Origin of the sequence: Serratia sarumanii (assembly GCF_029962605.1) — a bacterium.
Classification (GTDB): Bacteria; Pseudomonadota; Gammaproteobacteria; order Enterobacterales; family Enterobacteriaceae; genus Serratia; species Serratia sarumanii.
In genome coordinates, this window is record NZ_CP124750.1 from 5,000,288 (window position 1) to 5,086,741 (window position 86,454).

Here is an 86,454-nt window from a genome sequence, read left to right on the forward strand (position 1 = left end):
GCGGGTCGGTGCGCGATATGCTGCTCGGGCATTTTCCATTGGGCTGGGTCAAACACCCGGAATACATCGTCATCGTCGCGATAGCGGCGATCGTCACCACCTGGGTGGCTCCCCTGATGCGCCATTTGCGCCGCCTGTTCCTGGTGCTCGACGCCGTCGGCCTGATCGTCTTCTCCATCATCGGCGCGCAGGTGGCCCTGGATATGGGACACAGCGCCATTATCGCCGCCATCGCCGCGGTGATCACCGGCGTCTTCGGCGGGGTGCTGCGCGACATGTTCTGCAACCGTATCCCGCTGGTTTTCCAGAAGGAGATCTACGCCGGCATCTCCTTCAGCGCCGCCTGGCTGTATATCGGCCTGCAGCACCTCAGCCTGCCGCACAATCTGGTGGTGATCCTCACGCTGGTCGCCGGCCTGAGCGCGCGCCTGATCGCCCTGCGCTTCCGCCTTGGCCTGCCGGTGTTCAACTACCAGCATCCGGATCACTGATCTCGGGGCGGCAACGCGCCGCCGCCGAGACCAAAACTGCAGAAATGTCGCCCTTCGACGCGCAAATTCGCTCATTCGCCGCTTTTTCCGCGCAAAGCGGCGGGCAAAATGCGAGCTAACGCTGCACCCGGCGCGTTAGCCGTGTATACTGTGCGGAGAAAATACACATCCGCTGTTATTGGCATATCAACCGTTATCAACGAACATCATCATGGCTCAAGGCACGCTTTATATTGTCTCTGCTCCCAGTGGCGCAGGTAAATCAAGTCTGATTCAGGCTTTGTTAAAGACGCAACCGCTGTACGACACGCAGGTTTCAGTTTCGCACACCACGCGCGACAGCCGCCCGGGTGAAAATCACGGCGAGCACTATTTCTTCGTCTCGAAAGACGAATTCCGCCGGATGATCGAGCAGGACGCGTTTCTTGAGCACGCCGAAGTGTTCGGCAACTATTACGGCACCTCGCGCGCCGCCATCGAACAAGTATTGTCGACCGGCGTGGACGTGTTTCTGGATATCGACTGGCAGGGCGCGCAGCAAATCCGCGCCAAAATGCCGCAGGCGCGCAGCATCTTCATTCTGCCGCCGTCGAAGGAAGAACTGGGCCGACGCCTGCGCGGGCGCGGGCAGGATTCCGAAGAGGTGATCGCCAAGCGCATGGCTCAGGCCGTGGCGGAAATGACGCATTACGCGGAGTACGATTACCTGATCGTGAACGATGATTTCGATCTGGCGCTGTCCGATCTGAAGACCATCATTCGCGCCGAACGCCTGCGTTTGGGCCGCCAGTTGCTGCGGCATGACGCTTTAATCAGCAAACTATTGGCAGACTGAAGGCAGTTTCAGTATCATGCCCAGTCTTTTCGTCACCTGTGGAGTAGCACAAATATGGCACGCGTAACTGTTCAAGACGCTGTAGAGAAAATTGGTAACCGTTTTGACCTGGTGTTGGTCGCTGCTCGTCGGGCGCGTCAGATCCAGACCGGCGGCAAAGATGCACTGGTTCCGGAAGAGAACGACAAGTACACCGTTATCGCCCTGCGCGAAATCGAAGAAGGCCTGATCACCAGCCAGATCCTCGACGTGCGTGAGCGCCAGGAACAGCAAGAGCAGGAAGCCGCAGAGATTCAAGCGGTTACCGCGATTGCTGAAGGTCGTCGTTAATTAGACTGCGAGTCCGCCTTGTACCTGTTTGAAAGCCTGAATCTGCTGATTCAACGTTACCTGCCCGAGGAGCAGATTAAGCGCCTCAAACAGGCATACCTCGTCGCGCGCGACGCGCACGAGGGCCAGACACGCTCCAGCGGTGAGCCTTACATTACTCACCCGGTCGCCGTGGCCTGCATCCTGGCGGAAATGCGTCTCGATCACGAGACGCTGATGGCGGCATTGCTGCACGACGTCATCGAAGACACCCCAGCCACCTATCAAGATATGGAACAGCTGTTCGGCAAGAGCGTCGCCGAACTGGTTGAGGGCGTCTCCAAGCTCGACAAGCTGAAGTTCCAGGACAAGAAAGAAGCGCAGGCGGAAAACTTCCGCAAGATGATCATGGCGATGGTGCAGGATATCCGCGTCGTGCTGATCAAGCTGGCCGACCGTACGCACAACATGCGCACCCTCGGTTCGCTGCGCCCCGACAAACGCCGGCGCATCGCGCGTGAAACCCTGGAAATCTACAGCCCGCTCGCCCACCGTCTGGGTATTCATCACCTGAAGACCGAGCTGGAAGAGCTGGGCTTCGAGGCGCTGTATCCGAACCGTTATCGCGTGATCAAGGAAGTGGTGAAAGCCGCACGCGGCAACCGCAAAGAGATGATTCAAAAAATCCTCTCCGAGATCGAAGGGCGACTGACCGAAGCCGGCATCGCCTGCCGCGTCAGCGGGCGGGAAAAACACCTCTACTCCATCTACCTCAAGATGCACCTCAAGGAACAGCGTTTCCATTCCATCATGGATATCTACGCGTTCCGGGTGATCGTGAAAGAGGTCGATACCTGCTACCGCGTGCTCGGCCAGGTGCACAGCCTGTACAAACCGCGCCCGGGGCGAGTGAAAGATTACATCGCCATTCCCAAGGCCAACGGCTATCAATCGCTGCATACCTCGCTGATCGGCCCGCACGGCGTGCCGGTCGAAGTGCAGATCCGCACCGAAGACATGGACCAGATGGCTGAGATGGGGGTAGCCGCGCACTGGGCTTACAAGGAAAGAGAACAGGGCGAAACCGGCACCACGGCGCAGATCCGCGCCCAGCGCTGGATGCAGAGCCTGCTGGAACTGCAGCAAAGCGCCGGTAGTTCGTTTGAGTTTATCGAGAGCGTCAAATCCGATCTGTTCCCGGATGAGATTTACGTTTTCACCCCGGAAGGCCGCATCGTCGAGCTGCCCGCCGGCGCCACGCCGGTCGATTTCGCCTATGCGGTGCATACCGATATCGGCCATGCCTGCGTCGGCGCGCGCGTCGATCGTCAGCCATACCCGCTGTCGCAGTCGCTGACCAGCGGCCAGACCGTCGAGATCATCACCGCGCCGGGCGCGCGGCCCAACGCCGCCTGGCTGAACTTCGTGGTCAGCTCGAAAGCGCGCGCCAAAATTCGCCAGATGCTGAAGAACCTCAAGCGCGACGACTCCGTCGGCCTCGGCCGCCGTCTGCTCAACCACGCGCTGGGCGGCAGCCGCAAGCTGGCCGAAATCCCGCAGGAAAACATTCAGCACGAGCTGGACCGTATGAAGCTGGCGACGCTGGACGATCTGCTGGCGGAAATCGGCCTCGGCAACGCCATGAGCGTGGTGGTGGCGAAGAACCTGCAGGGCGATCAGTCCAGCCTGGGCGCATCCTCCGGCGTGCGCAACCTGGCCATCAAGGGCGCCGACGGGGTGTTGATCACCTTCGCCAAGTGCTGCCGTCCGATTCCGGGCGATCCGATTATCGCTCACGTCAGCCCGGGCAAAGGGCTGGTGATCCACCATGAGTCCTGCCGCAATATTCGCGGCTATCAGAAAGAGCCTGAGAAGTTCATGGCGGTCGAGTGGGATAAAGAGACCGAGCAGGAGTTCATCGCCGAGATCAAGGTGGATATGTTTAACCACCAGGGCGCGCTGGCCAACCTGACGGCGGCGATCAACGCGGCCGAGTCCAATATTCAGAGCCTGAACACCGAAGAGAAAGACGGTCGGGTTTATAGCGCCTTTATCCGCTTGACCACCCGCGATCGCATCCATTTGGCAAACATTATGCGTAAAATCCGTATCATGCCGGATGTGATCAAAGTTAACCGCAACCGAAACTAGCGCTTATGAGTCCTGAACGCTATGCGCGGATTTGTGAAATGCTTGCGACCCGGCAGCCGGATCTGACGGTCTGCCTGGAGCAGGTGCACAAGCCGCATAACGTCTCCGCCATTATCCGCACCGCCGACGCCGTCGGCGTGCATCAGGTCCACGCCGTGTGGCCCACCACCCGCATGCGCACCCTGGTTTCCTCCGCCGCCGGCAGCAACAGCTGGGTCAGCGTCAAAACCCATCGCTCCATCGGCGACGCGGTCGGTCACCTGAAAGCGCAGGGCATGCAAATTCTGGCCACCAATCTGTCTGCGCGCGCGGTCGATTTCCGCGAGGTGGATTATACCCGGCCCACCTGCGTGCTGCTCGGCCAGGAAAAAACCGGCATCACCGAAGAAGCGCTGGCGCTGGCCGATCGGGACATCGTCATTCCGATGATCGGCATGGTGCAATCGCTCAACGTCTCCGTGGCCTCGGCACTGATCCTGTATGAAGCACAGCGCCAGCGGCAGAACGCCGGCCTGTATCGCCGCGACAACAGCATGCTGGATGAAGAAGAGCAGCAGCGTCTGCTGTTCGAAGGCGGTTACCCGGTGCTGGCCAACGTAGCCAAGCGCAAAGGGCTGCCACGCCCGCAGATTGACGAGCAGGGCCAGGTGGTCGCCAGCGCCGAATGGTGGGCGGCCATGCAGGCGACGGTGCGCAAATGAAAGGCCGCCTGCTGGATGCTGTCCCACTCACCACGCTTTCCGGGGTTGGCGCCAGCCAGGCGGGCAAACTGGCCAAACTCGGCCTCGAGACCATTCAGGATCTGCTGCTGCACCTGCCGCTGCGCTACGAAGACCGCACCCGCCTCTACCCGATCAACGATCTGCTGCCGGGCATCTACGCCACGGTAGAAGGGGAAGTGCTGCGCAGCGACATCAGCTTCGGCCGCCGCCGCATGCTGACCTGCCAGATCAGCGACGGCACCGGCATCCTCACCATGCGGTTCTTCAACTTCAACGCCGCAATGAAGAACAGCCTGGCCACCGGCCGCCGCGTGACCGCCTACGGCGAGATCAAGCGCGGCAACCACGGCGCGGAAATCATCCATCCGGAATACCGCATTCAGGGCGAAGCCAGCGAGGTTGAGCTGCAAGAGTCGCTGACGCCGGTCTACCCCACTACCGAAGGGGTGCGGCAGGCTACGCTGCGCAAGCTAACCGATCAGGCGCTGGAGCTGCTGGATACCTGCGCTATCGCCGAGCTGCTGCCGCCGGAGCTGAGCGGCGGCCTGATGAGCCTGCCGCAGGCGCTGCACACCCTGCATCGCCCGCCGCCGGACATCCAGCTGGCGGATCTGGAGCTGGGCAAACACCCGGCGCAAAAACGCCTGATCCTTGAAGAGCTGCTGGCGCATAACCTCAGCATGCTGGCGGTGCGCGCCGGCGCGCAGAGCTATCAGGCGCAGCCGCTGCTGCCGGACGATCGGCTGAAAAACCGTTTTCTCGCCCAGCTGCCGTTCTCGCCGACCGGCGCGCAAACGCGCGTGGTGGCCGACATCGAAGCCGATATGCAAAAAGACTTCCCGATGATGCGGCTGGTGCAGGGCGACGTCGGCTCCGGCAAAACGCTGGTGGCGGCGCTGGCGGCGCTGCGCGCCATCGCGCACGGCAAGCAGGTAGCGCTGATGGCGCCGACCGAGCTGCTGGCCGAGCAGCACGCCAACAATTTCCGTCAGTGGTTTGAACCGCTGGGGCTGGAGGTCGGCTGGCTGGCCGGCAAACAGAAAGGCAAGGCGCGCATCGCGCAGCAGGAGGCTATCGCCAGCGGCCAGGTGTCGATGGTGGTCGGCACCCACGCCATCTTCCAGGAGCAGGTGCAGTTCAACGGCCTGGCGCTGGTGATCATTGATGAGCAGCACCGCTTCGGGGTGCATCAGCGGCTGGCGCTGTGGGAGAAAGGCGAAGAGCAAGGCTTCCACGCCCATCAGCTGATCATGACCGCCACGCCGATCCCGCGCACGCTGGCGATGACCGCCTATGCCGATCTCGATACTTCGGTCATCGACGAGCTGCCGCCGGGCCGCACGCCGGTGACCACCGTCGCCATCCCCGATACCCGCCGCGCCGACATCATTCAACGGGTGAAGAGCGCCTGTCTGGAAGAGGGGCGGCAGGCTTACTGGGTATGTACGCTGATCGAAGAGTCCGAGCTGCTGGAAGCGCAGGCGGCGGAAGCCACCTGGGAAGAACTGAAAACCGCGCTGCCAGAGCTGAAGGTAGCGCTGGTGCACGGCCGCATGAAAGCGCAGGAAAAGCAGGCGGTGATGCAGGCGTTTAAACAGGGCGAGCTGCAGCTGTTGGTGGCCACTACGGTGATCGAAGTCGGCGTCGACGTGCCGAACGCCAGCCTGATGATCATCGAAAACCCGGAGCGGCTGGGCCTGGCTCAGCTGCACCAGCTGCGCGGCCGCGTAGGGCGCGGCGCCGTGGCCTCACACTGCGTGCTGCTGTACAAAACGCCGCTGAGCAAGACTGCGCAAACGCGCCTGCAGGTGCTGCGCGACAGCAACGATGGCTTCGTCATCGCGCAGCGCGATCTGGAGATCCGCGGCCCGGGCGAGCTGCTGGGCACCCGCCAGACCGGCAGCGCCGAATTCAAGGTGGCGGATCTGCTGCGCGATCAGGCGATGATCCCCGAAGTGCAGCGCGTCGCTCGCCATCTCCACCAGCACTATCCGGAGCACGCCCAGGCGCTGATCGAACGCTGGCTGCCGGAGAAGGCGCGCTACTCCAACGCATAAAAAAGGGCGCCGCAGGCGCCCTTTTCGCGATGACCCGCGATATCACCCCACCGCCGGGAACACCGGCAGCAGCAGATACAGCTTGATGACGATGGCATTGGCGATATCGATAAAGAACGCCCCCACCATCGGCACCACCAAAAACGCCACGTGCGACGGGCCGAAACGATCGGTGATCGCCTGCATGTTGGCGATCGCCGTCGGCGTGGCGCCCATGCCGAAGCCGCAGTGGCCGGCAGCCAGCACCGCCGCGTCGTAGTTTTTACCCATCACCCGATAGGTGACGAAGATCGCGTACAGCGCCATGACCAGCGTCTGCACCGCCAGGATCGCCAGCATCGGCAGCGCCAGCGAGGCCAGCTCCCACAGGCGCAGGCTCATCAACGCCATCGCCAGGAACAGCGACAGGCTGACATTGCCCAGCACCGACACCGCCCGCTCGAACACGGTATAGAAACCGGTGAAGGCCAGCGTGTTGCTGAGGATCACCCCGACGAACAGCACGCAAACGAAGTTCGGCAGTTCAAACACCGTGCCGCTCAGCAGGCCGGCAATCAGCTGCCCCAGACTCAGACAGATGGCGATCATGGCGATGGTTTCGATCATCACCAGCGAGGTGATCAGACGGCCGCTTTCCGGCTTCTCGAAGCCGCTCGGCTGCACGCTGTCATCCGGGGTGCCTTCCGGCGTGGAGGAGTGCTTGACCAGATAGCGCGCCACCGGGCCGCCGATCAGGCCGCCCAGCACCAGGCCGAAGGTGGCGCAGGCCATGGCGACTTCCGTGGCGTTCTCGAAGCCGTAGCGCTCGATGAATAGCTTGCTCCAGGCCGCCCCGGTGCCGTGGCCGCCCGACAGGGTGATCGACCCGGCGATCAGGCCCATCAGCGGATCCAACCCCAGCATTTTCGCCATGCCGATGCCGATGGCGTTCTGCACGATAAGCAGCCCCAGCACCACGAACAGGAACACCACCAGCACCTTGCCGCCGGCGCGCAAACGCGCCAGGTTGGCGTTCAGGCCGATGGTGGCGAAGAAGGCCAGCATCAGCGGATCCTTCAGCGACATGTCAAAACTGATTTCCCAGTTGACGAGCTTTTTCAGGGCTAACAGCAGGAGGGCCACCAGCAAACCGCCGGCGACGGGAGCGGGAATGGTATATTTTCGCAGCAGAGGAATGGTTCTGACGCACTTGCCCCCGAGGAGCAAAACCAGCGTCGCCGCGACTAACGTGCCATAAGTATCAAGATGAAACATCCAGGTACTCCATGTAAGGAAAAAGATCCAAATAAAAATAATAAGTTATAGAAAACCACTGAGTTTTTAAACTTGATGAGTGCAGGATTAGAAGTAAAAAACGCTGAGATGACAAGAAAAAATGAATGAAAATGCGACATAAACAGGAAAGTCGGCAACATAATATTTACGCGCAACCGTTTGCTTTTGTGGGACGGAGCATTAAAATGCCTGCTTTGCCGTATCTGGAAACGCCACACCATGAGCATGTCATCCTCCGAGCTTGATGCCGCGCGCCAAGCCGCCTCAGAACCCCGCGCCAGTGAACTGATTTATCGCCTGGAAGATCGCCCGCCGCTGCCGCAAACGCTGTTTGCCGCCGGCCAGCATCTGCTGGCGATGTTCGTCGCGGTGATCACCCCGGCCCTGCTGATCTGCCAGGCGCTGGGTCTGCCGGCACAGGATACCCAGCACATCATCAGCATGTCGCTGTTCGCCTCCGGTCTGGCTTCCATTCTGCAAATCAAAACCTGGGGGCCGGTGGGTTCCGGGCTGCTGTCGATTCAGGGCACCAGCTTCAACTTCGTTTCGCCGCTGATCATGGGCGGCCTGGCGCTGAAAAACGGCGGCGCCGACGTGCCGACCATGATGGCCGCGCTGTTCGGTACCCTGATGGTCGCCTCCTGCACCGAAATTCTGCTGTCGCGCGTGCTGCATCTGGCGCGCCGCATCATCACCCCGCTGGTTTCCGGCATCGTGGTGATGATCATCGGCCTGTCGCTGATTCAGGTCGGCCTGACCTCGATCGGCGGCGGCTACGCCGCGATGAACGATCATAGCTTCGGCTCGCCGAAAAACCTGCTGCTGGCCGGCGCGGTGCTGGCGGTAATCATCCTGCTGAACCGCCAGCGCAACCCTTACCTGCGCGTGGCTTCGCTGGTGATCGCCATGGCGGTCGGCTATCTGTTGGCCTGGGCGATGGACATGCTGCCCGCCGATGCGCCGGCGGCCCCCACGGCGGCGATCACCATCCCCACGCCGCTCTATTACGGCCTGGGCTTCGACTGGAACCTGCTGCTGCCGCTGATGCTGATCTTTATGGTCACCTCGCTCGAGACCATCGGCGACATCACCGCCACCTCCGACGTCTCCGAACAGCCGGTCAGCGGGCCGCTGTACATGAAGCGCCTGAAGGGCGGCGTGCTGGCCAACGGCCTGAACTCGATGCTGTCGGCGGTGTTCAACACCTTCCCCAACTCCTGCTTCGGCCAGAACAATGGCGTGATCCAACTGACCGGCGTCGCCAGCCGCTACGTCGGCTTCGTGGTGGCACTGATGCTGATCGCGCTGGGGCTGTTCCCGGCGGTGGCCGGCTTCGTGCAGCACATCCCCGAACCGGTACTGGGCGGCGCGACCATCGTGATGTTCGGCACCATCGCCGCCTCCGGCGTGCGCATCGTATCGCGCGAGCGTCTGAACCGCCGCGCCATCATGATCATGGCGCTGTCGCTGGCCGTCGGCATGGGCGTCTCCCAGCAGCCGCTGATCCTGCAGTTCGCGCCGGACTGGCTGAAAACCCTGCTCTCTTCCGGCATCGCCGCCGGCGGTATTACCGCCATCGTGCTGAACCTGGTGTTCCCGCAGGAACACGAGAAGAAGTAACCCGTCCATTGGCGTTCAAACGGCCGCTTGCGGCCGTTTTTTATTGTCTATCAGACCATTGCCCTTGAGATGCCCGGCCAATTGCGGCATAAACAGGGTATCTTTTTTGACCGATGCGGATGTAGACGATGAAATTTATCGGAAAGCTGTTGCTGACGTTGCTGCTGCTGATCGTGCTGGCGGCAGTGGTACTGTACTTGGTCGGGCAAACCCGCTGGGCGGCAGGCCGCCTGAGCGCCTGGATCAGCGACAACAGCGAATACCGCCTGTCGATAGGAAAAATCACCCATTCGTGGAGCCAGCCGGACCAGATCGGTCTGGAAGACGTGCAGCTGGCACGCAACGGCCAGCCGCAGGCGCTGGTCGCCAAACGCGTCGATCTGGGCCTCAGCCTGCGCCAAATCACCGAGCCGCGCTATTTTCACAGCGTCACGCTGCGCGACGGCACGCTGAACGTGCAGCCGCAGGCGGCGGCGCTGCCTGTACAGGCCGACGTGCTGCAGCTGAGCAACATGGCGTTGCAGTCCAACGATAACGAGTGGCAACTCAACGCGCAGCAGGTCACTGCCGGCATCACGCCGTGGCGCCCGCTGGCCGGTCATCTGCTGGGGGACAACAACCAGTTCCAGTTCAGCGCCGGTTCGATGACGCTGAATGGCATCCCCGCCTCGAAGGTGTTGGTGCAGGGGGAGCAGAAGCAGGGCCAGCTGCTGTTGAACAACTTCGGCGCCGATCTGGCGCAGGGCGACCTGACCGGCGTGGCCAGCCGCGCCGCCGACGGCAGTTGGCAGGTGGATCGCCTGCGGCTGAGCGGCGTGCGCATGCAGACCCCGCTGACGCTGGCGGAATTCATGCAGCGCTTTACCACCCTGCCGCCGGTCACCCTCAAGCGTTTCGATCTGATCGACGCGCGCCTGGAAGGCAAGGCATGGGCGTTTAACGATCTCGATCTGTCGCTGCAAAACGTCAGCGTCGAAAAAGGCGACTGGCGCAGCGAAGACGGCTCGCTCAACGTCAACGCCAGCGACGTGATCAACGGCGGCTTCCACCTGATCGATCCGATCGCCACCCTGCGGCTCTCCTCCGCCGGCATCGCCATTCAACAGTTCACCACCCGCTGGGAAGGCGGGCTGCTGCGCACCTCCGGCAACTGGCTGCGCGCCAGCAAACGCCTGCAGCTGGATGAAGTGGCCATGGCGGCGCTGGAGTACACCCTGCCGAGCGACTGGCGCGAACTGTGGCTGAAACCGCTGCCGGACTGGCTGGCGGAGGTGTACGTCACCAAGCTGACCACCAACCGCAATCTGATCATCGATATCAACCCGGCATTCCCGTTCCAGATCACCGCGCTGGACGGCTACGGCAGCAACCTGCTGCTGGCGCGCGATCGCCAGTGGGGCATATGGTCCGGATCGCTCAACCTGAACGGCAGCGAGGCGACCTTCAACAAGATAGACGTGCGGCGCCCTTCGCTGGCGCTGAACGCCGACGCCAATCAGATTAACGTCACCGAGCTCAGCGCCTTTATGCCTAATGGGTTGCTTGAGGCCAAAGCGACCGTCGATCAGCTGCCGGGCAAGCCTTTCCAGCTGACGCTGCACGGCCGTTCGGTACCGATGAACACCTTGCAGCAATGGGGATGGCAGCCGGTGCCGCTGACGGGCGACGGCAACCTTGAGCTGCAGTTGAAAGGGCTGCTGAACAGCGACGGGCCGTTCAAAGCCTCGTTGAAGGGAAATCTGCAGGCCACCGCCGGCGACGGCCAAGCGGTGAACCAGCAACTGCCGTAATGCCCTGCGCGGCCCGCCCTCAGGCAGGCCGCCGTCTTACTCTTCCAGCGCCTCAGAGCCGCCCTGATCCAGCGGCACATCCGGCTCGGCCGGCAGCACCATGTAGGTGCCTTCGAACACCGCACCTTTATCCTCGTCGCCGAACAGATGCACTTCGGCGTGCACGCGCGCGCGGCGGCCGCGCGCCAGACGCGCCAAATCGCCGCTCAGCGAGCCGAGATCCGCCACCGCTCGCGGCCTGCCGGTAATCGGTTTGCTGTAGCGAATGTGCGCGTCCGCCAGAATGATGGTGCCGCCGAGGTGGCGCTCGCGCAGCAGCAGCCAAATCAGCCCCCAGGCGGTCAGCGTCGCCAGCGAGAACAGGCTGCCGGCGAACAGCGTGTGGTGCGGATTCTGGTTGCCGGTCTCGGGCATGGTGGTGACGAAGCGCTGGCCGGTGTATTGGCTGATGCGCACGCCCATCTTTTCGCTCAGCGGGATGTGTTCATACCAGGCCTGCTGCAGTTGGCCGCACCAATCGGGGCGATGCAGGATATCGTCCAGCGTCGCTACCGGTTTGATCATCAAAAAGTGGCGGATCGGGGTGGTCTGCGGCGCAGTGATCTCCCCCTGATTGACGAACCCCAGCTTGGCGAAGAAGTCCACCGCGTCCTCACGGGCGCTGCACACCACCCGCTTCACGCCCTCCTGCCGCGCAACGGACTCCAGCGTCATCGCCACCAGCGTCCCCAGCCCTTTATCCTGCAGCGTCGGGTCTACCGCCAGAAAACGGATCGCCGCCTCGTTGTCGGCATTGATGTACAGCCGCCCGATGGCGACGATTTTACCGGCCTCGTCCACCACCATTTGGTGATGGGCCATGGCGTCATAGGCATCCTTTTCCGAACCCACCGGCTGGTGCAGCGGCTTGCGCAGCATTTCCCAGCGAAACTGGTAATACTCCTTCAGTTCTTGCTCTGTTACGGGTACTCGTAGGTGATACATAGACGCCTGTTCTCCGAATGCTTAGACCTGTAGCCAGAATGTCACCGGACCATCGTTGACCAGCGCCACCTGCATGTCGGCGGCGAATTCGCCGGTCTGGATCTCTACGCCGCGTTCGCGGCACTGGCCAACAAAATATTGATACAACCGATCGGCGACCAAAGGTGCGGCGCCGCGCGAGAAGCTGGGCCGCATGCCCTTTTGGGTGTCCGCCGCCAGGGTGAACTGCGAAACGACCAGCACGCTGCCCCCGGCCTGCTGGACGTTGAGATTCATCTTGTCGTTCTCGTCGCCGAAAATGCGGTATCCCAACACGCGTTCGCACAGGCGCTGCGCTTTTTGCTCGTTATCGCCCTGCTCCACGCCCAATAACACTAACAAACCGGGGCCAATCTTGCCTACCGTCTCGCCACCCACCGTGACGCTGGCGTTTAACACCCGTTGAATCAACGCAATCATTCCTGCTGCCCTTCTGGTTTCTGTTCCTGTTGCTCCGCCTTCTGCCGGCGGTAGTCGCGGTATTCGCCGATGGTCACGGTGATTTCCGCGCCGAGTAACACGATACACCAGCTCCAGTAGACCCACAGGAATAAAATCGGGATCACCGCCAGCACGCCGTAAATCAGCTGATAGGAGGGGAACATGGTGACGTACAGCGCGAATCCCTTCTTGCCCAGCTCGAACAGCAACCCGGCCACCACTGCGCCAATCAGCGCGTCTTTGGGCGGCACCCGCACCGTCGGCACGATGCAATACAGCAGCCAGAAGGAAGCGCACGACAAAATCAGCGGGAAGATGCGCAGTACCTGATCCACCAGGCCGTTGACGCCGGTCTGCGCTAGCCAGTTGAGCGACAGCAGGTAGGAGCTGATGGCCATGCTGGCACCCACCAGCAGCGGCCCCAGCGTCAGCACCATCCAGTACACTGCGAAGGAGAAGACGATCGGCCGCTTGTTCTTGCTGCGCCAGATGGTGTTCAGCACGCTGTCCACCGAGGAGATCAACAGCAGCGCGGTGACGATCAGCCCGCAGGTGCCGACGGCGGTCATCTTGTTGGAGTTGGCGACGAACTGTTCCAGGTAGTTCTGTATGACGTTGCCGGCGGCCGGCACGAAATTGGAAAAGATGAAGCTCTTCAGCTGTTCGCTGATGTCGGAAAACATCGGGAAAGCGGCGAACAGCGCGAACACCACAGTGACCAGCGGCACCAGCGACAGCAGGGAAACATAGGCGAGATGGCCCGCCAACATCGTCAGGCCATCGTGATCGATACGCTGGTACAGCAGCCGTCCGAAGGTGACGCCGGGCTTAATCGCAGAGGGCAGCTTCTTGCGGCGGAAAAACGACATGGTCACTCCTTGATGTCCGTTGATACGCCTTAAGCTTAACGCGCCCTACGCTCATTGAGCAAAATAGGCCGGCACCACGTCGCGATCGGTGACGTGCACCGTCTTGATCCCCTGCGCCTGCGCGGCGAGGACGTTCGCCGGGTGATCGTCGAAGAACACCGCGTCGGCGGCGGCGGTGTTTTCCGCGGCCAGCACATGCTGGTAGATCTCGGCCTCCGGCTTGCGCATGCCGAGATCTTGCGACAGATAGAGATGATCGGCGGCGGCGGCCACTTCAGGATAGTGCTGCGGCCAGTAGTTGCAGTGCAGACGGTTGGTGTTCGACAGCACCACCACCCGGTGGCCCTCGTTGCGCAGGCGCTGCATGATGTCGATCACTTCCGGGCGCAGCGCGACGAATACCGCCTGCCAGCCGGTGGCGAATTGCTCGAAGCTGAGCGCGATGCCCATTTCATCGCACAGCTTGCCGGCGAAGTCTTCGTCGCTGATTTCACCGCGCTCATGCTGCTGGAACACCTCACCCATAGTGAAACGATCGGACAGCACCGCCAACGGCGTGCCGCTCAAATTGCTCCACACGCCCAGCACACGCTTGAAATCGATATCGACGATCACATTACCTAAATCAAAGATATACAGCATAGTCCTCTCCTGATGGGCCGGTGAGATTTCACTGTAGCGGGAAAAGGAACAGCTGAACAGGGAACGAACGGAAAAGCGCATAGCGCGCCGCACAAACGGGGAACAACAGAGGAAAAAACTCAGGGCGCGAGAACCGCGCCCTAAGCATGAGACACTCAATCAGCGATTAAGCGTCTTTAGGACCGCGGCTGGCGCGCTTACGATCGTTTTCCGTCAGGTGACGCTTACGGATACGGATCGAGGTTGGCGTCACTTCTACCAGTTCGTCGTCATCGATGAACTCCAGAGCTTGCTCCAGGGTCATTTTGATGGCCGGAACCAGGGTAGTCGCTTCGTCAGTACCGGAAGCACGCATGTTGGTCAGCTTCTTACCGGTCAGGCAGTTTACGGTCAGGTCGTTGGAACGCGAGTGAATACCGATGATCTGGCCTTCATACACTTCCGCACCGTGGCCCAGGAACAGCTTGCCGCGATCCTGCAGGCCGAACAGCGCGAACGCGACCGCTTTGCCCTGGCCGTTGGAGATCAGCACGCCGTTCTGACGCTGGCCCACTTCGCCCGGACGCACGTCGTCGTAGTGGCTGAAGGTGGAGTACAGCAGACCGGTGCCCGAAGTCATGGTCATGAATTCGTTACGGAAGCCGATCAGACCGCGGCTTGGGATCACGTAGTCGAGACGCACGCGGCCCTTACCGTCCGGATCCATGTTTTTCAGGTCGGCTTTACGCTCGCCCATCGCCTGCATCACGGAACCCTGATGCTGCTCTTCGATATCCAGCGTCACGTTCTCGAATGGCTCCTGCTTGCGGCCATCGATTTCGCGGAAGATAACTTTCGGACGGGAAACCGCCAGCTCGAAACCTTCGCGACGCATGTTTTCGATCAGCACCGACAGGTGCAGCTCGCCACGGCCGGAAACGCGGAAGGCGTCCGCATCGTCGGTTTCTTCAACGCGCAGCGCTACGTTGTGCACCAGCTCTTTGTTCAGACGGTCAAGGATCTGACGCGACGTCACGTACTTGCCTTCTTTACCGCAGAACGGCGAGGTGTTGACGTTGAAGAACATGGTGACGGTCGGTTCGTCGACGGACAGCGCCGGCAGCGCTTCTACGGCGTTGGTGTCGCAGATGGTGTCGGAGATGTTCAGCTCGCCCAGGCCGGTGATGGCGATGATGTCGCCCGCTTCCGCCAGGGTGCTGTCGATACGCTCCAGACCCAGGTGGCCCAGCACTTTGCCCACTTTACCGTTGCGAGTTTTACCTTCGCTGTCGATGATGGTGACCTGCTGGTTCGGCTTCACTTTACCGCGCTTGATGCGGCCGATGCCGATAACACCCAGGTAGTTGTTGTAGTCCAACTGGGAGATCTGCATCTGGAATGGCGCTTCCAGCTCAACCTGCGGCGCAGACACGTGGTCGACGATCGCCTGATACAGCGGGGTCATGTCTTCCGCCATGTCGGTGTGGTCGACGCCGGCGATGCCGTTCAGCGCAGAAGCGTAGATGATCGGGAAGTCGAGCTGCTCGTCGGTCGCGTCGAGGTTCACGAACAGGTCGAACACCTGATCCACAACCCAGTCAGGGCGCGCGCCAGGACGGTCAACCTTGTTGATGACCACGATCGGCTTCAGACCGTTGGCGAAGGCCTTCTTGGTCACGAAGCGGGTTTGCGGCATAGGGCCATCCATTGCATCCACAACCAGCAGCACCGAGTCAACCATCGACATCACGCGCTCTACCTCGCCGCCGAAGTCGGCGTGTCCCGGGGTATCCACGATGTTGATACGGTAACCGTTCCAATTAATGGCGGTGTTTTTTGCGAGGATGGTAATCCCACGCTCTTTCTCCAAATCGTTGGAGTCCATTACGCGTTCGGTGGCTTCCGCACGCTCTCCGAAAGTACCGGATTGTTGCAGCAGCTTATCAACCAGGGTGGTTTTACCATGGTCAACGTGGGCAATAATGGCGATGTTACGCAAATTTTCGATCACAGCTTTGCCTCGGGCATTAGAAATAGCGCGCTATTGTACACGTATTAAGCGAGGGACTAAACAAGATCACAACCATCTCTTATAAACAACCGCGTACCGGTCAGTTTGTGATCCCTTTCACGGTGCAAAAAGCCGCAATCGCTGCACTTTTGCACCATTTCGGTGCCTGCGCCCACCCTTATTGCACCATAACAGTGCAATTTATCGTTGATGGTGCATACTGTGGCTGGGTAAAACCCGCGCAGAAAGGCGATGAACGCCTTTTTGAAAAGTTGGCACGCTTTTCGCTTTAGTCTTTTCAAGGCGAAAAAAAGCCAGTTCCACAGATTCGTTCCACGACGACGACAATGATAAACCGGGAGAGTTAAGTATGTCCGCTGAACACGTTTTGACGATGCTGAATGAGCATGAAGTGAAATTCGTAGACCTGCGTTTCACTGACACCAAGGGTAAGGAACAGCACGTGACTATCCCGGCTCACCAGGTAAACGCCGACTTCTTCGAAGAAGGCAAAATGTTTGACGGCTCCTCTATCGGTGGTTGGAAGGGCATCAACGAATCTGACATGGTGCTGATGCCGGACGCCAGCACGGCGGTTCTGGATCCGTTCTTCGAAGAACCTACCCTGATCATTCGCTGCGACATTCTCGAGCCGGGCACCATGCAAGGCTACGATCGCGACCCGCGCTCCATCTCCAAACGCGCCGAAGACTTCCTGCGCTCCTCCGGCATCGCGGATACCGTGCTGTTCGGGCCAGAGCCTGAGTTCTTCCTGTTCGACGACATCCGCTTCGGCAGCAGCATCCGCGGTTCCCACGTGGCCATCGACGACATCGAAGGCGCCTGGAACTCCGGTACAAAATACGACGGCGGCAACAAAGGCCACCGTCCGGCGGTGAAAGGCGGTTACTTCCCGGTTCCACCGGTCGACTCTTCGCAGGATCTGCGTTCCACCATGTGCTTGACCATGGAAGAGATGGGCCTGGTGGTTGAAGCGCACCACCACGAAGTGGCGACCGCCGGTCAGAACGAAGTGGCAACCCGCTTCAACACCATGACCAAGAAAGCCGACGAAATTCAGATCTACAAATACGTGGTGCACAACGTGGCGCACGCTTTCGGCAAAACCGCGACCTTCATGCCGAAGCCTATGTTCGGCGACAACGGTTCCGGCATGCACTGCCACATGTCGCTGTCCAAGAACGGCACCAACCTGTTCGCCGGCGACAAATACGGCGGCCTGTCTGAAACCGCGCTGTTCTACATCGGCGGCATCATCAAGCACGCCAAGGCGATCAACGCCCTGGCCAACCCGACCACCAACTCGTACAAACGTTTGGTGCCGGGTTACGAAGCGCCGGTGATGCTGGCTTACTCCGCCCGTAACCGCTCCGCGTCCATCCGCATCCCGGTGGTCGCCAGCCCGAAAGCGCGCCGCATCGAAGCCCGCTTCCCGGATCCGGCGGCTAACCCATACCTGTGCTTCGCCGCGCTGCTGATGGCCGGCCTGGACGGCATCATCAACAAGATCCACCCTGGCGACGCCATGGACAAAAACCTGTACGACCTGCCGCCGGAAGAAGAAGCCGAGATCCCAAAAGTGGCCGGCTCGCTGGACGAGGCGATGGCCGCACTGAACGAAGACCGCGAGTTCCTGACCCGCGGCGGCGTGTTCACCGACGATGCGATCGATGCCTACATCGAACTGCGCAAAGAAGAGATGGACCGCATTCGCATGACGCCACACCCGGTTGAGTTCGAACTGTACTACAGCGTCTAAGCCCTACCCGCGCCGTCTGCGCAGGCGGACGGCGCCCACATTTTTGTTATCGCTTTTTTGTTGCCGTGGAAACTTTCAGCCCATCTTCGGATGGGTTTTTTTCTCCACCGTATTTTCTGCAAAACTATTCCATACCGCGCCGATCCCGGATGGAGTAGGATAGATGCACTAAAAAGGTGCAGGAGTCTGCTGTATGGCAACTGGCAAGCTGCCCGATGCTGGGCAGATCCTCAATTCACTCATCAACAGCATCCTGCTGTTGGATGACTCTCTGGCGGTTCACTACGCCAACCCTGCGGCACAGCAGCTGCTGGCGCAAAGCTCCCGCAAGCTGTTCGGCACGCCGCTGCCCGATTTGCTCGGTTATTTTTCGCTGAACGTCTCTTTGATGCGTGAAAGCCTGCGCGCCGGTCAGGGCTTCACCGACAACGAAGTGACCCTGGTGGTCGACGGCCGTGCGCATATCCTTTCCCTGACCGCTCAGGCGCTGCCGGAAGGCTATATTCTGGTCGAGCTGGCGCCGATGGACAATCAGCGCCGCCTGAGCCAGGAACAGCTGCAGCATGCCCAACAGGTGGCGGCCCGCGATCTGGTGCGCGGTTTGGCGCACGAGATTAAAAATCCGCTGGGCGGCCTGCGCGGCGCGGCACAGCTGCTGGCCAAAGCGCTGCCCGATCCGGCGCTGACCGAATACACCAAGGTGATCATCGAGCAGGCCGATCGGCTGCGCAATCTGGTGGATCGCCTGCTCGGCCCGCAGCGGCCCGGCCAGCACATCACCCAGAGCATCCATCAGGTCGCGGAGCGCGTCTGCCAGCTGGTGTCGCTGGAAATGCCGGATAACGTCACGCTGGTGCGCGATTACGATCCGAGCCTGCCGGAAATGGCCCACGACCCGGATCAGATAGAACAGGTGCTGCTGAACATTACCCGCAACGCGCTGCAGGCGCTGGGCGAAGCGGGCGGCACCATCACGCTGCGCACCCGCACCGCGTTTCAGATTACGCTGCACGGCACCCGCTACCGCCTGGCGGCGCGCATCGACGTCGAAGACGACGGCCCCGGCGTGCCGGCGCAGCTGCAGGACACGCTGTTCTACCCGATGGTCAGCGGCCGTGAAGGCGGTACCGGCCTGGGATTATCCATCGCCCGCAATCTTATCGATCAGCATTGCGGAAAAATTGAATTCAACAGTTGGCCAGGTCATACCGAATTCTCGGTCTACCTGCCCATTCGTCAGTGAGGTTTGCTATGCAACGAGGGATAGTCTGGATCGTCGATGACGATAGCTCCATCCGCTGGGTGCTTGAGCGCGCGCTCACCGGCGCGGGCCTGAGCTGCGCCACCTTCGAAGGCGGCAATGACGTGCTGGAAGCCTTGGCCACGCAAACCCCCGACGTGCTGCTGTCCGATATCCGCATGCCGGGCATAGACGGCCTGGCGCTGCTCAAACAGATCAAACAGCGCCATCCGATGCTGCCGGTGATCATCATGACCGCGCATTCGGATTTGGACGCCGCCGTCAGCGCCTATCAGCAAGGGGCCTTCGACTACCTGCCGAAGCCGTTCGATATCGACGAAGCGGTGGCGCTGGTCGAGCGCGCCATCAGCCATTATCAGGAGCAGCAGCAGCCGGTGCGCAGCCAGCCGGCCAGCGATCCGGCGGCGGACATCATCGGCGAGGCGCCGGCGATGCAGGACGTGTTTCGCATCATCGGCCGGCTGTCGCGTTCGTCGATCAGCGTGTTGATCAACGGTGAATCCGGCACCGGCAAGGAGCTGGTGGCGCATGCGCTGCACCGCCACAGCCCGCGCGCCAAGTCGCCGTTCATCGCCCTGAACATGGCCGCCATCCCCAAGGATCTGATCGAGTCCGAGCTGTTCGGCCACGAGAAAGGCGCCTTCACCGGCGCGAACCAAATTCGTCAGGGCCGTTTTGAACAGGCCGACGGCGGCACGCTGTTCCTCGACGAGATCGGCGATATGCCGCTCGACGTGCAAACGCGCCTGCTGCGGGTACTGGCGGACGGCCAGTTCTACCGGGTCGGCGGCTATGCGCCGGTGAAGGTCGACGTGCGCATCATCGCCGCCACGCACCAGAATCTGGAGCTTCGGGTGCAGGAAGGCAAGTTCCGCGAGGATCTGTTCCACCGCCTGAACGTGATTCGCGTACACCTGCCGCCGCTGCGCGAGCGCCGTGAAGACATCCCGCGGCTGGCGCGCCACTTCCTGCAGATCGCCGCCAAAGAGTTAGGCGTCGAGGCCAAGAACCTGCACCCGGAAACCGAAACCGCGCTGACCCGCCTGCCCTGGCCGGGCAACGTGCGCCAGCTGGAGAACACCTGCCGCTGGCTGACGGTGATGGCCGCCGGGCAGGAAGTGCTGATCCAGGATCTGCCGGGTGAGCTGTTCGAAACCGCCGCGCCGGAAAGCCCCAGCCACAGTCTGCCGGACAGCTGGGCCACGCTGCTGGCGCAGTGGGCCGATCGCGCGCTGCGTTCCGGTCATCAAAACCTGCTGTCGGAAGCACAGCCGGAAATGGAGCGCACGCTGCTCACCACCGCGCTGCGCCACACCCAAGGGCACAAACAGGAAGCCGCGCGCCTGCTGGGCTGGGGGCGCAATACCCTGACCCGCAAGCTCAAAGAGCTGGGTATGGAATAGGAACGGGGATGGATGATGAAAAACACCGTCCGGCGCACAAAAAAACGCCAACCGCAGGCTTTACAGCCGGTGCGGGCGCAGTATGATCGTGTCGCACACTCTGGAGGTTGACGATGCTGGACTCATTCATCGTATTCATTTCTCAGGGCGCGGAGCTGGGCTCCGCCGCCAGCCACACCCCGCAGGCGGCGGTTGCCGCGGTATTGTGCGCCGCGCTGATTAACTTCTTCAGTTAAAAAAACAGCCGCATCAGCGGCTGTTTTTTCATCCTCAGATCACCCGAGAGAACTGCTGGCTGCGCGCCTGTTGCCGCAGATAGCGATCGAAACACATGCAGATATTGCGGATCAGCAAGCGCCCGCGCGGCGTGACGCGAATGCCCTGCTCGTCGCGCTCCACCAGCCCATCGCGTTCAAACGGCGCCAGCAGCTGCAGGTCTTCGGCGAAGTAAGCGGTGAAATCGATGCCGTAATGCCGTTCGAGCGGCTGATACGCCAACCGGAAATTGCAGATCAGGGTTTTGATCAGATCGCGCCGCAGGCAATCGTCGTCCGTCAGCGCCAGCCCGCGCCACAGGGCGTTGCCCTGCGCCGGTACGCTCTCATAGTAATGCTTCAGCTCTTTCTGGTTCTGCGCATAGCTGTCGCCGAGCATGCTGATGGCCGACACGCCCAACCCCAGCAGATCGCTGTCGCCCTGGGTAGTATAGCCCTGGAAATTGCGGTGCAGCTTGCCTTCGCGTTGGGCGATTGCCAGCTCGTCGTCCGGGCGCGCAAAGTGATCCATGCCGATGAACTGATAGCCGGCGCCGGTCAGGAAAGCGATGCTCTGTTGCAGGATATCCAGCTTCTGCTGGGCGCTGGGCAGATCGGCGTCTTTGATTTTGCGCTGGGCGGCGAACAAGTTCGGCATATGCGCGTAGTTGAACACGCTGAGGCGATCGGGATTCAATTCAGCCACCCGCTGCAGCGTGAAAGCGAAGCTTTCCGGCGTCTGTTTCGGCAGGCCGTAGATCAGATCGATATTGGTCGAGCGGAAGCCCAGCGCTTTGGCCCGCTCAATCAGGGCGAAGATAAAGGCTTCGTCCTGCTCGCGGTTGACCAACTGCTGCACCTGCTTGTTGAAATCCTGCACCCCCATGCTCAGACGGTTAAAGCCTTCGACGCGTAAATGATCGAGCACATCCAGCTCTATCTCGCGCGGATCGACCTCGATCGACATCTCCGCATCGGGCAGGAAATCAAAGTGTTCGCGCAGCAACGCCACCAACCGGCTGATTTGCGCTTTATCCAGGTAGGTCGGCGTACCGCCGCCCCAGTGCATCTGGCCGACCTTGCGGCCGGCGAACAGCGGCGCACGGCTGGCGATCTCTTGCGCCAAAACGTTCAGGTACTCGTCGGCCTTGTGGGTCTGGCGCGTCACCAGCTTGTTGCAGCCGCAGAAGTAACACAGCTTATGACAGAAAGGGATATGCACATACAGCGACAGCGGCCGCTCAGGGTAACGCGCAGCGGCGCGTTGAAACGCCGCTTCGTCGTAGCGCTGGTTAAACTCCAGCGCCGTGGGGTATGAAGTATAACGCGGCCCTGAGTAGTTATATTTTTGGATCAGGGCCAAATCCCAGACAATCGTCTGCTCTGACATGCTCACTCCTTCCGATATCTTTTTCTACCGGGCCTGGAGAGAGGCGGTTGTCTGCGCTGTCTGGCCACGGAAGCGCTGCGAAAACGCGCTTTGCGCTTAGACAGCCGCCATAGTTTACCGAATAACCACAGCAGATAACACATCAAGAGTAGGGCTATTGCCGGGATTAGCCACATAGCGTGTTAAAAAGCGTCTTTCGGGTTGCCGCCTTTCAGCAGCTTCAGAATATCTTCCTGCTTCTCTTCTTCTTCGTCGTCGTCTTCACCCAGTTCGATGCCCAACACGTCCATCAGCACATCGATGCGATCCAACGTTTTGTCGACATAGGTCTGCTCTTCCGCGTTCAGCGTTTCGCCATCGTCGATGCGATCCAGCAGCGCGTTCAGGCGTTCGTCATTTTCCAGCTTCGCCAGCTCTTCTTCCGGCGACAGGCGCGGTTTCGCTTCGGCCTTTGGCTTCGGCTGCGGTTTGGCCTTTACTTTGGTTTCGTCGACCACCAGCGCTACCGGCACTTTACTGCCGATACGCGGATCTTTGGCTTCCGCCGCCGATTTGTTCTTCTGGCTGCCGGACTCGACCTGGGTGCGCGAACCGGAAGCGTGGCCGCGGCGCTTTTTCAGGCGTTTGCGCTCGCGCGCTTCCTGATCGAGCTCCATACGGCTTTTCTTTTTCGTTTTTGACTTCGCCGCGCTGCCGCGAGGTGCTTTTGATGGCTGGTTCATAGCGTGTGCTCTTAGGTATGTAGATTCAGTATAGAATTGCGGCGGAATCTAGCAGAAAGCGGACAAAGAAAAAAGGCGGCAGGTTAAACCTGCCGCCTATTTCGCACCTTCTTGCGAAGGGTATTCCTGTTACGCGCTCCTTGCGCACATGCAACATCCCGGTTTTTCCTTCTGCTATAACCGCATTCCCTGCCACTACGTCCTTCATCCTGAAAGAAAAATCGTCCATGGCGCAATCCATTCGCATCCGCTCTTCCCGAGCGCGCTTCCTGCCGGCATCCAAACTGCCAATACTTCACCATCCGATGTGCCTGCCGCCTGTTCCGGTGCGAAAGGGTCACTTCCTGTTGCGTTCATCCTGGCACTCATTGCACGCCCTGTGCATTCCCTGAGATTTGTCATCCTTCCCGGATGTTCCTTAATCCTGCGCAACCCTGCGTTAACGACTACTTTACGTTATTGTTGCCAAGGCTCAAGGCACCTGACGCCGATTTGGACGACATTTCCCTACAACGAAAAAACAACATATTGTTTTTAAAATAAAAACAGAAACATCACTTTCGAATAAAGCGACATTACCCGCGATTCGAATGGCAAATGTCTCACAACGTACGCGCGGCATAACTGTCGTTTTATCGCGTCCCGCCGCTTAAAAACCGAGAAACACGCCATTTTTACCGCTGATGCAGTTATAATCGCCAACCAGTTAGCCATCCTCACGGAGACGAAAAATTTTGACCAGCAAGAACTACAACTATCATGTGACCCATTTCGTCACCAGCGCACCCGATATTCGCCATCTGCCGGGGGATGCAGGAATTGAAGTCGCCTTTGCCGGCCGTTCCAACGCCGGGAAATCCAGCGCGCTGAATACGCTGACCAACCAAAAAAGCCTGGCGCGCACCAGTAAGACGCCGGGGCGCACCCAGCTGATCAACCTGTTCGAAGTGGAAGACGGCATCCGCCTGGTCGACCTGCCGGGTTACGGCTACGCCGAAGTGCCGGAAGAGATGAAGCGCAAATGGCAGCGCGCGCTGGGCGAATACCTGCAGATGCGCAACAGCCTGAAAGGCCTGGTGGTGCTGATGGATATTCGCCATCCGCTGAAAGATCTCGACCAGCAGATGATCCAGTGGGCGGTCGACGTCGGCACGCCGGTGCTGGTGCTGCTGACCAAGGCCGACAAGCTGGCCTCCGGCGCACGCAAGGCGCAGCTCAATATGGTGCGTGAAGCGGTGCTGCCGTTTATGGGGGATATCCAGGTTGAAGCCTTCTCGTCGCTGAAGAAGATCGGCGTCGACAAGCTGCGCCAGAAGCTGGACACCTGGTTTAACGAGATCCCACCGGAAGTGCTGCCGGAAGACGAAGCCGGCGAATAAGCCCAGGCCGAACGCCAGAGCCGATGCCTCGCCGCATCGGCTTTTTTATACCCGCAGTTCAGCCGCAGGCGGGATTTTTTGTTATCTAATTACAGTTCTGAAATAAAGCCATCATAAAAACTTATCGCCAGGGCTGGCTTATCTCGCCGGATTACGCGAGTCGAAAGGAGGAAAGCAGGAACGAAAAGCGGTGCGGAGCGATAGGAAAAACGTATGGTTTGCTGCTGTTTTTACAATAAAAAACGCCCCAGTCAATACTGACTGGGGCGGCTAAATATTCAGCCAAATCCGATTACGTGAAGTAAAAGGTCTGAAAGATAGAACATCTTACCTCTGTACCCTACGCCTGTAACTCTACCTTATTTTTTCGCAGGGCAAAAGAATTTTTTGTAGTTTACTTACACAATTTGCGGCGCAAGAACGGCGAAGTTGGGGAAACTATCGCCGCATCTTGTAGCTTAATTACGAAAAGTGCTTAGGTTATCGCCAGTTAGCGCATCCGGCGATAACCCGGTAATCAGTGCGCCTCATCCCAGTTCATGCCGACGCCCACGTCGACCTTCAGCGGCACCGCCAGGGTCATGCTGCCTTCCATCAATTGACGGATGCGTTGGCTGGCTTCTTCGATCACCGACTCATGCACCTCAAATACCAATTCATCGTGCACCTGCATGATTGCGCGCACCAACGGCTTCTCCTGCCCTTGCAGCCAGGCGTCGACCTCGATCATCGCACGCTTGATGATATCGGCCGCGGTGCCCTGCATCGGGGCGTTGATGGCGGCGCGCTCGGCCGCCTTGCGGCGCATGGCGTTGCTGGAGCGGACGTCCGGCAGGTACAGGCGGCGCCCGTCCAGCGTGCTGACATAGCCCTGTTCGGAAGCCTGTTGACGGGTGCGCTCCATGTAGTCCAGCACGCCCGGGTAACGCTCGAAGTACAGATCCATATAGCGCTGGGCTTCCCCACGCGGGATCCCCAACTGGCGCGCCAGGCCGAAGGCGCTCATGCCGTAAATCAGGCCAAAGTTAATCGCCTTGGCGCTGCGGCGCTGTTCGCCGGTCACTTTATCCAACGGCACGCCGAAGACTTCCGACGCCGTGGCGCGGTGAATGTCTTTCCCTTCGGCGAAGGCCTTCAGCAGCCCTTCATCCTGTGACAGATGCGCCATGATGCGCAGCTCGATCTGCGAGTAGTCGGCCGCGACGATGCGGTAGCCTTCCGGCGCGATGAAAGCCTGGCGGATGCGCCGCCCTTCTTCGTTGCGCACCGGGATGTTCTGCAGGTTCGGATCGCTCGAGGAGAGACGGCCGGTCGCAGTCACCGCCTGATGGTACGAGGTGTGTACCCGGCCGCTGGCCGGGTTAATCATCAGCGGCAGCTTGTCGGTATAGGTGGTCTTCAGCTTCGCTAGGCCGCGGTATTCCAGGATCACCTTCGGCAGCGGGTAATCCAGCGCCAGCTCGGCCAGCACTTCTTCGTTGGTAGAAGGCGCACCGCCCGGGGTTTTCTTCAGCACCGGCAACTTTTGTTTCTCGTACAAGATAGCCTGCAGCTGCTTGGTCGACGCCAGGTTGAACGGCTCTTCCGCCAGCTCGTGGGCCTGCGCCTCCAGCTCAGCCAGACGCTTGGCCAGCTCCTGGGAGTGGGCCGACAAAATGGCCGGATCGATCAGCACCCCGGTGCGTTCGATATGCGACAGCACCGGCAGCAGCGGCATTTCAATCTCGTTGAACACCGTCAGCAGCTCTGCGCTCTGTTTCAACTGCGGCCACATCGCCAGGTGCAACTGCAGCGTGACATCGGCGTCTTCGGCGGCGTAAGACGCCGCCTGCTCCAGCGCGATCTGATTGAACGTCAGCTGGTTTTTGCCCTTGCCGGCGATCTCTTCGAAGGTGATGGTTTTATGGCTCAGATAACGATCGGCTAGGCTGTCCATATCGTGACGGCCGCCGACGCTGTCCAGCACATAGGACTCCAGCATGGTGTCGTAGGCGATGCCGCGCATCTCAATGCCGTAGCGCGCCAGCAGGCTCATGTCGAACTTCAGGTTTTGCCCGACCTTCAGCGCCTTATCGTCCTCCAGCAGCGGCTTGAGCGCTTCCAGCACGTAGGCGCGGTCCAGCTGTGGCGGTGCGTCCAGATAATCGTGCGCCACCGGCAAATAAGCCGCCTCGCCCGGCGCGATCGCGAAGGACAGGCCGATCAGGTTGGCGGTCAGGGTATCCAGACCGTCGGTTTCGGTATCGAAGGCAAACACGTCGGCCTTTTTCAGCCGCGCCAGCCAGTCGGTAAAGGTCGCTTCATCCAGAATGGTGACATAACCGTCCTGGGACAGCTTGGCCTCCGCCAGCGCCTTCGGCGCTTCCGCGGCGGCGGCGGCCGGTTTGGCGCCGCCGGCAGCTTTCGCTCCCGCGCCTTTCTTGTTTTCCAGCCATACGCCGGCTTCCACGTCCGCCAGCCAGCGTTTGAATTCGTACTGTTTGAACAGCTGCTGCAGCGTATCGACATCCGGTGCAGAGACCGTCAGATCCGCGCAGGTCAGATCCAGCTCAACGTCGGTTTTGATCGTCGCCAGCTTATAGGAGAGGTACGCGACCTCTTTGTTCTGCTCCAGCTTGGCCGCCATGGTTTTGGCGCCGCGGAAGCTCAGCGTGGCGATATTCTCCAGATTGCCATACAGCGCATCCAGCCCGCCGATACCCTGCAGCAACGCCTGAGCGGTTTTCTCACCCACGCCCGGCACGCCGGGAATGTTGTCCGATGAATCGCCCATCAGCGCCAGGAAGTCGATGATCAGCTCCGGCGGAATACCGTACTTGTCGCACACTTCCTGCGGGCCGAGGATGGTGTTGTTCATGGTGTTGATCAGGGTGACGTTCGGCGTCACCAACTGCGCCATGTCTTTGTCGCCGGTGCTGATCAGCACCGCGTGGCCAGCTTTTTCGGCCTCCAGCGCCAGCGTACCGATAACGTCGTCCGCCTCAACGCCGGGCGTCACCAGCAGCGGCAGGCCCATCGCCTTGACCATGTTATGCAGCGGCTCGATCTGCGCACGCAGATCGTCCGGCATCGGTGGCCGGTGCGATTTGTATTCGGCGAAGAGATCATCGCGGAAGGTCTTCCCTTTGGCATCAAACACCACGGCAACGTGGCTCGGTTGATACTGCAGCAGCAGGCTGCGCAGCATATTCAGCACGCCGTACATCGCGCCGGTCGGCTCACCCGCCGAGTTGGTCAGCGGCGGGAAGGCGTGATAAGCGCGGTAGAGGTAGGAGGAACCGTCAACCAGGATTAGTGGGTTTTCTGCAATCTGGGCCATAGCGTTTCTTTATCGTGATCGGACATAGGGGTAAGCATGCCATAGCTGGCCGCCGGAGACGAACCTTAGCGTGCATTGCGGACGAAAATGATGAGATTGTGCGCGAGGATCCGCAAGATCTTACCTGTGGATAACTTTGTGCATAGAAAAGAGACCGAATTATAACGTTGTGATTATCGTTATAACGGCGAATAAAATTCCTATTTAAATCACCGCGTTAAAAGAACGAATTCCGGCGACGCTTTATTACTGGCTTTTATTGAATTTGTGGATATAACTTTCGCCGGATTTTAATCGCACTATTAATCAAATTCGGCGCCTCAATTACCTTAGCACAAGCTGGACAAGTTGCACAAAAACTCGGCAAATGGTTATCCGGGGAGGCCAAAAACAGTGATTTTTAGCGGCGCTTTACCCCGACATTCTCTGTTAAAATAGGCTTTTGTTCATGCGCTTCGGCATGCAACGATGTTCCCAACAACCGTCAGCCCATAACCATGCCAAGATTGTTAACGCCTGTTATTTTTATCATTTCCGTCATACTCACCATTCTGGTGACGGTGTTGTGTTCTATCCCCATCACGCTGGCCGGCATCGTGAAACTCCTGGTGCCCATTCCCGCCGTCTGGCGATATATCTCTGCTTTCGCCGATTTCATGATGTGGTGTTGGTGTCAGGGGCTGGCGCTGTTATTGCGCATTAACGGGCAATTGCGTTGGGATATTGAAGGGCTGGAAGGGCTGGATCGCAAAAACTGGTATCTGCTGATCAGCAACCACGAAAGCTGGTCAGACATTGTCGTGTTGTGCGTGCTGTTCAGAAATCATATTCCAATGAATAAGTATTTCCTCAAGCAACAGCTCGCCTGGGTGCCTTTTGTCGGCCTGGCCTGCTGGGCGCTGGATATGCCATTCATGAAGCGTTACTCCCGCGCCTATTTGCTCAAGCATCCGGAGAAGCGCGGCAAGGATATCGAAACCACGCGCCGTTCCTGCGAAAAATTCCGTCAACGTCCAACCACCATCGTCAATTTCGTCGAAGGTTCGCGCTTCACCGAAGCCAAGAAAATTAAAAGCAATTCGCCGTATCGCAATTTGCTGGCGCCCAAAGCCGCCGGCATCGCGTTTACCCTTAGCGCGCTGGGCAATCAGTTCGACAAAGTGTTGAACGTCACCCTGCTCTATCCGGAAAATAACCAACGGCCTTTTCTGGATATGCTGTGCGGTCGTTTGACGCGCATCGTGGTAAGAATAGAGACGCTACCGATCGATGAAACCCTGCACGGGGACTATTTCAACGACAAGCAGTTCAAGCGGCGTTTCCAACTGTGGCTGAATACGCTGTGGCAGGAAAAAGACCGGCTGCTGGATAAATTGAAGCGGCAATACGGATAAAAAAAACGCCGGCAACGAACGCCGGCGTTTTTCATGTTGAATCTGGCTTATTTCTGCTGGCTGAGGAATTTAACCACGTCGGCGAACTGCTTCACGTAAGCGTCCATCGAGCTGGTGTCCAGGCCATCGTTTTTAACCATGTATTTGCCGTTCACGAATACCGCCGGCACACCGCGCAGCTGCAGATCTTCCGCGGCTTTCTCCTGTTGAACCACCAGAGATTTCACCACGAAACTGTTCCAGGCCGCGTCATAATCAGCGGCGGTCACGCCCGCTTTCACGAAGACGTTACGGATATCGTCCGGCGTTTGCACGGTCTGGGTTTTCTGCACCGCTTCAAACATCAACGGGCTTACTTTGTCTTCCACACCCAGCGCCATCGCGACCGCCCATGCCTGAGTCAGCTGTTTGCCCAGCGGCCCCAGGAACTCAACGTGGTACTTGGTCATTTTGGTGCCGGCAGGCAGCGCCTTCTTCACGTTCTCGGACACGTGATAGACCTGCTCGAACTGGTAGCAGTGCGGGCAGTAGAAGGAGAAGAACTCCAGCACCTGAGGCTCACCGGTCACCGGCTTGTCCAGGGTCACGTACTGAGCACCATCGCTAAACTGTGCCGCCGAGGCACTGAAGGCCATCACCATGCCAACGAGCGCCAACCATATTTTTTTCATAAGACTAAACTCTCCATTGTGTTAAAGCTTCAATACATTGGCGTCAGCTGCAGAGGGGGCTCCTGCAACAGCTTAACCTGTTCGGTGAAGGCCGCAGTCTGAGACAACCAGAAATCAGACTCCGCCATCCACGGAAAACTCTTAGGGAAGGCCGGATCCTGCCAACGGCGGGCGACCCAGGCCAGGTAATACACCATGCGCATGGCCCGCAGCGGCTCGATCAACGCCAACTCGCGCTGATCGAACTCGGCAAATTCACCGTACGCCTCCAGCAAGACGTCCAGCTGCATCAGTTGATCGCGGCGTTCGCCGTGCAGCAGCATCCACAAGTCCTGCACCGCCGGGCCATTACGTGCGTCATCAAGATCGACGAACAGCGGGCCGTCGCGCCACAGAATATTGCCCGGATGGCAATCACCGTGTAAACGGCGCGGCTGCCAGTTCAGATGCCAGTGCGGCTTGATCGCCGCGATCAGGTTATCCGTCGCCTGCAGGAACCCCTCACGCTGCGCTGCCGGCAACAGCTCGCAATCGGCCAACACCTGACGCGGGGCGGTGAGATACTCTTCAACCCCCATCGTCGGCCGCTCGGCGAACAAACGCTCACCACCGACCTGATGAATACGCCCCAAGAAACGACCCACCCATTCCAACTGATCCAGGTTGTCTATCTCGTACTGCCGCCCGCCCACGCTGGGGAACAGGGTAAAGAAGAACCCAGCGTGCGTATGCAGCGTAGCGCCTTGCAACGCCAACGGCGCTACTGCCGGGATCTCCGCCTTCGCCAGATCCAGAGCGAACTGGTGCTCCTCACCGATCTGCGCGGCGCTCCAGCGCTCCGGGCGGTAAAACTTCACCACGTAGCGCCGGCGATCTTCGTCCATAAACTGATAGACGCGGTTCTCATAGCTGTTCAGCGCCGTCAGGCCGGAATCGACGCGCAGGCCAACCCCTTCTAGCGCGTCCATAATCAAATCGGGCGACAGGGTGTCGAAATTAAAAGCAGAGTTATTCATAACGTTCGTTTGATCGCTGACAGCACGGTGCCGGGAATGAGAAATAGTAGCATTAATGGCGCCTTTCACGAGCTATGCTTTCTCGCACCGCGCGAGGATCAGTCCTTGATAACGCCGCGAGCGCGCAACAGCGCCGTTTTAAAATCTTCTTCGTAATCTTTCTTCAGGCCCGGGATCTGATCCGTGCCGGCGCTGCCGCGCATTTTCAGATGGTAAATAAGAATGTCGTCGCTCAGTTCGGACAACTCGCCCTGGAAGCCCGCTTCCTGTGCCAGCTTTTGCAAAAACTGCATCAAATTGAGATCGGGATCTTCCTGCCAGGCCGGGTGCAACAGCTCGATCAACTCGTTTACGCGATGCGTTTTCATCTCAATATCGTCCAATAGCATGAATAAACTCACAAAGTAACAGGCTTACCCACGCAGTGAAAGAACCGGCTTGTCAATAAAGGTAAATCCTGATGTCGCGCTGGCTTTAGCGCTACAATCAGCGCATCGACAAGGCGGGATAAACGAGATGCATAAAGAAATCAGTGGCGTCATTTTGGCCGGCGGACGGGCCACGCGTATGGGCGGTGAAGACAAAGGCCTGGTGTCGATTGCCGGTATCGCACTCTATCAACACGTATTGGCTCGGTTACGGCCGCAAGTGGCTTCCGTCGCCATCAGCGCCAATCGCAATCAGGCACGTTACCAGGCGAGCGGTTTGCCGGTGATTGGCGATCTGACGCCCGATTTCGCCGGGCCGTTGGCCGGGATGCTCGCCGGGCTCAAGCAATCTCCCAGCGAGTGGGTGGCTTTTGTCCCTTGTGACGTCCCCGACTTTCCCGCCGACTTAGTCGCGCAGCTATGGCGGCAAAAAGGCGCGGCGCCAGCAGCCTTTGCCAGCGATGGTGAACGAGATCACCCTACGCTGGCATTATTGCATACCCAAATAGCGCCGCAGCTGGCCGACTATCTGGCGCGCGGTGAACGCAAGCTGATGCTGTTCTTGCATCAGATTAACGCACAACGCGTGGTGTTCAGCGGGCAGCAAACGGCATTTCATAACCTGAATACGCCGGAAGACTGCCTGCACTGGCAGCAAGCACGAGAGCTAAAAACATGAATCGTTCATTGCCCCCTTTGCTGGCCATCGGCGCCTACAGCGGGACGGGGAAAACCACCCTGCTCAAGCAATTGATCCCAATGCTGAAACAGCGCCAGGTGCGGGTTGGGCTCATAAAGCATACGCATCACGACATGGATGTGGATACGCCGGGTAAAGACAGCTATGAGCTGCGCAAAGCGGGTGCCGACCAAACGCTGGTCGCCAGCGATCGCCGTTGGGCATTGATGACCGAAACGCCGGAGCAACAACCTTTGGATCTACGCTACCTGGCAGGGCGTTTTGAAGCCGATAAGGTCGATTTGATTCTGGTGGAAGGGTTCAAACATGAGCCGGTCAGCAAGATCCTGCTTTATCGGGCCGAGATCGGCAGACCGTTGGAAGACATGCTGGATCAGTTTGTCGTGGCGGTAGCCAGCGACCAGCCGCTATCCATCGCGGCTAAGCAGTTGGATCTCAATCAACCGGAAAGCATCGCCGACTTTATTGTCGAGTGGTTGAAAGGCGCAGCGTAGCTGCGCTTTTTTGCGTTTTACGCATAGCAAAAAGCCCTGAACGTCAGTTCAGGGCTTTCGGCTTGGTTTGATGCCTGGCAGTGTCCTACTCTCGCATGGGGAGACCCCACACTACCATCGGCGCTACGGCGTTTCACTTCTGAGTTCGGCATGGGGTCAGGTGGGACCACCGCGCTATTGCCGCCAGGCAAATTCGTTTCATTCCAACCGCTTCACTTTCGTGTCGCCATCAGAACCAATCTCGGAACTTCGCTGAAAATCTCTTCGTCTCTAAAACACCTTCGGTGTTGTAAGGTTAAGCCTCACGGATCATTAGTACTGGTTAGCTCAATGCATCGCTGCACTTACACACCCAGCCTATCAACGTCTTAGTCTTAAACGTTCCTTCAGGGGCCTTAAAGGCCCAGGGAAGACTCATCTTGAGGCAAGTTTCGCGCTTAGATGCTTTCAGCGCTTATCTTTTCCGCACTTAGCTACCGGGCAATGCCATTGGCATGACAACCCGAACACCAGTGGTGCGTTCACTCCGGTCCTCTCGTACTAGGAGCAACCCCTCTCAATCTTCCAACGCCCACGGCAGATAGGGACCGAACTGTCTCACGACGTTCTAAACCCAGCTCGCGTACCACTTTAAATGGCGAACAGCCATACCCTTGGGACCTACTTCAGCCCCAGGATGTGATGAGCCGACATCGAGGTGCCAAACACCGCCGTCGATATGAACTCTTGGGCGGTATCAGCCTGTTATCCCCGGAGTACCTTTTATCCGTTGAGCGATGGCCCTTCCATTCAGAACCACCGGATCACTAAGACCTACTTTCGTACCTGCTCGAGCCGTCACTCTCGCAGTCAAGCTAGCTTATGCCTTTGCACTAACCTCACGATGTCCGACCGTGATTAGCTAACCTTCGTGCTCCTCCGTTACTCTTTGGGAGGAGACCGCCCCAGTCAAACTACCCACCAGACACTGTCCTCACCCCGGATTACGGGGCCGAGTTAGAACATCAAACATTAAAGGGTGGTATTTCAAGGATGGCTCCACGCAGACTGGCGTCCACGCTTCAAAGCCTCCCACCTATCCTACACATCAAGGCTCAATGTTCAGTGTCAAGCTATAGTAAAGGTTCACGGGGTCTTTCCGTCTTGCCGCGGGTACACTGCATCTTCACAGCGAGTTCAATTTCACTGAGTCTCGGGTGGAGACAGCCTGGCCATCATTACGCCATTCGTGCAGGTCGGAACTTACCCGACAAGGAATTTCGCTACCTTAGGACCGTTATAGTTACGGCCGCCGTTTACTGGGGCTTCGATCAAGAGCTTCGCCTTGCGGCTGACCCCATCAATTAACCTTCCAGCACCGGGCAGGCGTCACACCGTATACGTCCACTTTCGTGTTTGCACAGTGCTGTGTTTTTATTAAACAGTTGCAGCCAGCTGGTATCTTCGACTGGCTTCAGCTCCATCCGCGAGGGACTTCACCTACATGCCAGCGTGCCTTCTCCCGAAGTTACGGCACCATTTTGCCTAGTTCCTTCACCCGAGTTCTCTCAAGCGCCTTGGTATTCTCTACCTGACCACCTGTGTCGGTTTGGGGTACGATTTAATGTTACCTGGAGCTTAGAGGCTTTTCCTGGAAGCAGGGCATCAACTACTTCTGCACCGTAGTGCATCGTCATCACGCCTCAGGGTTAGTATGTAACCGGATTTACCAGGTCACACCCCCTACACGCTTAAACCGGGACAACCGTCGCCCGGCTAGCCTAGCCTTCTCCGTCCCCCCTTCGCAGTAACACCAAGTACAGGAATATTAACCTGTTTCCCATCGACTACGCTTTTCAGCCTCGCCTTAGGGGTCGACTCACCCTGCCCCGATTAACGTTGGACAGGAACCCTTGGTCTTCCGGCGAGCGGGCTTTTCACCCGCTTTATCGTTACTTATGTCAGCATTCGCACTTCTGATACCTCCAGCAACCCTCACAGGCCACCTTCAACGGCTTACAGAACGCTCCCCTACCCAACAACGCCTAAGCGTCGCTGCCGCAGCTTCGGTGCATGGTTTAGCCCCGTTACATCTTCCGCGCAGGCCGACTCGACCAGTGAGCTATTACGCTTTCTTTAAATGATGGCTGCTTCTAAGCCAACATCCTGGCTGTCTGTGCCTTCCCACATCGTTTCCCACTTAACCATGACTTTGGGACCTTAGCTGGCGGTCTGGGTTGTTTCCCTCTTCACGACGGACGTTAGCACCCGCCGTGTGTCTCCCGTGATAACATTCTTCGGTATTCGGAGTTTGCATCGGTTTGGTAAGCCGGGATGGCCCCCTAGCCGAAACAGTGCTCTACCCCCGAAGATGAGTTCACGAGGCGCTACCTAAATAGCTTTCGGGGAGAACCAGCTATCTCCCGGTTTGATTGGCCTTTCACCCCCAGCCACAAGTCATCCGCTAATTTTTCAACATTAGTCGGTTCGGTCCTCCAGTTAGTGTTACCCAACCTTCAACCTGCCCATGGCTAGATCACCGGGTTTCGGGTCTATACCTTGCAACTAATCGCCCAGTTAAGACTCGGTTTCCCTACGGCTCCCCTATACGGTTAACCTTGCTACAAAATATAAGTCGCTGACCCATTATACAAAAGGTACGCAGTCACACCACGAAGGTGCTCCCACTGCTTGTACGTACACGGTTTCAGGTTCTATTTCACTCCCCTCGCCGGGGTTCTTTTCGCCTTTCCCTCACGGTACTGGTTCACTATCGGTCAGTCAGGAGTATTTAGCCTTGGAGGATGGTCCCCCCATATTCAGACAGGATGTCACGTGTCCCGCCCTACTCATCGAACTCACGACCTGTGCATTTTAGTGTACGGGGCTATCACCCTTTGCTGCGCGACTTTCCAGACGCTTCCACTAACACACAAGCCGATTCAGGTTCTGGGCTCCTCCCCGTTCGCTCGCCGCTACTGGGGGAATCTCGGTTGATTTCTTTTCCTCGGGGTACTTAGATGTTTCAGTTCCCCCGGTTCGCCTCATGCCACTATGTATTCATGACATGATAGTGTGTCGAAACACACTGGGTTTCCCCATTCGGGTATCGCCGGTTGTAACGGTTCATATCACCTTACCGACGCTTTTCGCAGATTAGCACGCCCTTCATCGCCTCTGACTGCCTAGGCATCCACCGTGTACGCTTAGTCACTTAACCTCACAACCCGAAGATGTTTCCATCGTTCGCGCTGCAAACATTTGAGAGACTCTATGACAGGTTACTCTTCATTCCGGTACTTCTACGGAGGAATGAATTTCAGCCGTCATGTTTCAATTTTCAGCTTGTTCCAGATTGTTAAAGAGCAATATCTTAAACATGACTCGAAAGTCATCTTTAAGATATGGTGTATCGTCAGATACTGAAGACCGCCGCTTTCACCGGGTGGGTCGGAAGCTTGGCGTCCCCTAGGGGATTCGAACCCCTGTTACCGCCGTGAAAGGGCGGTGTCCTAGGCCTCTAGACGAAGGGGACACGACACCGTACTTTTATGACGCTTTTGCTCGTTACTTTTTCATCAGACAATCTGTGTGAGCACGCCACTCGAAGCAATATCTTTAGGTAAGGAGGTGATCCAACCGCAGGTTCCCCTACGGTTACCTTGTTACGACTTCACCCCAGTCATGAATCACAAAGTGGTAAGCGCCCTCCCGAAGGTTAAGCTACCTACTTCTTTTGCAACCCACTCCCATGGTGTGACGGGCGGTGTGTACAAGGCCCGGGAACGTATTCACCGTAGCATTCTGATCTACGATTACTAGCGATTCCGACTTCATGGAGTCGAGTTGCAGACTCCAATCCGGACTACGACGTACTTTATGAGGTCCGCTTGCTCTCGCGAGGTCGCTTCTCTTTGTATACGCCATTGTAGCACGTGTGTAGCCCTACTCGTAAGGGCCATGATGACTTGACGTCATCCCCACCTTCCTCCAGTTTATCACTGGCAGTCTCCTTTGAGTTCCCGGCCGAACCGCTGGCAACAAAGGATAAGGGTTGCGCTCGTTGCGGGACTTAACCCAACATTTCACAACACGAGCTGACGACAGCCATGCAGCACCTGTCTCAGAGTTCCCGAAGGCACCAATCCATCTCTGGAAAGTTCTCTGGATGTCAAGAGTAGGTAAGGTTCTTCGCGTTGCATCGAATTAAACCACATGCTCCACCGCTTGTGCGGGCCCCCGTCAATTCATTTGAGTTTTAACCTTGCGGCCGTACTCCCCAGGCGGTCGATTTAACGCGTTAGCTCCGGAAGCCACGCCTCAAGGGCACAACCTCCAAATCGACATCGTTTACAGCGTGGACTACCAGGGTATCTAATCCTGTTTGCTCCCCACGCTTTCGCACCTGAGCGTCAGTCTTCGTCCAGGGGGCCGCCTTCGCCACCGGTATTCCTCCAGATCTCTACGCATTTCACCGCTACACCTGGAATTCTACCCCCCTCTACGAGACTCTAGCTTGCCAGTTTCAAATGCAGTTCCCAGGTTGAGCCCGGGGATTTCACATCTGACTTAACAAACCGCCTGCGTGCGCTTTACGCCCAGTAATTCCGATTAACGCTTGCACCCTCCGTATTACCGCGGCTGCTGGCACGGAGTTAGCCGGTGCTTCTTCTGCGAGTAACGTCAATTGATGAACGTATTAAGTTCACCACCTTCCTCCTCGCTGAAAGTGCTTTACAACCCGAAGGCCTTCTTCACACACGCGGCATGGCTGCATCAGGCTTGCGCCCATTGTGCAATATTCCCCACTGCTGCCTCCCGTAGGAGTCTGGACCGTGTCTCAGTTCCAGTGTGGCTGGTCATCCTCTCAGACCAGCTAGGGATCGTCGCCTAGGTGAGCCATTACCCCACCTACTAGCTAATCCCATCTGGGCACATCTGATGGCAAGAGGCCCGAAGGTCCCCCTCTTTGGTCTTGCGACGTTATGCGGTATTAGCTACCGTTTCCAGTAGTTATCCCCCTCCATCAGGCAGTTTCCCAGACATTACTCACCCGTCCGCCGCTCGTCACCCAGGGAGCAAGCTCCCCTGTGCTACCGCTCGACTTGCATGTGTTAAGCCTGCCGCCAGCGTTCAATCTGAGCCATGATCAAACTCTTCAATTAAAAGCTTGATGTGCTTCCACTCGAGAAGCGATGCTCAAAGATTTACTGCATGAATTTTACTTCAGTTAGTCACTCTTCAAGACTTGATATTTTTTTGCATCCGAGGATGCTGGATATCGTCTTGTGGAGTGCCCACACAGATTGTCTGATAAATTGTTAAAGAGCAGTGCCGAGAAACTCATCGGCGCGGGCTGCGTATAATACGCTTTTAGCCCGGAGAGTCAAGCGTTTATTTTGCTTTCTTCTCGCTGACCCGGCGGCTTGTCAGTCGTTGTTCCCGGTCAGTGGAGGCGCATTATAGGGAGTTCTCGGCAGGCCGCAACCCCTAAATGCAAAAAACTTTTCAAGCGCGCTTTTTTTCAACAAAAGGGCGAAAAAGCGACGAATTTATGTCACTTTTTCAGGCAAACAGCCATAAAAGCTGGCGATCACTGGAGTAAAATAGAAATAACGATGTCAGTAAGGACCCGCAGCCATGCCGTTAAATGCACAACAACAGGCCGCCCAACGCAATCTTTCTTATCTGCTTGCAGAGAAACTTGGCCAACAAATTCTGGCGGGCGATTATCGGGCCGGCAGCATCCTGCCCGGTGAAATGGAACTGGGCGAGCAATTCGGCGTCAGCCGCACCGCAGTACGCGAAGCGGTAAAGATGTTAGCCGCCAAAGGCATGCTACTACCGCGCCCGCGCATCGGCACCCGCGTGATGCCGCAGAGCCAATGGAATTTCCTCGATCAGGATTTACTGACCTGGTGGATGACGCGGGAAAACTTCGATCAGGTGATGCAACACTTCCTTATCCTGCGTACCTCGCTGGAGCCGCAGGCCTGCGCGTTGGCGGCAAACCACGCCAGCCCGCAGCAAACCAAGCTGCTGGCGGAGCTGATGGCGGAAATGCGCGCGCTGCATACCCAGTTTGATCGCGAGCGTTGGATCCAGGTCGATACCCAATTCCACCAGCTCATCTACGAAGCCAGCGGCAACCCGTTCCTGACCTCGTTCGCCAACCTGTTCAGCTCGGTGTACCAAAGCTACTTCCGCGCCATCACCGGCAATGAAGTGATCAAGCTGCGCCATCATCAGGCTATCGTCGATGCGATACTCGCCGGAGACAGCGCCGGCGCGCTCGTCGCCTGCCAGATACTGCTGAAAGAGAAAGACTAGACACGCTCCCCGCTTATATATAGAAGAAAGAGACGAGGGACAGACGACCATTTAACCAGGACCGACCATGACCCAATCCGCGCGCAGTATGGCAGGACTTCCGTGGATCGCCGCAATGGCGTTCTTTATGCAGGCGCTGGACGCCACTATCCTCAATACCGCGCTGCCGGCGATCGCCCAAAGCCTGGGGCGTTCGCCGCTGGCGATGCAATCGGCCGTCATCAGCTACACGCTGACGGTAGCGATGCTGATCCCGGTCAGCGGCTGGCTGGCGGACCGCTTCGGCACCCGGCGCGTGTTCATCTTCGCCGTCACGTTATTCACCCTCGGCTCGCTGCTGTGCGCTCTGTCCCCTACGCTGAGCGCGCTGGTAGCCTCTCGCGTGCTGCAGGGCATCGGCGGCGCGATGATGATGCCGGTCGCGCGATTGGCGCTACTGCGCGCCTACCCACGCAGCGAACTGCTGCCGGTGCTGAACTTCGTCACCATGCCCGGCCTGGTCGGGCCGATTCTGGGGCCGCTGCTGGGCGGCTGGCTGGTCACCTACGCCACCTGGCACTGGATTTTCCTGATCAATATCCCTATCGGCCTGCTCGGCATCTTCTATGCGCGTAAATACATGCCGGACTTCACCACGCCCAAGCGCCGCTTCGACTTCCTTGGCTTTATGCTGTTCGGCCTGAGCCTGGTGCTGATCTCTACCGGGCTGGAACTGTTTGGCGAGCGGGTACTGGCGAGCTACGTTTCGCTGGGCATTCTGCTCAGCGGCTTCGTGATGCTGTTCGGCTACATCGCGCACGCCCGCCGTCATCCTCAGCCGCTGATCGGTCTCGACCTGTTCAAAACCCGCACTTTCTCGGTCGGCATCGCCGGCAACGTCGCCTCCAGGCTGGGCACCGGCTGCGTGCCGTTTTTAATGCCGCTCATGCTGCAGGTGGGATTTGGCTACACGGCGATCGTCGCCGGCTGCATGATGGCGCCAACCGCCATCGGCTCGCTGATGGCGAAATCCACCGTCACTCAGGTGCTGCGCTGGTTCGGCTACCGAAAAACGCTGATCGGCATCACCGTCATCATCGGGGTGCTGATCGCCCAGTTCGCCCTGCAAAGCCCGGGCATGCCGCTGTGGCTGATGATCCTGCCGCTGTTCGTGCTGGGCATGGCGATGTCCACCCAGTTCACCGCCATGAACACCATCAGCCTGGCGGATTTGAACGACGCCAACGCCAGCGCCGGCAACAGCGTCCTGGCGGTCACCCAACAGCTGTCCATCAGCTTCGGCGTGGCGATCAGCGCGGCGGTGCTGCGTTTTTACGAATCTCTGTCGTTAGGCACCATGATCGACCACTTCCATTACACCTTTATCACCATGGGGATCGTCACCGTGGCGTCGGCGCTGGTGTTTATGTTGCTGAGAAGGAGGGATGGCCGCAATTTGATCAGCGGCCAGGAAAGCAAGAAAGAAGCGAAGGCGGCGAGTTAACGGCGGCCCACCGAGGCGCGTTCCACCAGCTCGGGCGTCAGCACCAGCACCTGGGGGGCGCGCTCCGGGTTTTGCAGGCGATTGATCAGCGCATCGATCGCCAGTTCGCCCAGCGAATCCTTCGGCTGATGAATGGTGCTCAGCGGCGGCGCCAGATAGCGCGCCAGCTCAATGTCATCGTAGCCCATCACCGCCATATCCTGCGGCACGGAGAGCCCGGCCTGATACAGCGCCTGATAAACGCCCACCGCCACCGCGTCGTTGCCGGCGAACACCGCATGCGGCGGCTCGTCCAGCGCCAGCAGTTGGCGCATGGCGTTCACGCCGCCCTCAAACTCAAAATCGCAGTGCACTTCATACCCTGGCGGAACCGGCAATCCGGCGCGCCGCATCGCGTTGCGATAGCCTTCCAGCCGGTGACGGGCGGTGGTTTTATCCTGCGGGCCGGCGATGCAGGCGATTTGGCGGTAGCCGCGGGCGATCAGATGATCGGTCGCCATCTCGCCGCCCAGTAGCGAGTTATCCTGAATAATGTCGTTGGCGCCCTCGAACGGCGCCCAGTCCATCATCACGATCGGCAATGACGGGTAGCGGCTCAGGGCATCTTGCGATGGCCGGTGGTTTTCGGTGCACATCAGCAGCAAACCGTCGACGCGCTTTTGCAGCAGCGTCTCCATGCTGCGGTTCATGCGCGCGGCGTCTTCTTCGGTATTGCACAGGATTAAACTGTAGCCGCGTTCATAGCAGCTGCGCTCCACGCCGCGCACCACTTCGGCATAAAACGGGTTGTTGCTGGCGGTCACCAGCATGCCGATGGTGCGCGTCTGATTGAGCTTCAGGCTGCGCGCCAGCGCGGAAGGCGCATAGTTCAGCTGTTCCACGGCCGCCATGACCTTGTCGCGCACGCTGTCGCTGACAAAGCGATTGTTGTTGACCACATGCGAAACGGTAGAGGTTGAAACGCCCGCCAGGCGGGCGACATCTTTCATGGTGGCCAAAGGATCACCCCTGCTGCTGCAAGAAGGCGTCGATCTCTTCACGCCACGGCACCGAAGGCTGCGCGCCAGCGCGGGTCACGGCGATCGCCGCCGCCGCATGGGCGAAACGCACCGCGTCGGCCATGGCCTTGCCTTCCAACAGGGCTGTGACCAGCGCACCGTTAAAGGTATCGCCGGCGGCGATAGTATCCACCGCTTGCACCTTGAAGCCGGGCACCCGTTTGCCGTTGCCGTTTTCGCTCAGCCACACGCCGCGGCTGCCGAGGGTGATGATCACCGTCGCGATGCCCTTGTCGTGCAGCGCCTGCGCCGCGCGCGCCGCATCGGCGTCGTTGTCCACGGTGATGCCGGTCAGGCGCTGGGCTTCGGTTTCATTCGGGGTGATCATATCGATCATGCCCAGCAGCTCGTCCGGCAGCTCACGCGCCGGGGCCGGGTTGAGGATCACCTGCGTGTGATGCTGCTTCGCCAGGCGGGCGGCGGCGATCACCGTCTCCAGCGGCGACTCCAGCTGCATCAGCAAAGCGTCGGCATCGATCACTTTTTGTTGGTAGCGCGCCAGGTAATCCGGCGTCACCGCGGCGTTGGCGCCGGCATCGATGCCAATCACGTTCTCGCCTTCGGCGTTGACGAAGATCAGCGCCACGCCGGTGGTGCTGCCGGTGATGGCTTCAATCGGTTGGATATCAATACGATCGCTCGCCAGCTGCCAGCGGACACGTTCACCAATGTCGTCGGCGCCCACGCAGGCGATAAAGGCGATCTCCGCCCCGCTGCGCCCGGCCGCCACCGCCTGATTCGCGCCCTTGCCGCCAAACGCCACCTTATACTGTTTCCCGATCACCGTTTCGCCCGGGTGGGGGAAGTGTTCAATATTGAGGATATGGTCGGCATTGATGCTGCCAAGAACCACCAGCTTACCTGTTTCCATCGCATTGATTCCTGAATTGCGCGCCATCGTAAACGCCCCGTTCCGATGGCGCTGGTATGACTTATTTAGTGACCAGTTTCAAATCGACCGGGATGGTCGCCGGCACTTTTTCGCCTTTCAGCACTTTATCGGCGGTTTCCACACCGATCACGCCGATCTGATCGGGACGCTGCGCCACGGTCGCCGCCAGCTTGCCGCCTTCAACCGCTTTCACGCCGTCGGCGGTGCCGTCGAAGCCTACCACGATCACGTCGGTTTTACCGGCGGTTTGCAGCGCGCGCAGCGCACCCAGCGCCATTTCATCGTTCTGGGCGAACACCGCCTGCACGTCCGGGTGCGCGGTCAGCAGGTTCTGCATCACGTTCAGGCCCTTGGTGCGATCGAAATCGGCCGGCTGGCTGGCCAACAGTTTGAATTTATTCTGATCCAGCGACTGCTTGAAGCCTTCACCGCGTTCACGCGCGGCGGAAGTGCCGGCGATGCCTTCCAGCTGAATCACCTTGGCATCGGCACCCACTTTCTTGGCGATGAAGTCGCCGGCCATTTTGCCGCCCACGCGGTTATCCGAAGCGATGTGGCTCACCACCTCGCCCTTGCTCGCCACGCGGTCCAGCGTAATGACCGGGATCTTAGCCTGGTTGGCCATCTTGATGGCGTTGCCCACCGCGTCGGAGTCGGTCGGGTTGATCAGCAGCAGCTTGGGCGCGCGCACCATCAGATCCTGCACGTTGGCCAGCTCTTTCGCCGGGTTATTCTGGGAATCCAGCACCACCAGGTTGTAGCCCAGCTTGTTGGCCTCTTGCTGCGCGCCATCCTTCATCGAGACGAAGAACGGGTTGTTGAGGGTGGACACCACCAGCGCGATGGTGTCTTTGGCCATGGCATTGGCGCTCAGGGTGGCGCTCAGCGCGATGGCGGAAGCTAAGGTTGCCAGTTTTTTCATTTTCATCATCGTGATTCCTGTAGGGGGAGGTTACTTGTTGCTTTTGTTATCTACCAGAACCGCCAGCAGTATCACCACTGCCTTCACGATCATTTGGTAGTAGGAAGAAACACCCAGTAAATTCAGGCCGTTGTTCAGGAAGCCGAGGATCAGCGCCCCGATCAGCGTGCCGACGATGCGGCCTTTGCCGCCGGCCAGGCTGGTGCCGCCCAGCACCACGGCGGCGATGGCGTCCAGCTCATAGCCGGTGCCGGCGGTCGGCTGCGCCGACGACAGGCGCGCCACTTCGATCACCCCGGCCAGCGCCGCCAGCAGGCCGCACAGCGAGTAGACGATAATCTTCACCTTATCGACGCTGATGCCGGACAGGCGGGTTGCCGCTTCATTGCCGCCCAGGGCATAAATATAGCGGCCCAGGCGCGTATGGTGCAGCATATACCAGGCGGCGATGAACACGATTGCCATGATCCAGATCGGCGTAGGCACGCCCAGCGGGCGGCCGATGCCGAACCAGCCGAAGGTGTCGGCCACGTCGGTGAAACCGGTGTTGACCGGGCTGCCGTTGGTGTACACCATGGTGACGCCGCGCAGCAGCAGCATCATCACCAGCGTGGCGATAAAGGCCTGCACTTTGCCTTTGGCGACGATCACCCCGGTGCAGGCGCCAACCGCGGCGCCCAGCGCCAATGCCGCCGCCACCGCCACCAGCGCGTTGACCTCAAAGCCGACGATCGACGCCGCTACCGCGCCGGTCAGCGCCAGCAGCGATCCCACCGACAGATCGATGCCGGACGTAAGGATCACCAGCGTCATCCCCACCGCCATGATAGCGTTCACCGAGGTTTGCTGCAGAATATTGAACAGATTGTTCAGGGTGAAGAAGTTCGGGCTCATGGAAGAGACCACAGCGATCAGCACCAGCAGCGCAATCAACGACTTCTGCTCTAACAGCCACTCTTTACTGAACCAGCGCTTGGCTGCGATAGTCTGGGAACTCATATCTGATTACTCCTGCTTTACGCCGTATTGCTTGCCGACGGCTGCCGCCATCAACGCTTCCTGGGTGGCCTGTTCAATCGGGAACTCGCCGCTGAGATGCCCTTCGTGCATCACCAGAATGCGATCGCTCATGCCCATCACCTCCGGCATTTCCGAAGACACCAGAATGATGCTCAGCCCTTCCTGCTTGAACTGGTTGATTAACTGATAGATCTCTTTTTTGGCGCCGACGTCGACGCCGCGCGTCGGCTCATCGAGGATCAGCACCTTCGGCCGAGTCATCAGGCCGCGGGCGATCGCCACTTTTTGCTGATTGCCGCCGGAAAGCAGACCGATCGGCTGTTCCATCGACGGCGTTTTGATATTAAACAGCCGGATGAAATCCCCCACCGCCTGCCGCTCGTCGGCCTGTTTCAGGCTGCCGTCGGCGCGGCTGAAGTAGCGCAGCGCGGTCAGCGACATGTTTTCCTTCACCGACATGCCCAGCACCAGGCCGTCGCGCTTGCGGTCTTCCGAGATATAGACGATGCCGTTCGCCAACCCGTCCTGCGGCGAATGGGTGACCACCTCGCGGCCATCCAGGCTGACGGTGCCGGCCTTGCGCGGCGCGGCGCCGTACAGGATCTTCATCAGTTCGGTGCGCCCGGCGCCCATCAGCCCGGCCACGCCGAGGATCTCGCCGCGATACAGCGTAAAACTGACGTCCTCAACGCCGGGGCCGGAAAGGTGGCTGACTTCCAACCGTTTTTCCCCGCGCGGCAAATCAAGGCGCGGGTACTGCTCTTCCAGCTTGCGGCCGACCATCATCTCAATCAGCGAATCTTCCTGCAGCTCGCTCACCGGCCGCTCGGCGATAAACTGCCCGTCGCGGAACACGGTCACGTCGTCGCAGATTTCAAAAATCTCTTTCAGGCGGTGCGAGATATAAACGATGCCGCGCCCTTCGGCCTTCAGCTCGTTGATCACTTTGAACAGCGAGGCGGTTTCGGTGTCGGTCAGCGCGTCGGTCGGTTCGTCCATGATGATCACTTTCGATTCGAAGCTCAGCACCTTGGCAATCTCCACCATCTGCTGATCGCCGATCGACAGCTCGCCCACCAGCCGGTGGCTGCTGTAGCGCAGGTTGAGGCGCGCCAACAGGCGATCGGCCTCGGCGTACATACGCTTCCAGTCAATGCGGCCGAAACGGTTGACGAACTCGCGGCCGAGGAAGATGTTTTCCGCAATCGTCAGCTGCGGGATCAGATTCAGCTCCTGATGGATAATGCCGATGCCCGCTTCCTGCGAATCTTTAGGCCCGTTGAACGCCACCTCGTTACCGAGAAAATACTGGCTGCCGGCGTCTTTCTGGTAGATGCCGGTCAGCACTTTCATCATGGTGGACTTCCCGGCGCCGTTTTCCCCCACCAGCGCCATCACCTTGCCGGGATAAACGCTGAGGGCGGCGCCGGAAAGCGCCTTCACGCCGGGAAAGGCTTTATCAATCCCTTTCAGTTGCAGTAAAGGTTGCATAAACGCCTCAGAAAGTTACGCCGGCGCACAGGATCAGGTTCGCGTAAGGCGAACACTCCCCGCTGCGGATCACCGCCCGGCTGTGCTCGGTTTGCGCTTTAAACGCCTGATGGCTGATATAACGCACGCTGATGGTATTGCCCTGGCGTTGGCCCAGTGCGGTCAGTTCAGCCAGCAGTGCCTCGTGAAGCGACGGATTCTGTTTCACGATCTCTTCCGCCAGGATGGCGCTTTCTACCTGCATCTCTTGCGTAACCGCCGCGAACACCTGCATGAAGGTCGGCACGCCCTGCGTCAGCGCCAGATCGATGCGCTGCGTCGCCGCCGGTATCGGCAGGCCCGCGTCGCACAGGGTGAGCTGGTCGGTATGCCCCAGCCGGGCAATCACGGCAGACACATCGGAATTCAGTAATACGCCTTTTTTCATCTTCTCACTCCGCTAGCGAAACGTTTCGCTCTCTGGGGGAGTTTAAAAAAACGGCAGGGGAAGGCAACCGGGACAATGCAGAAGTGTGATCGCTATCGAAACGTTTCGTTCACGCACGGACAATGCGCAAACAAAAGGGGCTCAGCCATGCTGAGCCCCTGTCAGGCGGGTTAGATCTCGACCTGCGTGCCGAGCTCGATGACCCGGTTCGGCGGGATCTCAAACTGATCCGGCGCGCGCAGCGCGTTGCGGCTCAGGGCGACGAACAGCTTGCCGCGCAGGTAGAGGTACCACGGCCGCTTGGTGAGGATCAGCGATTCATGGGACATGAAGAACGAGGTCTCCGACATGCGGCACGGCAACCCTTCCAGCCCGCAGCGGTGGAATACCTCCTCGACGTTCGGCGTTTCCCGCCAGCCGTAGCTGGCCACTACCCGCCAGAAGGTCGGCGACAGCTGTTCGATGGTCACCCGGCGCACGTTGTGCACGTAAGGCGCATCCTCGGTGCGCAGCGTCAGCAGCACCACACGCTCATGCAGCACCTTGTTGTGCTTCAGGTTGTGCAGCAGCGCAAAAGGAATGACGTTGGTGGCGCGCGACAGGAACACCGCGGTACCCGGCACCCGCACCGGCGGCGATTTCTCCAGCGAGGCGATCATCGCCTCCAGCGAGTTGCCGTGTTCATGCAGGCGGCGCAGCAGGCGGAAGCGCTCGCTCTTCCAGGTGGTCATAATGATAAACATCACCAGCGCCAAGGTCAGCGGCAACCAGCCGCCGGAGAACAGCTTCAGGGCATTGGCGGAGAACATCGGCACGTCGATGATCAGCAAGATGGCAGCGATGCCGAGCGCCAGGAAGCGATTCCAGTGCCAGTTGTTGATCGCCACCGAGGTGACCAGAATGCTGGTCAGCACCATGGTGCCGGTGACGGCGATGCCGTACGCCGCCGCCAGGTTGCTGGAGTGTTCGAAACCGACAATCACCAGCACCACCGAGATGTACAGCGTCCAGTTGATCACTGGAATGTAGATCTGGCCGGATTCCATTTCCGAGGTGTGAATAATGCGCATCGGCGACAGATAGCCCAGGCGCACCGCCTGGCGGGTCAGCGAGAAGACGCCGGAAATCACCGCCTGCGAAGCGATAACCGTCGCCAGGGTCGCCAGAATCAGCAGCGGGATCAGCGCCCAGTCGGGTGCCAGCAGGAAGAACGGGTTTTTGATCGCCTCAGGGTTTTTCAGCAGCAGCGCGCCCTGGCCGAAGTAGTTGAGCACCAGCGAAGGCAGCACCACGGTGAACCAGGCCAGGCGGATCGGGAACTTACCGAAGTGCCCCATATCGGCATACAGCGCCTCGACGCCGGTGATCGACAGCACCACCGCCCCCAGCGCAAAGAACGACACCTTCTTATATTCCATGAAGAAGTTGAGCGCCCATTTGGGGTTCAGCGCCTGCAGCACTTCCGGGTTCGAAATGATGCTGCGCGCGCCCAGTACCGCCAACACGATGAACCACAACAGCATTACCGGGGCGAACAGCTTGCCGACGCTGCCGGTGCCGTGTTTTTGGATAACGAACAGCAGGGTCAGCACCAGAATAGAGAGCGGCACGATATAGGCATCGAGCGCAGGCGCGGCGATTTCCAACCCCTCTATCGCCGACATCACCGAGATCGCCGGGGTGATCACCACCTCGCCATAGAAGAAGCTGCCGCCGATCAGGCCCAGTATCACCAGCACCGCGGTGGTGCGCGCCGAGGTATTGCGCCCGGCCAGCGACATCAGCGTCAGAATGCCGCCTTCGCCGGCGTTGTCCGCGCGCATCACGTAGGTGAGATATTTGAGGGAAACGATCACGATCAGCATCCAGAAAATCAGCGACAGGAAGCCGAAAACCACGTCTGGACGAACATCGAAGCCGTAATGGCCGGAGAAACACTCTCTCAACGTATAGAGAGGGCTGGTGCCGATATCACCGTAGACCACGCCGATGGCCGCCAGGGTTACCGCCGATAAGGACTGCTTATGCTCTGCGCTCATAATTCGTTTCTTTATCAGAACATCCGTTAGCGATGCATCCGCATCAGGCAAAATACGGGCTCAAAGATCCGTCACGCCCACCAGAAAGCCGCACAGTATGCACCATTTATACGGCTTGCCTACCCTTATATCAGAGCCGAAAAATAAACAAAATGTGAACCGGATATCCGGCTCAACTTAGAAAAATATTACTAATCAACAAGCTATACCACTAAAAATAATGGTGGTTTATCATCGGATTATCGACCAAGATTGGCTAACTCTCGGACAATGCGACAATTATATGACGCCATCATCCCTTCTGGCAGAACGAATTTCCCGCCTCAGCAGCGCGCTGGAGAGCGGTCTTTATGAGCGGCAAGAAGCGATTCGCCTGTGCCTGCTGGCGGCGCTGAGCGGCGAAAGCGTATTCCTGCTCGGCCCGCCCGGCATCGCCAAGAGCCTGATCGCGCGCCGGCTGAAGTTTGCCTTCCGCAACGCCCGCTCCTTTGAATACCTGATGACGCGCTTTTCCACGCCGGAAGAGGTCTTCGGCCCGCTCTCCATTCAGGCGTTGAAAGATGAGGGGCGCTATCAGCGTCTGACCGCCGGCTACCTGCCGGAAGCGGAGATCGTGTTTCTGGACGAGATCTGGAAGGCCGGCCCGGCGATCCTCAACACCCTGCTGACGGCGATCAACGAACGGCGCTTTCGCAACGGCAACAGCGAAGAACCGATCCCGCTGCGCCTGCTGGTGACCGCCTCCAACGAACTGCCCGAAGCGGACAACAGCCTCGAAGCCTTATATGACCGCATGCTGATCCGCCTGTGGCTGGATAAGGTGCAGGATAAGCAGAATTTCCGCTCGCTGCTGGTCAACCGCCAGAGCGAAAGCCAAAACCCGGTGCCGGCGGCGCTGAGCGTCAGCGACGAAGAGTTTCTGCAGTGGCAGCCGCAGATCGATAAGGTGGCGCTGCCGGAAGCCTGCTTTGAGCTGATTTTCCAGCTGCGCCAGCGGCTGGACGCGCTGGAACAGGCGCCGTACGTCTCTGACCGACGCTGGAAAAAAGCCCTGCGCCTGCTGCAGGCCTGCGCCTTCTTCAGCGGGCGCGACGCCATCGCCCCGCTCGACCTGATGCTGCTGAAAGACTGCCTGTGGCACGATCTCACCTCGCTGAAGCTGCTGCAACAGCAGATCGATCAGCTGCTGACCGAATCGGCCTACCAGCAACAGTCGATGCTGATCCAACTGCAACAAATCCACACCCGCTGGCTGCAGGATCAGCAGCAACAAAGCGACCGGCAGGCCATCAGCCTGGTGAAAAAGGGCGGCATGTTCAGCCGTAAACCGCAATACGCACCGGCCACGCCGTTCGCCGGCGGCACCCTCACCCTGTTGCTGCAAAAGCCGCTGCAGCTGCATGACATTCAGGTCAACCATCTGAGCATCGAAAGCAGCGTGCTGGACAACTGGCTGCAAAAAGGCGGCGACGTGCGCGCCAAGCTGAACGGCATCGGCTTCGCGCAGCCGATCGATTTGGAGGTCGACGACCAACTGCACCTGACGGTGCTGGACGTCAGCCGCCAGCCGTCGCTGCTGGCGCTGCCAGGCAAACAGGCCACCGCCACGCCGCAGGCGCTGCTGGACGAAATGGACGCGTTGGCCCAACGCCTGGCGGAGCAGCGCCGCGCCTTCAGCCAACATCAGCCCTGCCTGTTCACACCCGCCGCCGGCCTGGCCAAGATCGAAGCCAGTCTGCTGCAGGTGGCGGAGCAGGTTAAACAGCAACTGCAGCAAATGCGCGGCCAGTAACCATGCTCAGTCTGGAGACGCTCGATCTGCTGCTGGCGATCGCCGAAGGCGAAATGATCGAGGAGATGATCGTCGGCATGCTGGCGGCGCCGCAGCTGTCGGTGTTCTTTAAAAAGTTTCCGGCCCTTCGCCGGGCGCTGGATCGCGATCTGCCACGCTGGAAACTGCAGCTCAAGGAGCGTCTGCAGGAAGCCATGGTGCCGCCGGCGCTGGCGCAGGAATTTTACCGCTACCAACAGTGCCAGCTGGAGAACAACACCCAGTTCTATCACAACCTCAATGACACGATGGAGCTGCTGCGCCAGCTGGTCTCGCCGTTTTATGAACAGGCGCGCGCGCTGGTGGACGCCGCCGATCTGCCCAATCATCCGCTGGACGACAGCTTCCAAACCCTGTTCCTGCAGCGCTGGCGCATCAGCCTGACGCTGCAGGCCACCATGCTGCACCACCAGCTGCTGGAACAGGAGCGCGAGCAGCTGATGGCGGAACTGCAGGAGCGACTTGCGCTGAGCGGCGCGCTGGAGCCGCTGCTGTCGGAAAACGACACCGCCGCCGGCAGGCTGTGGGACATGAGCAAAGGCCAGCTGCAGCGCGGCGATTACCAGCGGCTGGTGGAGTACGGCAACTTTTTGCAGCAGCAGCCGGAGCTGAAAAAGCTGGCGCAGCAGTTGGGCCGCAGCTATCAGGCCAAGGCGGTGCAGCAACAGGACGCGCAGCCGGAGCCGTTCAGGGTGATGGTGCAGGTGCCGGCCACGCTGCCGGAAGAAGTGAGCGGCATTCATCAGAGCGACGACATCCTGCGCCTGCTGCCGCCGGAGCTGGCGACGCTGGGCATTGAAGAGCTGGAGTTCGAATTTTATCGCCGCCTGCTGGAAAAGCGGCTGCTGAGCTACCGCCTGCAGGGCGACGTCTGGCAGGAACAGATCCTGATCCGCCAGGTCACCCACCAGCAGCAGGATCAACAGCCGCGCGGGCCGTTTATCGTCTGCGTGGACACCTCAGGATCGATGGGCGGTTTCAACGAACAGTGCGCCAAGGCGTTCTGCCTGGCGCTGCTGCGCATTGCGCTGGCGGACAACCGCCGTTGCTACATCATGCTGTTCGCCAACCAGATCGTGCATTACGAGCTCACCGCCGCCAGCGGCATCGAACAGGCGGTGCGCTTTCTCGGCCAGCAGTTTCGCGGCGGCACCGATCTGGCGGCCTGCCTGAACGCCACCGTCACCAAAATGGCGGAGAGCGGCTGGTTCGACGCCGATGCGGTGATCATTTCCGATTTTATCGCTCAGCGGTTGCCGGAGGAGGTAATAAAGAAGGTGAAACAGCAGCAGCAAAGCCACCAGCAGCGTTTCCATGCGGTGGCGATGTCCGCCTACGGCAAACCCGGCATCATGCGCATCTTCGATCATATCTGGCGCTTCGATACCGGGCTGAAAAGCCGTTTGATGCGCCGCTGGCGGCGCTAGGCGGGATCAGAGCAGCCCTTCGACCGCCCCGCGCACTTCCGGCGACCACACGCCGCACTGCACCTGGCCGATATGCGACAGTTGCAGCAGCAGCATCACCAAGCGCGACTGACCGATGCCGCCGCCGATGGTCTGCGGCATATCGCCGCGCAGCAGCGACTGGTGCCACTCCAGCTTCATGCGCTCTTCATCGCCGGTCAGCGCCAGCTGACGTTTCAGCGCGGCGGCGTCGACACGGATGCCCATAGAGGACAGCTCGAAAGCGTCCTGCAGCACCGGGTTCCACACCACGATATCGCCGTTCAGGCCCGCCAGGCCATCCGCCGCCGGGGTGGTCCAGTCATCATAATCCGGTGCCCGCACATCGTGCGATTTGCCGTGCGACAGCTTGCCGCCGATGCCGATCAGGAACACTGCGCCCAGCTCTTTGGCGATCGCCCGCTCGCGCCCTTTGGCGTCCAGATCCGGGTAACGCTGCAGCAGGGTTTCGCTGTGCACAAAGTGGATCTGTTCCGGCAGGAACGGGGTCAGACCATGCTCGCGGCTGACTTCCGCCTCCGTCGCCTTGATGGCGGCGTAAATGCTGCGCACGGTGCTTTTCAGGTAGTCCAGGCTGCGCTCACCGTCGCCCATCACCCGCTCCCAGTCCCACTGATCGACGTACACCGAGTGGATAGGCGTCAGGCGATCTTCATCCGGGCGCAGCGCCTTCATATGGGTGTACAGGCCTTCGCCGGCGCCGAAATCGTAGCTGCCCAGGGTTTTGCGTTTCCATTTCGCCAATGAATGCACCACTTCGAAGGTGGCGTCCGGCAGGGTTTTCACCTTAACCTGCACCGCTTTCTCGCTGCCGGAGAGGTTATCCTGCGTGCCGTCGCCCAGACGGCTGAGGATCGGGGCCTGCACTTCGATCAGGCCTAGCTGTTGCTCCAGCTGGCGGGAGAAGAAGGATTTGACCTGGCTGATTTGTTGTTGTTTTTGGATAAACTGTTTTTTCATTGCCGTATCTCTTGTAAACCTGTCTCTGTTGCCATCGATTAAGCAACAAAACGACACACCAATTCAATATCCATTAATCAATATTGCCTTTTCACTTTTAATCGTTCATTTTTATCCGGACAGAATTCAACAATCGTTAATTAATGGGGGATTAAATGGCGGAAATTTATCAGATCGATAATCTCGATCGCGGCATCCTCAACGCTCTGATGGACAACGCGCGCACGCCGTACGCCGAACTGGCGAAAAACTTCGCCGTCAGCCCCGGCACCATTCATGTGCGGGTAGAGAAGATGAAACAGGCCGGGATCATCACCGGCGCGCGCATCGACGTCAGCCCCAAACAGCTGGGCTACGACGTATGCTGCTTTATCGGCATCATATTAAAGAGCGCCAAGGACTACCCTTCGGCGCTGAAGAAACTGGAAAGCCTGGAAGAAGTAGTGGAAGCCTATTACACCACCGGCCACTACAGCGTCTTTATCAAGGTGATGTGCCGATCGATCGACGCACTTCAGCAGGTACTTATCAACAAGATCCAGACCATCGACGAGATCCAGTCTACCGAAACGCTGATCTCGCTGCAGAACCCCATTATGCGCACCATCGTGCCGTAACCCGCCAAATTGCATACCCACATTATCCACAGGTAGATCCCAGCCGATTCACAGCGTACAATGCAGCCACTTTGAGTGAGAAGGTTGGGATCGTTGGTTCATGGCAGACATTACTCTGATCAGTGGCAGTACGCTTGGCAGCGCCGAATACGTGGCTGAACATTTGGCTGAAAAGCTGGAAGACGCGGGTTTCTCTACCGAGATGCTGCACGGCCCTGAACTGGATGAACTGCCGTTGACCGGCCGCTGGCTGGTGGTCTCTTCCACGCACGGCGCCGGCGAACTGCCGGATAACCTTCAGCCGCTGCTGGAGCAGATCGCCGAACAACAGCCGGATCTTTCCGAGGTGCAGTTCGGCGCCGTCGGTTTGGGCAGTTCGGAATACGACATCTTCTGCGGCGCGATCAAACAGATCGACGATCTGCTGATCGCCAGAGGCGCGAAAAGGATCGGCGATCGTCTCGAGATCGACGTGACCGAGCATGAAATTCCCGAGGATCCGGCCGAGGAATGGGTAAAAAACTGGATTAATTTACTCTAGTTTGTCTAAAGATCGCGCGAACGATTGTGGATAACTAAGCTTAAAAGCAGGGTAAAAGCCGTAGTTATCCAAATAACAACCGTAGGTCGCTTTTTGTCCTGTGTATAACAAGCCTTTTAGATCCCAGCTTATCTGCGTCGGGATCACCGATCATTCACAGCAAACGATCCTCCTTAATCTGCTGATCTTCTTCGTGAATAGTTACTTATCCACAGAGGATCGCGATCCTAATAAGAGATCTAATAAAGAGATCTTTAAATAAAAAAGATCTTCTTTTAATTACCGACGATCCTGACCGCTTGGTCGATCGTCTAAACTTGAGTAGAATCCCCCACCCCAGGGCAAATAACGATCGTTCGCAATACGGCGAGGTGCAGTTCCATGTTTTATCCAGATCAATTTGACGTCATCATCATCGGTGGTGGCCATGCAGGTACCGAGGCCGCCATGGCCGCGGCGCGCATGGGGCGTCAGACTTTATTATTGACACACAATATCGATACGCTGGGACAGATGTCCTGTAACCCGGCGATTGGCGGTATTGGTAAAGGGCATCTGGTTAAGGAAATTGATGCACTCGGCGGCCTGATGGCCACGGCGATCGATCATGCCGGCATCCAGTTTAGGATACTAAACGCCAGCAAAGGCCCTGCCGTTCGCGCCACTCGCGCTCAGGCGGATCGCGTACTGTATCGCCAGGCGATCCGCACCGCGTTGGAGAACCAGCCCAACCTGATGATCTTCCAACAGCCGGTTGAGGATCTGATCGTCGAAAACGATCGCGTTGTGGGCGCCGTAACCCAAATGGGCCTGAAATTCCGCGCCAAAGCGGTGGTATTGACCGTCGGCACCTTCCTGGACGGCAAGATCCATATCGGCCTGGAGAATTACAGCGGCGGCCGCGCGGGGGATCCTCCTTCGATCTCGCTGTCGCAGCGTTTGCGTGAGCTGCCGCTGCGCGTCAACCGCTTGAAAACCGGTACGCCGCCGCGCATCGACGCCCGCACTATCGATTTCAGCGTACTGGCGCCACAACACGGCGATACGCCGGTGCCGGTATTCTCGTTCCTGGGCGATGCCAGCCAGCACCCGGAACAAATGGCGTGCTACATCACCCACACCAATGAAAAAACCCATGACGTGATCCGCAATAACCTCGATCGCAGCCCGATGTATGCCGGGATCATCGAAGGGATCGGCCCACGTTACTGCCCGTCGATCGAAGACAAGGTCATGCGCTTTGCCGATCGCAACGCGCACCAGATCTTCCTCGAACCGGAAGGCCTGACCAGCAACGAAATTTACCCTAACGGCATTTCCACCAGCCTGCCGTTCGACGTGCAGATGCAGATCGTCCGTTCGATGGAAGGGATGCAGAACGCGCGTATTATTCGCCCTGGTTATGCCATCGAGTACGATTTCTTCGATCCGCGCGATTTGAAGCCGACGCTGGAAAGCAAATTCATTCAGGGGCTGTTCTTCGCCGGCCAGATCAACGGCACCACCGGGTATGAAGAAGCCGCTGCGCAGGGCCTGTTGGCCGGCCTGAACGCCGGGCGCTTCGCCGACGAACAGGAAGGCTGGGCGCCACGTCGCGATCAGGCCTACCTGGGTGTGCTGGTGGACGATCTCAGCACCCTCGGCACCAAAGAACCGTACCGTATGTTTACCTCACGCGCCGAGTATCGTCTGATGCTGCGCGAAGACAACGCCGATCTCCGCCTGACGGAAAAAGGCCGTGAACTCGGCCTGGTGGACGACGTGCGTTGGGCGCGTTACAGCGAGAAGCTGGAGCGAATCGAACGCGAACGTCAGCGCCTGCGCGACATCTGGATGCACCCGCACGCCGAGAACGTCGAACAGGTCAATGCGCTGCTGAAAGCGCCGCTGTCGCGCGAAGCGAACGGCGAAGAGCTGCTGCGCCGCCCGGAGATGGATTACGCACAGTTGACCGGCACCGAGGCCTTCGCGCCGCCGCTGGACGACGTACAAGCCGCCGAACAGGTCGAGATCCAGGTCAAATACGAAGGCTACATCGCTCGTCAGCAGGAAGAGATCGAAAAACAACAGCGCAACGAGAACACCGTGCTGCCGTTGGATCTCGACTACCGTCAGGTTTCTGGGCTGTCGAACGAGGTGATCGCCAAACTGAACGATCACAAACCGAACTCCATCGGCCAGGCTTCGCGCATCTCCGGCATTACGCCGGCGGCGATCTCGATTTTGCTGATCTGGCTGAAAAAGCAGGGACTGCTGCGCCGCAGCGCATAAATCCCGCAGCCAGGCGGCCGTTTGCTCATCCCGTAGCCAAACGGCCGCTGACATCACTTGCGCCCTGAATTATCATAGGCGCCTCATTGCGCCAGCTAACCATCCGCTGGTCGTTCAGCGCCTGCCAAAGGATCCGTTGTGCAAAAAAAATTAGACTCGCTGCTCGCGGCAGCAGGCATTGAGCTGCCCGATCAGCAGAAACAGCAGCTGCTGGGCTATGTCGGCATGCTGGATAAGTGGAACAAGGCTTATAACCTCACGTCGGTGCGCGATCCGCAGCAAATGCTGGTGCGCCACATCCTCGATAGCATCGTGGTCAACCCGCATCTGCAGGGCTCGCGTTTTATCGATGTCGGCACCGGCCCCGGCTTGCCGGGCATTCCGCTGGCGATCGTGCGCCCGGACGCGCATTTTACGCTGCTCGACAGCCTGGGCAAGCGCGTGCGTTTCCTGCGTCAGGTGCAGCATGAGCTGGGCCTGAACAATATCGAGCCGGTGCAGAGCCGTGTTGAGGAGTTTCCGGCCGAGCCACCGTTCGACGGCGTGATCAGCCGCGCGTTCGCTTCGCTGCAGGATATGCTGTCCTGGTGCCATCACCTGCCGGCGAAAGGGCAGGGGCGTTTTTACGCGTTGAAAGGCGTGCGCCCGGATGAAGAGCTGGCGCAGCTGCCGGCGGGCGTTAGCCTGGAATCCATCGTGCGGTTGCAGGTGCCTGAATTGGAAGGCGAACGCCATCTGGTGATTCTTAAGGCAAACTGAGTTTGCTTTTGATCAAACAAGCGTGAATTAAAGGCAGTACCAGGCAGAAAGATAAGCAGGCTAATTAGTTGGTCGCTTTTTTTAGTTAATTTACTTTCTATTAACACAAAAAACGCGGCTAATTAGCGACAATAGAGTAATTGCATTTGGAAATAGTCACGTTAGCAATCATGTGCGAAAGATTGGCGTTTGCTGCTAATGTTAATTGGCTGTTGGAATATTACCCTGCGGCTTGTCAATAAAAGGTTTTCGTCGGGTATACGGATTGTTTTTGAACAGTTAACTGATAATGTTTTGATTTATATAATCTTTTGATCGCTCAAATTGCTAAAGACGGTTTGGTTGACCATCGGCTATAAATCAGGAAGGGACATTACTGTGATCGGCTTCGCGTTTCTAAACGCAACGCTGGAATAATCAGACAATTAAATGCGCCCTATTATTCCGACCGTTTTCTTGTGAAAATAGGCTGGAATAGGGAAATTTAAATAATTGTTCACCTTTTCGCTACTTATCGATTGAATTCGTTGGTATGCCCCGTATAATTTGCTCGTTTTTTGCTGCTTGACTCTGGACAGCAAAAACAGTTGTATACGTCACTCAGCATACCCCCTCTGGGGTACGGAGAGAACAAACGTCATGTCTGTGTCCCTTTACAGCGGGAAAGTCGCACGCAAACTGCTGTTTTTGCAGTTAATGACTTTTGTTCTGATCAGCGTTGCTTTCTGGCTGAAAAGCCCGGAATGGAGCGCTTCGGCGCTGGCAGGCGGTCTCGCCGCCTGGTTGCCGAGTGCAATGTTTATGCTGTTTGCCTTGCGCCATCAGGCGCAAACGCCGGCGCCCGGTAGGGTTGCCTGGTCGTTCGCCATCGGCGAGGGGCTAAAGGTCGTGATCACCATCGTTTTGCTGATCGTGGCGCTGGGGGTGTTCAAGGCGGAGTTTATACCGCTTGGCCTGACCTATTTAGCGGTGTTAGTGGTGCAGATAGTGGCACCGGCCGTGATTAACAGTTACCGAACTTAACTAAATAAGGGTAAGAGGCATCATGTCTGCAGGAGAAGTCTTGACTCCACAGGAGTATATCGGTCACCACCTGACGCAGCTTCAGGTCGGGACTGGGTTTTGGTCGATTAACCTCGACTCGATGTTTTTCTCCGTCGTCCTCGGGGCGCTCTTCCTGGTGATCTTCCGCAAAGTGGCCAAAAACGCCACCAGCGGCGTGCCGGGTAAACTGCAAACCGCCGTGGAGCTGGTGGTCGGTTTCGTCGACAGCAGCGTGCGCGACATGTACCACGGCAAGAGCAAGGTCATTGCGCCGTTGGCGCTGACCGTGTTCGTCTGGGTGTTCCTGATGAACCTGATGGACCTCATCCCGGTTGACTTCCTGCCCTATCTCGGCACCCACGTTCTCGGTCTGCCTGCGCTGCGCGTCGTGCCTACCGCCGACGTGAACGTCACGCTGTCTATGGCGCTGGGCGTGTTTATCCTGATTCTGTTCTATAGCATCAAAATGAAAGGCGTTGGCGGGTTCGTTAAAGAGTTGACCATGCAGCCGTTCAACCACCCTGTATTCATTCCTATCAACCTAATTCTTGAAGGTGTCAGCCTGCTGTCCAAACCTGTTTCACTGGGTCTGCGACTGTTCGGCAACATGTATGCGGGTGAGTTGATCTTCATCCTGATTGCCGGCCTGTTGCCGTGGTGGTCACAGTGGGTTCTGAGCTTGCCTTGGGCTATCTTCCACATCCTGATCATTACGCTTCAAGCCTTTATTTTCATGGTTCTGACGATCGTCTATCTGTCGATGGCGTCTGAAGAGCACTGATTTTCTTAAAACACTTGCACTTTTAAACTGAAACAAACTGGAGACTGTCATGGAAAACCTGAGTATGGATCTGCTGTACATGGCTGCCGCTGTGATGATGGGTTTAGCGGCAATCGGTGCTGCGATCGGTATCGGCATCCTGGGTGGTAAATTCTTGGAAGGCGCTGCTCGTCAGCCTGACCTGATTCCTCTGCTGCGTACACAGTTCTTTATCGTTATGGGTCTGGTCGACGCCATCCCGATGATCGCTGTAGGTCTGGGTCTGTACGTGATGTTCGCCGTCGCGTAAGTAGAGCAACCCTCTACGACGTAACCAAACTATTAACTTTTAAAGAGGCATTGTGCTGTGAATCTTAACGCAACAATCCTCGGCCAGGCCATCGCGTTCGTTCTGTTTGTCTGGTTCTGCATGAAGTACGTATGGCCGCCGATCATGGCTGCCATCGAGAAACGTCAGAAAGAAATCGCTGACGGCCTCGCTTCTGCAGAGCGTGCCAAAAAAGATCTGGACTTAGCGCAAGCCAATGCGACCGACCAGCTGAAAACTGCTAAAGCAGAAGCTCAGGTGATCATCGAGCAAGCGAACAAACGCAAAGCTCAGATCATGGATGAAGCGAAAGCCGAAGCCGAGCAGGAACGTAACAAAATCGTGGCGCAGGCTCAGGCTGAGATCGAAGCCGAACGTAAGCGCGCTCGTGAAGAGTTGCGTAAGCAAGTCGCGATGCTGGCAATTGCCGGCGCCGAGAAGATCATCGAACGTTCCGTGGATGAAGCTGCTAACAGCGACATCGTTGATAAACTGGTCGCTGAACTGTAAGGAGGGAGGGGCTGATGTCTGAATTTGTCACTGTAGCTCGCCCCTACGCCAAAGCAGCTTTTGACTTTGCCGTTGAGCACCAAAGCGTAGAGCGCTGGCAGGAAATGCTGGCGTTTGCGGCTGAAGTCACTCGCAATGAACAGATTTCTGAACTGCTGTCTGGCGCGGTCGCGCCAGAAACGCTGTCCAAGACGTTCATCGCGGTTTGTGGCGATCGGCTCGACGAACATGGCCAGAACTTTATCCGCGTAATGGCCGAAAATGGACGTTTACTGGTTCTTCCTGCCGTGCTGCAGCAGTTCATCGAACTGCGCGCCTCGCTGGAATCCACCGTCGAAGTCGAAGTGCTCTCTGCGAGCGCGCTGAGCGACGAACAGCAGGCGAAAATCGCCGCTGCGATGGAAAAACGTCTGTCACGCAAAGTTAAGCTGAATTGCAAAATTGACAAGTCTGTACTGGCCGGCATCGTTGTTCGCGCCGGCGATATGGTGATTGATGGCAGCGTTCGCGGTCGTCTTGAACGCCTGACAGACGTCTTGCAGTCTTAAGGGGACTGGAGCATGCAACTGAATTCCACCGAAATCAGCGAACTGATCAAGCAGCGCATTGCTCAGTTCAATGTAGTGAGCGAAGCTCACAATGAAGGTACTATCGTTTCCGTCAGCGACGGGATCATCCGCGTACACGGCCTGGCCGACGTTATGCAGGGCGAAATGATCGCTCTGCCTGGCAACCGTTACGCAATCGCATTGAACCTGGAGCGCGACTCCGTCGGTGCCGTGGTCATGGGTCCGTACGCGGATCTGGCCGAAGGCATGAAGGTTAAATGCACCGGCCGTATCCTGGAAGTTCCAGTCGGTCGTGGTCTGCTGGGCCGCGTAGTTAACACCCTGGGCGCGCCAATCGACGGCAAAGGCCCGATTGAGAACGACGGTTTCTCTCCGGTAGAAGCTATCGCGCCAGGCGTTATCGAGCGTCAATCCGTTGATCAGCCGGTTCAGACTGGCTACAAATCCGTTGACGCCATGATTCCAATCGGCCGTGGCCAGCGTGAGCTGGTGATCGGTGACCGTCAGACCGGTAAAACCGCGCTGGCGATCGATGCGATCATCAACCAACGCGACTCCGGCATCAAATGCGTTTACGTGGCTATCGGCCAGAAAGCGTCCACCATCGCTAACGTGGTGCGCAAACTGGAAGAGCACGGCGCACTGGCCAACACCATCGTGGTTGTGGCGACCGCTTCCGAATCCGCTGCACTGCAATACCTGGCGCCATACGCCGGTTGCGCAATGGGCGAATATTTCCGTGACCGCGGTGAAGATGCGCTGATCGTGTACGATGACCTGTCCAAACAGGCCGTTGCTTACCGCCAGATTTCCCTGCTGCTTCGTCGTCCGCCAGGTCGTGAAGCTTACCCAGGCGACGTATTCTACCTGCACTCCCGCTTGCTGGAGCGTGCAGCGCGCGTTAACGCCGAATACGTTGAAGCCTTCACCAAAGGTGAAGTTAAAGGCCAAACCGGTTCACTGACCGCTCTGCCGATCATTGAAACCCAGGCGGGTGACGTTTCCGCGTTCGTTCCGACCAACGTAATCTCGATTACCGATGGTCAGATCTTCCTGGAATCCAACCTGTTCAACTCCGGTATTCGTCCGGCAGTTAACCCGGGTATCTCCGTATCCCGTGTTGGTGGCGCCGCGCAGACCAAGATCATGAAGAAACTGTCCGGCGGTATCCGTACCGCGCTGGCGCAGTATCGTGAACTGGCTGCGTTCTCCCAGTTCGCATCCGATCTGGACGACGCGACCCGCAAACAGCTGAGCCACGGTCAGAAAGTGACCGAGCTGCTGAAACAGAAACAGTATGCGCCGATGTCGGTCGCACAACAGTCTCTGGTGCTGTTTGCCGCAGAACGCGGTTACCTGAACGACGTCGAAGTCGCCAAAGTGGTGAGCTTCGAAGCCGCGCTGGTCGCCTATGCGGACCGCGAGCACGCCGAGCTGCTGAACCACATCAACCAAACTGGCAACTTCAATGATGAGATCGAGGGCAAGTTGAAAGACATCCTCGAGACCTTCAAGAAAACCCAGTCCTGGTAACGCCGAACGGTCCTGCTGTTGAAAGACAGCAGGCCGTCTGGCACTGAGGAGAAGCAGAGATGGCCGGCGCAAAAGAGATACGTAGTAAGATCGCTAGCGTGCAAAACACGCAAAAGATCACTAAAGCGATGGAAATGGTCGCCGCCTCCAAAATGCGTAAATCGCAGGATCGCATGGCGGCCAGCCGTCCTTATGCAGAGACCATGCGCAAAGTGATTGGTCACCTTGCGTTAGGGAATCTGGAGTACAAGCACCCGTACCTGGATGAGCGTGACGTTAAGCGCGTCGGGTATCTGGTGGTGTCTACTGACCGTGGTCTCTGCGGCGGCTTGAACATCAACCTGTTCAAAAAGCTGCTGGCGGAGATGAAAGCCTGGTCCGAAAACGGCGTCGAAACCGATTTGGCGCTGATTGGCTCTAAAGCGGCCTCTTTCTTTGGTTCCGTGGGCGGCAACGTGGTTGCCCAGGTGACCGGCATGGGGGACAAACCTTCCCTGTCGGATCTGATCGGGCCGGTGAAAGTGATGCTGCAGGCCTACGACGAAGGTCGTTTGGACAAGCTGTACATTGTCAGCAACAAATTTGTTAATACGATGTCCCAAGAGCCGCAGGTGCTTCAGCTGCTGCCGTTACCGCCAGCCGATGACGAAGAGCTGAAGAAAACGCCTTGGGATTACCTGTATGAACCCGATCCAAAAGTGCTGCTTGATACCTTGCTGCGCCGCTATGTGGAGTCGCAGGTTTATCAGGGCGTCGTGGAAAACCTGGCCAGCGAGCAGGCCGCACGAATGGTCGCGATGAAAGCCGCAACCGATAACGGCGGTAGCCTGATCAAAGAGCTGCAGTTGGTATACAACAAGGCGCGTCAGGCCAGCATCACTCAGGAACTCACCGAGATCGTTTCGGGAGCCTCCGCGGTTTAAGCTAGGTTTACGAATTACGTAGAGGATTCAAGATGGCTACTGGAAAGATTATCCAGGTAATCGGCGCCGTGGTGGACGTCGAGTTCCCTCAGGATGCCGTACCGAAAGTGTACGACGCCCTTGAGGTAGAAAACGGCACCGAAAAACTGGTGTTGGAAGTTCAGCAACAGCTGGGCGGTGGCGTGGTTCGCTGTATCGCAATGGGGACCTCCGACGGTCTGCGTCGCGGTCTGAAAGTGAACAACCTGGACCACCCGATTGAAGTGCCGGTGGGTAAAGCTACCCTGGGCCGTATCATGAACGTATTGGGTCAACCGATCGACATGAAAGGCGACATCGGCGAAGAAGAGCGTTGGGCGATTCACCGCGCGGCGCCAAGCTACGAAGAGCTGTCCAGCTCCCAGGAACTGCTGGAAACCGGTATCAAGGTAATGGACCTGATTTGTCCGTTCGCCAAGGGCGGTAAAGTCGGTCTGTTCGGTGGTGCGGGCGTGGGTAAAACCGTAAACATGATGGAGCTGATCCGTAACATCGCGATCGAGCACTCCGGTTATTCCGTGTTTGCGGGCGTGGGCGAGCGTACTCGTGAGGGTAACGACTTCTACCACGAAATGACCGACTCCAACGTTCTGGACAAAGTATCCCTGGTTTACGGCCAGATGAACGAGCCACCAGGTAACCGTCTGCGCGTTGCGCTGACCGGCCTGACCATGGCGGAGAAATTCCGTGACGAAGGCCGTGACGTTCTGCTGTTCGTTGACAACATCTACCGTTACACCCTGGCCGGTACCGAAGTGTCCGCACTTCTGGGCCGTATGCCATCCGCGGTAGGTTATCAGCCAACGCTGGCGGAAGAGATGGGCGTTCTGCAAGAACGTATCACCTCGACCAAGACCGGTTCCATCACTTCCGTACAGGCCGTTTACGTTCCTGCGGATGACTTGACTGACCCGTCACCAGCCACCACCTTTGCGCACTTGGACGCAACCGTGGTACTGAGCCGTAACATCGCTTCTCTGGGTATCTACCCGGCCGTTGACCCGCTGGATTCCACCAGCCGTCAGCTGGATCCGCTGGTTGTTGGCCAGGAGCACTACGACGTAGCGCGTGGCGTGCAGTCCATTCTGCAACGCTACCAGGAACTGAAAGATATCATCGCGATCTTGGGTATGGACGAGCTGTCTGAAGAAGACAAACTGGTCGTATCCCGTGCGCGTAAGATCCAACGCTTCCTGTCTCAGCCGTTCTTCGTGGCAGAAGTCTTCACCGGTTCTCCGGGCAAGTTCGTATCGCTGAAAGACACCATCCGTGGTTTCAAAGGCATTATGGACGGCGACTATGACCACCTGCCGGAGCAGGCGTTCTACATGGTTGGCACCATTGAAGAAGCAGTGGAAAAAGCCAAGAAACTGTAACGCCTTGAGAGGAGGGTGATATGGCTATGACTTACCATCTGGATGTAGTCAGCGCGGAAAAACAGATGTTTTCCGGCCTGGTGCAGAAGATCCAGGTGACAGGCAGCGAAGGTGAACTGGGGATCTTCCCTGGCCATGCGCCGCTGCTGACTGCCATCAAGCCTGGCATGGTGCGTATTGTTAAGCAGCACGGTGAAGAAGAGTTCATCTACCTGTCCGGCGGCATCCTCGAGGTGCAGCCGAGCGTGGTTACCGTGCTGGCGGACACTGCTATCCGTGGTACTGACCTCGACGAAGCGAGAGCGTTGGAAGCTAAGCGTAAAGCTGAAGAACACATTCGCAGCTCTCATGGCGATGTCGACTATGCTCAGGCATCCGCTGAACTGGCGAAAGCGATCGCGAAACTGCGCGTTATCGAGCTCACCAGAAAAGCGATGTAATGTTTGGGTGCAAAGCACCCAACTTTAAGAAAGCGGCCTATAGGGTCGCTTTTTTTTTACTTTAAAATAAGCATTTCAGCCAGGCGGGCGGTGTGGTGTATAACCCCTGATATCGGGAAATAAACGTCGCCGATCGCCGACAGTTTTTTCGTCCCGGCGCCGAATTGGCCACGATAGCGGCAGGCCAAGGCCCACGCGGCCTGCGCCGGGTTCGTGATGAGAAATATGTAGTAATATTGTCGCTAAACGGTTTTACTTTCGTCTATCAAAATGGAGTTATCAGGTTGCTTATGTCGAACAGCGCAATGAGCGTGGTTATCCTCGCCGCGGGCAAGGGAACACGCATGTATTCCGATCTTCCCAAGGTTTTACATCCGTTGGCCGGTAAGCCGATGGTGCAACACGTCATTGATGCCGCGATGAAACTGGGCGCGCAACATGTTCACCTGGTATACGGCCACGGCGGCGATCTGCTGAAAAGCACGTTGACTGACGGCGCGCTGAACTGGGTGCTGCAGGCAGAGCAATTGGGTACCGGCCATGCAATGCAGCAGGCCGCGCCGCACTTTGCCGACGATGAAGACGTGCTGATGCTGTACGGCGACGTGCCGTTGATCTCCGTGGATACGCTGCAACGCCTGCTGGCGGCCAAACCGCAGGGCGGTATCGGTCTGCTGACGGTCAAGCTGGACGATCCGAGCGGCTACGGCCGCATCGTGCGCGAGCAGGGCAACGTGGTGGGCATCGTCGAACACAAGGATGCCAACGAGGCGCAGCGCCAGATCAACGAGATCAATACCGGCATCCTGGTGGCGAACGGGCGCGATCTGAAGCGCTGGCTGGGGATGTTGAATAACGACAACGCACAGGGCGAGTTTTACATCACCGATATCATTGCGTTGGCCCATGCCGACGGCAAGAAAATCGAAACCGTGCATCCGTCGCGCCTGAGTGAAGTGGAAGGCGTGAACAACCGCCTGCAGCTGGCGACCCTGGAGCGCGTCTTCCAGTCGGAACAGTCTGAAAAGCTGCTGTTGGCCGGCGTGATGCTGCTGGATCCGGCGCGTTTTGACCTGCGCGGGGAACTTGTTCACGGCCGCGACATCACTATTGATGCGAATGTGATTATCGAAGGTCACGTCAAGCTGGGCGACCGGGTGAAAATCGGCGCCGGCTGCGTGCTGAAAAACTGCGTGATCGGCGATGACTGCGAGATCAGCCCTTACAGCGTGCTGGAAGACAGCGTGCTGGAAGCCGACTGCACCGTGGGGCCGTTCGCCCGCCTACGCCCTGGCGCGGAGCTGGCGGCAGGGGCCCACGTCGGCAACTTCGTGGAAATGAAAAAGGCGCGTTTGGGCAAAGGCTCCAAGGCCGGTCACCTCAGCTACCTGGGCGATGCCGAAATCGGCGATGACGTGAATATCGGCGCCGGCACCATCACCTGCAACTACGATGGCGCCAACAAGCACAAGACGCTGATCGGCGACGGCGTGTTCGTCGGTTCCGATACTCAGCTGGTGGCGCCGGTGTCGGTCGGCAAAGGCTCCACCATCGCCGCCGGCACCACGGTGACGCGCGATATCGCCGAGAACGAACTGGTGCTGAGCCGCGTCAAGCAGGTGCACATTCAGGGCTGGCAACGTCCGGTGAAGAAGAAGTCATAGTGTGTTTTGCGTTGGGCTCCGTTCAGAGCCCAATACAAAACATAATAACCCCCACCATCTACAGGCTCGGGGACGCACGGTAAAACCGGCAAAAATCAGGTCAAGACATCGAAAGCGCCCATGAAGGGCGTTCATTAGGAATACAACTGATGTGTGGAATTGTAGGCGCAGTAGCGCAACGTGATATCGCAGAAATCCTGTTGGAAGGTTTACGCCGTCTCGAGTACCGCGGTTACGACTCCGCCGGTCTGGCGGTGGTCGACGAAAAAGGCAACGTCAGTCGCCTGCGTCGCGTAGGCAAGGTGCAAAAACTGGCCGAAGCGGCGGAGCAGACCGATCTGCACGGCGGTACCGGCATCGCTCACACCCGCTGGGCAACGCACGGTGAACCGACCGAAGCGAACGCGCACCCGCATGTTTCCGACTACATTACCGTGGTGCATAACGGCATCATCGAAAACCACGAACCGCTGCGCGAACTGCTGATCGAACGCGGTTACCGCTTCAGCTCCGAAACCGACACCGAAGTGATCGCGCACCTGGTGCATTGGGAACAACAACAGGGCGGCACATTGCTGGAAGTGGTTCAGCGCGTGATCCCACAGCTGCGCGGCGCTTACGGCACCGTGGTGATGGACAGCCGCGATCCGAGCGTATTGGTCGCGGCGCGCTCCGGCAGCCCGCTGGTTATCGGCCGCGGCGTCGGGGAAAACTTCATCGCTTCCGATCAGCTGGCGCTGCTGCCGGTCACCCGCCGCTTCATCTTCCTGGAAGAAGGCGACGTGGTGGAAGTGACTCGCCGCACCGTCAACATCTTCGACAAGCAGGGCAACGCCATCGAGCGCCCTGAGATCGAATCCCAGGTGCAGTATGACGCCGGCGACAAGGGCGCTTACCGTCACTACATGCAAAAAGAGATCTACGAACAGCCGCTGGCGCTGAAAAACACCCTGGAAGGGCGTTTCAGTCATGGCCAAATCAACCTGAGCGAGCTGGGCCCGCGCGCCGACGAGCTGCTGGCCAAGGTGCAGCACGTGCAGATCATCGCCTGCGGGACTTCTTACCACTCCGGTATGGTGGCGCGCTACTGGTTTGAAGCGTTGGCCGGCGTGCCGTGCGACGTCGAGATCGCGTCCGAATTCCGTTACCGCAAATCGGCGGTGCGTCCGGGCAGCCTGATCATCACCCTGTCGCAGTCCGGCGAAACCGCCGATACGTTAGCGGCGCTGCGTCTGTCCAAAGAGCTGGGGTATCTCGGTTCGCTGGCCGTTTGTAACGTGGCCGGCTCTTCGCTGGTGCGCGAATCGGATCTGGCGTTGATGACCAAAGCGGGCACGGAAATCGGCGTAGCCTCGACCAAGGCCTTCACCACGCAGCTCACCGTGCTGTTGATGCTGGTGGCGCGTCTGGGCCGCCTGAAAGGCATGGCGGAAAGCGTGGAGCAAGAGATCGTGCATGGCCTGCAGGCGCTGCCGGCGCGTATAGAGCAGATGCTGTCGATGGATAAAGAGATCGAAGCGCTGGCGGAAGGGTTCTCCGACAAGCACCATGCGCTGTTCCTCGGCCGCGGCGATCAGTATCCAATCGCCATGGAAGGGGCGCTGAAGCTGAAAGAGATCTCCTATATTCACGCCGAAGCCTATGCGGCGGGTGAGCTGAAACACGGCCCGCTGGCGCTGATCGACGCCGATATGCCGGTGATCGTGGTGGCACCGAACAATGAACTGCTGGAAAAGCTGAAGTCCAACATTGAAGAAGTGCGCGCGCGCGGCGGCCAGCTGTACGTGTTCGCCGATCAGGACGCCGGCTTCGTCAGCAGCGAAGGCATGACTATCATTCCTCTGCCGCACGTCGAGGAAATCGTGGCGCCGATCTTCTACACCGTGCCGTTGCAGCTGCTGTCTTACCACGTGGCGCTGATCAAAGGCACCGACGTTGACCAGCCGCGCAACCTGGCGAAGTCTGTCACCGTAGAGTAATCTGCCGCAGGTAAACTGCAAAAGCCGGCCTTTGCGCCGGCTTTTTTCATGAGCGGCCTTAAAGATGACAGCGCGACCGATTCGGCGATAAACATTGTCATATTCAAGCGGATAGGCCGCGCCAAACCGTTTTTTTATTGCACGTCAATTGCGCTGTTTTTTGACTAATTAATTGATTTTTAAAGAAACAAACGTCTGTCTGGCGCACTGTAATATAACTGTCATATTGCGTACATTTTTCTGTCACCAAACTGTCCTATTTTCCCTCCTGCAGCAATACTTACTCTGATTAAAACGACTCGAAGTCGATTTTAAATATCCCATTAGGAGGGATTATGAAACTGATGCGTACCACCGTCGCCAGTATTGTGGCAGCGACCTTCTCCCTGACCACCGTGTCCGCGTTCGCTGCTGCCAGCCTGACCGGTGCAGGTGCGACATTCCCCGCTCCGGTTTACGCCAAGTGGGCAGATTCTTATCAGAAAGAAACCGGCAACAAAGTTAACTATCAGGGCATCGGCTCCTCTGGCGGCGTGAAGCAAATCGTGGCCAACACCGTTGACTTTGGCGCTTCCGACGCCCCGCTGTCTGACGACAAACTGGCGGCCGATGGCCTGTTCCAGTTCCCGACCGTGATCGGCGGCGTGGTGCTGGCCGTGAATATCCCGGGCATCAAATCCGGCGAACTGACGCTGGACGGCAAAACCCTGGGCGATATCTACCTGGGCAACGTCAAAAAGTGGAACGATCCGGCTATCACCAAGCTGAACCCAGGCGTGAAACTGCCTGACCAGAACATCGCCGTGGTGCGCCGCGCCGACGGTTCCGGCACCTCGTTCGTGTTCACCAGCTACCTGTCCAAGGCCAATGCGCAGTGGAAAGAGAAGATCGGCGCCGGTTCTACCGTTAACTGGCCGACCGGTCTGGGCGGTAAAGGCAACGACGGCATCGCCGCCTTCGTTCAGCGTCTGCCTGGCTCTATCGGCTACGTAGAATACGCTTACGCCAAGCAGAACAACCTGGCTTACACCAAGCTGGTATCCGCCGACGGTAAACCGGTCAGCCCGACCGAAGAGAGCTTCAGCAACGCGGCCAAGGGCGTGGATTGGAGCAAGACCTTCGCTCAGGATCTGACTGACCAGAAAGGCGACAACGTGTGGCCAATTACATCCACCACCTTCATCCTGGTGCACAAAGAGCAGAAAAACCCTGCTCAGGGCGCCGAAGTGCTGAAGTTCTTCGACTGGGCTTACAAAACCGGTGCCAAGCAGGCTAACGAGCTGGATTACGCCACCCTGCCGGCAGAAGTGGTTGAGCAGGTGCGCGCGGCCTGGAAAACCAACGTAAAAGACAGTTCAGGCAAAGCGCTGTACTAACAACGCAGGGGCGCGGGTTCGCCGCGCCCCACACAGTTCTTCAGGCTCCGATCCCGGTTGGGGCTGCCAGGGTTCAAACAGAGAGTAATCTATGGCTGAGTACAAGCCGACCATCAAAGCACCGGGCAAAAACGGTGACATCATTTTCAGCGCGCTGGTGAGACTGGCTGCGCTGATTACCCTATTGTTGCTGGGCGGCATCATTGTTTCGCTGATCTTCGCCTCCTGGCCAAGCATGCAGAAATTCGGCTTCGCCTTCCTGTGGACCAAAGAGTGGGACGCGCCGGCGGAGCAGTTCGGCGCGCTGGTGCCGATCTACGGCACCGTGGTCACCTCGCTTATCGCGCTGATCATCGCCGTGCCGGTGAGCTTCGGCATCGCGCTGTTCCTGACCGAGCTGGCGCCGAACTGGCTGAAGCGGCCGCTGGGCATCGCCATTGAGCTGTTGGCGGCCATCCCCAGCATCGTTTACGGCATGTGGGGCCTGTTCGTGTTCGCGCCGCTGTTCGCCGAATACTTCCAGACGCCGGTCGGCGAAGTGCTGTCGGGCATTCCGATCGTCGGCGAGCTGTTCTCCGGCCCGGCCTTCGGCATCGGCATTCTGGCCGCCGGGGTGATCCTGGCGATCATGATCATTCCTTACATCGCGGCAGTCATGCGCGACGTGTTCGAACAGACCCCGGTGATGATGAAAGAGTCGGCATACGGCATCGGCTGCACCACCTGGGAAGTCATCTGGCGCATCGTGCTGCCGTTCACCAAAAACGGCGTCATCGGCGGCGTGATGTTGGGCCTGGGCCGTGCGCTGGGGGAAACCATGGCGGTGACCTTTATCATCGGCAACACCTACCAGCTCGACAGCGCTTCGCTGTACATGCCGGGCAACAGCATCACCTCGGCGCTGGCCAACGAATTCGCCGAAGCCGAGTCCGGCGTGCACACCGCCGCGTTGATGGAGCTGGGCCTGATTCTGTTTGTTATCACCTTTATCGTGCTGGCGCTGTCGAAGTTGATGATCATGCGTCTGGCCAAGAATGAGGGGCGTTAACATGGCGACGATGGATATGCAAAACGCAGTCGTTCTGGCGGAAAGCCGCCGCAAAATGCAGGCCTGGCGCCGGCAGAAAAACCGTCTCGCGCTGTTCCTGTCGATGGCGACCATGGTGTTCGGGCTGTTCTGGCTGATCTGGATCCTGATCGCCACCGTGACCAAAGGCTTCGACGGCATGTCGCTGGCGCTGTTCACTGAAATGACCCCGCCGCCGAACACCGCAGGCGGCGGTCTGGCCAACGCCATCGCCGGCAGCGGCCTGTTGATCCTGTGGGCGACCATCTTCGGCACGCCGCTGGGCATCATGGCCGGCATTTACCTGGCAGAATACGGCCGTAAATCCTGGCTGGCGGAAGTGATCCGCTTTATCAACGACATCCTGCTGTCCGCACCGTCGATCGTGGTGGGCCTGTTCGTTTACACCATCGTGGTGGCGAAGATGGAACACTTTTCCGGCTGGGCCGGCATCGTCGCGCTGGCGCTGCTGCAGGTGCCGATCGTCATTCGCACCACCGAGAACATGCTGAAGCTGGTGCCGGATACGCTGCGCGAGGCCGCTTATGCGCTGGGCACGCCGAAATGGCGCATGATTTCCGCCATCACGCTGAAGGCGTCGGTGTCCGGCATCATCACCGGCGTGCTGCTGGCGATTGCGCGCATCGCGGGGGAAACGGCGCCGCTGCTGTTCACCTCGCTGTCGAACCAGTTCTGGAGCACCGACCTGATGCAGCCGATCGCCAACCTGCCGGTGACCATCTTCAAATTCGCCATGAGCCCGTTCGCCGAATGGCAACAGCTGGCCTGGGCCGGGGTGCTGTTGATCACCCTGTGCGTACTGTTACTGAATATCCTGGCGCGCGTGATTTTCGCCAAGAAAAAGCATTCATAAAATTTTGAGCGCCGCTCTGGCGGCGCTGATGAAAAGAGAGAAGTCTTGATGAGTATGGTTACTGACGCTTCCAGCAGCAAAATTCAGGTACGCGATCTGAACTTCTACTACGGCAAATTCCATGCGCTGAAGAACATCACGCTGGATATCGCCAAGAACAAGGTCACCGCGTTTATCGGCCCGTCCGGCTGCGGCAAATCCACCCTGCTGCGCACCTTCAACAAGATGTACCAGCTGTACCCGGAACAGCGCGCGGAAGGCGGCATCCTGCTGGACGGCCAGAACATCCTGACCGACAACTCGGATATCGCGCTGCTGCGCGCCAAGGTCGGCATGGTGTTCCAGAAGCCGACGCCGTTCCCGATGTCGATTTACGACAACATCGCCTTCGGCGTTCGCCTGTTTGAAAAGCTGTCGCGCGCCGATATGGACGAGCGCGTGCAGTGGGCGCTGACCAAGGCGGCGCTGTGGAACGAAACCAAGGACAAGCTGCACCAGAGCGGCTACAGCCTTTCCGGCGGCCAGCAGCAGCGCCTGTGCATCGCCCGCGGCATCGCCATTCGTCCGGAAGTGCTGTTGCTGGATGAGCCTTGCTCGGCGCTGGATCCGATCTCCACCGGCAAGATTGAAGAGCTGATCAGCGAGCTGAAGGCCGATTACACCGTGGTGATCGTAACCCACAATATGCAGCAGGCGGCGCGCTGCTCCGACTCCACCGCATTTATGTATCTGGGCGAGCTGATCGAGTTCAGTGATACTGATAACCTGTTCACTGCGCCGCAGAAAAAGCAGACTGAAGACTACATCACTGGCCGTTATGGTTGATAGGAAGCATCATGGATAACCTGAATTTAAACAAACACATTTCCGGCCAGTTCAACGCAGAGCTTGAGCATATCCGCACCCAGGTGCTGACCATGGGCGGGCTGGTGGAGCAGCAGCTGACCGACGCCATCACCGCGATGCACAATCAGGATGGCGAGCTGGCCAAGCGAGTTATCGAAGGCGACGCCAAGGTCAACATGATGGAAGTGGCGATCGACGAAGCCTGCGTGCGCATCATCGCCAAGCGCCAGCCGACCGCCAGCGATCTGCGCCTGGTGATGGCGATCATCAAAACCATTTCCGAGCTGGAACGCATCGGCGACGTGGCGGACAAAATCTGCCGCACCGCGCTGGAGAAGTTCTCGCACCAGCACCAGCCGCTGCTGGTCAGCCTGGAATCGCTGGGGCGCCACACAGTGCAAATGCTGCATGACGTGCTGGACGCCTTCGCGCGCATGGATCTGGACGAGGCGATCCGTATTTACCGCGAAGATAAAAAGGTCGACCAGGAATACGAAGGCATCGTGCGTCAGCTGATGACCTATATGATGGAAGACTCACGCACCATTCCGAGCGTGCTGACCGCGCTGTTCTGCGCCCGTTCTATCGAGCGTATCGGCGACCGCTGCCAGAACATCTGCGAATTTATCTTCTATTTCGTCAAAGGACAGGATTTCCGTCATTTGGGCGGCGACGCCCTGGAAAAGCTGCTCTCTCCGGGCGGTAAAGACGACAAAGCCGACTGACCCTTTCCGGGTAATATCCTTCAAAGGCGCGGTTTCCCGCGCCTTTATTCCATCTTAAGTTCTTAAAGATAAAAAGGTTATAAATATAGCTTTTTATATTATTTCCTGACCTATGTGGCGCTTGCTAGCTTATCCGCCAGCAGGACATCAACCACTTAGGAGCTCTCTATGAAACATCGCGCTTTGGCCTTAACGTTGTTAGCCAGTCTGACCGGCCTCGCCGCCGGCGCCGCGCACGCGGACAAACTTGACGATATCAAGCAAGCCGGCGTGGTGCGTATCGCGGTGTTCGACAGCAACCCGCCGTTCGGCTACATCGATCCGCAGAGCAAGAAGCTGGTGGGCTACGATGTGGACGTCGCCGATGCGATCGGCAAAGCGCTGGGGGTAAAAGTGGAGCTGCGCGCCACCAACCCGGCCAACCGCATTCCGCTGCTGGTGTCGAAGAAGGTTGACCTGATTGCCGCCAACTTCACCATTACCGACGAGCGCGCCAAGGAAGTGAACTTCAGCGTGCCGTACTTCGCCACCGGTCAGAAATTCATCGCCCGCAAAGGCGTGCTGAAAACCCCGGAAGACATCAAAAAGCTGCGCATCGGCGCGGATAAGGGCACGGTGCAGGAAATCACCCTGCGCGAGCGTTTCCCGACGGCGAAAGTGATCTCCTACGATGACACCCCGCTGGCGTTCGTGGCGCTGCGCAACGGCAACGTGCAGGCGATCACCCAGGACGACGCCAAGCTGGTCGGCCTGCTTGGCAACCTGCCGGCGGCGCAGAAGGCGGAATTTGAAATTTCGCCGTTCAGTCTGACCAAAGAATACCAGGGCGTCGGCATTCCCAAGGGCGAAGATCGCCTGACCGCCGCGGTGAACGAGACGCTGATCAAGCTGGAAAAAGACGGCGAAGCGGTTAAGATTTACGATCGCTGGTTCGGGCCGGAAACCCAATCCGCCCAACCGCGCGGCGATTTCAAAATCGCGCCTTTGGATCAGCAACCGAAAGCCTGATTTAACCGCTCGCGGTGAGATCGGCACGGAGGGGCGCAGCTTGCTGCGCCCCTGATGCATTCTGCAAGACAAGGATTGAACATGAACCTGGACTGGCTGCTGGCGCCGCAATACCTGAGCTGGCTGTGGCACGGCTTTCTGCTGACTCTGTGGCTTTCCGCCTGCGCGGGCCTGGCGGCCACGCTGCTGGGCTTCGTGCTGGCGGCGATGCGCGACAGCAGCCTGCGGCCGTTGCGTTGGCTGGCGATGGGCTACAGCTCGCTGTTTCGCAATACGCCGCTGCTGGTGCAGCTGTTCTTCTGGTACTTCGCCGCCGGGCAGATCCTGCCGTCCGCCGCCATGCAGTGGCTGAACAGCTCACATCAGGTCGGTCCGTTGGAATGGCCGTCGTTCGAGTTTCTCGCCGGTTTCTTCGGCCTGACGCTCTACTCCACCGCCTTTATCGCCGAAGAGATCCGTTCCGGCATTCGCGGCGTCGCCGGCGGGCAGAAATATGCCGCTCAGGCGCTGGGGCTGACCGGCTGGCAGGCGATGCGCTACGTGGTGCTGCCGCAGGCGTTGAAAATCGCGCTGCCGCCGCTGCTGGGGCAATACATGAACGTGATCAAAAACTCGTCGCTGACCATGGCGATCGGCGTGGCCGAACTCTCTTACGCCTCGCGTCAGGTCGAAACCGAAACCCTGCGCACCTTCCAGGCGTTCGGCGTGGCGACGGTGCTGTATATCGCCATCATCGCGCTGCTGGAAGGCTGGGGCATGTGGCGCCAACAGCGTAAACCGCTGGGAGGGCATTGAGATGGATTTCAGCGTAATTCACGATAACCTGGGCTACCTGCTGTGGGGTACCTGGCCGGATGGTCCATTAGGCGGCGCGGCGCTGACGTTGGCGATCAGCCTGATGGCCGGCGTCGCCTCGGCGGTGCTCGGCACCTTGCTCGGCGTGGCGCTGGCGATGTCGCGCGGCGTCGCTGCCGGATTGCTGGCGGCGGTGCTGGGCTTTTTCCGCGCCATACCGGTCATCATGCTGATCTTCTGGACCTATTTCCTGCTGCCGATGGTGTTTGGCGTAGAGATCCCGGAAATCACCACCGTGGTGTGCGCGCTGGCGCTGATCGCTTCGGCCTATCTGGCCCATGCGGTGAAGGCCGGCATCGCCGCGATCGGCCCCGGCCAGTGGCAGGCCGGGCTTTCCCTGGGGCTGACCCGCTGGCAGACGCTGCGCATGATCGTGCTGCCGCAGGCGCTGCGCATGATGGTGCCGTCGTTCATCAACCAGTGGATATCCCTGATCAAAGACACCTCGCTGGCTTATATCGTCGGCGTTGGCGAACTGACCTTCCTGGCGACCCAGGTCAACAACCGCAGCATGGTCTATCCCATGGAAGTGTTCCTGTTCGTGGCGCTGGTCTATTTCGTGTTCTGCCTGGCGCTCGATCTGCTGGCCAACGCGGTCAACCGCCGCTTCGGCGCGCAAACCCGCGCGCTGAAGCGGTCGTGGCGCTGGTGGCGCAACAAGCCGCCGTTGCCGGCCAGTTAATCGGCCGTCAGCCGCCAGCCGCGTTCGCGCCACAGCGCGGGCAGCTGGGCCAGGTCGTTAAACGTCGTCACCAGCAGGTGGTCGATCGGCGGGTTATGCGGATCGGCGCAGAAGTAAAAGACCGGAATGCCGGCGGCGATACCAGCCTGCGCGCCGGCGGGCGAGTCGTCCACCAGGATGCAGCGCGTTACCGGCACCTGCATCTGTTCGGCGGCGTGAAACACGATCGCCGGATCCGGCTTCCAACGCTGAATGTCATAGCCGCTGAACAACCGGTCATCAAAATAAGGCAGCATGCCGGTCAGGCCGAGCGAGTGCTGCATCTTGCTGACCGGCCCGTTGGAGACGGTGCAGACAGGCACCGTCACCTGCGCCAGCAGCTCGCGGGCGCCGGCAATCTGCTGTAGCTCGCTGTCGAACAGCCGCGCCACTTCCTGCCGATACAGCGGCTCCAGCGCCTCTTTTGCCAGGTCAGTGCCCTGCTCGGCGTTGACCCGATCGATGATCTCGTACAGCTTCACCCCTTTGTATTTCTTGAACACCTCTTCCAGCGACAGATGAATGCCGTAGCGGGCGAACATGTGCACATAGGCTTTGCTGCACAGCACTTCGCTGTCCACCAGCGTGCCGTCGCAGTCGAACAAAATGCAGTCAATCTGATTCATGCGGGACAGGTTCCTTCGGGTTAACGGCGCTGAGGCCGCTCAGCGATCACTTGATCAGGTTACGCGCCTTGAGATCGTGCAAAATCAGCGCGGCGACGTGCGAGCAGTGCGGCAAGTCGCGGCTGTCGCACCACCTCAGTTCGGCGATTTCGGCGGCCGGCTGCAGCTGCCCGGTAACGTCGGCCTGATAGCAGCGAATGCGCACCTGGGTGCCGTCCTGCTTGCCGTCCGCCGGGCCGGCGAACTCGCCGTAAAACGCGATGGAGCTCGGCTGCAGCGCGACGGTCAGCTCTTCGTCGATTTCGCGGCACAGCGCCTGTTCGTCGGTTTCGCCCGCTTCGCGCTTTCCGCCCGGCATATAAAACAGCGTCTTATTGTGTGAGCGCACCAGCGCCACTTTGTCATCTTTCAGCGCGATCAACGCGAGCTTATCGATAAAGGTTGAAGACATGCGGATTCCTGTTTTTTCGCGGGTAGGGTAAGAGATGCGATAGGTCATTTTATCGGCCGCGTCGGCAAACGGCAACGCAGCGGGCGGCAACGGGGGATGAAAGCCTGTAAATACAAGCCGTTGACGCGTTTAGCCGTAAAGATGGCGAAAAAAACCTGTGACCGGCGTCAAAAGCCCCACTTTTTGTTATAGGATAGCCGGCGACTGTCCATTCCCATTTTCGGAATTCTGATAATGACCAAACCAGTATCTGGCCTTGACGCTGAGCAAGGCTTGCTTGGGCGCGTGTTTAAACTCAAGCAACATGGCACGACGGCGCGTACGGAAACGATTGCCGGTATCACCACCTTCCTTACCATGGTGTATATCGTGTTCGTTAACCCGCAAATCTTGGGCGCGGCGGGCATGGATACCCAGGCGGTATTTGTCACCACCTGTTTGATCGCCGCTTTCGGCAGCATCTTTATGGGCCTGCTGGCGAACCTGCCGGTGGCGCTGGCGCCGGCGATGGGCCTGAACGCCTTCTTCGCCTTCGTGGTGGTCGGGGCGATGGGCATCTCCTGGCAGGTGGGCATGGGCGCCATCTTCTGGGGAGCGGTCGGCCTGCTGCTGCTGACCATTTTCCGCATCCGCTACTGGATGATCGCCAACATTCCGGTCAGCCTGCGGGTCGGCATCACCAGCGGCATCGGCCTGTTCATCGGCATGATGGGGCTGAAAAACGCCGGCATCGTGGTGGCCAACCCGGACACGCTGGTGACCATCGGCAGCCTGACCTCGCACAACGTGCTGCTGGGCGCGCTCGGCTTCTTCATCATCGCCGTGCTCTCTTCGCGTAACTTCCACGCGGCGGTGCTGGTGTCGATCGTGGTCACCACCCTGATCGGCTGGATGCTGGGCGACGTGAAATACGGCGGCCTGTTCTCCCTGCCGCCGAGCATCACCTCGGTGGTGGGCCAGGTCGACGTGGCCGGCGCGCTGAACATCGGGCTGGCCGGGATCATCTTCTCGTTTATGCTGGTGAACCTGTTTGACTCTTCGGGCACCTTGATCGGCGTCACCGATAAAGCCGGCCTGACCGACAACCAGGGCAAGTTCCCGCGCATGAAGCAGGCGCTGTACGTCGACAGCATCAGCTCGGTGGCCGGTTCGCTGGCGGGCACCTCTTCCGTGACCGCTTACATCGAAAGTTCGTCCGGCGTCGCCGTCGGCGGCCGCACCGGTTTGACGGCGGTGGTCACCGGCCTGCTGTTCCTGCTGGTGATCTTCCTGTCGCCGCTGGCGGGCATGGTGCCGGCTTACGCCGCCGCCGGCGCGCTGGTCTACGTCGGCGTGCTGATGACCTCCAGCCTGGCGCGGGTGAAGTGGGACGATCTGACCGAAGCGGTACCGGCGTTTGTCACCGCGGTGATGATGCCGTTCAGCTTCTCGATCACCGAAGGCATCGCGCTCGGCTTTATCTCCTACTGCGTGATGAAGCTCGGCACCGGCCGCTGGCGTGAAATCAGCCCGTGCGTGGTGGTGGTGGCGCTGCTGTTCGTGCTGAAGATCGTCTTCGTCGACGGCCATTGACCGCCAAAGGGCCGACGCCTGTCGGCCCTGAACCCCTAGGCGCCCGGCGTCGCATCCGGCGCCTTACCCAACACCCACTGCAACGGCCGCTTGAAGCGCGCCTGCCAACTGCCGGCGGCATCCTCTCCCTGGGCGAAGTGCAGCGTTTCTACCTGATTATCCTCTCCGAACAGATTGGCGAAGTGCAACGCCAGCGCCTGCTCGCTGAAATTCTGCCGATCGTAATACGCCATCACGATTTTCTTTTGCGCCGCCAGCGACTGCTGGGCCGGCTTGATCTCGCCGTTGGGGGCGATCAGCAGCGCGCCGGCGTAAAACTGCGGGTACTTCGCGATCAGGTTGGCGGCGTGCAGCGCGCCCTGGCCGCGGGCGCTGAGGTAAATCCGCCGGGGATTCAGCTTTAGCTGCGGAGCCAGCTGTTGCAGCGTACGCTGAATGGCGGTTTGGGTGCTCTCGTCGCTGTAATTCGACCAGCGGAAACTGTTTTCCGACAGCATCTGCGTGCCGTTGAGCTCGATGTAGGCCACGCCCATTTCGCCGAACAGCAGCCGTTCTTCGGGGCTGATGGCGGCGGCTTTGCCGTAGGTATGCAGGAAGATCACCGTTGGCCAGCCTTCGGGCGGCGCTTCGCCGTCCGGCATCGCGTAGCTGGCCTTGCCTTCATAGTGGCGCGCGTGCTGCAGATAGCGCGCTTTGGTGGCGGCCAGGATCGATTGGTAGGTGGCGGAGTGCTGGATGCTGTTGAAGGCGTCGTCCTCCAGCAGGTTGTAGTAGTACCACAGGCCGCGGTCGGCGCTCAGCTGCAGGTAGCGCTCCGCCAGCTCGGTTTGCCCTTTCTCCGCCGATGACACCGCCAGCTGGTAGGGCGCCCAGACGTTGCGGCCGTCTTCGCGCATCAGCGTCAGGTACAGCGACATGGCGCCCAGCTTTTTATCTTCCTGGTTTTGCGCGGATCGCGACAGCTGGGCGTTGAGCGCGCTGTGTGCCGGCAGCTCCAGCGGCTCTTCACCGGCGGGATAACGCATCTCTGCCGCGAAAGCGGGACTGGTGATGGAAACAAAAAATAACGCTAAAATGAAAAAATACATGATGCTATGGCTTTAATTTTCAATGAATTGATGGACTTCATGTCCTGTTGCGGCGCCTAAGGGGCGCCGCGAGACCTTCACTCCACGCGGCGAATAAAATCGCTGAACGCGGACAGCTGGCCGGTCAGAAAATCCAGCGTTCCCTGATCGCTCAGTTCACCGGCCTGTTCGTCGACCTTGCTCTGGATCACGCCGCCCATAAACTCAGGCTTGTTCATTACCATCGCATCGAGGAACACCAGGATCTGGCGCAGATGGTATTGGCAGCGCGCGCCGCCGATCGGCCCCATCGAGCTGGTCTGAATGGCGACCGGCTTGCCGGCCAGCGGCTGATTCGGCAAGCGAGACAGCCAGTCGATGGCGTTCTTCAACCCGCCGGGCACGGAATAGTTATATTCAGGGGTGACGATGATCACGCCGTCGGCCTGGCGGATCTGTTCGGCGATCGCCTCGACCGCGGCAGGGAAGCCTTCACCCTGTTGCATGTCGGCGTCGTACAGCGGGATATCGCGAATGGAGGGCAGCGCTTCAATGGTGACGCCCTGTGGAGCCAGGCCTGGCAGGGCGCGGGCCACCATGGCGTTGTAGGAGCCTTTGCGCAGGCTGCCGAGCAGAGTGACGATTTTTAAGGCTTGGTCTGACATGGTGATTCTCCCTTTCGAATGAGCAGATTCAGCGTACAACATGGGCGAATAGTAGGCTAAAGCGCTGGTCGAGAATAGGCGATTGCTCAACATTTAGCTGTCTTTACAATTTAATCCAGCAACTCGTGCGGTAAAGACAGCGTTATCCGCTTTGCGCCGCGTTAACCGGGCGTCTTCAGGCCCGTCAGTTTAACGAAGCGTGAGGACGCCGCCGGGCTGCGCGGCGAGATTTCCCCGACTTTCTGCAGGCCGCCGCGCTCTTCGTAGCGCCAGCACAGCAGGCGATCCAGGCCGGGGCTGCCGGCGCAGGCCCAGCTCAGGTATTCGTCGGCGTCGCTCATCACCTGAACGTCCGGCGTGGCGCTGGAGCGCAGGTGGCCGGAGAAGGGATGTAGACGCAGCGTAGACTGGCCGCTGTTGCCGAGGCCGGAAATTTTCAGCACGCTTTGCCGAATGCTCCACAGCTGAGTCTCCGCCTCCAGCCGATCGTCCTGCGCGCCGATCCAGGCACTTTCCGCCGGCGTCTGATGCGCGTGTTGCAGCGCGCTTTGCCGGGTGCCGCGCGCCCGCATCACTTCGATATCCAACCCGACTTTTCCCTCGTCGCTGAGCAGCACGCCCACGGTGTTGCTGGCGTAAGCGAGGCTGAAATCGGGCAGCTGATGATCGGCGAAACAGGGGCGGCCGGTCGGCGTGGTGGCGATGGGGGGCAGCGTCGGCAGGCCGTACAGGTAGAACATCATTTCGGCGAGCAGAATGCGCCCTTGCAGGAAGCGCGTGCGGCGTTTAACGGAAAAGGTGCGGGTGGCGGCTATCACTTCGTCGGCGAGTCTCTGGGTATCCAGGACGGCGGAGGCCGGGGTCCATCGGGCAAAATGACACGCCATTGTTCGCTCCATGACAGAGGGTCGCTAAGAACGCAGGGGTGTTAGATTAAGACTAAGTTGAGGATTTATCATCAAAAAACGCTATGCGGATTATCCTATTTATCAGCGGTGGTAGAGATATCGCCCGGCGCGGCATCGCTCCACCATTGGATCATTGATGCGTTCGGTGCCAAATCAAAGCACGGCTTACCCAGCAAGTGATTGAGGATGCGGGCTGAACGCCAGGCCATCAGGCTCAGTCCGCCTTCTGCGCTGCCGTGGCTGTGTATTCCGGCATTAACCGCATAAATTCGATTTTGCTCCGGCCCGAGCCAGTCCAGATTAAAATTCGGCAGTAGCGGCAGATGCTGTTCCGCATCGAGAGGAATGCGCGGCAGCAAGGGTTTCAGGTAAGCGGGCAGCGAAGCGCGATAGCCGGTGGCCAGAATGACGATATCGGCCCTGAAACTTTCCTGGCGATTTTCCAGGCCGTGAAGCGTGCGCAGATGAAAAGCTTCACCCATTGATTCGATGGCCAGTAGGGTGCGATGAGGCAGTAAACGCACATTGCGCGTCTGGCGCATCACGTCAAAACGCATATATAGCTCACGGTATAGGGTTCGCAGCGTATGATTGCTGATGCCGTCTGCCGGCAATTTCTGTGTTTTGATTTCACGCTCGCGGATTTCTGACGGCAGTGTATAGAAATAGTCGACGTATTCGGGAGTGAAATATTCGTTGGTGAAGGGGGACTCATCCAGCGGCTGAAAATTGGGACGGCGCGAGAGCCAGTCCAGCTGCGCCGGTTCGCCCCAGTGCCCCTGCAATGCGTTCAAAAACACATCGGCGCCGCTTTGGCCGCCGCCCACCACCATAACTCGCTTGCCGCTGAAGTCCGGATTGCGCAGGGCTATTTCGGCGGCATGCATGCAGTTTTCGCCCAGCGCCGGGTAAAACGCTTTCGGTAACCAAGGGTTATGGCCGGTGCCCAGACAGATATTTTTCGCCCACAGCGTCTGATTATGGGTGGTTACCTTGAACAAACTCTTTTCATCGTCAAAATCAATGCGCTCTACGGACTGTGAAAACTGTAGCCCGTCTAATCTTTCGCAGGCCCAGCGTAGATAGTCGGAAAATTCTTCTCGGCTGATAATTTGCTGCTCGGTGATTAAAAACCGATAAATTTTTTTCTGTTCTACCAAGTAATTAATAAATGAAAATTGGCTGCGTGGGCTGACGGCGGTAACCAAATCCTGCAGCACATATGTCTGCATATAAGCGGAAGGCAGCAGCATGCCGGGGTGCCAGCGGAAGCTCGCGTTACGATCGAGAAAGGTATAGTTGACGGCGCCGCTTTCGGCGGCCAGAGCGGCCAGACTGAGATTGAAAGGCCCCAATCCCACGCCAATCAAGTCTAAAGGTTCGTTCATTTAAGCTTATCTCTCACGCGGAAAAATTGATGAGATAAGCTTAGGTGAGTTTTGGCGCCGGAGACGTAAAATGCGGGCGCCGAAGAGGATATGGCGCCCGCAGGCGATTATTTGCCGATGCAGAAGCTGGAGAAGATGCGGCCCAGCAGATCGTCGGAGGTGAATTCGCCGGTGATTTCGCTCAAGGCCAGCTGCGCCTGGCGCAGTTCCTCGGCCAACAACTCGCCAGCGTAAGCGCTCACTAACTGCTCTTTGCCTTGCACCAGGTGCTGTGCCGCCAGCTCCAGCGCCTGCAGGTGGCGACGGCGCGCCAGGAAGCCGCCTTCCATGTTGCTGGTGAAGCCCATGCTCTGTTTAAGATGATCGCGCAGCACATCGACGCCTTCGCCGGTGCGGGCCGACAGGCGAATAAGTGAGTGGTTGTTCACTTCTGTCAGACCCAGCGTTTCACCGGTGATGTCGGCCTTGTTGCGCACCACGGTGATCGGCAGCGTGCCCGGCAGGCGCGCCATAAACTCCGGCCAGATCTCCGCCGGCTCGGTGGCGGCGGTGGTGGTGCCGTCGACCATAAACAGCACTCTGTCGGCCTGTTCGATCTCGTTCCACGCACGTTCGATGCCGATGCGCTCCACTTCGTCGCTGGCGTCGCGCAGGCCGGCGGTGTCGATGATGTGCAGCGGCATGCCGTCGATATGGATATGTTCGCGCAGGACGTCGCGGGTGGTGCCGGCGATATCGGTGACGATCGCCGCCTCGCGCCCGGCCAACGCATTGAGCAGGCTGGATTTACCGGCGTTGGGGCGCCCGGCGATCACTACCTTCATCCCTTCGCGCAGCAGGCTGCCCTGGCGCGCTTCGCCGCGCACGCTATCCAGATCCGCCATCACGTCGTTGAGCTGCGCTTCGATTTTACCGTCGGACAGGAAGTCGATTTCCTCGTCCGGGAAGTCGATCGCCGCTTCCACGTAGATTCGCAGGTGAGTGAGCGCTTCCACGAGCTGGTGGATGCGGGTGGAAAATGCCCCCTGCAGCGAGTTCATCGCCGAGCGCGCCGCCTGCTCGGAGCTGGCGTCGATCAGATCGGCGATCGCTTCGGCCTGCGCCAAATCGAGCTTGTCGTTGAGAAACGCGCGTTCGGAGAACTCGCCGGGCCGGGCGATGCGCACGTCGGGCAGCGCCAGCACGCGCTTGAGCAACAGATCGAGGATCACCGGCCCGCCGTGGCCCTGCAGTTCCAGTACGTCTTCGCCGGTAAAGGAGTTCGGCCCCGGGAACCACAGCGCGATGCCCTGATCGAGGGTGGCACCCGTGGCGTCGCGGAACGGCAGATAGTCAGCGTAGCGCGGCTTCGGCAGCTTGCCGAGCAACGCCTGGGCGACGTCTTTGGCCTTGCTTCCGGAAATGCGCAGAATGCCGACGCCGCCGCGTCCCGGCGGGGTGGCTTGGGCTACGATGGTATCGGTGGTGCTCATAACGGTTCTCTCTGACGATTAAGATGCAAAAAGGCGGTCTAATGACCGCCTTTGGGGTGACTGCAAGGGTCGGCGCGCCGAACCCCTACAATACGCTTAGCTTTTTTTCTTGTCGCGGCTGTGCAGGCCGCGTTTTTCCAGACCACGGTAAATCAGCTGCTGCTGCAGGATGGTCACCAGGTTACTGACGATGTAGTACAGCACCAGACCGGACGGGAACCACAGGAAGAACACTGTGAAGATCACCGGCATGAAGGTCATGATTTTCTGCTGCATCGGGTCAGTCACGGTGGTCGGCGACATCTTCTGAATGAAGAACATCGTCACGCCCATCAGGATTGGCAGGATGTAGTACGGGTCTTGCGCCGACAGGTCATGGATCCACAGGGCGAACGGCGCGTGGCGCAGCTCGACCGAACCCATCAGCATGTAGTACAGCGCCAGGAAGATCGGCATCTGAATGATCAGCGGCAGGCAGCCGCCGAGCGGGTTCACTTTCTCCGCTTTGTACAGCGCCATCATCTCTTGGCTCATGCGCTGCTTGTCATCGCCGATGCGCTCGCGCATCGCCTGCAGCTTCGGCTGCAGCATGCGCATTTTCGCCATCGAGGTGTACTGCGCCTTGGTCAGCGGGTACATGATGCCGCGCACGATGAAGGTGATGATGATGATGGAGAAGCCCCAGTTACCGATAAAGCCGTGGATGAACTTCAGCAGTTTGAACAGCGGCTGGGAGATGAACCACAGCCAGCCGTAATCCACGGTCAGGTCCAGGTGCGGCGCCAGCTGGGCCATCTGGTCCTGCAGCTCCGGGCCGACCCACAGGGTCGCGTTCAGCTGCTGCTGAGCGCCCGGCTGCACCACGACCGGCGTAGATTTGAAGCCGATGGTGGACAGGTTGTCACCCGGTTTGGCGGTATAGAAGGTGTTGTCACCTTTGGTCGCCGGTACCCACGCGGTGGCGAAGTACTGTTGCAGCATGGCGACCCAACCGTCTTTGGTGGTGACGCTCAGGTTTTCATCTTTGTCGAACGCGTATTTTTGGTACTTGTCCTCGCTGGACGAGTACGCCGCGCCGCGGAAGGTGTGCAGCGCGAAGTTGCTGCTGCCGGTGTCGCGGTGTTTAGGCAATTCGGTGGTTTGCTTCAGCTGGCCGAACAGGGTCAGCTCCAGCGGCGTCGCGCCTTTGTTGTCGATGCTGTAATCCACGCCGACCGCATAGTGGTTGCGTTTGAGCACGAAGGTCTTGGTGTAGACTGCGCCGTCTTTATCGGTGTAGGTCAGCGGGATGCGCAGCTCGTCCTGGCCTTCCGGCAGGGTGTAGCTGTCTTGCGCCGCCTGATACAGCGGGCGTTCGCCGTTGGCCGGGTTATCCGGGCCGTTTTTACCGGTCAGGCCGCTTTGCGCCTGATAGACGAACGACGGAGTGGTTTCCAGCAGTTGGAACGGAGTCGATGAACCCAGAGTATCCGGGTAGGCCAACAGTTTAGCCTGCTCGATATCGCCACCACGGGTGTTGATGGTCAGTGACAGCACGTCGGTGTTCACGGTAATCAGCTTACCCTGACCACTGGCTGGCACGGCCTGGCTGGCGGCATCACCGGCTACTGCGTTCGAAGTCTGTTGCGTGGTCTGTGCGGCCGGCTGCGGAGCGTTGTCCGTTTGCCATGCCTGCCAGATCATGAAAGACACGAACAGCAGAGCGATGAGGAGAAGATTGCGTTGCGAATCCATCGTTAGTGTTCTCTGTTATCGTCGGTTTTTGGCGGCACCGGATCATCGCCACCTGGGTTCAAAGGGTGGCATTTTAATACGCGTTTCAATGCTAACCAACTGCCTTTTATCATGCCAAACCTGCTTAATGCCTCAATTGCGTAATGAGAGCATGTCGGCTGGAAGCGACAACGAGGCCCTAGCAGCGGACTGATGACGAGCTGATAGGCCCGCACCAGCCCGATCAGGATGCGGGAGCCTGGCGACAGTGGCGACGCCATAATTTATCCAAAGCTTCCGTCAGCGCGCGGTTATCCAAATCCGCTATCCCCTTTTTGGCCACCACGACAAAATCCATCGCCGGTAATTCGTGCTGGCGCAGGCGGAAGCTTTCGCGGGTTAGGCGTTTGATCCGATTACGCTCGTGCGCGCGTTTGACGTGTTTTTTGGCGACGGTAAGACCGATGCGGGGATGCCCCAGCTGGTTCAGGCGGCCGAGGATGGTAATTTGCGGCGTGCCAGCCCGTTGTGGCTGCTGGAAGACGAAAGTGAAATGAGTGGGAGTTAACAAACGTAACTCCCTGGGAAAAGCGAGCTTAACCACTCAGCGGGTTAGCTTTATTACTTAGAAACAGTCAGACGAGCACGGCCTTTCGCACGACGGCGGGCCAGAACTTGACGACCATTTTTGGTGGCCATACGAGCACGGAAACCGTGGCTACGGTTGCGCTTCAATACGGACGGTTGGAAAGTGCGTTTCATAGCGATTTCTACCTAAACTTAAAATAATTACTGATCAGTAAACGCGTTTGGCTACTCGGCGTGAAGATGACCGACGCCTCAATCGCAATACATAAAGAAGCGGGATTGTAATAATTGTACAGTCCTGAGTCAATTCACATCGCGCCAGCCTACCTGGTTGTCTGCCAATAACGGAACAAAATCCGGTCTTGGCCCGTGGTCACCGCAGAATCCTGTCTGGCTAATGACGCACCATAAGGAACCAGGTATCACACGTAGGGCGAAGATTATACGGACTCGGGGTGAAATCGCAAGGATCCCCGAGAGATCCTTTGCGCGCGATCGCAGGATCCGGCGTGGATAACAGGGTATAACCGGTTGACAATGTAAAAAATGCGGCGCAGCGGCCGGGATCTGCGCGGTCATCCGGCGCCGACGGTGAAAAGATCGCCGCCGGCCGCGGCCTGTGGATAAAATGGATCTAATCTGTGAGGAAGGGGAGGATCTCTTGCGCGGATTGCGCTATGATCCGTCATTCCGATCGCGATCCCTCATGCCGGGATCGTGAGGGACACAAACCGTGAAAGGCGGTTCGCATCCCCCACAGGCAAATCGCCGATGCCGGGTATGTGTCAAAAATCATGAGTTATAAAAAAGTTGCCCGTTTCTTTTCTTTATTGATCTTGTTCGAGTGGAGTCCGCC

Annotated in this window: 77 protein-coding genes, 1 tRNA gene and 3 rRNA genes (1 of these 81 running past the window's edge); 44 read left to right on the forward strand and 37 right to left on the reverse strand. The window is 58.7% G+C overall.

What is annotated here, in order from left to right; genetic code table 11:
* From SSARUM_RS23655 to recG, 6 genes are all read left to right on the forward strand, one after another.
* Positions 1–491 carry the 3' portion of a trimeric intracellular cation channel family protein gene (locus SSARUM_RS23655; protein WP_025304704.1) on the forward strand. It extends 127 nt beyond the left edge of the window, so the window shows 491 of its 618 coding nt (coding positions 128–618); its start codon lies beyond the left edge, outside the window; its stop codon occupies positions 489–491.
* Positions 492–702: 211 nt separating this feature from the next.
* The gene (gene gmk, locus SSARUM_RS23660) at positions 703–1,326 is read left to right on the forward strand and encodes a guanylate kinase (RefSeq protein ID WP_033636481.1); all 624 of its coding nucleotides are present in this window, start codon (positions 703–705) and stop codon (positions 1,324–1,326) included.
* A gap of 54 nt (positions 1,327–1,380) precedes the next feature.
* Complete coding sequence (gene rpoZ / locus SSARUM_RS23665; protein WP_004931221.1) at positions 1,381–1,656, forward strand: DNA-directed RNA polymerase subunit omega; 276 nt, start codon at positions 1,381–1,383, stop codon at positions 1,654–1,656.
* 18 nt (positions 1,657–1,674) lie between these two features.
* Positions 1,675–3,786, forward strand: a complete 2,112-nt coding sequence (gene spoT, locus SSARUM_RS23670) for a bifunctional GTP diphosphokinase/guanosine-3',5'-bis pyrophosphate 3'-pyrophosphohydrolase (protein WP_019452189.1) — start codon at positions 1,675–1,677, stop codon at positions 3,784–3,786.
* 5 nt (positions 3,787–3,791) lie between these two features.
* Positions 3,792–4,487 carry a tRNA (guanosine(18)-2'-O)-methyltransferase TrmH gene (gene trmH, locus SSARUM_RS23675; RefSeq protein WP_033649746.1) on the forward strand — a complete coding sequence of 232 codons (696 nt, stop codon included), beginning with the start codon at positions 3,792–3,794 and terminating at the stop codon, positions 4,485–4,487.
* On the forward strand, positions 4,484–6,565 hold the full coding sequence (gene recG, locus SSARUM_RS23680; RefSeq protein WP_033636486.1) for an ATP-dependent DNA helicase RecG: 2,082 nt from the start codon (positions 4,484–4,486) through the stop codon (positions 6,563–6,565). Before trmH ends, recG begins: the two co-directional genes overlap by 4 nt.
* Before the next feature lie 42 nt (positions 6,566–6,607).
* Here recG and gltS read toward each other — a convergent pair whose 3' ends face one another.
* Positions 6,608–7,819, reverse strand: coding sequence for a sodium/glutamate symporter (gene gltS / locus SSARUM_RS23685; protein ID WP_033649747.1), 1,212 nt, complete (start codon positions 7,817–7,819; stop codon positions 6,608–6,610).
* Positions 7,820–8,059: 240 nt separating this feature from the next.
* Here gltS and SSARUM_RS23690 point away from each other — a divergent pair, with 240 nt between their 5' ends.
* Together SSARUM_RS23690 and SSARUM_RS23695 are read left to right on the forward strand one after the other, a co-directional pair.
* On the forward strand, positions 8,060–9,460 hold the full coding sequence (locus tag SSARUM_RS23690; RefSeq protein ID WP_019452186.1) for a nucleobase:cation symporter-2 family protein: 1,401 nt from the start codon (positions 8,060–8,062) through the stop codon (positions 9,458–9,460).
* Positions 9,461–9,588: 128 nt separating this feature from the next.
* Positions 9,589–11,250: an AsmA family protein gene (locus SSARUM_RS23695; protein ID WP_033649748.1), complete on the forward strand. Its 1,662-nt coding sequence runs from the start codon at positions 9,589–9,591 to the stop codon at positions 11,248–11,250.
* A 36-nt stretch (positions 11,251–11,286) separates the two neighbouring features.
* Here the strand turns inward: SSARUM_RS23695 and fabY are convergent, their stop codons facing one another.
* The 5 genes from fabY to typA all read right to left on the reverse strand — a co-directional run bounded on the left by fabY (position 11,287) and on the right by typA (position 16,215).
* Positions 11,287–12,234: a fatty acid biosynthesis protein FabY gene (fabY, locus tag SSARUM_RS23700; RefSeq protein ID WP_033636491.1), complete on the reverse strand. Its 948-nt coding sequence runs from the start codon at positions 12,232–12,234 to the stop codon at positions 11,287–11,289.
* A 21-nt stretch (positions 12,235–12,255) separates the two neighbouring features.
* Positions 12,256–12,693: a D-aminoacyl-tRNA deacylase gene (dtd, locus tag SSARUM_RS23705; RefSeq protein ID WP_060426996.1), complete on the reverse strand. Its 438-nt coding sequence runs from the start codon at positions 12,691–12,693 to the stop codon at positions 12,256–12,258.
* Positions 12,690–13,583 carry a virulence factor BrkB family protein gene (locus SSARUM_RS23710; protein WP_060388464.1) on the reverse strand — a complete coding sequence of 298 codons (894 nt, stop codon included), beginning with the start codon at positions 13,581–13,583 and terminating at the stop codon, positions 12,690–12,692. The genes dtd and SSARUM_RS23710 overlap by 4 nt, the downstream gene beginning before the upstream one ends.
* Before the next feature lie 51 nt (positions 13,584–13,634).
* Positions 13,635–14,225 carry a glucose-1-phosphatase gene (gene yihX / locus SSARUM_RS23715; RefSeq protein WP_060431281.1) on the reverse strand — a complete coding sequence of 197 codons (591 nt, stop codon included), beginning with the start codon at positions 14,223–14,225 and terminating at the stop codon, positions 13,635–13,637.
* Between the two features lie 166 nt (positions 14,226–14,391).
* A complete protein-coding gene (typA, locus tag SSARUM_RS23720; protein ID WP_004931243.1) occupies positions 14,392–16,215 on the reverse strand; it encodes a ribosome-dependent GTPase TypA in 1,824 nt (607 codons plus the stop codon).
* Positions 16,216–16,585: 370 nt separating this feature from the next.
* On the opposite strand from typA, the gene glnA reads away from it, so the two are divergent.
* The 4 genes from glnA (at position 16,586) to SSARUM_RS23740 (ending at position 20,895) form a co-directional block, all read left to right on the forward strand.
* The gene (gene glnA, locus SSARUM_RS23725) at positions 16,586–17,995 is read left to right on the forward strand and encodes a glutamate--ammonia ligase (protein ID WP_004931244.1); all 1,410 of its coding nucleotides are present in this window, start codon (positions 16,586–16,588) and stop codon (positions 17,993–17,995) included.
* 193 nt (positions 17,996–18,188) lie between these two features.
* Positions 18,189–19,238, forward strand: coding sequence for a nitrogen regulation protein NR(II) (gene glnL, locus SSARUM_RS23730; RefSeq protein WP_004931246.1), 1,050 nt, complete (start codon positions 18,189–18,191; stop codon positions 19,236–19,238).
* 8 nt (positions 19,239–19,246) lie between these two features.
* A complete protein-coding gene (glnG, locus tag SSARUM_RS23735; RefSeq protein ID WP_015379452.1) occupies positions 19,247–20,659 on the forward strand; it encodes a nitrogen regulation protein NR(I) in 1,413 nt (470 codons plus the stop codon).
* A gap of 113 nt (positions 20,660–20,772) precedes the next feature.
* Positions 20,773–20,895: a YshB family small membrane protein gene (locus SSARUM_RS23740; protein WP_015379453.1), complete on the forward strand. Its 123-nt coding sequence runs from the start codon at positions 20,773–20,775 to the stop codon at positions 20,893–20,895.
* 34 nt (positions 20,896–20,929) lie between these two features.
* Here SSARUM_RS23740 and hemN read toward each other — a convergent pair whose 3' ends face one another.
* The 3 genes from hemN to SSARUM_RS23755 form a co-directional block, all read right to left on the reverse strand.
* Entirely contained in the window at positions 20,930–22,303 is a 1,374-nt protein-coding gene (hemN, locus tag SSARUM_RS23745; RefSeq protein ID WP_048322033.1) for an oxygen-independent coproporphyrinogen III oxidase, read from the reverse strand.
* 182 nt (positions 22,304–22,485) lie between these two features.
* Complete coding sequence (yihI, locus tag SSARUM_RS23750; protein WP_071883854.1) at positions 22,486–23,025, reverse strand: Der GTPase-activating protein YihI; 540 nt, start codon at positions 23,023–23,025, stop codon at positions 22,486–22,488.
* 25 nt (positions 23,026–23,050) lie between these two features.
* Positions 23,051–23,254, reverse strand: coding sequence for a hypothetical protein (locus tag SSARUM_RS23755; protein ID WP_223182053.1), 204 nt, complete (start codon positions 23,252–23,254; stop codon positions 23,051–23,053).
* A gap of 505 nt (positions 23,255–23,759) precedes the next feature.
* Here SSARUM_RS23755 and yihA point away from each other — a divergent pair.
* Positions 23,760–24,404 carry a ribosome biogenesis GTP-binding protein YihA/YsxC gene (yihA, locus tag SSARUM_RS23760; RefSeq protein WP_019452177.1) on the forward strand — a complete coding sequence of 215 codons (645 nt, stop codon included), beginning with the start codon at positions 23,760–23,762 and terminating at the stop codon, positions 24,402–24,404.
* A gap of 278 nt (positions 24,405–24,682) precedes the next feature.
* Here yihA and spfP read toward each other — a convergent pair whose 3' ends face one another.
* Both spfP and polA read right to left on the reverse strand, forming a co-directional pair.
* Positions 24,683–24,730, reverse strand: a complete 48-nt coding sequence (gene spfP, locus SSARUM_RS24685) for a small protein SpfP (protein WP_071892919.1) — start codon at positions 24,728–24,730, stop codon at positions 24,683–24,685.
* Between the two features lie 191 nt (positions 24,731–24,921).
* Complete coding sequence (gene polA / locus SSARUM_RS23765) at positions 24,922–27,723, reverse strand: DNA polymerase I (RefSeq protein WP_060431283.1); 2,802 nt, start codon at positions 27,721–27,723, stop codon at positions 24,922–24,924.
* A gap of 497 nt (positions 27,724–28,220) precedes the next feature.
* Here polA and SSARUM_RS23770 point away from each other — a divergent pair, with 497 nt between their 5' ends.
* A complete protein-coding gene (locus tag SSARUM_RS23770) occupies positions 28,221–29,117 on the forward strand; it encodes an acyltransferase (RefSeq protein WP_033636498.1) in 897 nt (298 codons plus the stop codon).
* A 47-nt stretch (positions 29,118–29,164) separates the two neighbouring features.
* On the opposite strand, the gene dsbA is transcribed toward SSARUM_RS23770, so the two are convergent.
* The 3 genes from dsbA to SSARUM_RS23785 form a co-directional block, all read right to left on the reverse strand.
* The gene (gene dsbA / locus SSARUM_RS23775) at positions 29,165–29,788 is read right to left on the reverse strand and encodes a thiol:disulfide interchange protein DsbA (protein ID WP_004931264.1); all 624 of its coding nucleotides are present in this window, start codon (positions 29,786–29,788) and stop codon (positions 29,165–29,167) included.
* A 29-nt stretch (positions 29,789–29,817) separates the two neighbouring features.
* Positions 29,818–30,804, reverse strand: a complete 987-nt coding sequence (locus tag SSARUM_RS23780; protein WP_033649754.1) for a serine/threonine protein kinase — start codon at positions 30,802–30,804, stop codon at positions 29,818–29,820.
* Positions 30,805–30,902: 98 nt separating this feature from the next.
* The gene (locus SSARUM_RS23785; RefSeq protein WP_033638631.1) at positions 30,903–31,172 is read right to left on the reverse strand and encodes a YihD family protein; all 270 of its coding nucleotides are present in this window, start codon (positions 31,170–31,172) and stop codon (positions 30,903–30,905) included.
* Between the two features lie 148 nt (positions 31,173–31,320).
* Here SSARUM_RS23785 and mobA point away from each other — a divergent pair, with 148 nt between their 5' ends.
* Both mobA and mobB read left to right on the forward strand, forming a co-directional pair.
* Positions 31,321–31,911: a molybdenum cofactor guanylyltransferase MobA gene (gene mobA, locus SSARUM_RS23790; protein WP_033649755.1), complete on the forward strand. Its 591-nt coding sequence runs from the start codon at positions 31,321–31,323 to the stop codon at positions 31,909–31,911.
* Positions 31,908–32,426 carry a molybdopterin-guanine dinucleotide biosynthesis protein MobB gene (gene mobB / locus SSARUM_RS23795; RefSeq protein WP_033649756.1) on the forward strand — a complete coding sequence of 173 codons (519 nt, stop codon included), beginning with the start codon at positions 31,908–31,910 and terminating at the stop codon, positions 32,424–32,426. Before mobA ends, mobB begins: the two co-directional genes overlap by 4 nt.
* Before the next feature lie 72 nt (positions 32,427–32,498).
* Here mobB and rrf read toward each other — a convergent pair.
* From rrf to SSARUM_RS23815, 4 genes are all read right to left on the reverse strand, one after another.
* Positions 32,499–32,614, reverse strand: a 5S ribosomal RNA gene (rrf, locus tag SSARUM_RS23800).
* 103 nt (positions 32,615–32,717) lie between these two features.
* Positions 32,718–35,625 (reverse strand): 23S ribosomal RNA (locus tag SSARUM_RS23805).
* Between the two features lie 239 nt (positions 35,626–35,864).
* Positions 35,865–35,940 (reverse strand) — tRNA-Glu (locus SSARUM_RS23810).
* Positions 35,941–36,028: 88 nt separating this feature from the next.
* Positions 36,029–37,570, reverse strand: a 16S ribosomal RNA gene (locus tag SSARUM_RS23815).
* The 16S, 23S and 5S rRNA genes sit together here with 1 tRNA gene alongside, the layout of an rRNA operon.
* Before the next feature lie 475 nt (positions 37,571–38,045).
* Between SSARUM_RS23815 and SSARUM_RS23820 the strand changes: the two genes are divergently transcribed.
* Both SSARUM_RS23820 and mdtD read left to right on the forward strand, forming a co-directional pair.
* Positions 38,046–38,735: a FadR/GntR family transcriptional regulator gene (locus SSARUM_RS23820; RefSeq protein ID WP_033649575.1), complete on the forward strand. Its 690-nt coding sequence runs from the start codon at positions 38,046–38,048 to the stop codon at positions 38,733–38,735.
* Positions 38,736–38,802: 67 nt separating this feature from the next.
* Complete coding sequence (gene mdtD, locus SSARUM_RS23825) at positions 38,803–40,218, forward strand: multidrug transporter subunit MdtD (RefSeq protein ID WP_060431240.1); 1,416 nt, start codon at positions 38,803–38,805, stop codon at positions 40,216–40,218.
* On the opposite strand, the gene rbsR is transcribed toward mdtD, so the two are convergent.
* The 7 genes from rbsR to kup all read right to left on the reverse strand — a co-directional run bounded on the left by rbsR (position 40,215) and on the right by kup (position 48,067).
* Positions 40,215–41,216, reverse strand: a complete 1,002-nt coding sequence (rbsR, locus tag SSARUM_RS23830) for a ribose operon transcriptional repressor RbsR (protein WP_039568324.1) — start codon at positions 41,214–41,216, stop codon at positions 40,215–40,217. The two genes, mdtD and rbsR, sit on opposite strands and share 4 nt — an antisense overlap.
* A gap of 4 nt (positions 41,217–41,220) precedes the next feature.
* The gene (gene rbsK / locus SSARUM_RS23835; protein WP_140926562.1) at positions 41,221–42,147 is read right to left on the reverse strand and encodes a ribokinase; all 927 of its coding nucleotides are present in this window, start codon (positions 42,145–42,147) and stop codon (positions 41,221–41,223) included.
* Between the two features lie 61 nt (positions 42,148–42,208).
* Positions 42,209–43,096 carry a ribose ABC transporter substrate-binding protein RbsB gene (gene rbsB / locus SSARUM_RS23840; protein WP_033638632.1) on the reverse strand — a complete coding sequence of 296 codons (888 nt, stop codon included), beginning with the start codon at positions 43,094–43,096 and terminating at the stop codon, positions 42,209–42,211.
* Between the two features lie 24 nt (positions 43,097–43,120).
* Positions 43,121–44,089: a ribose ABC transporter permease gene (rbsC, locus tag SSARUM_RS23845; protein WP_019455467.1), complete on the reverse strand. Its 969-nt coding sequence runs from the start codon at positions 44,087–44,089 to the stop codon at positions 43,121–43,123.
* A 6-nt stretch (positions 44,090–44,095) separates the two neighbouring features.
* Positions 44,096–45,601 (reverse strand): ribose ABC transporter ATP-binding protein RbsA, encoded by a 1,506-nt coding sequence (gene rbsA, locus SSARUM_RS23850; RefSeq protein ID WP_033636505.1) that lies wholly within the window; start codon positions 45,599–45,601, stop codon positions 44,096–44,098.
* A 7-nt stretch (positions 45,602–45,608) separates the two neighbouring features.
* Positions 45,609–46,028 carry a D-ribose pyranase gene (gene rbsD, locus SSARUM_RS23855; RefSeq protein WP_033649571.1) on the reverse strand — a complete coding sequence of 140 codons (420 nt, stop codon included), beginning with the start codon at positions 46,026–46,028 and terminating at the stop codon, positions 45,609–45,611.
* A gap of 170 nt (positions 46,029–46,198) precedes the next feature.
* Positions 46,199–48,067, reverse strand: coding sequence for a low affinity potassium transporter Kup (kup, locus tag SSARUM_RS23860; protein ID WP_033636508.1), 1,869 nt, complete (start codon positions 48,065–48,067; stop codon positions 46,199–46,201).
* Between the two features lie 283 nt (positions 48,068–48,350).
* Here kup and ravA point away from each other — a divergent pair, with 283 nt between their 5' ends.
* Positions 48,351–49,859 carry an ATPase RavA gene (ravA, locus tag SSARUM_RS23865; RefSeq protein ID WP_086556989.1) on the forward strand — a complete coding sequence of 503 codons (1,509 nt, stop codon included), beginning with the start codon at positions 48,351–48,353 and terminating at the stop codon, positions 49,857–49,859.
* Between the two features lie 2 nt (positions 49,860–49,861).
* Positions 49,862–51,325, forward strand: a complete 1,464-nt coding sequence (gene viaA / locus SSARUM_RS23870; protein ID WP_033649569.1) for an ATPase RavA stimulator ViaA — start codon at positions 49,862–49,864, stop codon at positions 51,323–51,325.
* Positions 51,326–51,331: 6 nt separating this feature from the next.
* Here the strand turns inward: viaA and asnA are convergent, their stop codons facing one another.
* Positions 51,332–52,324 carry an aspartate--ammonia ligase gene (asnA, locus tag SSARUM_RS23875; protein ID WP_033636511.1) on the reverse strand — a complete coding sequence of 331 codons (993 nt, stop codon included), beginning with the start codon at positions 52,322–52,324 and terminating at the stop codon, positions 51,332–51,334.
* A 155-nt stretch (positions 52,325–52,479) separates the two neighbouring features.
* Here asnA and asnC point away from each other — a divergent pair, with 155 nt between their 5' ends.
* The 23 genes from asnC to SSARUM_RS23990 all read left to right on the forward strand — a co-directional run bounded on the left by asnC (position 52,480) and on the right by SSARUM_RS23990 (position 75,109).
* On the forward strand, positions 52,480–52,941 hold the full coding sequence (asnC, locus tag SSARUM_RS23880; protein ID WP_004933786.1) for a transcriptional regulator AsnC: 462 nt from the start codon (positions 52,480–52,482) through the stop codon (positions 52,939–52,941).
* Between the two features lie 100 nt (positions 52,942–53,041).
* Positions 53,042–53,482, forward strand: a complete 441-nt coding sequence (gene mioC, locus SSARUM_RS23885; RefSeq protein ID WP_033649568.1) for an FMN-binding protein MioC — start codon at positions 53,042–53,044, stop codon at positions 53,480–53,482.
* A gap of 381 nt (positions 53,483–53,863) precedes the next feature.
* Positions 53,864–55,753, forward strand: coding sequence for a tRNA uridine-5-carboxymethylaminomethyl(34) synthesis enzyme MnmG (gene mnmG, locus SSARUM_RS23890; protein ID WP_033649567.1), 1,890 nt, complete (start codon positions 53,864–53,866; stop codon positions 55,751–55,753).
* A gap of 138 nt (positions 55,754–55,891) precedes the next feature.
* Complete coding sequence (rsmG, locus tag SSARUM_RS23895; RefSeq protein ID WP_033649566.1) at positions 55,892–56,512, forward strand: 16S rRNA (guanine(527)-N(7))-methyltransferase RsmG; 621 nt, start codon at positions 55,892–55,894, stop codon at positions 56,510–56,512.
* A 639-nt stretch (positions 56,513–57,151) separates the two neighbouring features.
* Positions 57,152–57,535, forward strand: a complete 384-nt coding sequence (gene atpI / locus SSARUM_RS23900; RefSeq protein ID WP_004933796.1) for a F0F1 ATP synthase subunit I — start codon at positions 57,152–57,154, stop codon at positions 57,533–57,535.
* 22 nt (positions 57,536–57,557) lie between these two features.
* On the forward strand, positions 57,558–58,337 hold the full coding sequence (atpB, locus tag SSARUM_RS23905) for a F0F1 ATP synthase subunit A (protein ID WP_025160299.1): 780 nt from the start codon (positions 57,558–57,560) through the stop codon (positions 58,335–58,337).
* Positions 58,338–58,386: 49 nt separating this feature from the next.
* Positions 58,387–58,626 carry a F0F1 ATP synthase subunit C gene (atpE, locus tag SSARUM_RS23910; protein WP_004093904.1) on the forward strand — a complete coding sequence of 80 codons (240 nt, stop codon included), beginning with the start codon at positions 58,387–58,389 and terminating at the stop codon, positions 58,624–58,626.
* Between the two features lie 57 nt (positions 58,627–58,683).
* On the forward strand, positions 58,684–59,154 hold the full coding sequence (gene atpF / locus SSARUM_RS23915; protein ID WP_004933804.1) for a F0F1 ATP synthase subunit B: 471 nt from the start codon (positions 58,684–58,686) through the stop codon (positions 59,152–59,154).
* 14 nt (positions 59,155–59,168) lie between these two features.
* On the forward strand, positions 59,169–59,702 hold the full coding sequence (gene atpH / locus SSARUM_RS23920; protein WP_033649565.1) for a F0F1 ATP synthase subunit delta: 534 nt from the start codon (positions 59,169–59,171) through the stop codon (positions 59,700–59,702).
* Between the two features lie 12 nt (positions 59,703–59,714).
* A complete protein-coding gene (atpA, locus tag SSARUM_RS23925; RefSeq protein WP_033636516.1) occupies positions 59,715–61,256 on the forward strand; it encodes a F0F1 ATP synthase subunit alpha in 1,542 nt (513 codons plus the stop codon).
* Positions 61,257–61,315: 59 nt separating this feature from the next.
* Complete coding sequence (gene atpG, locus SSARUM_RS23930; protein ID WP_060431245.1) at positions 61,316–62,179, forward strand: F0F1 ATP synthase subunit gamma; 864 nt, start codon at positions 61,316–61,318, stop codon at positions 62,177–62,179.
* A gap of 32 nt (positions 62,180–62,211) precedes the next feature.
* On the forward strand, positions 62,212–63,594 hold the full coding sequence (gene atpD / locus SSARUM_RS23935) for a F0F1 ATP synthase subunit beta (RefSeq protein ID WP_004933813.1): 1,383 nt from the start codon (positions 62,212–62,214) through the stop codon (positions 63,592–63,594).
* Between the two features lie 20 nt (positions 63,595–63,614).
* Positions 63,615–64,034: a F0F1 ATP synthase subunit epsilon gene (locus tag SSARUM_RS23940; RefSeq protein ID WP_004933814.1), complete on the forward strand. Its 420-nt coding sequence runs from the start codon at positions 63,615–63,617 to the stop codon at positions 64,032–64,034.
* 290 nt (positions 64,035–64,324) lie between these two features.
* Positions 64,325–65,698 carry a bifunctional UDP-N-acetylglucosamine diphosphorylase/glucosamine-1-phosphate N-acetyltransferase GlmU gene (gene glmU / locus SSARUM_RS23945; RefSeq protein WP_039568300.1) on the forward strand — a complete coding sequence of 458 codons (1,374 nt, stop codon included), beginning with the start codon at positions 64,325–64,327 and terminating at the stop codon, positions 65,696–65,698.
* A 149-nt stretch (positions 65,699–65,847) separates the two neighbouring features.
* Positions 65,848–67,677 (forward strand): glutamine--fructose-6-phosphate transaminase (isomerizing), encoded by a 1,830-nt coding sequence (gene glmS / locus SSARUM_RS23950; protein ID WP_033649563.1) that lies wholly within the window; start codon positions 65,848–65,850, stop codon positions 67,675–67,677.
* A 335-nt stretch (positions 67,678–68,012) separates the two neighbouring features.
* Positions 68,013–69,053 (forward strand): phosphate ABC transporter substrate-binding protein PstS, encoded by a 1,041-nt coding sequence (gene pstS / locus SSARUM_RS23955; protein WP_033636519.1) that lies wholly within the window; start codon positions 68,013–68,015, stop codon positions 69,051–69,053.
* A 91-nt stretch (positions 69,054–69,144) separates the two neighbouring features.
* Entirely contained in the window at positions 69,145–70,101 is a 957-nt protein-coding gene (gene pstC, locus SSARUM_RS23960; protein ID WP_004933822.1) for a phosphate ABC transporter permease PstC, read from the forward strand.
* A 1-nt stretch (position 70,102) separates the two neighbouring features.
* A complete protein-coding gene (gene pstA / locus SSARUM_RS23965; RefSeq protein ID WP_033636520.1) occupies positions 70,103–70,993 on the forward strand; it encodes a phosphate ABC transporter permease PstA in 891 nt (296 codons plus the stop codon).
* Between the two features lie 54 nt (positions 70,994–71,047).
* Entirely contained in the window at positions 71,048–71,818 is a 771-nt protein-coding gene (pstB, locus tag SSARUM_RS23970; protein ID WP_016929614.1) for a phosphate ABC transporter ATP-binding protein PstB, read from the forward strand.
* Between the two features lie 11 nt (positions 71,819–71,829).
* Positions 71,830–72,564: a phosphate signaling complex protein PhoU gene (phoU, locus tag SSARUM_RS23975; protein ID WP_033636521.1), complete on the forward strand. Its 735-nt coding sequence runs from the start codon at positions 71,830–71,832 to the stop codon at positions 72,562–72,564.
* Between the two features lie 168 nt (positions 72,565–72,732).
* Positions 72,733–73,572 carry an ABC transporter substrate-binding protein gene (locus tag SSARUM_RS23980; protein WP_019455482.1) on the forward strand — a complete coding sequence of 280 codons (840 nt, stop codon included), beginning with the start codon at positions 72,733–72,735 and terminating at the stop codon, positions 73,570–73,572.
* An 81-nt stretch (positions 73,573–73,653) separates the two neighbouring features.
* Positions 73,654–74,367 (forward strand): amino acid ABC transporter permease, encoded by a 714-nt coding sequence (locus SSARUM_RS23985; RefSeq protein ID WP_025304748.1) that lies wholly within the window; start codon positions 73,654–73,656, stop codon positions 74,365–74,367.
* 1 nt (position 74,368) lies between these two features.
* Positions 74,369–75,109, forward strand: a complete 741-nt coding sequence (locus SSARUM_RS23990) for an amino acid ABC transporter permease (RefSeq protein ID WP_004933841.1) — start codon at positions 74,369–74,371, stop codon at positions 75,107–75,109.
* On the opposite strand, the gene yieH is transcribed toward SSARUM_RS23990, so the two are convergent.
* Both yieH and SSARUM_RS24000 read right to left on the reverse strand, forming a co-directional pair.
* Positions 75,106–75,774, reverse strand: a complete 669-nt coding sequence (yieH, locus tag SSARUM_RS23995; protein ID WP_060431247.1) for a 6-phosphogluconate phosphatase — start codon at positions 75,772–75,774, stop codon at positions 75,106–75,108. The genes SSARUM_RS23990 and yieH overlap by 4 nt on opposite strands.
* Positions 75,775–75,820: 46 nt before the next feature.
* Complete coding sequence (locus SSARUM_RS24000; protein ID WP_033653947.1) at positions 75,821–76,225, reverse strand: NUDIX hydrolase; 405 nt, start codon at positions 76,223–76,225, stop codon at positions 75,821–75,823.
* Positions 76,226–76,459: 234 nt separating this feature from the next.
* Here SSARUM_RS24000 and SSARUM_RS24005 point away from each other — a divergent pair, with 234 nt between their 5' ends.
* Positions 76,460–77,797 carry an NCS2 family permease gene (locus SSARUM_RS24005; protein ID WP_060431248.1) on the forward strand — a complete coding sequence of 446 codons (1,338 nt, stop codon included), beginning with the start codon at positions 76,460–76,462 and terminating at the stop codon, positions 77,795–77,797.
* 35 nt (positions 77,798–77,832) lie between these two features.
* Here SSARUM_RS24005 and SSARUM_RS24010 read toward each other — a convergent pair whose 3' ends face one another.
* The 9 genes from SSARUM_RS24010 to rpmH all read right to left on the reverse strand — a co-directional run bounded on the left by SSARUM_RS24010 (position 77,833) and on the right by rpmH (position 85,772).
* The gene (locus SSARUM_RS24010; protein WP_033649559.1) at positions 77,833–78,885 is read right to left on the reverse strand and encodes an alpha/beta hydrolase; all 1,053 of its coding nucleotides are present in this window, start codon (positions 78,883–78,885) and stop codon (positions 77,833–77,835) included.
* Positions 78,886–78,962: 77 nt separating this feature from the next.
* On the reverse strand, positions 78,963–79,529 hold the full coding sequence (locus SSARUM_RS24015) for an NADPH-dependent FMN reductase (protein WP_025304752.1): 567 nt from the start codon (positions 79,527–79,529) through the stop codon (positions 78,963–78,965).
* 161 nt (positions 79,530–79,690) lie between these two features.
* A complete protein-coding gene (locus SSARUM_RS24020) occupies positions 79,691–80,416 on the reverse strand; it encodes a 4'-phosphopantetheinyl transferase family protein (RefSeq protein WP_033649557.1) in 726 nt (241 codons plus the stop codon).
* Positions 80,417–80,511: 95 nt separating this feature from the next.
* The gene (locus tag SSARUM_RS24025) at positions 80,512–81,825 is read right to left on the reverse strand and encodes a lysine N(6)-hydroxylase/L-ornithine N(5)-oxygenase family protein (protein ID WP_033649556.1); all 1,314 of its coding nucleotides are present in this window, start codon (positions 81,823–81,825) and stop codon (positions 80,512–80,514) included.
* A gap of 107 nt (positions 81,826–81,932) precedes the next feature.
* The gene (gene mnmE, locus SSARUM_RS24030) at positions 81,933–83,297 is read right to left on the reverse strand and encodes a tRNA uridine-5-carboxymethylaminomethyl(34) synthesis GTPase MnmE (protein ID WP_016929602.1); all 1,365 of its coding nucleotides are present in this window, start codon (positions 83,295–83,297) and stop codon (positions 81,933–81,935) included.
* 96 nt (positions 83,298–83,393) lie between these two features.
* The gene (yidC, locus tag SSARUM_RS24035) at positions 83,394–85,031 is read right to left on the reverse strand and encodes a membrane protein insertase YidC (RefSeq protein WP_016929601.1); all 1,638 of its coding nucleotides are present in this window, start codon (positions 85,029–85,031) and stop codon (positions 83,394–83,396) included.
* Between the two features lie 2 nt (positions 85,032–85,033).
* Positions 85,034–85,291 (reverse strand): membrane protein insertion efficiency factor YidD, encoded by a 258-nt coding sequence (yidD, locus tag SSARUM_RS24040; RefSeq protein WP_004933881.1) that lies wholly within the window; start codon positions 85,289–85,291, stop codon positions 85,034–85,036.
* The gene (gene rnpA / locus SSARUM_RS24045; protein ID WP_004933883.1) at positions 85,255–85,614 is read right to left on the reverse strand and encodes a ribonuclease P protein component; all 360 of its coding nucleotides are present in this window, start codon (positions 85,612–85,614) and stop codon (positions 85,255–85,257) included. Before rnpA ends, yidD begins: the two co-directional genes overlap by 37 nt.
* 17 nt (positions 85,615–85,631) lie before the next feature.
* Positions 85,632–85,772, reverse strand: a complete 141-nt coding sequence (rpmH, locus tag SSARUM_RS24050) for a 50S ribosomal protein L34 (RefSeq protein ID WP_000831330.1) — start codon at positions 85,770–85,772, stop codon at positions 85,632–85,634.
* Positions 85,773–86,454 lie beyond the last annotated feature (682 nt).

Coding starts and splice junctions, on each gene's coding strand:
- gmk (WP_033636481.1), top strand. CDS start 703: ATGGCTCAAGGCACGCTTTATATTGTCTCTGCTCCCAGTGGCGCAGGT.
- rpoZ (WP_004931221.1), top strand. CDS start 1,381: ATGGCACGCGTAACTGTTCAAGACGCTGTAGAGAAAATTGGTAACCGT.
- trmH (WP_033649746.1), top strand. CDS start 3,792: ATGAGTCCTGAACGCTATGCGCGGATTTGTGAAATGCTTGCGACCCGG.
- recG (WP_033636486.1), top strand. CDS start 4,484: ATGAAAGGCCGCCTGCTGGATGCTGTCCCACTCACCACGCTTTCCGGG.
- gltS (WP_033649747.1), bottom strand. CDS start 7,819: ATGTTTCATCTTGATACTTATGGCACGTTAGTCGCGGCGACGCTGGTT.
- SSARUM_RS23690 (WP_019452186.1), top strand. CDS start 8,060: ATGAGCATGTCATCCTCCGAGCTTGATGCCGCGCGCCAAGCCGCCTCA.
- SSARUM_RS23695 (WP_033649748.1), top strand. CDS start 9,589: ATGAAATTTATCGGAAAGCTGTTGCTGACGTTGCTGCTGCTGATCGTG.
- fabY (WP_033636491.1), bottom strand. CDS start 12,234: ATGTATCACCTACGAGTACCCGTAACAGAGCAAGAACTGAAGGAGTAT.
- dtd (WP_060426996.1), bottom strand. CDS start 12,693: ATGATTGCGTTGATTCAACGGGTGTTAAACGCCAGCGTCACGGTGGGT.
- SSARUM_RS23710 (WP_060388464.1), bottom strand. CDS start 13,583: ATGTCGTTTTTCCGCCGCAAGAAGCTGCCCTCTGCGATTAAGCCCGGC.
- yihX (WP_060431281.1), bottom strand. CDS start 14,225: ATGCTGTATATCTTTGATTTAGGTAATGTGATCGTCGATATCGATTTC.
- glnA (WP_004931244.1), top strand. CDS start 16,586: ATGTCCGCTGAACACGTTTTGACGATGCTGAATGAGCATGAAGTGAAA.
- glnL (WP_004931246.1), top strand. CDS start 18,189: ATGGCAACTGGCAAGCTGCCCGATGCTGGGCAGATCCTCAATTCACTC.
- glnG (WP_015379452.1), top strand. CDS start 19,247: ATGCAACGAGGGATAGTCTGGATCGTCGATGACGATAGCTCCATCCGC.
- SSARUM_RS23740 (WP_015379453.1), top strand. CDS start 20,773: ATGCTGGACTCATTCATCGTATTCATTTCTCAGGGCGCGGAGCTGGGC.
- hemN (WP_048322033.1), bottom strand. CDS start 22,303: ATGTCAGAGCAGACGATTGTCTGGGATTTGGCCCTGATCCAAAAATAT.
- yihI (WP_071883854.1), bottom strand. CDS start 23,025: ATGAACCAGCCATCAAAAGCACCTCGCGGCAGCGCGGCGAAGTCAAAA.
- SSARUM_RS23755 (WP_223182053.1), bottom strand. CDS start 23,254: ATGGACGATTTTTCTTTCAGGATGAAGGACGTAGTGGCAGGGAATGCG.
- polA (WP_060431283.1), bottom strand. CDS start 27,723: ATGGCCCAGATTGCAGAAAACCCACTAATCCTGGTTGACGGTTCCTCC.
- SSARUM_RS23770 (WP_033636498.1), top strand. CDS start 28,221: ATGCCAAGATTGTTAACGCCTGTTATTTTTATCATTTCCGTCATACTC.
- dsbA (WP_004931264.1), bottom strand. CDS start 29,788: ATGAAAAAAATATGGTTGGCGCTCGTTGGCATGGTGATGGCCTTCAGT.
- SSARUM_RS23780 (WP_033649754.1), bottom strand. CDS start 30,804: ATGAATAACTCTGCTTTTAATTTCGACACCCTGTCGCCCGATTTGATT.
- SSARUM_RS23785 (WP_033638631.1), bottom strand. CDS start 31,172: ATGAAAACGCATCGCGTAAACGAGTTGATCGAGCTGTTGCACCCGGCC.
- mobA (WP_033649755.1), top strand. CDS start 31,321: ATGCATAAAGAAATCAGTGGCGTCATTTTGGCCGGCGGACGGGCCACG.
- mobB (WP_033649756.1), top strand. CDS start 31,908: ATGAATCGTTCATTGCCCCCTTTGCTGGCCATCGGCGCCTACAGCGGG.
- SSARUM_RS23820 (WP_033649575.1), top strand. CDS start 38,046: ATGCCGTTAAATGCACAACAACAGGCCGCCCAACGCAATCTTTCTTAT.
- mdtD (WP_060431240.1), top strand. CDS start 38,803: ATGACCCAATCCGCGCGCAGTATGGCAGGACTTCCGTGGATCGCCGCA.
- rbsK (WP_140926562.1), bottom strand. CDS start 42,147: ATGGAAACAGGTAAGCTGGTGGTTCTTGGCAGCATCAATGCCGACCAT.
- rbsB (WP_033638632.1), bottom strand. CDS start 43,096: ATGAAAATGAAAAAACTGGCAACCTTAGCTTCCGCCATCGCGCTGAGC.
- rbsC (WP_019455467.1), bottom strand. CDS start 44,089: ATGAGTTCCCAGACTATCGCAGCCAAGCGCTGGTTCAGTAAAGAGTGG.
- rbsA (WP_033636505.1), bottom strand. CDS start 45,601: ATGCAACCTTTACTGCAACTGAAAGGGATTGATAAAGCCTTTCCCGGC.
- rbsD (WP_033649571.1), bottom strand. CDS start 46,028: ATGAAAAAAGGCGTATTACTGAATTCCGATGTGTCTGCCGTGATTGCC.
- kup (WP_033636508.1), bottom strand. CDS start 48,067: ATGAGCGCAGAGCATAAGCAGTCCTTATCGGCGGTAACCCTGGCGGCC.
- ravA (WP_086556989.1), top strand. CDS start 48,351: ATGACGCCATCATCCCTTCTGGCAGAACGAATTTCCCGCCTCAGCAGC.
- viaA (WP_033649569.1), top strand. CDS start 49,862: ATGCTCAGTCTGGAGACGCTCGATCTGCTGCTGGCGATCGCCGAAGGC.
- asnA (WP_033636511.1), bottom strand. CDS start 52,324: ATGAAAAAACAGTTTATCCAAAAACAACAACAAATCAGCCAGGTCAAA.
- asnC (WP_004933786.1), top strand. CDS start 52,480: ATGGCGGAAATTTATCAGATCGATAATCTCGATCGCGGCATCCTCAAC.
- mioC (WP_033649568.1), top strand. CDS start 53,042: ATGGCAGACATTACTCTGATCAGTGGCAGTACGCTTGGCAGCGCCGAA.
- mnmG (WP_033649567.1), top strand. CDS start 53,864: ATGTTTTATCCAGATCAATTTGACGTCATCATCATCGGTGGTGGCCAT.
- atpI (WP_004933796.1), top strand. CDS start 57,152: ATGTCTGTGTCCCTTTACAGCGGGAAAGTCGCACGCAAACTGCTGTTT.
- atpB (WP_025160299.1), top strand. CDS start 57,558: ATGTCTGCAGGAGAAGTCTTGACTCCACAGGAGTATATCGGTCACCAC.
- atpE (WP_004093904.1), top strand. CDS start 58,387: ATGGAAAACCTGAGTATGGATCTGCTGTACATGGCTGCCGCTGTGATG.
- atpH (WP_033649565.1), top strand. CDS start 59,169: ATGTCTGAATTTGTCACTGTAGCTCGCCCCTACGCCAAAGCAGCTTTT.
- atpA (WP_033636516.1), top strand. CDS start 59,715: ATGCAACTGAATTCCACCGAAATCAGCGAACTGATCAAGCAGCGCATT.
- atpG (WP_060431245.1), top strand. CDS start 61,316: ATGGCCGGCGCAAAAGAGATACGTAGTAAGATCGCTAGCGTGCAAAAC.
- atpD (WP_004933813.1), top strand. CDS start 62,212: ATGGCTACTGGAAAGATTATCCAGGTAATCGGCGCCGTGGTGGACGTC.
- SSARUM_RS23940 (WP_004933814.1), top strand. CDS start 63,615: ATGGCTATGACTTACCATCTGGATGTAGTCAGCGCGGAAAAACAGATG.
- glmU (WP_039568300.1), top strand. CDS start 64,325: ATGTCGAACAGCGCAATGAGCGTGGTTATCCTCGCCGCGGGCAAGGGA.
- glmS (WP_033649563.1), top strand. CDS start 65,848: ATGTGTGGAATTGTAGGCGCAGTAGCGCAACGTGATATCGCAGAAATC.
- pstS (WP_033636519.1), top strand. CDS start 68,013: ATGAAACTGATGCGTACCACCGTCGCCAGTATTGTGGCAGCGACCTTC.
- pstC (WP_004933822.1), top strand. CDS start 69,145: ATGGCTGAGTACAAGCCGACCATCAAAGCACCGGGCAAAAACGGTGAC.
- pstA (WP_033636520.1), top strand. CDS start 70,103: ATGGCGACGATGGATATGCAAAACGCAGTCGTTCTGGCGGAAAGCCGC.
- pstB (WP_016929614.1), top strand. CDS start 71,048: ATGGTTACTGACGCTTCCAGCAGCAAAATTCAGGTACGCGATCTGAAC.
- phoU (WP_033636521.1), top strand. CDS start 71,830: ATGGATAACCTGAATTTAAACAAACACATTTCCGGCCAGTTCAACGCA.
- SSARUM_RS23980 (WP_019455482.1), top strand. CDS start 72,733: ATGAAACATCGCGCTTTGGCCTTAACGTTGTTAGCCAGTCTGACCGGC.
- SSARUM_RS23985 (WP_025304748.1), top strand. CDS start 73,654: ATGAACCTGGACTGGCTGCTGGCGCCGCAATACCTGAGCTGGCTGTGG.
- SSARUM_RS23990 (WP_004933841.1), top strand. CDS start 74,369: ATGGATTTCAGCGTAATTCACGATAACCTGGGCTACCTGCTGTGGGGT.
- yieH (WP_060431247.1), bottom strand. CDS start 75,774: ATGAATCAGATTGACTGCATTTTGTTCGACTGCGACGGCACGCTGGTG.
- SSARUM_RS24000 (WP_033653947.1), bottom strand. CDS start 76,225: ATGTCTTCAACCTTTATCGATAAGCTCGCGTTGATCGCGCTGAAAGAT.
- SSARUM_RS24005 (WP_060431248.1), top strand. CDS start 76,460: ATGACCAAACCAGTATCTGGCCTTGACGCTGAGCAAGGCTTGCTTGGG.
- SSARUM_RS24010 (WP_033649559.1), bottom strand. CDS start 78,885: ATGTATTTTTTCATTTTAGCGTTATTTTTTGTTTCCATCACCAGTCCC.
- SSARUM_RS24015 (WP_025304752.1), bottom strand. CDS start 79,529: ATGTCAGACCAAGCCTTAAAAATCGTCACTCTGCTCGGCAGCCTGCGC.
- SSARUM_RS24020 (WP_033649557.1), bottom strand. CDS start 80,416: ATGGCGTGTCATTTTGCCCGATGGACCCCGGCCTCCGCCGTCCTGGAT.
- SSARUM_RS24025 (WP_033649556.1), bottom strand. CDS start 81,825: ATGAACGAACCTTTAGACTTGATTGGCGTGGGATTGGGGCCTTTCAAT.
- mnmE (WP_016929602.1), bottom strand. CDS start 83,297: ATGAGCACCACCGATACCATCGTAGCCCAAGCCACCCCGCCGGGACGC.
- yidC (WP_016929601.1), bottom strand. CDS start 85,031: ATGGATTCGCAACGCAATCTTCTCCTCATCGCTCTGCTGTTCGTGTCT.
- yidD (WP_004933881.1), bottom strand. CDS start 85,291: ATGGCGTCGCCACTGTCGCCAGGCTCCCGCATCCTGATCGGGCTGGTG.
- rpmH (WP_000831330.1), bottom strand. CDS start 85,772: ATGAAACGCACTTTCCAACCGTCCGTATTGAAGCGCAACCGTAGCCAC.